Origin of the sequence: Amycolatopsis sp. NPDC021455 (assembly GCF_040640995.1) — a bacterium.
Taxonomy (GTDB): domain Bacteria; phylum Actinomycetota; class Actinomycetes; order Mycobacteriales; family Pseudonocardiaceae; genus Amycolatopsis.
The window spans coordinates 1-114,042 of sequence record NZ_JBFACT010000004.1 but is presented as its reverse complement, the minus strand read 5'-3'; the positions used below and the strand labels follow the sequence as shown (position 1 = coordinate 114,042).

Annotated in this window: 103 protein-coding genes (1 of these 103 only partly in view); 39 read left to right on the top strand and 64 right to left on the bottom strand. The window is 70.9% G+C overall.

The annotated features are described in order from the left end of the window. The 16 genes from mmsB to AB0G28_RS07870 all read right to left on the bottom strand — a co-directional run. Positions 1 to 890, bottom strand: the 5' portion of a protein-coding gene (gene mmsB, locus AB0G28_RS07945; protein WP_361084446.1) for a multiple monosaccharide ABC transporter permease. Its footprint begins 331 nt before the window's first position; 890 of the gene's 1,221 nt are visible here — the first part of the coding sequence; it begins with the start codon at positions 888 to 890; its stop codon lies off the left edge, out of view. Beyond that, positions 887 to 2,407, bottom strand: coding sequence for a multiple monosaccharide ABC transporter ATP-binding protein (mmsA, locus tag AB0G28_RS07940; protein WP_361084443.1), 1,521 nt, complete (start codon positions 2,405 to 2,407; stop codon positions 887 to 889). Before mmsA ends, mmsB begins: the two co-directional genes overlap by 4 nt. Next, entirely contained in the window at positions 2,404 to 3,510 is a 1,107-nt protein-coding gene (gene chvE, locus AB0G28_RS07935) for a multiple monosaccharide ABC transporter substrate-binding protein (RefSeq protein WP_361084440.1), read from the bottom strand. The genes mmsA and chvE overlap by 4 nt, the downstream gene beginning before the upstream one ends. A gap of 17 nt (positions 3,511 to 3,527) precedes the next feature. Next, positions 3,528 to 5,036 carry an L-arabinose isomerase gene (gene araA, locus AB0G28_RS07930; protein WP_361084438.1) on the bottom strand — a complete coding sequence of 503 codons (1,509 nt, stop codon included), beginning with the start codon at positions 5,034 to 5,036 and terminating at the stop codon, positions 3,528 to 3,530. 19 nt (positions 5,037 to 5,055) lie between these two features. Further along, positions 5,056 to 5,733: an L-ribulose-5-phosphate 4-epimerase gene (locus AB0G28_RS07925; protein ID WP_361084435.1), complete on the bottom strand. Its 678-nt coding sequence runs from the start codon at positions 5,731 to 5,733 to the stop codon at positions 5,056 to 5,058. Continuing rightward, positions 5,733 to 7,361 carry a ribulokinase gene (gene araB / locus AB0G28_RS07920; protein WP_361085295.1) on the bottom strand — a complete coding sequence of 543 codons (1,629 nt, stop codon included), beginning with the start codon at positions 7,359 to 7,361 and terminating at the stop codon, positions 5,733 to 5,735. The genes AB0G28_RS07925 and araB overlap by 1 nt, the downstream gene beginning before the upstream one ends. Before the next feature lie 86 nt (positions 7,362 to 7,447). After that, positions 7,448 to 11,269: a LamG-like jellyroll fold domain-containing protein gene (locus tag AB0G28_RS07915; RefSeq protein WP_361084433.1), complete on the bottom strand. Its 3,822-nt coding sequence runs from the start codon at positions 11,267 to 11,269 to the stop codon at positions 7,448 to 7,450. A gap of 57 nt (positions 11,270 to 11,326) precedes the next feature. Then, complete coding sequence (gene yjfF, locus AB0G28_RS07910; protein WP_361084430.1) at positions 11,327 to 12,310, bottom strand: galactofuranose ABC transporter, permease protein YjfF; 984 nt, start codon at positions 12,308 to 12,310, stop codon at positions 11,327 to 11,329. After that, the gene (locus tag AB0G28_RS07905) at positions 12,307 to 13,350 is read right to left on the bottom strand and encodes an ABC transporter permease (RefSeq protein ID WP_361085292.1); all 1,044 of its coding nucleotides are present in this window, start codon (positions 13,348 to 13,350) and stop codon (positions 12,307 to 12,309) included. The genes yjfF and AB0G28_RS07905 overlap by 4 nt, the downstream gene beginning before the upstream one ends. Positions 13,351 to 13,355: 5 nt before the next feature. After that, positions 13,356 to 14,861, bottom strand: a complete 1,506-nt coding sequence (locus AB0G28_RS07900) for a sugar ABC transporter ATP-binding protein (RefSeq protein WP_361085289.1) — start codon at positions 14,859 to 14,861, stop codon at positions 13,356 to 13,358. Positions 14,862 to 14,913: 52 nt separating this feature from the next. Further along, positions 14,914 to 15,894, bottom strand: a complete 981-nt coding sequence (locus AB0G28_RS07895; protein WP_361084427.1) for an ABC transporter substrate-binding protein — start codon at positions 15,892 to 15,894, stop codon at positions 14,914 to 14,916. 128 nt (positions 15,895 to 16,022) lie between these two features. Continuing rightward, the gene (locus AB0G28_RS07890) at positions 16,023 to 17,066 is read right to left on the bottom strand and encodes a LacI family DNA-binding transcriptional regulator (RefSeq protein WP_361084424.1); all 1,044 of its coding nucleotides are present in this window, start codon (positions 17,064 to 17,066) and stop codon (positions 16,023 to 16,025) included. Positions 17,067 to 17,387: 321 nt separating this feature from the next. Further along, a complete protein-coding gene (locus AB0G28_RS07885; RefSeq protein WP_361084421.1) occupies positions 17,388 to 18,401 on the bottom strand; it encodes an endonuclease/exonuclease/phosphatase family protein in 1,014 nt (337 codons plus the stop codon). A gap of 156 nt (positions 18,402 to 18,557) precedes the next feature. Further along, positions 18,558 to 19,481 (bottom strand): serine hydrolase, encoded by a 924-nt coding sequence (locus AB0G28_RS07880; protein WP_361084418.1) that lies wholly within the window; start codon positions 19,479 to 19,481, stop codon positions 18,558 to 18,560. 125 nt (positions 19,482 to 19,606) lie between these two features. Continuing rightward, positions 19,607 to 19,858 carry a hypothetical protein gene (locus AB0G28_RS07875; protein ID WP_361084415.1) on the bottom strand — a complete coding sequence of 84 codons (252 nt, stop codon included), beginning with the start codon at positions 19,856 to 19,858 and terminating at the stop codon, positions 19,607 to 19,609. Between the two features lie 114 nt (positions 19,859 to 19,972). Beyond that, on the bottom strand, positions 19,973 to 20,767 hold the full coding sequence (locus tag AB0G28_RS07870; RefSeq protein WP_361084412.1) for an SDR family oxidoreductase: 795 nt from the start codon (positions 20,765 to 20,767) through the stop codon (positions 19,973 to 19,975). Positions 20,768 to 20,987: 220 nt separating this feature from the next. Between AB0G28_RS07870 and AB0G28_RS07865 the strand changes: the two genes are divergently transcribed. Together AB0G28_RS07865 and AB0G28_RS07860 are read left to right on the top strand one after the other, a co-directional pair. Beyond that, positions 20,988 to 21,605 carry a LysE family transporter gene (locus AB0G28_RS07865; protein ID WP_361084409.1) on the top strand — a complete coding sequence of 206 codons (618 nt, stop codon included), beginning with the start codon at positions 20,988 to 20,990 and terminating at the stop codon, positions 21,603 to 21,605. Positions 21,606 to 21,716: 111 nt separating this feature from the next. Next, the gene (locus tag AB0G28_RS07860; protein ID WP_361084407.1) at positions 21,717 to 22,415 is read left to right on the top strand and encodes a DUF6008 family protein; all 699 of its coding nucleotides are present in this window, start codon (positions 21,717 to 21,719) and stop codon (positions 22,413 to 22,415) included. Here AB0G28_RS07860 and AB0G28_RS07855 read toward each other — a convergent pair. The 4 genes from AB0G28_RS07855 to AB0G28_RS07840 form a co-directional block, all read right to left on the bottom strand. Continuing rightward, a complete protein-coding gene (locus AB0G28_RS07855; protein WP_361084404.1) occupies positions 22,396 to 26,505 on the bottom strand; it encodes a beta-galactosidase in 4,110 nt (1,369 codons plus the stop codon). The genes AB0G28_RS07860 and AB0G28_RS07855 overlap by 20 nt on opposite strands. A 214-nt stretch (positions 26,506 to 26,719) precedes the next feature. Then, positions 26,720 to 27,763, bottom strand: coding sequence for a LacI family DNA-binding transcriptional regulator (locus AB0G28_RS07850; RefSeq protein WP_361085286.1), 1,044 nt, complete (start codon positions 27,761 to 27,763; stop codon positions 26,720 to 26,722). 83 nt (positions 27,764 to 27,846) lie between these two features. Beyond that, a complete protein-coding gene (locus tag AB0G28_RS07845; RefSeq protein WP_361084401.1) occupies positions 27,847 to 28,050 on the bottom strand; it encodes a hypothetical protein in 204 nt (67 codons plus the stop codon). A gap of 39 nt (positions 28,051 to 28,089) precedes the next feature. Beyond that, positions 28,090 to 28,746, bottom strand: a complete 657-nt coding sequence (locus AB0G28_RS07840; protein ID WP_361084399.1) for a helix-turn-helix domain-containing protein — start codon at positions 28,744 to 28,746, stop codon at positions 28,090 to 28,092. A gap of 88 nt (positions 28,747 to 28,834) precedes the next feature. Between AB0G28_RS07840 and folE the strand changes: the two genes are divergently transcribed. After that, positions 28,835 to 29,455 (top strand): GTP cyclohydrolase I FolE, encoded by a 621-nt coding sequence (gene folE, locus AB0G28_RS07835; RefSeq protein WP_361084396.1) that lies wholly within the window; start codon positions 28,835 to 28,837, stop codon positions 29,453 to 29,455. Next, complete coding sequence (locus AB0G28_RS07830; protein ID WP_361084393.1) at positions 29,455 to 30,660, top strand: FAD-dependent oxidoreductase; 1,206 nt, start codon at positions 29,455 to 29,457, stop codon at positions 30,658 to 30,660. Before folE ends, AB0G28_RS07830 begins: the two co-directional genes overlap by 1 nt. Before the next feature lie 131 nt (positions 30,661 to 30,791). Here AB0G28_RS07830 and AB0G28_RS07825 read toward each other — a convergent pair whose 3' ends face one another. The 4 genes from AB0G28_RS07825 to AB0G28_RS07810 form a co-directional block, all read right to left on the bottom strand. Then, positions 30,792 to 31,226 (bottom strand): hypothetical protein, encoded by a 435-nt coding sequence (locus AB0G28_RS07825; RefSeq protein WP_361084391.1) that lies wholly within the window; start codon positions 31,224 to 31,226, stop codon positions 30,792 to 30,794. A gap of 110 nt (positions 31,227 to 31,336) precedes the next feature. Beyond that, a complete protein-coding gene (locus AB0G28_RS07820; protein ID WP_361084388.1) occupies positions 31,337 to 31,996 on the bottom strand; it encodes a response regulator transcription factor in 660 nt (219 codons plus the stop codon). Then, positions 31,993 to 33,495: a GAF domain-containing protein gene (locus tag AB0G28_RS07815; protein ID WP_361085283.1), complete on the bottom strand. Its 1,503-nt coding sequence runs from the start codon at positions 33,493 to 33,495 to the stop codon at positions 31,993 to 31,995. Before AB0G28_RS07815 ends, AB0G28_RS07820 begins: the two co-directional genes overlap by 4 nt. 149 nt (positions 33,496 to 33,644) lie before the next feature. After that, positions 33,645 to 34,046, bottom strand: a complete 402-nt coding sequence (locus tag AB0G28_RS07810; RefSeq protein ID WP_361084385.1) for a pyridoxamine 5'-phosphate oxidase family protein — start codon at positions 34,044 to 34,046, stop codon at positions 33,645 to 33,647. Positions 34,047 to 34,289: 243 nt separating this feature from the next. Between AB0G28_RS07810 and AB0G28_RS07805 the strand changes: the two genes are divergently transcribed. The 3 genes from AB0G28_RS07805 to AB0G28_RS07795 all read left to right on the top strand — a co-directional run bounded on the left by AB0G28_RS07805 (position 34,290) and on the right by AB0G28_RS07795 (position 37,336). After that, positions 34,290 to 34,907, top strand: coding sequence for a sigma-70 family RNA polymerase sigma factor (locus tag AB0G28_RS07805; RefSeq protein ID WP_361084382.1), 618 nt, complete (start codon positions 34,290 to 34,292; stop codon positions 34,905 to 34,907). A 579-nt stretch (positions 34,908 to 35,486) separates the two neighbouring features. Then, positions 35,487 to 36,917, top strand: coding sequence for a DUF1996 domain-containing protein (locus tag AB0G28_RS07800; protein WP_361084379.1), 1,431 nt, complete (start codon positions 35,487 to 35,489; stop codon positions 36,915 to 36,917). Positions 36,918 to 36,979: 62 nt separating this feature from the next. After that, positions 36,980 to 37,336, top strand: a complete 357-nt coding sequence (locus AB0G28_RS07795) for an MmcQ/YjbR family DNA-binding protein (protein ID WP_361084377.1) — start codon at positions 36,980 to 36,982, stop codon at positions 37,334 to 37,336. Here AB0G28_RS07795 and AB0G28_RS07790 read toward each other — a convergent pair. Further along, positions 37,326 to 38,549, bottom strand: coding sequence for an MFS transporter (locus AB0G28_RS07790; RefSeq protein ID WP_361084374.1), 1,224 nt, complete (start codon positions 38,547 to 38,549; stop codon positions 37,326 to 37,328). The genes AB0G28_RS07795 and AB0G28_RS07790 overlap by 11 nt on opposite strands. Positions 38,550 to 38,614: 65 nt before the next feature. Between AB0G28_RS07790 and AB0G28_RS07785 the strand changes: the two genes are divergently transcribed. Beyond that, positions 38,615 to 39,148, top strand: coding sequence for a winged helix-turn-helix domain-containing protein (locus AB0G28_RS07785; RefSeq protein ID WP_361084371.1), 534 nt, complete (start codon positions 38,615 to 38,617; stop codon positions 39,146 to 39,148). Positions 39,149 to 39,162: 14 nt separating this feature from the next. Here the strand turns inward: AB0G28_RS07785 and AB0G28_RS07780 are convergent, their stop codons facing one another. The 10 genes from AB0G28_RS07780 to AB0G28_RS07735 all read right to left on the bottom strand — a co-directional run bounded on the left by AB0G28_RS07780 (position 39,163) and on the right by AB0G28_RS07735 (position 50,526). Further along, a complete protein-coding gene (locus tag AB0G28_RS07780) occupies positions 39,163 to 39,414 on the bottom strand; it encodes a hypothetical protein (RefSeq protein WP_361084368.1) in 252 nt (83 codons plus the stop codon). Further along, on the bottom strand, positions 39,411 to 40,463 hold the full coding sequence (locus AB0G28_RS07775) for a hypothetical protein (RefSeq protein ID WP_361084366.1): 1,053 nt from the start codon (positions 40,461 to 40,463) through the stop codon (positions 39,411 to 39,413). The genes AB0G28_RS07780 and AB0G28_RS07775 overlap by 4 nt, the downstream gene beginning before the upstream one ends. Before the next feature lie 143 nt (positions 40,464 to 40,606). Further along, positions 40,607 to 42,046 (bottom strand): family 43 glycosylhydrolase, encoded by a 1,440-nt coding sequence (locus tag AB0G28_RS07770; protein ID WP_361084363.1) that lies wholly within the window; start codon positions 42,044 to 42,046, stop codon positions 40,607 to 40,609. 126 nt (positions 42,047 to 42,172) lie between these two features. Beyond that, positions 42,173 to 42,931 (bottom strand): hypothetical protein, encoded by a 759-nt coding sequence (locus tag AB0G28_RS07765; protein WP_361084360.1) that lies wholly within the window; start codon positions 42,929 to 42,931, stop codon positions 42,173 to 42,175. Between the two features lie 110 nt (positions 42,932 to 43,041). Beyond that, positions 43,042 to 44,481: a glycoside hydrolase family 3 N-terminal domain-containing protein gene (locus AB0G28_RS07760; protein ID WP_361084357.1), complete on the bottom strand. Its 1,440-nt coding sequence runs from the start codon at positions 44,479 to 44,481 to the stop codon at positions 43,042 to 43,044. A gap of 3 nt (positions 44,482 to 44,484) precedes the next feature. Beyond that, positions 44,485 to 45,315: a carbohydrate ABC transporter permease gene (locus tag AB0G28_RS07755; RefSeq protein WP_361084354.1), complete on the bottom strand. Its 831-nt coding sequence runs from the start codon at positions 45,313 to 45,315 to the stop codon at positions 44,485 to 44,487. Then, a complete protein-coding gene (locus AB0G28_RS07750; RefSeq protein ID WP_361084351.1) occupies positions 45,312 to 46,298 on the bottom strand; it encodes a sugar ABC transporter permease in 987 nt (328 codons plus the stop codon). Before AB0G28_RS07750 ends, AB0G28_RS07755 begins: the two co-directional genes overlap by 4 nt. Continuing rightward, the gene (locus tag AB0G28_RS07745; RefSeq protein ID WP_361084349.1) at positions 46,295 to 47,596 is read right to left on the bottom strand and encodes a sugar ABC transporter substrate-binding protein; all 1,302 of its coding nucleotides are present in this window, start codon (positions 47,594 to 47,596) and stop codon (positions 46,295 to 46,297) included. Before AB0G28_RS07745 ends, AB0G28_RS07750 begins: the two co-directional genes overlap by 4 nt. A 289-nt stretch (positions 47,597 to 47,885) precedes the next feature. Then, complete coding sequence (locus AB0G28_RS07740) at positions 47,886 to 49,688, bottom strand: TIM barrel protein (protein WP_361084347.1); 1,803 nt, start codon at positions 49,686 to 49,688, stop codon at positions 47,886 to 47,888. Continuing rightward, a complete protein-coding gene (locus AB0G28_RS07735; RefSeq protein WP_361084344.1) occupies positions 49,678 to 50,526 on the bottom strand; it encodes a shikimate dehydrogenase in 849 nt (282 codons plus the stop codon). Before AB0G28_RS07735 ends, AB0G28_RS07740 begins: the two co-directional genes overlap by 11 nt. A gap of 114 nt (positions 50,527 to 50,640) precedes the next feature. Between AB0G28_RS07735 and AB0G28_RS07730 the strand changes: the two genes are divergently transcribed. Together AB0G28_RS07730 and AB0G28_RS07725 are read left to right on the top strand one after the other, a co-directional pair. Continuing rightward, positions 50,641 to 51,282: a TetR/AcrR family transcriptional regulator gene (locus tag AB0G28_RS07730; RefSeq protein WP_361084341.1), complete on the top strand. Its 642-nt coding sequence runs from the start codon at positions 50,641 to 50,643 to the stop codon at positions 51,280 to 51,282. Positions 51,283 to 51,397: 115 nt separating this feature from the next. Further along, on the top strand, positions 51,398 to 52,717 hold the full coding sequence (locus AB0G28_RS07725) for an MFS transporter (RefSeq protein WP_361084338.1): 1,320 nt from the start codon (positions 51,398 to 51,400) through the stop codon (positions 52,715 to 52,717). Positions 52,718 to 52,729: 12 nt separating this feature from the next. Here the strand turns inward: AB0G28_RS07725 and AB0G28_RS07720 are convergent, their stop codons facing one another. The 4 genes from AB0G28_RS07720 to AB0G28_RS07705 form a co-directional block, all read right to left on the bottom strand. Continuing rightward, positions 52,730 to 54,835, bottom strand: a complete 2,106-nt coding sequence (locus AB0G28_RS07720) for a (Fe-S)-binding protein (protein WP_361084335.1) — start codon at positions 54,833 to 54,835, stop codon at positions 52,730 to 52,732. A gap of 42 nt (positions 54,836 to 54,877) precedes the next feature. Continuing rightward, a complete protein-coding gene (locus AB0G28_RS07715) occupies positions 54,878 to 55,297 on the bottom strand; it encodes a hypothetical protein (RefSeq protein WP_361084332.1) in 420 nt (139 codons plus the stop codon). 178 nt (positions 55,298 to 55,475) lie between these two features. After that, complete coding sequence (locus AB0G28_RS07710; protein WP_361084329.1) at positions 55,476 to 55,925, bottom strand: hypothetical protein; 450 nt, start codon at positions 55,923 to 55,925, stop codon at positions 55,476 to 55,478. A 118-nt stretch (positions 55,926 to 56,043) separates the two neighbouring features. Continuing rightward, positions 56,044 to 57,657, bottom strand: a complete 1,614-nt coding sequence (locus AB0G28_RS07705; protein ID WP_361084326.1) for a glycosyl hydrolase family 28-related protein — start codon at positions 57,655 to 57,657, stop codon at positions 56,044 to 56,046. A gap of 135 nt (positions 57,658 to 57,792) precedes the next feature. On the opposite strand from AB0G28_RS07705, the gene AB0G28_RS07700 reads away from it, so the two are divergent. Then, positions 57,793 to 58,887 (top strand): histidine kinase, encoded by a 1,095-nt coding sequence (locus tag AB0G28_RS07700; protein ID WP_361084323.1) that lies wholly within the window; start codon positions 57,793 to 57,795, stop codon positions 58,885 to 58,887. Beyond that, complete coding sequence (locus tag AB0G28_RS07695; protein ID WP_361084321.1) at positions 58,884 to 59,546, top strand: response regulator transcription factor; 663 nt, start codon at positions 58,884 to 58,886, stop codon at positions 59,544 to 59,546. The genes AB0G28_RS07700 and AB0G28_RS07695 overlap by 4 nt, the downstream gene beginning before the upstream one ends. A gap of 42 nt (positions 59,547 to 59,588) precedes the next feature. Here AB0G28_RS07695 and AB0G28_RS07690 read toward each other — a convergent pair whose 3' ends face one another. The 3 genes from AB0G28_RS07690 to AB0G28_RS07680 form a co-directional block, all read right to left on the bottom strand. After that, entirely contained in the window at positions 59,589 to 61,685 is a 2,097-nt protein-coding gene (locus AB0G28_RS07690) for an EAL domain-containing protein (RefSeq protein WP_361084319.1), read from the bottom strand. Positions 61,686 to 61,769: 84 nt separating this feature from the next. Beyond that, complete coding sequence (locus AB0G28_RS07685; protein ID WP_361084316.1) at positions 61,770 to 62,867, bottom strand: alpha/beta fold hydrolase; 1,098 nt, start codon at positions 62,865 to 62,867, stop codon at positions 61,770 to 61,772. Positions 62,868 to 62,940: 73 nt separating this feature from the next. Then, positions 62,941 to 64,269 carry a cytochrome P450 gene (locus AB0G28_RS07680; RefSeq protein WP_361084313.1) on the bottom strand — a complete coding sequence of 443 codons (1,329 nt, stop codon included), beginning with the start codon at positions 64,267 to 64,269 and terminating at the stop codon, positions 62,941 to 62,943. 124 nt (positions 64,270 to 64,393) lie between these two features. Between AB0G28_RS07680 and AB0G28_RS07675 the strand changes: the two genes are divergently transcribed. After that, positions 64,394 to 65,215 carry an SAM-dependent methyltransferase gene (locus tag AB0G28_RS07675; RefSeq protein WP_361084310.1) on the top strand — a complete coding sequence of 274 codons (822 nt, stop codon included), beginning with the start codon at positions 64,394 to 64,396 and terminating at the stop codon, positions 65,213 to 65,215. A 194-nt stretch (positions 65,216 to 65,409) separates the two neighbouring features. Here AB0G28_RS07675 and AB0G28_RS07670 read toward each other — a convergent pair whose 3' ends face one another. Further along, positions 65,410 to 68,337 carry a glycoside hydrolase family 3 C-terminal domain-containing protein gene (locus AB0G28_RS07670; protein ID WP_361084307.1) on the bottom strand — a complete coding sequence of 976 codons (2,928 nt, stop codon included), beginning with the start codon at positions 68,335 to 68,337 and terminating at the stop codon, positions 65,410 to 65,412. A gap of 347 nt (positions 68,338 to 68,684) precedes the next feature. Here AB0G28_RS07670 and AB0G28_RS07665 point away from each other — a divergent pair, with 347 nt between their 5' ends. The 5 genes from AB0G28_RS07665 to AB0G28_RS07645 are packed head-to-tail and all read left to right on the top strand — an operon-like array spanning position 68,685 to position 74,753. Then, the gene (locus AB0G28_RS07665; protein WP_361084304.1) at positions 68,685 to 69,692 is read left to right on the top strand and encodes a LacI family DNA-binding transcriptional regulator; all 1,008 of its coding nucleotides are present in this window, start codon (positions 68,685 to 68,687) and stop codon (positions 69,690 to 69,692) included. Positions 69,693 to 69,733: 41 nt separating this feature from the next. Then, a complete protein-coding gene (locus AB0G28_RS07660; RefSeq protein ID WP_361084300.1) occupies positions 69,734 to 70,978 on the top strand; it encodes a sugar ABC transporter substrate-binding protein in 1,245 nt (414 codons plus the stop codon). Next, a complete protein-coding gene (locus AB0G28_RS07655) occupies positions 70,975 to 71,916 on the top strand; it encodes a sugar ABC transporter permease (protein WP_361084297.1) in 942 nt (313 codons plus the stop codon). The genes AB0G28_RS07660 and AB0G28_RS07655 overlap by 4 nt, the downstream gene beginning before the upstream one ends. Beyond that, positions 71,913 to 72,728, top strand: coding sequence for a carbohydrate ABC transporter permease (locus AB0G28_RS07650; protein ID WP_361084294.1), 816 nt, complete (start codon positions 71,913 to 71,915; stop codon positions 72,726 to 72,728). The genes AB0G28_RS07655 and AB0G28_RS07650 overlap by 4 nt, the downstream gene beginning before the upstream one ends. 21 nt (positions 72,729 to 72,749) lie before the next feature. Continuing rightward, positions 72,750 to 74,753, top strand: coding sequence for a TIM-barrel domain-containing protein (locus AB0G28_RS07645; protein ID WP_361084291.1), 2,004 nt, complete (start codon positions 72,750 to 72,752; stop codon positions 74,751 to 74,753). Positions 74,754 to 74,771: 18 nt separating this feature from the next. On the opposite strand, the gene AB0G28_RS07640 is transcribed toward AB0G28_RS07645, so the two are convergent. From AB0G28_RS07640 to AB0G28_RS07630, 3 genes are all read right to left on the bottom strand, one after another. After that, positions 74,772 to 74,894 carry a hypothetical protein gene (locus tag AB0G28_RS07640; protein WP_361084288.1) on the bottom strand — a complete coding sequence of 41 codons (123 nt, stop codon included), beginning with the start codon at positions 74,892 to 74,894 and terminating at the stop codon, positions 74,772 to 74,774. Positions 74,895 to 74,897: 3 nt separating this feature from the next. After that, positions 74,898 to 75,182 carry a holin gene (locus AB0G28_RS07635; protein ID WP_361084285.1) on the bottom strand — a complete coding sequence of 95 codons (285 nt, stop codon included), beginning with the start codon at positions 75,180 to 75,182 and terminating at the stop codon, positions 74,898 to 74,900. A 173-nt stretch (positions 75,183 to 75,355) separates the two neighbouring features. Further along, the gene (locus tag AB0G28_RS07630) at positions 75,356 to 75,913 is read right to left on the bottom strand and encodes a YceI family protein (RefSeq protein WP_361084282.1); all 558 of its coding nucleotides are present in this window, start codon (positions 75,911 to 75,913) and stop codon (positions 75,356 to 75,358) included. A 106-nt stretch (positions 75,914 to 76,019) separates the two neighbouring features. On the opposite strand from AB0G28_RS07630, the gene AB0G28_RS07625 reads away from it, so the two are divergent. The 5 genes from AB0G28_RS07625 (at position 76,020) to AB0G28_RS07605 (ending at position 81,406) form a co-directional block, all read left to right on the top strand. Continuing rightward, the gene (locus AB0G28_RS07625) at positions 76,020 to 76,496 is read left to right on the top strand and encodes a MarR family winged helix-turn-helix transcriptional regulator (RefSeq protein ID WP_361084279.1); all 477 of its coding nucleotides are present in this window, start codon (positions 76,020 to 76,022) and stop codon (positions 76,494 to 76,496) included. 8 nt (positions 76,497 to 76,504) lie between these two features. Further along, on the top strand, positions 76,505 to 77,488 hold the full coding sequence (locus AB0G28_RS07620; RefSeq protein WP_361084276.1) for a glutathione S-transferase C-terminal domain-containing protein: 984 nt from the start codon (positions 76,505 to 76,507) through the stop codon (positions 77,486 to 77,488). Positions 77,489 to 77,510: 22 nt separating this feature from the next. Then, complete coding sequence (locus tag AB0G28_RS07615; RefSeq protein ID WP_361084273.1) at positions 77,511 to 78,293, top strand: SDR family oxidoreductase; 783 nt, start codon at positions 77,511 to 77,513, stop codon at positions 78,291 to 78,293. A gap of 92 nt (positions 78,294 to 78,385) precedes the next feature. After that, positions 78,386 to 80,182: a DUF262 domain-containing protein gene (locus tag AB0G28_RS07610; RefSeq protein ID WP_361084270.1), complete on the top strand. Its 1,797-nt coding sequence runs from the start codon at positions 78,386 to 78,388 to the stop codon at positions 80,180 to 80,182. Positions 80,183 to 80,275: 93 nt separating this feature from the next. After that, the gene (locus AB0G28_RS07605) at positions 80,276 to 81,406 is read left to right on the top strand and encodes an epoxide hydrolase family protein (protein WP_361084267.1); all 1,131 of its coding nucleotides are present in this window, start codon (positions 80,276 to 80,278) and stop codon (positions 81,404 to 81,406) included. Here the strand turns inward: AB0G28_RS07605 and AB0G28_RS07600 are convergent. Continuing rightward, positions 81,403 to 81,918 carry a TetR family transcriptional regulator C-terminal domain-containing protein gene (locus AB0G28_RS07600; RefSeq protein ID WP_361085281.1) on the bottom strand — a complete coding sequence of 172 codons (516 nt, stop codon included), beginning with the start codon at positions 81,916 to 81,918 and terminating at the stop codon, positions 81,403 to 81,405. The two genes, AB0G28_RS07605 and AB0G28_RS07600, sit on opposite strands and share 4 nt — an antisense overlap. After that, on the bottom strand, positions 81,860 to 82,411 hold the full coding sequence (locus AB0G28_RS07595; RefSeq protein WP_361085278.1) for a GNAT family N-acetyltransferase: 552 nt from the start codon (positions 82,409 to 82,411) through the stop codon (positions 81,860 to 81,862). Before AB0G28_RS07595 ends, AB0G28_RS07600 begins: the two co-directional genes overlap by 59 nt. Positions 82,412 to 82,537: 126 nt before the next feature. Between AB0G28_RS07595 and AB0G28_RS07590 the strand changes: the two genes are divergently transcribed. Further along, positions 82,538 to 83,230 carry a hypothetical protein gene (locus tag AB0G28_RS07590; RefSeq protein ID WP_361084264.1) on the top strand — a complete coding sequence of 231 codons (693 nt, stop codon included), beginning with the start codon at positions 82,538 to 82,540 and terminating at the stop codon, positions 83,228 to 83,230. 69 nt (positions 83,231 to 83,299) lie between these two features. On the opposite strand, the gene groL is transcribed toward AB0G28_RS07590, so the two are convergent. The 9 genes from groL to AB0G28_RS07545 all read right to left on the bottom strand — a co-directional run bounded on the left by groL (position 83,300) and on the right by AB0G28_RS07545 (position 92,355). Next, positions 83,300 to 84,991, bottom strand: a complete 1,692-nt coding sequence (gene groL / locus AB0G28_RS07585; RefSeq protein ID WP_361084261.1) for a chaperonin GroEL — start codon at positions 84,989 to 84,991, stop codon at positions 83,300 to 83,302. An 8-nt stretch (positions 84,992 to 84,999) separates the two neighbouring features. Next, positions 85,000 to 86,025 (bottom strand): NAD(P)-dependent alcohol dehydrogenase, encoded by a 1,026-nt coding sequence (locus AB0G28_RS07580; protein ID WP_361084258.1) that lies wholly within the window; start codon positions 86,023 to 86,025, stop codon positions 85,000 to 85,002. Further along, positions 86,022 to 86,711 (bottom strand): iron-sulfur cluster assembly protein, encoded by a 690-nt coding sequence (locus tag AB0G28_RS07575; protein ID WP_361084255.1) that lies wholly within the window; start codon positions 86,709 to 86,711, stop codon positions 86,022 to 86,024. Before AB0G28_RS07575 ends, AB0G28_RS07580 begins: the two co-directional genes overlap by 4 nt. Then, positions 86,708 to 87,745 carry an amidohydrolase family protein gene (locus AB0G28_RS07570; RefSeq protein WP_361084252.1) on the bottom strand — a complete coding sequence of 346 codons (1,038 nt, stop codon included), beginning with the start codon at positions 87,743 to 87,745 and terminating at the stop codon, positions 86,708 to 86,710. Before AB0G28_RS07570 ends, AB0G28_RS07575 begins: the two co-directional genes overlap by 4 nt. 37 nt (positions 87,746 to 87,782) lie before the next feature. Further along, on the bottom strand, positions 87,783 to 88,154 hold the full coding sequence (gene mimD, locus AB0G28_RS07565; protein WP_361084250.1) for a propane 2-monooxygenase effector subunit MimD: 372 nt from the start codon (positions 88,152 to 88,154) through the stop codon (positions 87,783 to 87,785). Further along, on the bottom strand, positions 88,151 to 89,320 hold the full coding sequence (locus AB0G28_RS07560; RefSeq protein WP_361084247.1) for a toluene hydroxylase: 1,170 nt from the start codon (positions 89,318 to 89,320) through the stop codon (positions 88,151 to 88,153). Before AB0G28_RS07560 ends, mimD begins: the two co-directional genes overlap by 4 nt. A 7-nt stretch (positions 89,321 to 89,327) precedes the next feature. After that, positions 89,328 to 90,356, bottom strand: coding sequence for a 2Fe-2S iron-sulfur cluster binding domain-containing protein (locus AB0G28_RS07555; RefSeq protein WP_361084244.1), 1,029 nt, complete (start codon positions 90,354 to 90,356; stop codon positions 89,328 to 89,330). A gap of 13 nt (positions 90,357 to 90,369) precedes the next feature. Then, on the bottom strand, positions 90,370 to 92,019 hold the full coding sequence (locus AB0G28_RS07550; RefSeq protein WP_361084241.1) for a methane monooxygenase: 1,650 nt from the start codon (positions 92,017 to 92,019) through the stop codon (positions 90,370 to 90,372). A 96-nt stretch (positions 92,020 to 92,115) separates the two neighbouring features. Continuing rightward, entirely contained in the window at positions 92,116 to 92,355 is a 240-nt protein-coding gene (locus AB0G28_RS07545; protein WP_361084238.1) for a hypothetical protein, read from the bottom strand. 103 nt (positions 92,356 to 92,458) lie between these two features. Between AB0G28_RS07545 and AB0G28_RS07540 the strand changes: the two genes are divergently transcribed. Beyond that, on the top strand, positions 92,459 to 94,249 hold the full coding sequence (locus AB0G28_RS07540) for a helix-turn-helix domain-containing protein (RefSeq protein WP_361084235.1): 1,791 nt from the start codon (positions 92,459 to 92,461) through the stop codon (positions 94,247 to 94,249). A 39-nt stretch (positions 94,250 to 94,288) separates the two neighbouring features. On the opposite strand, the gene AB0G28_RS07535 is transcribed toward AB0G28_RS07540, so the two are convergent. After that, entirely contained in the window at positions 94,289 to 95,005 is a 717-nt protein-coding gene (locus tag AB0G28_RS07535; RefSeq protein ID WP_361084232.1) for a DUF4142 domain-containing protein, read from the bottom strand. Between the two features lie 222 nt (positions 95,006 to 95,227). Between AB0G28_RS07535 and AB0G28_RS07530 the strand changes: the two genes are divergently transcribed. Beyond that, positions 95,228 to 95,692 (top strand): MarR family transcriptional regulator, encoded by a 465-nt coding sequence (locus AB0G28_RS07530; RefSeq protein ID WP_361084229.1) that lies wholly within the window; start codon positions 95,228 to 95,230, stop codon positions 95,690 to 95,692. A 17-nt stretch (positions 95,693 to 95,709) separates the two neighbouring features. Beyond that, on the top strand, positions 95,710 to 96,123 hold the full coding sequence (locus AB0G28_RS07525) for a DUF5655 domain-containing protein (protein ID WP_361084226.1): 414 nt from the start codon (positions 95,710 to 95,712) through the stop codon (positions 96,121 to 96,123). An 8-nt stretch (positions 96,124 to 96,131) separates the two neighbouring features. Here AB0G28_RS07525 and AB0G28_RS07520 read toward each other — a convergent pair whose 3' ends face one another. Then, entirely contained in the window at positions 96,132 to 97,400 is a 1,269-nt protein-coding gene (locus AB0G28_RS07520; RefSeq protein WP_361084223.1) for a YncE family protein, read from the bottom strand. Between the two features lie 191 nt (positions 97,401 to 97,591). Here AB0G28_RS07520 and AB0G28_RS07515 point away from each other — a divergent pair, with 191 nt between their 5' ends. Both AB0G28_RS07515 and AB0G28_RS07510 read left to right on the top strand, forming a co-directional pair. Next, positions 97,592 to 98,710, top strand: coding sequence for a helix-turn-helix domain-containing protein (locus AB0G28_RS07515; RefSeq protein ID WP_361084220.1), 1,119 nt, complete (start codon positions 97,592 to 97,594; stop codon positions 98,708 to 98,710). Positions 98,711 to 98,719: 9 nt separating this feature from the next. Beyond that, positions 98,720 to 99,169: an HIT domain-containing protein gene (locus AB0G28_RS07510; protein WP_361084217.1), complete on the top strand. Its 450-nt coding sequence runs from the start codon at positions 98,720 to 98,722 to the stop codon at positions 99,167 to 99,169. A 1-nt stretch (position 99,170) separates the two neighbouring features. On the opposite strand, the gene AB0G28_RS07505 is transcribed toward AB0G28_RS07510, so the two are convergent. Beyond that, the gene (locus AB0G28_RS07505; protein ID WP_361084214.1) at positions 99,171 to 100,238 is read right to left on the bottom strand and encodes a winged helix DNA-binding domain-containing protein; all 1,068 of its coding nucleotides are present in this window, start codon (positions 100,236 to 100,238) and stop codon (positions 99,171 to 99,173) included. Further along, positions 100,235 to 101,362, bottom strand: a complete 1,128-nt coding sequence (locus tag AB0G28_RS07500) for an epoxide hydrolase family protein (RefSeq protein ID WP_361084211.1) — start codon at positions 101,360 to 101,362, stop codon at positions 100,235 to 100,237. Before AB0G28_RS07500 ends, AB0G28_RS07505 begins: the two co-directional genes overlap by 4 nt. Positions 101,363 to 101,424: 62 nt before the next feature. Between AB0G28_RS07500 and AB0G28_RS07495 the strand changes: the two genes are divergently transcribed. Beyond that, on the top strand, positions 101,425 to 102,423 hold the full coding sequence (locus AB0G28_RS07495) for a YafY family protein (RefSeq protein ID WP_361084208.1): 999 nt from the start codon (positions 101,425 to 101,427) through the stop codon (positions 102,421 to 102,423). A gap of 58 nt (positions 102,424 to 102,481) precedes the next feature. Here AB0G28_RS07495 and AB0G28_RS07490 read toward each other — a convergent pair whose 3' ends face one another. Together AB0G28_RS07490 and AB0G28_RS07485 are read right to left on the bottom strand one after the other, a co-directional pair. Continuing rightward, on the bottom strand, positions 102,482 to 102,961 hold the full coding sequence (locus AB0G28_RS07490) for an SRPBCC family protein (RefSeq protein ID WP_361084205.1): 480 nt from the start codon (positions 102,959 to 102,961) through the stop codon (positions 102,482 to 102,484). Between the two features lies 1 nt (position 102,962). After that, positions 102,963 to 103,298, bottom strand: coding sequence for a metalloregulator ArsR/SmtB family transcription factor (locus AB0G28_RS07485; protein WP_361084202.1), 336 nt, complete (start codon positions 103,296 to 103,298; stop codon positions 102,963 to 102,965). Between the two features lie 91 nt (positions 103,299 to 103,389). Between AB0G28_RS07485 and AB0G28_RS07480 the strand changes: the two genes are divergently transcribed. From AB0G28_RS07480 to AB0G28_RS07445, 8 genes are all read left to right on the top strand, one after another. Then, a complete protein-coding gene (locus AB0G28_RS07480) occupies positions 103,390 to 104,607 on the top strand; it encodes an ROK family transcriptional regulator (protein ID WP_361084199.1) in 1,218 nt (405 codons plus the stop codon). 98 nt (positions 104,608 to 104,705) lie between these two features. Next, positions 104,706 to 105,725, top strand: a complete 1,020-nt coding sequence (locus AB0G28_RS07475) for an ABC transporter substrate-binding protein (RefSeq protein WP_361084196.1) — start codon at positions 104,706 to 104,708, stop codon at positions 105,723 to 105,725. Continuing rightward, entirely contained in the window at positions 105,722 to 106,495 is a 774-nt protein-coding gene (locus tag AB0G28_RS07470) for an ABC transporter ATP-binding protein (RefSeq protein ID WP_361084194.1), read from the top strand. Before AB0G28_RS07475 ends, AB0G28_RS07470 begins: the two co-directional genes overlap by 4 nt. Further along, positions 106,492 to 107,334, top strand: coding sequence for an ABC transporter permease (locus AB0G28_RS07465; protein ID WP_361084191.1), 843 nt, complete (start codon positions 106,492 to 106,494; stop codon positions 107,332 to 107,334). The genes AB0G28_RS07470 and AB0G28_RS07465 overlap by 4 nt, the downstream gene beginning before the upstream one ends. Next, entirely contained in the window at positions 107,331 to 108,644 is a 1,314-nt protein-coding gene (locus tag AB0G28_RS07460; RefSeq protein WP_361084189.1) for an LLM class flavin-dependent oxidoreductase, read from the top strand. Before AB0G28_RS07465 ends, AB0G28_RS07460 begins: the two co-directional genes overlap by 4 nt. Continuing rightward, a complete protein-coding gene (locus AB0G28_RS07455) occupies positions 108,641 to 109,537 on the top strand; it encodes a TauD/TfdA family dioxygenase (RefSeq protein WP_361084186.1) in 897 nt (298 codons plus the stop codon). Before AB0G28_RS07460 ends, AB0G28_RS07455 begins: the two co-directional genes overlap by 4 nt. Before the next feature lie 233 nt (positions 109,538 to 109,770). Continuing rightward, positions 109,771 to 110,184: a hypothetical protein gene (locus tag AB0G28_RS07450; protein ID WP_361084184.1), complete on the top strand. Its 414-nt coding sequence runs from the start codon at positions 109,771 to 109,773 to the stop codon at positions 110,182 to 110,184. Between the two features lie 87 nt (positions 110,185 to 110,271). Then, positions 110,272 to 111,177, top strand: a complete 906-nt coding sequence (locus AB0G28_RS07445) for an alpha/beta hydrolase (protein ID WP_361084181.1) — start codon at positions 110,272 to 110,274, stop codon at positions 111,175 to 111,177. A 46-nt stretch (positions 111,178 to 111,223) separates the two neighbouring features. On the opposite strand, the gene AB0G28_RS07440 is transcribed toward AB0G28_RS07445, so the two are convergent. Further along, the gene (locus AB0G28_RS07440; protein WP_361084178.1) at positions 111,224 to 112,411 is read right to left on the bottom strand and encodes an amidohydrolase; all 1,188 of its coding nucleotides are present in this window, start codon (positions 112,409 to 112,411) and stop codon (positions 111,224 to 111,226) included. Between the two features lie 79 nt (positions 112,412 to 112,490). Here AB0G28_RS07440 and AB0G28_RS07435 point away from each other — a divergent pair, with 79 nt between their 5' ends. Then, a complete protein-coding gene (locus tag AB0G28_RS07435) occupies positions 112,491 to 113,951 on the top strand; it encodes an ornithine decarboxylase (RefSeq protein ID WP_361084175.1) in 1,461 nt (486 codons plus the stop codon). Positions 113,952 to 114,042 lie beyond the last annotated feature (91 nt).

The following is a 114,042-nucleotide window of genomic DNA, read 5'->3' as shown; positions in this document are numbered from 1 at the left end:
TTGACCTTGACCCCGGACAGGGTCGCGGCCTGCAGGTTGCCGCCGACGGCGTAGATGTGCCGGCCGAAGACCGACTTCCCGGCCACCAGCGAGTAGCCGAGCACCAGCACCGTCAGCAGGATGAGCACCCACGGCAGGTTCTTGAACCGGGCCAGCTGCACGACCAGCGCCAGCACCAGCACCGCGATCCCGGCGAGCTTCAGCACGAAGACGGGGAACGGGTCCACGTCCTGGCCGTAGCCGAGCCGGCCCATGCGCTTGCGCCACTGGGTGAACACGATCCCGGCCACCGCGGCCACGCCGGCCAGCAGCGAGACCAGGTCGGCGCCGCCGAGCGGGCCGAGGCCGATGTTGCCGAGGTAGCCGTCGGTGAAGCCGTTCGACAGCGTGCGGATCGCGTCCGGGAACGGGCCGATGCCCTGGTTGCCCAGGACCGTCAGGGTGAGCGCCCGGAACGCCAGCATGCCGGCGAGCGTCACGATGAACGCCGGGATGCCGAAGTAGGCGACCCAGTAGCCCTGCCACGCCCCGATCACCGCGCCCACGACGAGGGTGATCAGCACCGCCCAGAACCACGGCATGTGCGAGTTCACCATCAGCACCGCGGACACCGCGCCGGTCATCGCGACGACCGACCCGGCGGACAGGTCGATGTGCCCGGAGATGATCACCAGGATCATCCCGATCGCGAGGATCAGCACGTAGCTGTTCTGCACGATGATGTTGGAGATGTTCTGCGGCTCCAGCAGCGCGCCGCCGGTGAGCACCTCGAACAGCACCACGATCAGCGCGAACGCGACGTAGATACCGCTCTGGCGCGGGTTGATCGAGATCCTCCGCTTGGAGCGCTCAACCGGGGGCACGGCGGGCCGCGCTTCGGTCGTGGTCATTCCCGTTCCTTAGTCATGTACTGCATCAGTAGTTCCTGGGTCGCTTGTTCGCGGGTCGCCTCGCCGGTGATCCGCCCCGCCGACAGCGCGTAGATCCGGTCGCAGAGCCCGAGCAGCTCCGGCAGCTCGGAGGAGATGACCAGCACGGCCTTCCCCTGCGCGGCCAGTTCGTTGATGATCGTGTAGATCTCGAACTTCGCGCCGACGTCGATGCCTCGGGTCGGCTCGTCCAGGATCAGCACGTCCGGGTCGGTGAAGATCCACTTGGCCAGCACGACCTTCTGCTGGTTGCCGCCCGACAGCTTCCCGGTCACGCTCTGCACGCTCGGCGCCTTGATCCGCAGGTCCCGGCGGTACCGGTTGGCCGTGTCGTGCTCGGCGTGCTCGTTGACCCAGCCGCGCTTGGCCAGCTTGCCCAGCCCGGCCGCGGACACGTTGCGCTGGATGTCCTCGATCAGGTTGAGCCCGTAGCGCTTCCGGTCCTCGGTGGCGTAGGCGATGCCGTGGCGGACGGCGTCCTGCACCGACCGGACCTCGATCTCCTCGCCGTGCTTGATGATCCGGCCGGAAATGTCCTTGCCCCACGACCGGCCGAACACGCTCATCGCGAGCTCGGTGCGGCCCGCGCCCATCAGCCCGGCCAGGCCGACGATCTCCCCGCGCCGCAGCGAAAGCGACGCGCGGTCGACGACGACCCGCCCGGCCTGGGTCGGGCTGTGCACCGTCCAGTCCTCGATCCGCAGCACCTCTTCGCCGATTTCCGGTTCCCGGGGCGGGAACCGGTGCTCGAGGTCGCGGCCGACCATGCCGGTGATGATGCGCTCCTCGGTCAGCCCGGCCGCGTCGAGCGTTTCGATCGTCTTGCCGTCACGCAGGATCGTGACGGTGTCGGCGATCGCCGTCACCTCGCCGAGCTTGTGCGAGATGATCACGCACGTGACGCCCTCGTCCCGCAGCCCGCGCAGCAGCTCGAGCAGGTGGGCCGAGTCGTCGTCGTTGAGCGCCGCGGTCGGCTCGTCGAGGATCAGCAGCTTGACCTCTTTGGACAGCGCCTTGGCGATCTCGACGAGCTGCTGCTTGCCGACACCGAGCTCCTGCACCGCCCGCGTGGCGTTTTCGGCGAGGCCGACGCGCTTGAGCAGCGCGCCGGCCTCGTGGTTGGTGCGGTTCCAGTCGATCCAGCCGCGCTTGGCCTGTTCGTTGCCGAGGAAGATGTTCTCCGCGATCGACAACTGGCCGCACAGCGCGAGCTCCTGGTGGATGATCACGATCCCGCGCCGTTCGCTGTCGCGCACCGACCCGAACTCGCACCGCTGCCCGTCGAAGGTGATCTCGCCGTCGTACGTCCCGTGGGGGTAGACGCCCGACAGCACCTTCATCAGGGTGGACTTCCCGGCGCCGTTCTCCCCGCAGATCGCGTGGATTTCCCCGCGGCGCACGGAAAGATTGACGTCCGACAGCGCCTTGACCCCGGGGAAGGTCTTGGTGATCCCGCGCATGCCGAGCAGTTCGGTCATTTCAGCTGACCTGCCGTGTAGTAGCCCGACTCGATGAGTTCCTTCTCGTAGTTGGTCTTGTCCACGGTGACCGGCTGCAGCAGGTAGGACGGGACGACCTTCTTGCCGTTGTCGTAGTCCTTGGTGTTGTTGACCTCGGGCTTGCCACCCTTGAGCACCGCGTCGGCCATCTGGACGGTGGTGTCGGCGAGCTTGCGGGTGTCCTTGAAGATCGTCGAGTACTGCTCACCGGCGATGATGGACTTGACCGAGGCGACCTCGGCGTCCTGCCCGGTGACGATCGGGTACGGCTGGCCGGCGGTGCCGTAGCCGTTGCTCTTCAGCGCCGACAGGATGCCGATCGACAGGCCGTCGTACGGCGAGAGCACGCCCTGGACCTTGGCGCCACCGGTGTAGGTCTTGGTGAGCAGGTCCTCCATGCGGCGCTGCGCGGTGGCCGGGTCCCAGCGGAGGATGGCCGCGCGGGCGAAGTCGGTCTGACCGCTCTTGACGACCAGCTTGCCGCTGTCCATCAGGGGCTTCAGGACGGACATCGCGCCGTTGAAGAAGAAGGTCGCGTTGTTGTCGTCCGGCGAACCGGCGAACAGCTCGATGTTGAACGGTCCCGCGCTCGTGCCCAGGCCCTTGACCAGCGAGTTCGCCTGCTCGACGCCGACCTTGAAGTTGTCGAAGGTGGCGTAGTAGTCGACGTTCGGCGAGTTGCGGATCAGCCGGTCGTAGGCGATGACCGGGATCTTCTTGTCGGCCGCCTCCTGCAGCTGGGTGGTGATGGCGGTGCCGTCGATCGAGGCGATGACCAGGAGCTTGGCGCCCTTGGTGATCTGGTTCTCGATCTGGTTCACCTGGGTGGGGATGTCGTTCTCGGCGTACTGGAGGTCGACCTTGTAGCCGAGCTTCTCCAGGGCGGCCTTGATGTTGTCGCCGTCGTGGATCCACCGCTCCGACGACTTCGTCGGCATGGTGACGCCGACGAGGGCGCCCGCGGCGCTCGCGGCGCCGGGCGCCGCCGTCTGGTCGGCGGTCTTCTGGCTCGAGCCGCACGCCGAGAGCGTCAGCGCGAGCCCCGCGGCCGCGAGCGCCGCGATTCCTCTGGTGAACTTCATCGTTCCTTCTTCCTTTCTCAGAAGCCCTGAGCGAGCCGGTGGTACGCCTGGTTCCAGCGGATGCGGTCGGCGAAGTCGTGCGGGGTCGTGTCCTTGTCGATGACCAGCAGTTCGACGCCGAGCAGGTTCGCGAAGTCGCGAAGGGTCTCCGTGCCCACGGCCTGGGTGAGCACGGTGTGGTGCGGGCCGCCCGCGGTGATCCACGACTCCGCGGACGTCGCCAGCGACGGCGCCGGCTGCCACACCGCCCGCGCGACCGGCAGGTTCGGCAGCGGCTCGTCCGGCTCGACGACGTCGATCTCGTTGGCCACCAGCCGGAACCGGTCGCCGAGGTCGACCAGGCCGAGGACGACGCCGGGCCCGGGGGCGGCGTCGAACACCAGCCGGACCGGGTCCTCCCGGTTGCCGATGCCGAGCGCGTGGATCTCGCAGGACGGCTTCGCCGCCGCGATGCTCGGGCAGACCTCCAGCATGTGCGCGCCGAGGATCTTCGGCGTGCCCGGCCCGAAGTGGTAGGTGTAGTCCTCCATGAACGACGTGCCGCGCTCGCGGCCGACGCTCATCGCCTTGACCGCGGCGAGCAGTGCCGAGGTCTTCCAGTCGCCTTCGCCGCCGAAGCCGTAGCCGTCGGCCATCAGCCGCTGCACGGCCAGGCCGGGCAGCTGGCGGAGGCCGCCGAGGTCCTCGAAGTTGGTGGTGAACGCGCCGAAGCCGCCGTCGGTGAGGAACTTCCGCAGGCCGGCCTCGATCTTGGCCGCGTAGCGCAGCGACTCGTGCCGCGCTCCCCCGGCCGCCAGGTCCGGCACAACGTTGTATTCCTCGGCGTAGCGCCCCACCAGCGACTCCACTGTGTCCTTTTCGGACACACTATCAACGATTTCGACGAGGTCGTTCACCCCGTAGGTGTTGACCGAGACGCCGAACCGCAGCTCGGCCTCGACCTTGTCGCCTTCGGTGACGGCGACGTCGCGCATGTTGTCGCCGAATCGGGCCAGCCGCAGGTTGCGCAGGTGGTCGGCACCGATCGCGGCCCGCGCCCACGCGTCGATCCGCGCGACGACGGCCGGGTCGGACACGTGGCCGGCGACGGTCTTGCGCGGCACGCCGAGGCGGGTCTGGATGAACCCGAACTCCCGGTCGCCGTGCGCGGCCTGGTTGAGGTTCATGAAGTCCATGTCGATCGTGGACCACGGGAGCGCCTCGTTGAGCTGGGTGTGCAGGTGCAGCAGCGGCTTGCGCAGCGTGTCCAGCCCGGTGATCCACATCTTGGCCGGCGAGAAGGTGTGCATCCACGCGATCACGCCGACGCACGAGGCGTCGGCGTTGGCCTCCTGCAGCACCCGGCGGATCGAGGCGGACTCGGTCAGCACCGGCTTGCCGACGATCTCGGCGGGGAGCCCGCCGGAGGCGGCCAGGAGCTGCTGGATGCGCAGGGACTGGCCGGCCACCTGCTCCAGGGTCTCCTCGCCGTAGAGGCCCTGGCTGCCGGTGAGGAACCAGACTTCGGGTTTCGACGCGCGCGTCATCATTCTCCTTGGAAGAAGTTCAGTGCTGGCCGTAGACGTTCTGGTACCGGGCGTAGAGCCGGTCGACGTCCTCGGGCGGCAGGGGTTCGGGCGTACCGAGCTCGAAGGCCTTGTGCACGGTGCGGGCGACGTCCTCGACCATCACCGCGGCCTTGACCGCGTCCCGCGCGGTGCGGCCGACGGTGAACGGGCCGTGGTTGCGCATCAGCACCGCCGGCGACCGGCTGGAGCGAAGCGTTTCGACGATGCCGCGGCCGATGGAGTCGTCGCCGATCAGGGCGAACGGCCCGACCGGGATCTCCCCGCCGAACTCGTCGGCGATCATCGTCAGCACGCACGGGATCGGCTCGCCGCGGGCCGCCCACGCCGTGGCGTAGGTCGAGTGCGTGTGCACGACCCCGCCGATCTCCGGCATGTGCCGGTAGACGTAGGCGTGCGCGGCGGTGTCGGACGACGGCGCGAGGTCGCCTTCGACGAGCTCGCCGTGCAGGTCGGTGACGACCATCGTGTCGGCGGACAGGTTGTCGTAGGACACGCCGGAGGGCTTGATGACCATCAGGTCCCGGCCGGGGACGCGCGCCGAGACGTTGCCCGCGGTCCAGATGACCAGCTTGTTGCGGGTCAGCTCGCTGTGCAGCTTCGCCACGGTGTCCCGCAGCTCGGCGACGGTGTCGAGGACTTCACCGGTCAGCGACATCAGGACCGTCCTTTCGCGACGGCGCGCTTGCGGGCGGCCAGCCGGTGCATGACATCGTTGCCGCCACGGCCGAAGTAGTCGTGCAGCTCGGTGTACTCGGCGTACAGCTCGTCGTAGGCGGTGACGTGCGCGGGCACCGGCTGGTACACCGCGCGCTCGACCGATCCCATCGCCTCGGCGGCGACGCGGACGTCCGGGTAGGCCCCGGCCGCGACGGCGGCGTGGATGGCCGATCCGAGCGCGGGTCCCTGCTCGGAGCCGATGACCGACAGCGGGAGGTTGGTGACGTCGGCGTAGATCTGCATCAGCAGCGCGTTCTTCACCAGGCCGCCGGCGATGATCAGCTCGGTGACCGGGACCCCGGCGGAGTTGAAGGTCTCGATGATCTTGCGCGTGCCGAACGCCGTGGCCTCCAGCAGGGCGCGGTAGACGTCCTCGGCGCGGGTGGCGAGGGTCTGGCCGACGATCACGCCGGACAGCTCGTGGTCGACGAGCACCGACCGGTTGCCGCTGTGCCAGTCGAGGGCGACCAGGCCGTGCTCGCCGATCTCCTGCTGCGCGGCGAGCCGGGTGAGCTGCTCGTGGCCGTCCTGGGCGAAGTGCTCGACGAACCAGCCGAAGATGTCGCCGACACCGCTCTGCCCGGCTTCGTACCCCCACAGGCCGGCGACGATGCCGCCTTCGACGACGCCGCACATGCCGGGGACCTCGCGCAGCTCGGCGCCGTTCATCACGTGGCACGTGGAGGTGCCCATGATCGCCACCATCTGCCCGGGCTCGACGGCTTGCGCGGCGGGCGCGGTGACGTGCGCGTCGACGTTGCCGACGGCGACCGCGATGCCCTCGGGCAGCCCGGTCCAGGCCGCGGCTTCCGCGGTCAGGCTGCCCGCACGGGAACCGAGCTGGCCCAGCGGGTGCTCGAGCTTGTCGGCGACGAACGATTCGAAGCCGGGTGCGAGCTCGCGGAGGAAGTCGCGGCTCGGGTACTGGCCGTCCTGCAGGATGCCCTTGTAGCCGGCGGTGCAGGCGTTGCGGACGTAGGTCCCGGTGAGCTGCCAGACGATCCAGTCGGCGGCCTCGACCCAGTGCCGCATCGCGGCGTAGACGTCCGGGGCCTCCTCGAACAGTTCCAGGCCCTTGGCGAACTCCCATTCCGAGGAGATCAGCCCGCCGTAGCGCGGGAGCCACTTCTCGCCGCGGGTGCGGGCCAGCTCGTTGATCCGCACGGCCTGCGGCTGCGCCGAGTGGTGCTTCCACAGCTTCACGTACGCGTGCGGGTTGCCTTCGAACTCGGGCAGTTCGCACAGCGGCGTGCCGTCCGCGGTCGTCGGCACCATCGTGCACGCGGTGAAGTCGGTGGCGATGCCGATGACGTCGCTGCCGTCGACACCCGCGTCCCGCAGCGCCGCCGGTACGGCGTTGCGGAGCACTCCGACGTAGTCCGCGGGCACCTGCAGCGCCCATTCCGGCGGCAGCGCGCGGCCGGTGGCGGGCAGCGTCTCGTCGAGCACCCCGTGCGGGTACTCGAAGACGGCGGAACCCAGTTCCGCCCCGTCACGGACCCGCACGACCACCGCGCGGCCCGACAGCGTGCCGAAGTCGACGCCGACGGTGAGTGGTTCTCCCACGGTGTCCTCTCCCACGGTGTCCTCCCTCCTGGATTGGTGACCGGGACGCGGCGCGGGCGGCGGTGAACGCGCCGCGTCCCGGGGTCTTAGCGGCCGGTGAGGACCAGCGTCGTCACCGAGTTGGCCGGCAGCGTCAGTTTCGACGTCGCGGCCAGGCCGGTGATCTCCCTGGTCTGCGGCACGATGGCGGTCGGCGCGGCGAGGCTGTTGCGCCCCGCCGGGTCGCCGGTGAGCGTGGTGAGCGTGCCGGTGCCGTCGACGGCGGTGACGCCGGTGAGCGACAGCCGTGCGGTCTGCACCTGCCCGGTCGGGTTGACGAGTTTGACCGTGAAGGTCTTCCTTCCGCTCTTCGTGGTCACGTTGACCACCTGCCGCAGGGGGCTGCCCTGGTTGAGGCGGCTGGTGACGATCTGCTTGCCCAGGGTGCTGGAGAACATCTGCTGCACCCAGTACGACGGCGAGGCGTAGCTCGTCCCGGCGTCGAAGCCGATCAGGTTGACCGGCCAGTTGGACTGGTTCTCCTGCACCAGCACCGGCGCGTACATCGAGCCGATGACGACGTCGCTGTTGCGCTCCAGCCCGGTGAGGAACGCGGCCTCGCCGATGGCGGCGGCCAGGGTGCCGGTGGGCCGGCCGTCCTGGGCGCCGTACTCGCCGACGAGGATGTCCGGGCCGCTGCGGTCGGCGGTGTCGTAGCGGGTCGAGTTGTCGGTGAACCACTGCGGCGACTGGTAGTAGTGGTCGTCCGCGGCGTCCGGCCGCATGCCCGGCGTGGTCGACGCGGCCCCGCCCTGCAGGCCGCCGGTGGTGGCCACGACGGTCAGCTGCGGGTACTTCGCCTTGATGGCGTTGTACATGTCCGTGTAGCGCCAGGCGTAGCTGCCGGAGCCGTCGAACCAGTCCTCGTTGCCGACCTCGACGTAGTGCAGGTCGAACGGCGCCGGGTGCCCGTCGGCGATGCGCTTGGCGCCCCACGTCGTGGAGCTGTCGCCGATGGCGTACTCGATCTCGTCGAGGGCTTCCTGGACGTACTGCGGGTAGTCGGCCTGGCTGACGTGCTGGCCGTTGAGGGTGTAGCCGGCGAACAGGGCCAGCAGCGGCTGGGCGCCGATGTCCTCGGCCAGCTTCAGGTAGTCGAGGATGCCGAAGCCGTCCGTGGACCAGTAGCCCCACGCGGTGTTCTGGTGGCCGGGCCGGTCTTCGAGCTTGCCGATGGTCTTCTTCCACTCGAACCGCGTGTCGAGGGTGTTGCCCTCGAGGTAGTTGCCGCCGGGGACGCGGAACAGGCCGAGCTTCATCGCGGCGAGCTTCTGCCCGAGGTCCGCGCGGACGCCGTTGGGCCGGTTCTTGAAGGTCGGCGGGAACAGCGACACCTGCTGGAACCAGGCGTCCCCGCTCAGCGCCTTCTTGCCCTTGTTCACCAGGGACACGACGATCCGGTTGTCGGTGGACGCGGTGATCGTCGACGGCGTGGTGAAGCTGAACGTCTGCTGCGCCCACGCAGGCCCGACCGGCTGGACGTCCTTGGTCGCCAGGACCGTGCCGTCCGGCTTCTCCAGGCTGACCCGGACGCCGCCGGTCCAGGTGCCCTTGGCGAAGAAGCTGCCGGTGTACTTGGTCGACGGCTTCGCGGCGACGCCGTAGAAGCCGACGTTCGCGGCCGCCATCCGGCCTGCGGCCGGAACGGTGTCCGCATGCAGCTTCAGCGAGCGGTCGAGTGCGGTGTTCAGCGGGGTCGCGGTGTCGATCGAGTAGGTGCCGGTGGCACCCGCCGAGGTGAGCAGCGACCAGTACGGCACCGGCGTGTTGCCCGCGCCGCTGCCGGGCTGGTAGCCCTCCTTGAACGTGCGGTTGCGGACGAGTTCGGCGTAGAGGCCGCCTTCGACCGAGTGGCTGATGTCCTCGAGGATCGAGCCGTACGTCGTCGGCCGGGTGTTGGCGCGGACGACATTGGCGTCGACGGCCAGCTGGTTGGCGCCGGCGAGGGTGCCGATCTGGGCCGCGGTGAGCGGGAAGCGGCGCAGCTCGACCTCGTCGACCGCGCCGGTGAAGCCGGAGCCGACTGTGAACGGCGCCGCCGCGGTGCCCGACGCCGGGCAGGCGGAGACGTCCAGGGTCGTGCCCGACGGCGTGCCGCAGGTGCTGGTGACCGCGGACGCGTCGCCGTCGGCGTAGACGGTGAGCCGCTGGGCGGCGCGGTCGAGGACCAGCGCGGCGTGGTGCCAGTTGCCGTCGGCGAGGCCGCCGCCGTTCGTGGTCACCTGGATCGTGCCGACGCGGGCCGTGAGCTTGCCGCCGGTCACGCCGAGGGCGTAGCCGTCGCCGTGGTCGACCAGGGTGCCGGACGCGGTGGTGCGGAACCACGCGGCCAGGGACAGCGAGCCGGTGCCGGTGTCGAACGCGGGCGAGGTACCCATGTCCACAGTGGACTTGCCGTCGAGCTGGACGGCCTTGCCGGCCGCGCCCGCGGTCCAGGTGGCGCCCTTCAGCGTGCCGTCGGCCGCGTTGGCCGAGGCGTCGCGGGTGACCGTGCCGGCGCCTTCGTCGAAGTGCCACGAGCCGCTCGCGGCCAGTGCGGCGACGGCGGACGCGGTCAGCGGCGTCGGGTACGCGCGGACGTCGTCGACGCCGCCGGCGAACCAGTCGGCAGGGCTGCCGGCCCACTTGCCGCGGCCGATCTCCAGGTGCCCGGACGCGGTCCACGGCGTGGTGAACGGGACGCTCTGCTGCAGGGTTCCGTTGACGTACAGGGAGAGCGTGCCCGCCGCCCGGTTGTAGACGCCGACCAGGTGCTGCCACTGGTCGGCCTGCGCGGGCAACGTCGACACCGCTGAGGATGAAGCGGTGTCGCCGTCACCCGCGCGGCGCGTGAACGCGAAGCGGCCGTCGGCGGCGCGCTGCAGGTAGAAGCCGCTGATCGTCGAGCCGTCGACGCTCACGGCGGTCCGGAAGCCGCCGGCCGCGGCCGGCTTGACCCAGGCCGACACCGAGAAGCTCTGCGCGGTGTCCACGACCGGGGCCGGGACGTCGACCGCGGCGTCGGTGCCGTTCAGGGCGACGCCGTGCGGGCCGACGACGCCGTCACCCCAGGCGGCGCCACCGGTCAGGGTGGCGGTGCGCGCGTCCAGGGAGTCGTCGGCCGTAGTGGTGCCGGTGCCCTCGTCGAGACCCCAGTGCCCGGCGATGGCCAGGCGCGCGGCGCCGGCGGCGGTCACGGCGCCCGAGTAGGCGCGGACGTCGTCGATCGTGCCGTCGACGAAGTCGACCGGGTTGCCGCCGTACTTGCCGCGGCCGATCACCAGGTGACCGGTGCCCGCCCAGGCGGTGGGCGCGGCGACGGTGGCCTGGCGGGTGCCGTCGACGTAGAGCGACAGCGTCGACGCGGCCGAGTCGTACACGCCGGTCAGCTGGTACCACTGGCCGGCGACGGGGTCGAAGTTCGCGCCCGCGACGACGCCGTCGGTCGGCGCGTCACCGGCCAGCCGGGTGAAGGCGAACCGGCGGGAGTCGTCGCGGAACTGCAGGAAGAAGTTGCTCACCTGGGTGCCGTCGACGCTGACGAACGTCTGGTACCCGGACGTCTTGTCGAGCTTGACCCAGCTGCTCACGGAGAAGCTCTTGGTCGTGTCGAGCACCGGCGCACCGGCATCGGCGAAACCGTTCGTGCCATCGGTCGTCAACGCACCACCGCGGATGCCCGGGCCCCAGCCCGCGCCCCCGGTCAGCGTCGCCGGGTGCGCGCCCGCGGTGTCGGCGGCGGTGGTCCCGCTGCCGTCGTCGAACGTCCAGTGCCCCGCCAGGCCCGGCTCCGGGTCCGCCGAAGCCGCCGGGGCGACCACGACCGGGACACCGGAGCACAGCGCCAGGGCGGCGAGCACGGCCATGGGCCGCCGCAGTCTGCGGTGCATGACTCTCCTTGACTGTGAGCCGAGGCGGAGCTTTCACGTGAAAGCCCCGCCTCGGAGCTAGCGGGTTCGGCGGGTGACGAGGCGTTGCAGGACGATGAAGACGAACAGGAGTGCCCCGGTGATGATCGAGGTCCACCAGGAGTTGAGGGTGCCGTCGAAGGTGATCAGCGTCTGGATGATGCCCAGCACCATGATCCCCAGCACGGTCCCGAGCACGTAGCCGGACCCACCGGTGAGGATGGTGCCGCCGATGACCACCGCGGCGATCGCCGTCAGCTCCAGGCCGACGCCGTTGAGCGGGTCGCCGGAGGACTTGTAGAGCACCAGCAGCAGCCCGCCGAGCGCCGAGCAGAATCCGCTGATCGTGTACACCGCGATCTTGGTGCGGCCGGTCTTGAGGCCCATCAGCATCGCCGACTGCGCGTTGCCGCCGATCGAGTAGACCGTGCGCCCGAACCGGGTGAAGGCCAGGACGTACGCCGCGGCGGCGACGACCACCAGGGCGACCACCACGCTGATCGAGATGTGCAACTCGCCGCCGAGCGGGATCTGCGTCTGGGCCAGGGTGGCGATCGTCGCGTTGTCGATCGAGTAGGCCTCGGTGGTGATCGTGTAGCAGAGGCCGCGGGCGAAGAACATCCCGATCAGCGTCGCGATGAACGGCTGGATCTCGAAGAAGTGGATCAGCGCGCCCATCCCGGCCCCGAGCAGGGCGCCGATCACCAGCACCACGGCGATCGCGGCGTACGCCGGCCAGCCGTGCTTCTGCATCAGGTCGCCGGAGATGACGGTGGAGAGGGCGACCACCGACCCGACGGACAGGTCGATGCCGCCGGTGAGGATCACGAACGTCATGCCGACCGCGACCACGAGCAGGAAGGCGTTGTTGATGAACAGGTCGAGGATGACCTGCCCAGAACCGAACGCCTCGTAGCTCGACGCGCCGAAGATGTACGCCCCGATCAGCAGCGCCATGGTGGCCAGGATGGGCAGGTGCCGCTGCTGCGGCCGGTAGCCCTTCACGCGGGCGAGGGTGGTCATGCGGTGACCTCGACCTTCTCCGGAGCGGGTGTGGGCGCCGGGGTGACCGGGTGAGCTCCACGTCGGCGGAACTTGCGGCGGAACGCGGGCGACAGCAGCAGGCACACCACGAGCACGACGATGGCCTTGAACAGCATGATCGACTCCGGCGGGATGCCGAGGGCGTTGACGGTGGTGGTGAGCGTCTGGATGAGCAGCGCACCGATCACCGAGCCACCGAGGGAGAACCGGCCGCCGGTCAGCTGGGTGCCGCCGACGACGACCGCGAGGATCGCATCCAATTCGATGAAGAGCCCGGCGTGGTTGGCGTCGGCGCTGTGCACGTTCGCGCTGATCATCAGCCCGGCGATGCCCGCGCACAGCGCGCAGAAGACGTAGACGAGCCAGGTCAGCCGCGCCGAGCGGAGCCCGGCCAGGCGGCTGGCCTCGGGGTTGCCGCCCACGGCCTCGACGAGCAGGCCGAGCGCGGAGCGGCGGACGAGCACCGACGCGAGCACGAACACGGCCAGCGCGATGAGGATGGCGCTGGGCAGCGTGAACAGGTACCCCTTGCCGATCCATTCGAACGAGTGGGAGTTGACGGTGATGATCTGCCCACCGCTGATCAGCTGCGCGATGCCCCGGCCCGCGACCATGAGGATCAGCGTCGCGATGATCGGCTGGATGCCCAGTGCCGCGACGAGCCAGCCGTTCCACACCCCGAGCACCAGCGAGAGGCCGAGTGCCAGGCCGAACGCGACCAGCGTCGTGCCGGCGCCGTCCGGGTTGTCGCTGATCCACAGGCAGGCGAGTGAGCCGCTGATCGCCACGACCGCGCCTACCGAGAGGTCGATGCCGCGGGTCGCGATCACCAGCGTCATGCCGATCGCGATGAGGATCAGCGGGGCGCCGTTCTTGAGGATGTCGACGAGGTTCCCGTAGAGGTGCCCGTCGAGGAATTCGATCTTGTAGAAGGACGGGCTCGCGATCAGGTCGCCCAGCAGCAGCACCAGCAGGGCCATCACGGGCCAGAAGAGCCGCTGTTTCGTCAAGCCTTTCAAGGCAGTCACGCCTGCACCCCCTCGGCCATCGTGGCCATGATGTCGTCCGCGGTGAGCGCCTGGTGGTTGTCCCGGACCGCCACGACCTTCCGGTCGCGCAGCACCACGACCCGGTGGCTCAGCCGCAGGACCTCTTCGAGTTCGGCGGAGATGTAGACGACGGCCATGCCGTCGCCCGAGAGCTGGGTGACCAGCCGCTGGATCTCCGTCTTGGCGCCGATGTCGATGCCGCGGGTGGGCTCGTCGAGGATCAGCAGCCGCGGTTCGGTGATGAGCCAGCGGGCCAGCAGCACCTTCTGCTGGTTGCCGCCGGAGAGGTTGCCCACCAGCGCTTCGGGGTTGGCGGGCCGGATGTCGAGTGCCTTGATGTACTTCTCGGCGATTTCGTCCTGGCGGCGGCGCGACAGCGGCCGCGCCCAGCCCCTCGAGGCCTGCAGGGCCAGCACGATGTTCTCGCGGACCGTCAGCTCCTCCACCAGGCCTTCGGCCTTGCGGTTCTCCGAGAGGAAGGCGATCTTGTGGTCGAGCCCGGCCCGCGGGGTGCGCAGCGAGGTGGTGTCGCCGTCGACCTCGACGGTGCCGCTGTCGGCGTGGTCGGCGCCGAAGAGCAGCCGGGCGAGCTCGGTGCGGCCGGAGCCGAGGAGGCCGGCCAGCCCGACGACCTCGCCGGCGTGGATGGCGAGGTCGAAGGGCTCGACGCCGCCCTTGCGGCCGAGGCCTTCGGCGGCCAGCAGCACCGGCGCGCCGGCGACCTCGGCCCGGCTGGGGCCGGAGTCCTCCAGGTCCTCGAGGACCTGGAGCTCCTTGCCGATCATCCTGGTGACCAGCTCGACCGGCGTGATGTCGGCCGTCCGGTATTCACCGATGAGTTTTCCGTTGCGCAGCACGGTCATCCGGTCGGCGATGGCGAAGACCTGGTCGATGAAGTGGGACACGAACAGGATCGCCATGCCGCTTTCGCGCAGGGACCGGACGACCTTCAGCAGCTGCTCGACCTCACCGGTGTCCAAACTGGACGTCGGCTCGTCGAGGACGAGCACCCGCGCGTCGACGTCGAGCGCGCGGGCGATCGCGACCAGCTGCTGCACCGCGATGGAACAGGTGGACAGCTCGGCCGAGACGTCCACGTGGACGTCCAGCCGGGCCAGCAGTTCCTCCGCCCGCCGCCGCATCGCGCCCCACTGGATGCGGCCGAAGCGGCGGGGTTCGCGGCCGAGACAGACGTTCTCGGCCACGGACAGGTTCGGGCAGAGGTTGACCTCCTGGTAGACCGTGCTGATGCCGGCCTGCTGGGCCGAGCCCGGTCCGTTGAAGGCGACCTCGTCGCCGCCCAGTTCGATCGTGCCCGCGTCCACCCCGTACACCCCGGTCAGCACCTTGATGAGGGTGGACTTGCCGGCGCCGTTCTCGCCCATCAGGGCGTGGACTTCGCCGGGGTACATCCGGAAGTCGACCCCGTCCAGGGCGAGGACGCCGGGGAACTCCTTGCGGATACCGCTCATCCGCACCATGGGTTGCGGTTCAGGCATTTGGTGTGCTCCGGGGTGGACGCGGGGGTGAGGATCAGTACTGGCGCTGCGGCAGCGCGGCCTTGGCCGACGCCTGGTCGAACTCGGTCTCCTGGGTCTCGATGCGGGCGGGCACCTGCTCGCCGGCGGCGACCTTCTTGACCAGGTCCATCAGCTGCGGGCCGAGCAGCGGGTTGCATTCGACGATGTGGTTGATCTTGCCGTCGGCCAGCGCCTGCATGCCGTCCTTCACGGCGTCCACCGAGACGATCTTGATGTCCTTGCCCGGGACCTTGCCGGCGGCCTCGATGGCCTCGATGGCGCCGAGGGCCATGTCGTCGTTGTGCGCGTAGAGCACGTCGATCTTGGGCTGGGACTTCAGGAAGGCCTCCATGACCTCCTTGCCCTTGGCGCGGGTGAACTCACCGGTCTGCGAGGCGACGATCTTGTACTTCGGGTCGGCCGCGATGACGTCCGCGAAGCCCTTCTTGCGGTCGTTCGCCGGGGCCGAGCCGGTGGTGCCCTGCAGCTCGACGATGTTCACCTGGCCGGTGGCGCTGCCGAACTCCTTGGTCAGCCACTCCCCCGCCTTCTTGCCCTCGGCGACGAAGTCGGAGCCGAGGAAGGTCTTGTAGAGCGACTTGTCCGGCGAGTCGATCGCGCGGTCGGTCAGGATGACCGGGATGTTGGCCGTCTTCGCTTCCTTGAGGACGGTGTCCCAGCCGGACTCGACGACCGGCGAGAAGGCGATGACCTTGACCTTCTGCTGGATGTACGAGCGGATCGCGGAGATCTGGTTCTCCTGCTTCTGCTGCGCGTCGGAGAACTTCAGCTCGATCCCGGCGCTCTTCGCCGACTCCTGGATCGACTTGGTGTTCGCCGTCCGCCAGCCGCTCTCGGCGCCAACCTGGGCGAAGCCGAGCGTGACCGCCCCGCCCGAACTGCCGGACGAACCGCCACTCCCGCAGGCGGTGAGCAGCACGAGTCCGGCCGCCGCGGCCGCGGCGGCGGCCCATCGCTTCTTCAGCACGTTCACTCCTCGATCGACGGTGATCTGTGGGAAAACCTGGGTGTTCGGAAACTGCGTCTTCGAAATCGGGAAGAAAATCGTTGTTAGCGCTAACAATCCGTGGGTGGCCACCGGGTTCGCACCGGGCCGCCGCGCTACCTCGGTCCGGTGCTCTCTCGCACGATCAACTCGGGGACGACCAGGGCCCGCGCGTGCCGGTCGCCACCGTCCATCCGTCCGGCCAGCAGGCCGAACGTACGCCGTCCGACTTCGATGAAGTCCTGGCGCACCGTCGTCAGCGGCGGCGTGAAGTACGCCGCCTCGGGGACGTCGTCGAAGCCGGCCACGCGCACGTCCCGCGGCACCGAGATGCCCGCTTCGGCGAACGCCCGCAGCAGGCCCAGTGCCATCTGGTCGTTGCCGGCGAAGACGGCGTCCAGATCGCGTTCCTTGGCGAGGGATCGCCCCGCCTCGTAGCCCGAGCGCGAGCTCCAGTCGCCGCGGATCACCCGGGGGACGCCGACACCGTGGCGTTCCAGGGTTTCCCGCCAGCCGAGCTCGCGGTCACGGGCCTCCAGCCAGTCCTCCGGCCCGGCGATGTGCCACACGGTGCGGTGGCCCAGCGCCAGGAGGTGTTCGGTGGCCCGGCGGGCGCCGTCACGCTGGTCGACGGAGATCACCGGGACCGGCGCGGCCTCGCCGCCGCCGACCGCGACGACCGGGAAGTCCGCGGGTGCGGCCTCCAGCGCCCGGCCGGCGCTGACGTGCGGGGCGATGACGATGACGCCCTCGACCGCCTGGCGGCGCAGGTTCTCCACCGCGTCGGCGATCGACGACCGGCCCGGACGGCTGACGCTGGAGATCGTGATCGCGTACCCGGCTTCCCGGGCGGCGTTCTCGATGCCGTACAGCGTGCTGGCCGGACCGTACAGATTGGACTCGAGCGCCACGACGCCGAGCGTGCCGGTCCGCCCGGTGACCAGCGCACGGGCCGCGGAGTTGGGGCGGTAGCCCAGTTCCTCGATCGCGGCGAGCACCCGGGCGCGGGTCTCGGGGCGCACCGGGCCGGTCCCGTTGATCACGCGGGACACGGTCATGTGGGACACGCCCGCGACGCCCGCCACGTCGGTCAGGCTCGGCTGCCGCGTGCCGGCCGCGGTCACCTTCACGGGGCCGCCGGAGCGGGGTCGTTCAGCCACCGGCGTCCCCTTTCGTCCGCACCGACATGGTCTGCGTCACCTGTTCCGGTGACGACGAGGAGTTAGTGTTAGCGATAACACCCGTGGGGTCAACCCCGGGCCGCGTAACGGTCTAGTCACGTGGTCTTCACACACCCCCGACGACGAATTCGACGGCGCGACCTGCGCGGAGCCTCGTTTGAAATTCACCGGCAGCCCGGTGACCACGGTGTTCAAGCGCATGTTCGCCCCTGAGCGGCGCGGATGACCTGCGCACTCTCTTCACTCGGACGGCGTATCGGAACCACCACCGCGAGTGTCATCCGGTCGGGGTACGCGGCCTCAGAGCACCAGGGTGGCCGCGACGGGCAGGTGGTCGCTGCCGGTCGCGGGCAGGGTCCAGGACGCCACCGGCCATACGCCGGAGACGAAGATCTGGTCGATCCGGGCCAGCGGCAGCGAGGCGGGCCAGCTGAAGCCGAAGCCGTCGCCGGCGTCGTCCTGGGCCGCCCGCAGGCGCGCGGTGATCGGCGCCAGCGCGCGGTCGTCGGCGGTGCCGTTGAAGTCGCCGACCAGCACGGTGCGCGGCGCGGGTTCCGCGTCCAGGGCGTCGACGAGGAGGCCTGCCGCGGCGTCGCGGTTGTCGGCGGTGAACCCCGCGTCGATCCGCACCCGCACCGACGGCAGGTGCGCCACGAAGACCGCCACCGGCCCCCGCGGAGTGTCCACTGTGGTCCGCAGCGCGCGGGTCCACGGCATGATCGCCACGGGCCGGGTGTCGTGCAGCGGGAAGGTGCTCCAGACGCCGACGGTGCCCTGCACCGAGTGGTGGGGATAGCCGGCGGCGAGCGCCTCCTCGTACTTCGGGACCTCGGACTTCTTCAGCTCCTCGAGCGCGATCACCTGCGCCCCCGAGGCGGCCAAGGCCCGTGCGGTGCCCGCCGGGTCGGGGTTCTCGTCGTTGACGTTGTGCGACACGATCGTGAAGTCGCCGCCCGCCGCCCGCTTGTCGAAGAGCCTGCCGCCGAAGAACCCGCCCCAGACCAGGGCCGGCAGCAGGAGCGAGACGAGGGCGAGCGCCGAGCGCCGGACCAGGGCCGCGGCGAGCAGCGGCAGCAGGAGCAGGCCGGTCCAGGGCAGGAACGTCTCCAGCAGGCTGCCGAGGTTGCCCGGCCAGTTGGGCACCCACGGGTGCGCGAGCAGCAGCACCGCGGTGAGCACGGCGAACGCGGTGATGAGACGGCCGCGGCGCCAGGTCCCGGCCCGCCGATCCGGTGCGGACGGCAAGACGATGGGCTCGGTGACCGCGGTCATCGGGTGGCCGCCGGCAGTTCGCGCCGGATCGCGACCCGCCATGCCCCGACCCAACGGCCCGCGACAGGCGGAACGACGACCGGCTCGGTGACCGCGGTCATCGGGTGGCCCCCGGCAGTACGTGCCGGAACGCGACCCGCCATGCCCCGACCCAGCGGCCCGCGACAGGCGGAACGACGACCGGCTCGGTGACCGCGGTCATCGGGTGGCCGCCGGCAGCTCGCGCCGGATCGCCGCAATGAGCTGCTCGCTGGTCTCCAGCGCGGCCCTCAGCCCCGCCGCCGGGGTTCCGCCCGGGTTCTGCTGCAGGACCACGCCCAGGATGAGCGCGCCGCCGGGCGACGTCGCCGCCCACATCAGGGCGCCGCCGCCCGCGGTCGAGGCGCCCGTCTTCAGGCCGATCACGCCGTTGCGGCCGAGCAGGGTGTTGGTGTTGGCGATCGTCCCGGGTACGCCCTCGACCCGCAGGTTCGCGGTGCCGGTGATCGCCCGGATCACCGGGTTCTTCATCACCTCGCGGGCCAGCCGGAGCTGGTCGGCGGCGGTGCTCGTGGTCGAGTCCTCGACGCCGCTGGCGCCGGTGTAGGTCGTGCTGGTCATGCCGAGCGCCGCGGCCTCGCGGTTCATCTTCCCGGTGAAGGCCTCCTGGCTCCCGGCGTCCCAGCGGGCCAGCAGCCGGGCGATGTTGTTGCCGGACGGCACGAGCATCAGGGCCAGCAGGTCCCGCTCGCCGATCCGGCGCCCCGCGCGGACCGGCACGGTCGACTCGTCAGTCGAGGAAGACTCGGCTTCGGCCTGCTCGTCGACGGTGATCTCCGGGCCGGGGTCGTCCGGCCCCAGCGGGTGGTCCTTCAGGATCACGTAGGCGGTCATCACCTTCGTGACGCTGGCGATCGGCACCGGCCGCTGCTCACCGTGGTCGCCGAGCGAGCCCAGCCCCCTCACCTCGGCGCTCGCCTGGCCCGTGGTGGGCCACGGCACGGGAAGGCGGACTTCGGGGCGGGTGGCGATCGCCCGGCCGGCGACCTCGGGCGGGAAGACGACCCAGCAGGCCGCCGCGAGCGCCACCGCCGCCGCGGCGGCGAGCCCGCCGGCGACGGGCGGGATCCGGGTGCGGGCCATCGTTCTCCTCGGGGTGCGGGGAAGCGCGTACACCTCACCCTGGCCGGAGAAGATCGCCGGTTCGTCGGGGTTGTTCGACAGGTTTGACCCGGAACTGTCTCAAGTCCGTACCAAAGGCACGGCCGTCACGTCGAACGCTGGATGCAGTCGAGGCCCACGCCGAGCGGTGTGGCGAGGTATTGGCAGATGTGCGACGAATGCGCCTGGTCGGTCTCCGTACAGGCGATCGGCACGCCGAGCAGGTCCACCGAGCAGTAGGCGTAGAACTGGGTCGAGCTGCCCGGGACCATGTCGGCCGACGCCGGCGCCGCCGCGGTGACCACCGCGGAAACCGTGAGCGCGGCGACCGCCGCCCAGGAAGCGATCCGGATCTTCATCGTGCTCTCCTTCCGCTGACTTTCCCCTGTGTGCCAGGGGGTTGTGTCAGGGAAGGTTCCCCGTGCGGACCGGGTTCACCTCCGCGTCACCGGAAAGTGTCACGGCCACGGCCCTCAGGGCACGATCGCGTCGACGTACCCGCCGTCCACCCGGACCGCCGCGCCCGTCGTCGCCGAGGCGAACGGGGAACTCAGGTACACCACCAGGTGCGCGATCTCCTCGGGCTCGATCAGCCGCTGCAGCAACGACTGCGGGCGGTACCGCTTCATGAACTCGCGCTGGGCCTCGTCCCACGGCAGGTCCGTGCCCACCAGTTCGCGGACGAAGCCCTCGACGCCGCCGGTGTGCGTCGGCCCGGCGATCACCGCGTTGACCGTGACGCCGGTTCCGGCCGCGTGCTTGGCGAACCCGCGCGACACGCCGAGCAACGCCGTCTTCGACACTCCATAGTGGATCATCTCGGCCGGGATGACGATCGCGGAGTCGCTGGCGATGTACTGGATCCGGCCCCAGCCGCGCTCGGTCATCCCGGGCAGGTAGGCGCGGGTGAGGCGCACCGCGGCGAGGACGTTGACCTCGAAGTAGTGCCGCCATTCGGCGTCGGTGATGTCCAGGGGCTCCTGGACGCCGAAGATGCCGAGGTTGTTGACGAGGATGTCGGCGTCCGGCACCTCTTCGACCACCTGGGCCGCCCCGGCCTCTTCCGAGACGTCGCCCGGGGCCGGGATGAAGTCCGCGTCCGGCACGTTCTCGGCCAGCCGGGCGATGGCCTTGTGGACGCCGGTTTCGCTGCGGCCGTTGACCGCGACCCGCGCGCCCGCGGCCGCGAGCCCCGCGGCGATCGCCGCGCCGATGCCCTGGGTGGATCCGGTGACCAGGGCCGTCTTGCCGCTCAGGTCGACCCGCATCGTCGAAAGCCCTCTCGTTCCGGTGTCTCCCCTCCGGCCGATTGAAGCACAGCCCACCGGTGCCCACCGGCTGGAAAATCCGCTTGCCCGCCCGGCCGGCGGCGGTCACGATTTGCGCCATGACCACCCAGCGCACCCCGCTCCTGCCGACCGCCGCCGCGACCACCGCGCCGGTCCGGCAGCAGCCGTGCCGTCCGCGGAGGTCCGGCACTTCAGCGCCGTGAGCGCCGCACTAGCTGCCGGCCTGATCGCCGGCTACGGAATCGCGATCCCGGTCGGCGCCGTCGGGACGTACCTGGTGGCCCTCACCGCCCGTACGTCGCTGCGGACCGGCCTGGCCGCGGCGCTCGGCGTCGCCACGGCCGATGGTGTGTACGCCCTGGTCGCGGTGCTCGGCGGCGCCGCGATCGCGGGCGTCGTCGCCCCGTTCGCCGGGCCGCTGCGGCTGGCCTCGGCGGCGATCCTGATCGTGCTCGCCGCCCACGGCGCCGTACGCGCGCTGCGGTCCCACCGCGCCCCCGCCACCCGGCCGGTGACGCCGCTCGCACCCGCCCGCGCCTACGTCAGCCTGCTGGGGATCACGCTGGTCAACCCGGCCACGGTCGTCTACTTCACCGCGCTCGTCGTCGGCGACCGGGCCGGCACGGGAGTCCCGGTGCTCGACCAGGCGGTGTTCGTGCTGGCCGCGTTCGCCGCGTCGGCGAGCTGGCAAGCCGCGCTCGCCGGCGGCGGGGCGCTCCTCGGCCGGGTCCTGACCGGGCGGCGGGGCCGGCTGGTGACGGCGCTCGCGTCGAGTGCGGTGATCACCGCCCTCGCCGTCCGGCTTGTCCTTCGGTGAGCCGGAAACCCTTGCCCCGTAATGGTTTGTCCGGTTTCCCGGCGCAGTCCGGAAGACGTCCGGGAGCACGGCCGCCGGTTAGCGTCGAGGGGACGAAGAGTGGAGGCGGCGATGGCGATGCCGATGTCGGGGTGGGACACCGCGGGCGCGGTGCTGCTGGTGCTCTGGGCACTGGCCATGTGGACGGCGGTCGGCGTCCTCGCCTACGCGAACCGCGGGCCGGTGCGGCCCTGGGTGTACCGCGGCTCGGTCGCGGTGATCGGCTTCGGCGTCCTCGGGCAGCTCGGGCACCTCCAGGAGCACGTCGCCCAGGCCGCGTACTGGCTCGGCCACCCGAACTCCCCGGCCTGGATGACGCCGTGGGGCACCGGCCTGGCGAACGGCCTGCAGATGGTGCTGCCGGGCCGGCCGACGTTCGGCATGGAGCTGCTGCACCTGACCGGCAACTTCCTCTTCCTCGCAGGACTCGCGGGCGTCATGGTGATCACCCGCCGCGCGCTGCGTACCCGCACCCGCCGCTGGGCGAAGATGGGCGTCTGGATGCAGGGCCTGCACGGGCTGGAGCACCTGGTCCTGACGCTGTCCATCGCGTTCGGCGCGCCCCGGGCCATCGGGCTGTCCACGTTCTTCGGTCTCGTGGACCCGGGCCCGGGGCTGACCACCTACCGCGTCTGGTGGCACTTCACCGCGAACGTCATGGGCTCGATCATCTTCGGGCTCGCGCTGTACCACCTGTGGCGCGAACGGCGGGAGGTCCGCGCCACCTTCGTGCTCCGGCCGCTGCCGACGGTCACCGAGCGGGCGGCGTGACGCAGGTCAGCGTCGGCACCGCCCAGTCCGCGTGGTCCTGCCCGTTGCCGTCGCCACCGTCGGTCACCAGCAGGTCCAGGACCTGGGCGCCGGTGACGTCGACGTCGATCGGAACCGCCGCCTGCCCGCCCCGGACGACCGGCGTCGTGACCTTCGTCGTGCCGTCCACCGAGACGGCGAAGCTGACGCTGCCGCCGGTGCCCATCTCACCGTCGACGCCCACCGAGGCCGTCAGCCGGGTGCACGTGCCCGCCAGGTAGAGCTGGACGTCGCTGGCCGCGTGGACGCCGAGGCCCTTCGCGTAGGACACCCCGCCGATGGTCATCGGCTTGCCGTCACCGGCGGCGGCTTCGCCGTTGCTCGTGTCGCGCTCGACCGGGCCCCAGCCGTTCGTCGCGGTCAGGAACGGCAGCGAGCTGACCGCCACCTGCCCTGCGGGCGGCGCCGGAGGCACCGCGCCGACGATCCGTTCCCCGGTCACCGAGCCCGGGCGGCCCGGCTGCCGGTACGCCACCGTCACCTTCAGCGCCGCGGTGTCCACTGTGGAGGGAGGCGTGACGGCCCACGAGAACGTCGCCGACCCGCCGCCGTCGATCCGCGGGACCGACGCCGGTGACGGTGCGCCGACCGTCCACCCGGCCGGGGCGGTGAGCACGGGCTTGACGTCGAACGCCGGCGGCGCGCCCGCCGCGACCCGGACCGTCGCCGAGGCGGTGAACGGCTGCCCGCCCGAAGCCGTGTCCGGCGCGGTGAGCGAGACGGCCGTGGCCGGCGCCGGCGGCATCGCGTACCGCACCGGGTCGTAACCGGGCGAGGCGTTCTGCCGGACCGTCAGCGGCGAACGGTAGCTGCCGTAGTTCGTCCACTCGATCTTGCCGAGACCGCCCGTGCTGCCGTCGAGGTTCCACACCGCGACGGCGATCGTGTTGCGCCCGTTCGGGTTCAGGATGCCGGTGGGGATCGGGAAGCTGTGCTGCGGGCCCAGGTAGTTGACGTACTGGCCGAGCTGCCAGCCGTTGACGAAGATCAGCGCGCGGTACTGCCGCGCCGGGTCGTCGGTGATCGTCAGGCCGAGCGAGGTGTCCTGGCCGCGCGGCAGGTCGAGATCCGCGGTGGTCCGGTACCACGAGACACCGGGAGTGGTGTCCTTGGCCGGCAGCGTCGCCGGCGTCCAGCCGCGATCCGGGAACCCGGGCAGCGACCAGCCCGCGCGCTCGCCGTAGAGGCCACCGGTGTTGAGCGGCCCGCGCACCGGGTCCAGGCCGGTCTCGCCGCCGCGGACGCCCTGCAGGCGCCAGGTCACCGACGTCAGCGGGGTGCCGGTGAGCCGCGCGGCGGTGAGCCCGCGGGCGGCCTTGTTGCCGTTGCTGGCGCCGTAGTCCTCCTCGTGGCCCATGTTCACGGTCAGCACGGAGATCTCGTTGTCGCCCTGCTTCAGCGAGCCGGCCGGGAACGTGAACGTGTGTTGCGGGCTGGTCGAGCTGCCGAGGAAGACGCCGTTGAGCCACGCCGAGAACGCGCCCGCCGGCCCGCCGCTCTGGCTCGACAGGGTGATCCCGGTCTGCTTCCCGTCGCCGGTGAAGTGGCCGCGGTACCAGGTGTTGCCGGTGTGGAAGCCGTAGTCGTCGGCGAAGAGCACCGGTTTCGTGCCGAGCGCCGTCGAGCTGTTGGTGGTTTCCTTGTCCGCCACCGGCCACGCCGAGTCGTCGAACCCCGGTTGGCTCTCCGGCGACTCCTGCTGGTGCTTCCAGCCGGTCAGCGCGGGCAGCGTGACGGCCTTGGCGGTCGGGGCCGCACCCGTGACGCTGCCGCTCGACGTCGGCTTCGTCGGGACCCAGGAACCGTTCCACAGCACCAGCTTCGCCGTGCTGAAGACCTCGAACGCGCCGTCGGTGCCGGTGTCGCCGGTCAGCGACAGGATGCCGTACTGGTCGGCCGCGGTGCGCACCAGGTGCGTGCCGCGGACCAGCACCGGGCCGGCCGCGGTGTCCTGGCGCCAGAACGTCGCCGCGGTGGCCTTGTCCGCGAGCAGCAGGAGCAGCGGCCGCGCGCCGGGCGCGGTGACGAGCACGCGGGTCAGGCCGTCGTGGCTGTAGTTCAGCCGCAGGTCGCCGCGGGCGGCGTCCCACGTGCTCGTCGCGGTGCCGTCGAGCACCTGGACCGACGGCTGCTTCGCGAACCGCAGGACGGTTTCGCCGGGGCCGCCCTTGTCGCCGTAGAGCACGGCGACGTCGCGGTCGCCGATGGCCGCGGTCGTCAGGATCTCCGAGGTCGAGTACTGCATCCGCGTGGCGCCGAGGTCGTAGCCGGCGACGAGGATCTTCGACTGGCGGCCGTTGAGCGTGATGCCGGTGCCGGGCTGCTGCGGCACGACCGGGTAGTAGTCGGCGCTGCCGGACAGCAGGTCGACGGCGTCCACGACGACGTACGGGCCGGTCGCCTTCGCGTTCTTCTGCCCGGTGACGACGATCTTCAGCGTGTGCGCCCCGGCGGGCAGGTCGCGCACCTCGTAGCCGGTGACCTGGTTCTGCTTGCTCCCCGCGTAGAGGTCGACCGTGCCGACCTTCGCGTCGTCGAGGTAGACGTCGGCGATGCCGTGGCTCGGGTCCTTGGAGGTCACCCAGCGGATCCCGGTGCCGGTGAACGGGATGCTGACGCTGTCGCCGGTGACGTTCGAGAACGACTCGGTGTGCTGGTAGTCGCCGCCGGTGTAGTTGACCTCGGGCCCGACGTGGCTCCAGGTGCCGGTGTAGGCCACCTCGCCGGCGCGGTCGTCGTAGGTGTAGCCGGCGTGCGCGGCGAGGTCGAGCGCGACGCTGGTGGTGTTCGTGGCGGTCGAGGTCGAGTCGCCGTGCCGCAGGGTGTGGAACTGCGTGCGGGTGTCGGGGTTGATCCGGGCGGTGTCGGTGAGGGCCGCGTCGGTCAGCGGCGCGGAGCCGAGCCCGTCGGTCTTGGTCAGCGGGGCGACGGACTGGGTGAAGTAGCCGATCAGCTTGTCTTCGGCGTACTTCGGGTCGAACTGCCGGGCCTCGGTGATCGCCGCGCCGTAGTCGTAGGAGGTGTAGTTCTGCGGGATCGCGCTCCAGCCCCAGGACGTGCCGCCGTGCAGCATGTAGAAGCTCTGGCCGGTGGCGCCGACGGCGATGTTCTGCTTGTAGAAGACGTTGGCGAACTGGTCGTTGATCAACTGGGCGCACTTCTCGTAGCCCGGGCCGCCCCACGGGTCGAACGCGCCGCCCTGGAACTCGGCGGTGATCAGCGGCTTGCCGGGGACGTGGTCGTAGCTGATGTCCGGCACGCCGTTCCAGCGCGTCGGGTTCGAGCAGTCGAAGCCCTGCGGGTAGGAGTCGGCGGCGTCGACGTCGAGTGCGGCGTCGCCGGCGTTGAAGGTGCCGTTGTTGTTGCCCACCAGCGGGACGGTGATGCCGTCGGCGCGGGCCTTGTCCTCGAGGTGCTTCATGTAGGCGCGGCCGTCGGCGTTGCCGTTGTAGTACTCGTTCTCGACCTGGTAGGCGAGCACGCTGCCGGTGCCGTCGGTCAGCTGGTGGCGCGCGATGATGCGGTCGATCTGCGTCTGCCACTCGTCGGAGTACTTCAGGTACACCGGGTCGGCGCTGCGGGTGTGGCCCGGGGTGGTGGACAGCCAGGTCGGGAACCCGCCGCCGTCGACCTCGGCGTTGATGTACGGGCCGGGCCGCGCGATGACGTAGAGCCCGGCCTGCTGCGCCATGTCGAGCAGCTTGTCGAGGTCCCGGATGCCGGTGAAGTCGTAGACGCCCTGCCGCGGCGAGTGGTAGCCCCAGTCGAAGTAGAGCGACGTCGCGTTGAAGCCGGCCGCCTTCATCTTCTGGAAGATGTCGAGCCACAGGTCGGGGCTGGGCAGCCGGTAGGAGTGGAACTCGCCCGACCACAGGTAGGTCCGCTTGCCGTCGACGAGGAACGAGTAGCCGTCGTAGGTGACGGTGTGCGCGGGCTTCGGGGCCGGCGCCGCGGCCGCGGCGTGGGGGAGGACCAGGCCGGCCAAGCCGAAGAGAACGGCGAGAAGGGTGGTGAGCAGCGCACGGGGACGAGCACGGCGGGCGGAGCGCATGCGGGGACCTCCTGGAGCAACGCCGAACCAGAATCGAACAGGATCCTTTGCCGACTACACAGGAGCGGTCAAGAAACAACACCGAGATGGATCAGTGCCGTCGTCGTGTTAGCGCTAACAGGATGCGCCCCAATGTGGCGTTGGGTGCGTTGGACGCACCGAACGCCACATTGGGTGCGTTGGACGCAACCAACGCCACATTGGGGCGTTCGGCTCAGCGCTTGCTGGTGCTCTCCCGGACGACGAGCTCGGCCGGCACGAGGTGCCGGGCGCGGGCGTCCCCGCCGCCCATCCGCTCCTCGAGGAGCCCGAAGGTGCGGCGGCCGACCTCGATGAAGTCCTGGCGCACGGTCGTCAGCGGCGGGGTGAAGTACTCGGCCTCGGGCACGTCGTCGAAGCCGGCGACGTGGACGTCCTCCGGCACCCGGATCCCGGCTTCGGTGAACGCCCGCAGCAGGCCCAGCGCCATCTGGTCGTTGGCCGAGAAGACCGCCTTGAGCCCGCGCTTGCCGACGAGCGCGCGGCCCGCCTCGTAGCCCGAACGCGGGCTCCAGTCGCCCCGCACGACCGCGGGTACCCGCAGGCCGCGCCGTTCCAGGGTGTCCCGCCAGCCGCGTTCCCGGTCCCGCGCCTCCAGCCAGTCCTCCGGCCCGGCGAGGTGCCAGACCGTCCGGTGCCCGAGCCCCAGCAGGTGCTCGGTGGCGAGGCGGGCGCCGTCGTACTGGTCGACCGAGATGACCGGCACCGGCGCCTTCTCGCCACCGCCGACCGCCACCAGCGGGATGTCCGAAGGCGCCGCCGCGAGGGCCCGCCCGGCCGTGACGTGCGGGGCGATCACGACGATGCCCTCGACCGCCTGGCGCCGCAGGCTTTCCACCGCGTCGCCGATCGACGTCCGCCCCGGCCGCGTCACGCTGCAGATCGCCACGCCGTAGCCGGCTTCCCGCGCCGCGTTCTCGATGCCGTACAGGGTGCTCGCCGGACCGTACAGATTGGACTCCAGCGCGACCACGCCGAGCGTGCCGGAGCGGCCGGTGACCAGCGCCCGCGCGGCGGTGTTGGGCCGGTAGCCCAGCTCCTGCACGGCGGCGAGGACCCTTTCGCGGGTTTCCGGGCGCACCGGGCCGCTTTCGTTGACCACGCGCGAGACGGTCATGTGCGAGACGCCGGCCAGGCCGGCGACGTCGGCCAGGCTCGGTTGCCGCGGCCCCGGCGGAGACGTCCTCGCCTGCTCCCCCGGCTTCACCCGGTCCACCACTCTGGCCCCCTCCACGTCGTGCCGTGTCACCACGCACGAGACCGTACCGCCGAACGGGCGGTCACCGTGCGTCCCGCGCCGCGTCAGCCCCGGCGAGGCTTTCGCTCCATTGTGGTCTCGGGCGGCGCCGACGTCGCCGTCGTGGCCACACTCGTCACCACGGGCGGCCCGGGCACGAGCGGCGCCCCGTCCGGTTCCGGCGGCCGCATCGCCGCGGCCACGAGCAGGATCGCCACCACGACGCCGGCACTCGAGAAGGCCAGCAGCATCGCGTTTCGCCTGTGCATACCCGTTGTTGCCCGGGGGCCGCGGTGGCGTTCGGCCGGTCAGCCGGGGGCGAGGCGGACGCAGCAGAACCCCGGGTGCGGCTCCAGCCGGGCGCGCAGCCCGCCCTCGCCCGTGCCGGCGAGCATGCCTTCGACCAGGCCGAGGTTCATCTCGCACACCAGCCGCGTGTGCGTGCGGGCCAGCTGGTGGAACGGGCAGTTGCCCAGCAGGACCTCACCGTCCTCGGCACGCGGCTCGAAGCCGTGTTCTTCGAGCGTGTCCAGGATGTCCGGGGCGCCGGCGGCGAGTTCCGCCCCTCGTTCGCGGGCCCGCCGCCCGAGGATCTCCCGGGGCGAGCCCCCGGTTTCGTCGGCCTCTTCCACGGCGGCCGCGAGGAGCTGACCGGCCAGTTCGTACTGACGCTCGGGCAGGGAGACGCTCACCTGCCGGTCGGACCGGCGGTACAGCTTCGCCGGACGGCCCGCGCCCGGGCCGCTGCGGCCGGTGCGGCGTTCGTGGCCGACGGCCAGGAGCCGCTCGTCCACCAGGCGGTCGAGGTGGAACGCGACGGTCGCGCGGGGCACACCGAGGGCCGCGGCGACGTCGTCGCGGCTCACCGGCTCGGGCCGGCGGACGACGTACTCGTACAGCCGGCGCCGGGTCGGCTCGTCGAGCGCGGCCACCGCGGCGAGCGCTCCCGCCTGGGGTTCGTGCATCACCGCATTCTAAAACACATACCTGTTGACGAAAACCCCCGCGGCCTTCTAACGTCGGCTGGACTTGGTTTTAGAAGGAGGCACCACCGTGACCGTCGATTCCGTCAGCGCACCGGTACCGCTGCGGCACCTCGGTGTCGTCCACGACCGCGACGACGTCGACCTGCACGAGGCCGAGCGCGCGGTCGCCGACCTGCTGCGGGCGCTCGGCAAGGACCCGGCGTCGGAGCACCTGGGCGACACGCCGCGGCGGGTGGCCCAGGCGTACGCGGAGATGCTGCGGCCGCGCGACTTCCAGCTGACGACGTTCCCCAACGACGAGGGCTACGACGAGCTCGTGCTGGCGAAGAGCATCCCGGTGCAGTCGCTGTGCGAGCACCACCTGCTGCCCTTCCGCGGCGTCGCGCACGTGGGCTACCTGCCCGGCGAGCGGATCCTCGGGCTGTCGAAGCTCGCCCGCGTCGTCGAGCTGTTCGCGCGGGACCTGCAGGTGCAGGAGCGGCTGACCAAGCAGGTCGCGGACTGGCTGCAGGAGCACCTGGAGCCCCAGGGCGTCGGCGTGGTGATCGAAGCCGAGCACCTGTGCATGTCGCTGCGCGGCGTGCGGGCGACCGGTGCGCTCACCGTCACGTCGTCGCTGCACGGCCTGCTCCGCGAAGAACCCAAGACGCGGCAGGAGTTCTTCGCGCTGACCGGGGTGAGCGCGTGATGGACACCTTCGTCATCGTGGGCGCCGGGCTGACCGGCGCGAAAGCCGCCGAAACCCTGCGGGCCGAAGGGTTCACCGGGCGCGTGGTCCTCGTCGGCGCCGAGCCGGACCTGCCGTACGAGCGGCCGCCGCTGTCGAAGGGTTACCTGCTGGGCCAGGAGGACCGGGCGTCGGTCTTCGTCCACGACGAGAAGTGGTACGCCGAGCAGGAGATCGAGGTGCTGACCGGACGGCGCGTCACCGCGCTGGACCGCGCCGCCCACGAGATCGAGCTGGCCGACGGGGAACGGCTGGGCTACACGAAGCTGCTGCTGGCCACCGGCGCGTCCCCGCGGCGGCTGCGAGTGCCGGGCAACGACCTGAAGGGCGTCCACTACCTCCGACGGCTCGCCCACGCCGACCGCCTGCGCGAGGCCCTGGCCTCCGGTGGCCGGGTCGTCGTGGCGGGCGCGGGCTGGATCGGCCTGGAGACCGCGGCGGCCGCCCGGCACTACGGCTGCGAGGTGACGGTCGTCGAGCCGAGCCCGGCGCCGCTGCACGCCGCGCTCGGGCCGGAGGTGGGCGGGTTCTTCGCGGACCTGCACCGCCGCCACGGCGTGGAGCTGCGGCTGGGCACCGGGGTGACGGGCTTCGCGGGCGACACGGCGGTCTCGGCGGTGCTGACCGAGGACGGCGAGATCCCCGCCGACGTGGTGATCGTCGGCATCGGCGCCCGGCCCGAAACCCAGCTGGCCGCCGACGCGGGCCTGGCCGTCGACGACGGCGTCTGCGTCGACGCGGCCCTGCGCACGGAAGACCCGGACGTGTACGCGGCGGGCGACGTCGCGAGCGTCTGGCAGGAGCGCTACGGACGCCGGGTCCGCGTCGAGCACTGGGCGGCGGCCACCAACGGCGGCCCGGCGGCGGCACGCTCGATGCTCGGCCGCGGCGCGGGCTACGAGGAACTGCCGTACTTCTTCTCGGACCAGTACGACGCCGGCATGGAGTTCACCGGCTGGTTCCCGCCGGGAGGCTACGACCGGGTGGTCACCCGGGGCGAGGGCGAGGCGTTCCACGCGTTCTGGCTGACCGGCGACCGCGTGGTGGCGGGCATGCACGTCAACCAGTGGGACGAGGGCCTGGACGCGGTCCGCGAGCTGATCCTCAGTGGACAGAGCGTGGACCCGGACCGGCTCGCCGACCCCGCGCAGCCGCTCAAGAGCTGACTCGCTCGGCTCAGGCCCCAAGCGCCCCAATGTGGCGTTGGGTGCGTCCAACGCACCCAATGTGGCGTTCGGTGCGTCCAACGCACCCAACGCCACATTGGGGTGTTTTGCGGCCGGGTGAGCGCGACCGGTCAGTCCTCGCGGCGGTGGCGACCACGGCGTACGCCGGCGAGCGCCCGCGCTCGCGTCGCCAGGTCTCCCCGGCTCGCTCGCCGCGCGTACTCCAGCAACGCCTCGGCCTGGTCCTGCGGCAGCCAGCCCTGGTCGGCTCCGGCCTCCAGCCGGAGCAGGTGGGTCACCAGCTCGCGGGACTCCTCGTCGTGCTCGCCCGCGCGCTCCGCGAACCGGCGGGCCGCTTCCGCTTCGCCGTCGCACCAGGCCGTCATCGCCAGGAGCGTCGCCGTGGCCGTCAGGATGTCGCCGCGGTGGACGCCGCCCTCCGCCGCCAGGTGCTCCGCCAGCTGGAAGCTGCGTGTGCCTACTCCGCCCGCCCCTTCCCGGCGCACCGCTTCCGCGAGTGCCCGGATCTGCCGCGTGACATAGTCCCCGCCCGACAACCCCGCCATGCCGTCCCCTCCACCGCGCACGCAAGTCCGTGCCGTCACCCGATAGGTGTACTCCACCGGCGCCCAGATACGTCGGACGCCCCACCCGTTTCGCCCGAACAGGCGCCGGATCAGCCCGATCGTCCCGGTTCGGCGCGTCGCTGGGACATGTACACCGCCGCCGAGGTGCGCCGCTCGACCCCGAGCTTGTGCAGCACCGACGACACGTAGTTCTTCACGGTCTTCTCCGCCAGGAAGAGCCGCTCGGCGATCTGCCGGTTCGTCAGGCCCTCCGCGACGAGGTCCAGCACGCGCCGCTCCTGCGGGCTGAGCTGCTCGTACCGCGGGTCCGGGGCCGCCACGTCCGCGCCGCGCAGCTTGTTCATCACCGACGCGGTGAGCGTGACGTCCAGCAGCGAGCCACCGGCGGCGACCGTCCGGACGGCCTCCACCAGGGACCGGCCGGAGACCTGCTTCAGCATGTAGCCGGCCGCGCCCGCCATGATCGCGCCGAACAGCGCGTCGTCGTCCGAATAGGACGTCAGCATCAGGCACGCCGGCGGCGGCTCCACCGTGGACCGGATCTCCCGGCACACCGCCACGCCCTCGCCGTCCGGCAGCCGGACGTCGAGGATCGCCACGTCGGGGCGGGCCTGCGGGATCCGGACCAGCGCCTCGGCCGCCGTGCCCGCCTCCCCGACCACCTCGATGTCGGTTTCGCTCTCGAAGACGGTCTTCAGCCCGGTCCGGACCAGCTCGTGGTCGTCCAGCAGGAACACCGCGATCGTCATCGTCCACTCCCCTGCTCGCCGGTCCGCGCCGGCAGCTCGGCGGTCCATTCCAGCCGCGCACCGCCGCCCTCGGCGGCCGCCAGCACACAGTTCCCGCCCCACCGGGCCGCCCGCGCGGCCAGGTTGGCGAGCCCGCTGATCCGGCCGGCCTCCCGCGGCGGGCCGGCGCCGTCGTCCCGCACCACCAGGCTCAGCCGCCGGCCCAGCCCGTCCACGGTGACCTCGACCGACGACGAGCTCGCCCGAGCGTGGCGCGCGACGTTCGTCAGCGCTTCGCGCAGGGACGCGATCAGGTCCGAGCGGACGGCGTCCGGCACCGCGGCGTCCAGCGGCCCGTCGAAGCCGACGCGCGGTTCGAAGCCGAGCGCGTCCCGGGCGTCCACCGCCACCCGCAGCAGCTCCGCGCGGAGACTGCCGTGGGCCTGCGCGGGGGCCTGCAGCGAGAAGATGCTGTTGCGGATCTCCCGGATCGTGCCGTCGAGGTCCTGGGCGAACCCGGCGACGCGCGCGGCGACACCCTCGTCGGCGATCAGCCTGCTGACGCCCTCCAGCCCGAGCCCGGTCGCGAACAGCCGCTGGATCACCAGGTCGTGCAGGTCGCGGGCGATCCGGTCGCGGTCGGAGAAGACCGCCAGCTGCTGCCTCGCCTCCTGGGCCCGCGAGAACTCGACGGCGAGCGCGGCGTGCCCGGCGAACGTCTCGGCCAGCTGGACGTCGGAGTCGGTGAACGGCGACCGGTCGCGGAACTTGGCGACCACCAGCACGCCGAGCGTCTCGTCGCCGACGATCAGCGGCACCGAGATCGCCGAGTCCAGGTCCTTGATCATCGCCGGCATCGCCCCGGCCCGGTCGCGCTGCTGTTCCTGCACGCGTTCGCCGTAGTCGCGCACCACGACCGGGTGGCGGGTGGTGAACGCCATCCCGGTGGCGGTGCCCTCGGTCGGCACGGTCAGGCCGGTGAGGCGGTCGGCGTCCTCGCCCGGCGGCTCGACGACGGCGAACACCAGCTGCCCCGGGCCGTCGGGCCGCGCGATCGCGCCCGCGGTCCCGCCGGCGACGACGCGGGCGCGTTCGGCGACCAGCCGGAGCGTGTCGTGCAGGTCCTCCGCGGCGAGCAGGGCCCTGGTGACGTCGTAGGACGCCTCGAGCCAGCGTTCGCGGCGGCGCATCTGGTCGACGAGCAGGGCCTTTTCCACGGCCATCCCGGTCGCCGCGGTGAGCGCGCCCAGCACCTCCCGCTCGCGGCGGCCGAACTCGCCGCCGTCACCGGGTTCGACCACGAGCGTCCCGAACGTCCGCTCGCCCGCCCGGACCGGCAGCTCTACCGCGCCGGCGCCGGGGTCGCCGCCGCCGTACCGGGCGACGCCGCCCTCGGGCAGGTCCAGCCGGCCGCGCCGGGCGCCGAGCAGCTCGCAGGTCGCCGTGATCGCGCGGTTCAGCAGGGCCGGCAGCTCCAGCTCGCGGGCGATGCCGCCCACGGCGGCGAGGATCGCCGACATGCTGATCTCGTCCGCCACGTCCGCCACGACCCCGCTGGTTCCGCCGATTCCCGGGCCTGCCCCGGGCCGTCCAGGGTGCCACAGGCGACTGCCCGTGTCGGCCCAATCCGGTTCGTCCATCCGGTGGGTCGAGGAACGCAGTGGGTTTGTTACTCCGCGTGGCAGGTGACGCGGTGGCCGGTGATGGTCTCGGCCGGGATGCGCAGGAACCGGCGGCCGGCCGGGGGCCGGCAGGGGCAGGTGCTCTCGCCGAGGTCGGCGGCGACGGACTCGGTGGCCCGCCCCAGCAGGCTGACGTACCACCCGGCGCCGAAGTCGGCGGCGAACTCGTCGGCTTCGAAGGCGACGACGGCGTCGCGCGCGCCCGCGTAGAGGGGGCTGCCCGCCGGGACGGCGAAGACCACGGCGTCGTCGACGACGGTGAAGCGCACCGGGCGCACGGCAGGCATCGCCCGGTGGGTGAAGATCACCCGGCCGAGGGTCGCCGATCGAAGCAGGGCGAGGCACTGCTGCCGGTCCAGCAGCAGCCCGAAGCCCACGTCGTCCACCATCGCGCGTACCTGTGTTTCTCCTGTGAATACCCCGGCCACCAGCGTGATCGGTTCACCCGGTCCGCCGATAGGGCCGTTAGGCCCGGCCGCCGCGACGGCGGCGGCCGGGGCACATCGCGGCCTCCGGCGCCAGGGCCGGAAGACCCGGATCAAGGTGGCCGGCCGGCCGGTGCGACGGCCACGCCGGGCGACCTAGCGTCGTGACTGTCCGTCGTCAGGAGCGCGTGGGAAGGGGTGAGACCGATGCCGCCGCACTCCGCCGGGAACGACCGCACCCCCGCCGCGGCGACGCTCACGGTCGACCCGGCGCTCGTCCGGTCGGCGGTGCGCGGGAACCGCGCCGCGGTGAGCGGGCTGCTGCACGCGCTGCGCCCGGTGGTGTTCCGCTACTGCCTCGGCCGGCTCCGCACGTGGCAGGACGGCTCGTCCGACGCGGAGGACTGCGCGCAGGACGTGTTACTGGCGATCGTGCGTGCCTTGCCGGACTACCACCACGACGCCGACGCCTTCGTGCCGTTCGTCTTCGGCATCGCCGCGCACAAGGTGTCCGACTTCCACCGGCAGCGGGCACGCGACCGCACCAGCCCGGTCGCCGAACCGCCCGCGGACCGGTGGGTGGGCGCGGACCCGACGGGCGAGGAGGTCGAGCGCTCCGCCGCGCTCGACTGGTCGACCGGGCTGCTCGACACGCTTCCGCCGCGCCAGCGCGAGATCCTGGTGCTGCGCATCATCCTCGGCCTTTCGGCCGAAGAGACGGCCACCGCGGTCGGCCTCAGCAGCGCGGGCGCGGTGCGCGTCGCCCAGCACCGCGCGCTCACCACCTTGCGGCGTGGCCTCCTCGCGCAGAAACGTGCTTCCTGAACCGCGTCGTGAATGGTCCATTCATCGCGGCGGCGGACATGAATGTGTCATTCACGTCGCTCGCCCGGCTCGCGGGCATTCGCCACGCCTCACTCGGGGATACGGTCGTGGGTTCGGATCGGTTCAAAGTTTCTCCGGCGAACTTCACCCCACGGAAAACCCGCTGGTCACAGCCCCCCACTCCCGGCATCCCGGAGACCGCGACGGCACACGGACGGCCCCACCGCCGGGCCGGCCACACCCGCGCGCAATTCTTCGGCAATTCCCGGCGGCCTTTCCCCGCCACCTCCGGCTACGGAGACCGAATCCTGCCCTGACGGTTCGTGATGGGCCGAAATCCCTTCTTGCCCGGTGTCAAACCCCCGTGTAGGTTCCATCACGGAACGATAACCAGCCGGTTGACGGCGCGGCCGCGGGCAGGTGGCCGCGCGCCCACTGATGTCGGGTCAGTGGACCAGCCGGGAATCGATCCGTGCCGACGAAACCCCTGCTAGGACCGAACCTGTTGGGAACGAGCCTGCGCTCGTCCCGTTCAGTGTCGTGCCTTCCCGCCAGCCCGACACCCCGGAGGAATCCCCCATGTCCCGCACCCAAGGGCGCCATCGCCTGTCCAAACGCACGAAGATCGCGACCGGCGGTCTGGCCCTCGCCATCGCCGTCGGCGGCATCGTCGTTGCCACGACCACCGGCAACACCGGCGAAGCCAGCGCCGACGAGGCGAACCCCGCGTTCTTCGTCGACATCCTCAAGGTGCAGCCGAACCAGTTCGACCCGCGGCCGGTCACCGGCGCGTCGACGGGCACCTTCACCGTGGACTGCGGCCGCAACGAGAACCAGCACTTCAACCCCGACAACTTCATCGCCCAGCCCGGCGTCCGCAACGGCGCCCAGCACCTGCACGACTACGTCGGCAACCTCTCCACCAACGCCGACTCCAACAACAAGAGCCTCCTCAAGGCCGGCACCACCTGCCGCAACGGCGACAAGTCCGCCTACTTCTGGCCCGTCGTCCGCATCGACACCGGCGAGGAGGAGAAGAACGAGCCCGCCAAGAAGCCCGACGGCGACCGCGCCCAGGCCGACCAGGAGTCGAAGACCGTCCAGGTGTCCTGCCCGGACGTCGCCAGCAAGCTCACCGACATCCCCGACCAGGCCATGGCGGAGGTCGACAGCAACCTCGACCAGCTCGACAACCAGGCCGACGAGGCCAACAAGCGCATCGCGGCGACGCAGGGGCAGGGCGGCCCGGACTTCGTGCGCAACGCGATCCTGAACCCGCTGAAGGACCGGCGTGCCGCGATCATCGACCGGATCGCGATCGCGATCGGCCGGTTCGCGCCGAAGCCCGGCGACCTGGGCGGGCTCGCGCCGTGCACGACCAAGCCGGGCAAGGACACCGGAACGCCCACGCCACCGCCGAGCACCACGGCCGGGGGCGCGCTGCCCGGCCAGGACGAGAACAACGAGCTGCCCGGCAACGACGGCAAGATCCTGCGCCCGCAGCGGGTGCAGATCACCTTCCGCGGCAGCCCGGTGGGCAAGGTCGTGGCGATGCCGCGCTTCCTGCGCGTGCTCTACGGCGACGCGAAGGTGTCGACCAACGGGCCGGCCAACGCCCGCGCGAGCTGGACGTGCACCGGGTTCGAGAACCGCGTCACGGACAAGTACCCGATCTGCCCGCCGAACAGCAAGGTCAAGCGCATCCACACGTTCCCGAGCTGCTGGGACGGGAAGAACACCGACAGCGCCAACCACCGCACGCACATCGTGTTCCCGGACCAGTTCGGCCGGTGCGCCAAGGGGTTCAAGGCCGTGCCGCAGCTGCAGATCTCGCTGACCTACGACATCCCGCACGACATCCAGGTGAAGAAGCAGTACAAAGTGGACGCTTTCCCGCAGGAGAAGCACAACCCGGGGTCCGACCACGACGACTTCGCCAACGTGATGTCGCAGCGGATCATGAACGGACTGGTCAACTGCGTCAACCGCGGACGGACCTGCCGGGCGTGACCGGAGGTTCCGGCGGCGCGCCCGGGGATGGCGCGCCGCCGGCCTTTGCTTGGATGGGGAGCATGGTCACCGGTGACGACGTCCGCGCGTTCGCGGCCACCCTCCCCCGCGCTTACGAAGCGGTGGTGCGCGACCGGATCAAGTTCCGGATCGGCCGGATCGTGTTCCTCGCGCTGTCGCGGGACGAAACCCTGATGGGTTTCGCCTATCCCCGCGAACAGCGGGAAGCGCTGGTGACGGGCGAACCGGAGAAGTTCCTGATGCCCGAGCCGGCGGACCTGCGCTACCAGTGGGTCCGCTGCCGCCTGGCGGCGCTCGATCCGGACGAGATGCGCGAGCTCGTCCTGGACGCGTGGCGCATGTGCGTGCCGAAGAAGGTCTGGACCGAATACCTCCGGACCCACCCTTTCAGCGAGTGACCGCGTCGCGTTCGGCCGCCGCGAGCGCGTCTTCCGTCACGACGAAGAGCCCGGCCACCGCACCGAATGCGAGCACGGCCATCAGGACGAACACCGCGTGCAGGCCGGCTGCCTGCGCGATCGTGCCGCCGGCCAGGGCGCCGAGGGACTTGGTGCCCCAGGCCACGAGCCGGTGGCTGCTGTTGAGCCTGCCGAGCAACCGGTCGGGGGTGAGCCGCTGGCGCAGCGACACCATGACCACGTTCGACACCAGGAGTCCCGCGCCGCCGGCGAAGAACACCACGCCGACCACGTACGGGTCGGCGGACACCGCGAGCACGCCGACCGTGAGCCCGCCGGCGAGCCACGACACCCACAGCGCGCGGACGCGGCCGAGCCGCCGTTCGACCGGCTCGGCGAGGACCGACCCGGCCAGGCTGCCCGCGGCGACGCTCGCCATCAGCAGCCCGAAGGCCGGTGCGGACAGGCTCATCGGCGAGCCCGGGCCGACCGCGTAGAGGACGAGGACGGCGAAGGTCGCGCCGGTGGCGAAGTTGAACGTGCCGACCATGACGGTGAACGTCCGCAGGACCTTGTGGTGCCAGAGGAACCGCAGCCCTTCGGCGATGTCCGCGCGCAGTGTCGTGTGCTCCTCGCGGGGAACGCGGTAGGAGCCGCGCACCAGCAGCAGGGTCGCGACCGCCGCCGCCCACAACGCCACCGGCGTACCGAACGCAGCCGCGGCACCGGCCGCGGCCAGCAGTCCCGCCAGCGGCGGGCCGGCGAACTCGTTGGCGGTCTGCTCGACGGCGTACATCCGGCCGTTGGCGCGCGCCAGCCGGGTCCGGCCGACGACCTGCGGCACGATCGACTGCGCCGCGGTGTCGTAGACGGTCTCGGCGGAGCCGGCCCCGAGCGCGACGACGTACAGCGCCCAGATCGATCCCCCGCCCAGCACGGTCAGGAGCAGCACGCCGCCGAGCAGCCCGCCGCGGAGGACGTTCGCGGTGAGCATGGCGCGCCTTCGGTCGAGCCGGTCGACGAGCGCGCCGGCGGGCAGCGCGAAGAGCAGCCACGGCAGGCTGAAGGCGAAGGCCAGGCCCGCGATGAGCACCGGCTCGCGGGTGTAGCCGACGGCGACCAGCGGCAGGGCGACCTTCAAGAGGCCGTCGGCGAGACTGGACAGCCCGGCGGCCGACCACAGCCGCCAGTAGGTACCTCCGAGTCCGTTCACCTGATCGAGGATCGCACATCGATGGACTTTTCTCCATCGATGGAGCGATCGACTACGCTGCGTTCATGACCGAGCCCCGTCGCCGCCGTCCCGCGACCCCCGAGGAAGCAAAGGCACTGGGCCACCCGCTGCGGCTGCGCATCATGCGGCTGTGCCTGGTCGAGGAGCTGACGAACAAGCAGCTGGCCGACCGCCTCGGCCGCGACCCCGGCACGGTGCTCCACCACGTGCGGCAGCTGGTGGCCGCGGGCCTCCTGGAGCCGGCCCCGGTGCGCACGGGCCCGAGCGGCGCGCTGGAGAAGCCGTACCGCTCGAACAACGAGACGTGGTGGCTGGACGGCCCCCTGGCGACCGCGGACGCCGAGACGCGGTTCGCGCCCATCGAGATCTTCCAGGAGGAGCTGCGCGAGGCGGGCCCGGACTCGGTGGCGGTGCACGAGAAGTTCCTGCTGCACCTGTCCCCCGACGAGGTCGAGGAGCTCGACCGCCGGATCCTGGCGGTCCTGGACGAGTACGTGGCCACCGACCACGAGCGGGCCGGCCGCCCGCCGGTCGGCGGGATCTTCGTGCTGCACCACGTCAAGTCCGGTGGGGGTTGAACGACGCACTTCGGTTACTCCCGGCGGTGGCCACCGAAGCGCTTGCGGGCCCGCCTTCCGCCGGCCAGCGCCAGAACGCCGCCGATCCCGGCCCAGCCGAGCCAGGGCTCTCCCGTCCGAGGGCCGAGAGCGGAGGCGATGACAGCCAGACACCCGGTGGCCACGAGTATCAGCAGGACGGCGCGCAGGGTACGAGCGTTGTCGTCCAGGACCTTGTCGATCAGGCCGAGAACGGTCCGCGGCGGCTTTCCGGTCTTCTTGGTCACCGGCCACCGTCCGGCAGCTCGTCCGCGGTGGACAGCAGGAGATCGAGTCGTCCCGCGACCACTTTGCCGAGTCTCCTCAAGACGAGTCCAGGAGGCTCGAGCAGGGACGAAGGATCGCCGGTGAACCTGCCCGGAGCGGGATTCGTTTCCGAAATCCGCACGTACGAGTCGTCGGCGAGTTCCTCGTCCAGCTCGACGACGCTGTCGCGGATGACACCGAACCGTGGCTCCCGGAGAAACCGCATGACCGAACGGATCGCCGGCCCGTCGCGGATTTCGACGTTGATGACGGTGTCACCGTTACCGGGCCACACGTCCAGCGCGAACGCTTCGGCCAGCAGGCCGATCCGGCGAAGCAAGGCGCTGCCCAACGCGATGGGCCCGCAGCACCTGCGCTGGAAGCTCCAGCCGTCGATCTCGCCGGGCCGGAGTTCCGGTGTGCGCCGGAGATCCACGTTGACGCACTCGTAGCCGTTGTCGAAGGAATCCCTGATACCGGCCCAGATCCGCCGCCAGCTCAGCTGGTCGATCCCGCGGACGAGGACGCGGGCATCGGTCAGGTGACCGCCGCGGTCGAGAAGGTGAAGGGCCAGGTGACGCTTGGCGGGGACGACACGCAGGCCCGGTACGCCCACACCGCCCTCATAAGGCATCACCGGTGGCAGCAAGGCGCGGAAAAACCGTTCGGCGACGCCATCCACCAGGTCGACCACCAGGGCGTCCGGCCGGGGACTCACCGCGCGGAACACTTTGTGACCGCGATACGGTCGAGGGTCCGAGATCCGGGGAGCGCTGTCACGGATGGCCAGCAGCAGCGACGTTTCGAGCACACGCTGGCTCGGCGACTTCGCGTCCGGCAGCACCGCCCGCGAATCACCCCCGGCGATCGCTCGCCGGACCGCGACGGCGGCTTCCTGATGGTTCTCGCCGGTGCACATCCGGCGAAGAAAGATATCCCCATGGCACGGCGTCCGGCCCACGGCAGCACCCTCCCCATCGCCACCCGGCTCGGCGACAAGAAACGAGCTACGCTCGGCATTCGTGCCCACAGGGCGTCCGGTTGCCACAGGTCGTCGTGATGGTCAAGAGCCTTCGGTGGTTCGTCATTCCGAGTGCCGGGCGAATGACACCATCCATGCCTTCACGGTTGCGGGACGCAGGTTATCACAAACGGCCGGCAGTGCCCGGCCGTTCAAGGCTGGGCCGTGCCCACATCCGATGAATAGCGGAACTCGCGCAGCGTCGCCGTGCCGTCGAGGACTTCCACGCCGATCATGCGGCCGGTGAAGCCGCTCGCGACCTCTGTGGACAGATACCTTCCGTCGAACGAGCCGAGCACCTCCGCCCGCCCGTCCTCCCGGACCACGGAGAGCTCGAGAAGGTCCGGCTCCTGCGACACCCCCGGAAGCGCGCGGATCCGCAACGACACCCGAGGACCGGACGCGACTTTCGCGACGGCGCGGACCGCCGGGCCGATGACGACCGTCGCGGTCACCGATTCACCGTCGGCAGTCAGCCCGTACCAGTGCCGGTCGTCGAGGCGGACCACGAACTTCGCCGTGCCACCGGAGACGTCCAGCGACGCCGAGGCGGTCCACTGCTCGTCGAGCGCCCGGGTCAGCAGGGCCCGGCCGCCGGTGAGCACCAGCTCGGCCGGTCCGGCCCACTGGGTGAACGTCTCCGGTCCCGCGCCCGGTGCCACCCAGCGCGGGTGGAGCGACGCCGTGGCGAAGCCGTCCGTGAAGCTGTTGTCCCCCGGCTCGATCGCGAACCGGTTCTCGTCCACCACCGGCCAGCCGTCCACCCAGTCCACGCCGGCCAGGAACGTCTCGCGGCCGTTGACGTGGAACTGCGGTGTCTTGCCGCGTGGCCGGACTCCCAGGTACACCATGGCCCAGCTGCCGTCGGCGCACTCGACGAGGTCGCCGTGCCCGGTGTTCTGGACCGGGTGGGTCGTGCTGCGGTGCGTCAGGATCGGGTTCGCCGGCGCGGGCTCGTACGGACCCTCCAGAGCGCGGGCACGCGCGATCGTGACGGCGTGGCCGCGTTCGGTGCCGCCTTCCGCCAGCATCAGGTACCACCAGCCGCCGACGCGGTACAGGTGCGGCCCCTCGGGCGCCGCGAGGCCGGTGCCGTTCCAGAGCAGCCGCGGCTCGGCGAGCATCGCGCCGGTGCCCGGGTCGATCGGCACGCTCGCGATGCCGGTCAGCGCCGGGTGGAACGACGCCCACGTGAGGTGACAGACCCCCGCGTCGTCCCAGCAGAGGTCCGGGTCGATGCCCACCGTGCCGGCCACGTACACCGGGTCGGACCACGGACCGGCCGGGTCCTCCGCGGTCACGATCAGGTGCCCGCGCGGCTCGTGGACGTTGGTCGTCACGAGGAAGAACCGGCCGTCGTGGTGACGCAGGGTGGGGGCGAAGATGCCGCCGCTCGCCACGCCCTCGTTCGGCGCCAGCTGGCCGGGCCGGGTGAGCGCGTGGCCCACCAGTTCCCACGTGACGAGGTCGGTGCTGCGGCGGATCGGGACGCCGGGCACGTACTCGAAGCTCGAGTTCGCCAGGTAGTAGGTACCGCCGACCCGGCAGACGGACGGGTCGGGGTGGAATCCCGGGATGATCGGGACCGTCATCGGTGTCCCCTTCGCTGCGGAGAAACAGGAGAAGCCGAACGCGATCCTGCCGTATCGCCGGGACGCGGACGGGCCCCTGTCCGGGGGAGGTGGACAGGGGCCCGTTCGCGTTACGCCGCCACCGCGTCAGTGGTTCACCTTGAACCACGGCTGCGACCAGCCGAGGTAGGTCTGGCCCCACTTCTGCTTGATCTCCGCGATCGTCGTCTTGGTGTAGCTGCCCGCGCCGTGGATGTCGTTCGACAGGAACTCGCCGCCGCCGATCGAGATCATCGTGTGCCCGGCACCGCTGCTCTTGAAGAAGGCGAGGCCGCCGGCCGGGACCTGGTAGTCACCCGGGTGCTTGTACGAGGACGGGATCTGGGTCCAGTGGATGTAGGCGGTTTCCGAGCCGGATGCGGAGAAACCGTAGTTCTGGGCGTTGATCCGGTCGCACCAGCCGTCGTAGGAGTCGATGTTGTTGGTGTGGATGCGGGTCTTGGCGTAGGCGACCGCCTCGTCGCAGGTCTTGTGGTCCCCGAGGCCCGCGGTGGAGCAGGTCTGCGTCGTGCCGTCGCAGTCGGGGGCCACGCGGCCGTCCGAGCCGGTGTAGACGTAGGCGTCGCTGATGTAGCCGTTGCCCACCTTGTCCCAGATGTCGCTGGTGCCGTACTTGCCGTCGACCGTCGAGCCGTTGGTCTGGCAGGTGATGGTCACCGCGGTGCCGTCGGCGATGGTGCCGACGGAGGCGGCGCTGGTGCTCGCGGAGGCCCGCACGGTCAGCGCCGCGCCGGAGTCGGTGTGCACCGTCCCCGTCGCCGCGAATGCCGGGCTCGCGCCGACGACCGCGATCGCCGCGGCGATACCGGCCACCCCGGCCACGCGCTTCACGATCCCCATGTTCATTGTTCCGTCCTCCAGTTTTCGGTGTGCGGCAAGAATGGCGGCCACCGGTACAAGCCCCGTACAAACGCGGGCCGGACTTCTGGAGATACGACAAAAGGGACGAAACGATTTCAGGCCAGGTACTCGGCCGCGGCACGCAGGCTGACGTACGAGCCGCCGAACGTGTCGATCCGCGGCCCGTCGCCGTCGTCGGGCCCCGGCACCCCGGTCTCCACGCGAATGAAGTCCACAGTGGACAACGCGGTGAGCAGGGCGCGGACTCGCGGGTGCCGGTGGGCCTCCCGGGTGACCACGACGACGCTGCGGAACTCCTTGGCCGCTTCGAGCACCGCTTCGGCGTCATCAGGCGTCACGGTGAGGACTCGCGTGCCCGGCACCAGCTCGGTGAGGTGCGGGCCGAGGCCCCACGGCATCGGACCGGCCGCGATGGTCGGCTCGGTCCGGACGTCGACGACCAGCGGCGGGCCGTCGAGCCGGACTTCACCGCGGATCCGCAGTGCCCTGTGGGCCGCTTCGAGGCCGAGCCGCCGGTCGACCGGGCCGACCTTCGCCGGCGCGGGGTCGGTGCCCAGCGCCGCCGTCCGCGAAGCCGCCTCGGCCAGCCGCTCCAGCGGCAGCTCGCCCGACGACACCGCCGCGACGATCGCCGCCACGCACGCGTCCAGGTGGTCGGCTTCGAACGCCGCGCCGCCCAGGCAGAGCGCGTCCGCGCCCGCTTCGAGGGCCCGCACGGCGGACCGGCCGAGACCGTCGTGGCGCCCGTACGCGCCGGACACCGCGCCCATCTCGAGGGCGTCGGTGATCACCGCGCCGGTGAAGCCGAGCTCACCGCGCAGGACGCCGGTGAGCGCCGTCCGGTTGAGCGTCGCCGGCTCGTCGCCCCAGGCCCGCACGACCAGGTGGCCCGACATGACCGAGCGCGCCCCGGCCCGGATCGCCGCGGCGAACGGGACCAGCTCGATCTCCGACAGCTCCGCCGGGGTGCGGGGCAGCACCGGCAGGGCGACGTGGGAGTCCTCGGTCGCCGCGCCGTGGCCGGGGAAGTGCTTGGCGCACGCCGCGACGCCGTACTTCTGCAGGCCCGTCACGTACGCCGCGACGTGCGGCGACGCCTTCGCCGGGTCGGACCCGAACGCCCGGACGCCGATGATCGGGTCCTCGGCCGCCAGCGTCAGGTCCGCGCACGGCGCGAGGTTCAGCGTGACGCCGCAGGCCGCCAGGCGTTCGCCGAGCGCCGCGGCGACGGCGGTGGTCAGCTCCGGGTCGCCGGCCGCGCCGAGGGCGAGCGGGCCCGGTACGAACGACCCGGTGTTCACGTCGAGGCGGGTGACGTCGCCGCCCTCCTCGTCGATCCCGACCACGACACCGTCCCGCTCCCCCCGCAGCTGCGCGGTGAGCGCGGCGACCTGCTCGTCGTCGACGACGTTGCGGCCGAACAGGACCACCCCGCCCAGTCCGGCGGCGATCCGGCGGCGCAGCCAGTCCGGCGCGGTGGTCCCGGCGAACCCGGGCAGGAGGACGGCTTCGGCGAGTTGCTCCGGAGACGGCACCGGCTATCCCTTCACCGCGCCGGCGACCACGCCGGACACGAGCTTGCGCTGCACGAGCAGGAAGAACACCAGGGCGGGCAGGGCGTAGATGACCGACGCGGCCATCACCCCGCCCCAGTCGGTCGCGAACGCCGTGCGGAAGGACGCCAGCCACACCGGGAGCGTTTCCTTCGGTTTCTCGGTCATGAACACCAGGGCGAACAGGTACTCGTTCCACGCCGTGATGAAGCTGAACACCGACGTGGTGACCAGCCCGGGCGCGAGCAGCGGCAGCGTCACCCGGCGGAACGCGCCGGTCTGGCTGCAGCCGTCGATCATCGCGGCCTCTTCCAGCTCGTACGGGATCCCGTTGACGAAGCCGTAAAGCATCCAGACCGTGAAGGGCAGCGTGGTCGCGAAGTAGACCAGCAGCAGCGACGGCAGCGTGTTGAGCAGCCCGGCGTCCCGCATCAGCAGGAACAGCGGGAGGAACAACGCCGACGTCGGGGCCAGCTGCGACACCATGACCAGCAGCAGGAAGCCCCGGCGGCCGGTGAAGCGCAGCCGCGACAGCGGGATCGCCGCCAGCGTCCCGGCGACCAGGGCGCAGAGCACCGCGCCGACCGTCACGATCAGGCTGTTGAGCAGGTACGTCGGGAAGTTGTCGTTGGCCAGCGCCGTGGCGAAGTTGCCGAACGAGAACGACGTCGGGATCAGGTCGTACTTGGGCGAAAGGATCTGGCCCGGCGTCCGCAGCGACGTGACGAACATCCAGTACGTCGGGAAGAAGATCAGCAACGCCACGACCACGCCGACGAACGAGAGCGCGATCCGCTGCGGCAGCGGCTTCCTCACTTGAGATCACCTTCCGGGGTCCGGACGAGCAGCTGGATGTACCGGCCCGTGATGAGCGCGAGCAGGATCAGCATCAGCGTCGCGATGGCGCTCGCCGCGCCGAAGTGGTTGCCCGCGATGCCCTTGAGGTACAGCACGACGGCCAGGGTGGTGCTCTCGCCGTCGGGGCCGCCCTCGCGGATCGCCCAGATCTGGGCGAAGGCGTTGAAGTCCCACAGCACCGACAGGAACGTCACCATGGTGGTGATCGCCCGGATGCTGGGCCAGGTGACCGCGCGGAACGTCTGCCACGGCCCGGCGCCGTCCATGCCGGCCGCCTCGTACTGCTCCTGCGGGACGCCGACGAGACCGGCGTAGAGCGAGAACGTCACGAACGGCACGGCCTGCCACACGATCAGCAGTCCGATCACGGTGAGCGTGCTGGCGCCGCTGGAGAACCACGAGAACCCGATGAAGCCGGAGAACCCGAGCCGGTCGAGGGTCTTGTTGAGGATGCCGTACTGCTCGTCGAAGATCCACTGGAACACCGTGGTCGTGGCGATCACCGGCGTGGCCCAGGCCAGGATGAGCGTCACCTGCAGGATGGTCCGCACCACCGGGCCGAGGTGGCGCATGAGCACCGCCAGCAGGAGGCCGCCGAGGATGGTGGCGGCCACGAGGGCGGCGGTGAACACCAGCGTCCGGACCGTGATCGTCCAGAACTCCGGGTCGGCCAAGGTGTTCGTGTAGTTGTCGAGCCCGACCCAGACGGCCTTGCCGGACATCAGCTCGCCGATGTCGAGCTTGCGGAGGCTGATGCCGATCACCTGGATCAGCGGCCAGGCGAGCAGGACGAGGATGGCGGCGAGGGCGGGGAGGAGGAGCAGGTACGGGAGAAGCCGGTCGCCGAGCCGGCCCCGCCTGCGCTTCCCGGCCCGGGCGGCGCGCGGCGATGCCGGCGGGAGCTCCCCCGCCGGCATCGTCACATTCGCGGTCGCGGTCATCCGCCGATGAGCTTGTTCAGGGCCGCGTCGGCGTCGGCGGTCGCCTGGTCGATCGTCTTCTTGCCGGTCAGGTACGCGGTCAGCATGTCCTTGACCGGGTTCTGGCCGGACTCGACGTCGCCCCACTTCGGGCTGGCCGGCACGGCCTTGCCGTTGGCCGAGGCCTTCGCCATCACGCTGCCCAGCGGGTCCTTGTCCAGGCCGGTCAGGTCGGTCGACGTGCCGGGCACGACGCCGGCGGCGGCGAACTGGCTCTGGTACTTCGGGCTGGTGATCAGCTTGATGTACTCCTTGGCCGCGGCCACGTTCTTGCTGTTGGCCGGGATCGCCAGGTTGGAGCCGCCGAGGAACACCGGGGCGCTCTGGCCGGCGGTCTTGCTCGGGATGGCGAACGCGCCGGTCTTGGCGGTCAGGCTCGGGTCGGTCTTCGCCGCCGTCGGGAGCTCCCACGGCAGGCCGATCATCATGGCCACCTTGCCCGCGCCGTAGATGGTCGCCTGCTGGGGCTTGGCTTCGTCGGCGTCCTTCGGCGCCTTGGTGCCGGAGGTGTCGACGAGCTTCTTGTAGAACTCCAGGCCCGCCTTGGCTTCCGGCGTCTCGAGGGTGGCCTTGTAGCCCTTGCCCTCGGCCTTGGCGATGTCACCGCCGTTGTCCCAGATGAACGACAGCAGCGCGTACCAGTTCTGGCCCGGCATGTAGAGCGCCTGGAATTCGGGGTCGGAGCCGAACTTCGCCTTCAGCTTGCCGATGGCGTCGAGCCACTCGTCGTTCGACGTCGGCGTCTTGGCGATGCCGGCCTGCTCGAACATGTCCTTGCGGTAGATGACTTCGCGGTTGGCCGCGTAGAACGGGACGCCGTAGACCTTGCCGTTGTAGGTGCCGGAGTCGGCGAGGCCCTTCAGCCACTGCGAACCGTTGAAGCTGTCCTTGTCGGCGGTCAGGTCGGTGAGCACGCCTTCGTTCGAGGCGAACGCCGCGGTCTGCGTGTTGCCGATCTCGATGACGTCCGGCGGGTTGCCGCTGGCCAGCGCGGTGGTCAGCTTCTGCTGGATGCCGTCCCACTGCTGGACTTCGTACTTGACCTTGACCCCGGGGTGCGCGGTCTCGAACTCCTTGTTGAGCGCGTCGGTCAGGGTGGCCGGCGCGGACCCGGTCATCAGCCAGACCGTGACGGTTCCGCTGAGCGGTGCATTGCCGCTCGGCGAGGCCGCGGTGTCCGAACCGCTGGAGCCCGCGCAGCCTGCGGTCGCGAGCGTGAGTGCGGCGGCGCCCGCCGCCAGCTTGAGCCAGCGTTTCACTCGATGCCGTCCTTTCCCTGCCCGGCCACCGAAGCCGGGCGCCCCAAATGGTGTAGACCAATGTTGGGGTTAGAGTGGTACGTACCACAGGTCCTGTCAAGGCGGTTGCCGGAACGTTGTAAACGCACCGGGCACTCTGACCACGCGTAGTCGAGTGGTCACCGGAGAGGGCCGAAACACGACAGAAGTCGTCCCGATAGGAGGGTGTCCCGAACGTTTTTCACCAGCGGGCGCAACGAAAACCGCCCCGGGAACGACTTTCCCGGGGCGGCGTGGCACGGTCGTGCGCTCAGGCGGACGTTCTCAGCGGCGGCTCGGCGGACCGGCGAGCGCGGTGCGCGGCCATCCGCACCGGCGCGTTGACCACGCCGTACCCGCGGTAGTCCCCGATCCGCTGCACCACCTCGAAGAACACCCGTTCGCCGGCGAACGCGGTGTAGAAGTGCAGGAACTCGCCGCGGGAGTCGCGGTCGTACAGCACCGAATGCTCCCGGAGCGCGGCCGCCAGCGACGGCGCCAGGTCCAGGCGGGCTTCGAGGTCGTCGTAGTAGTTGCCGGGGATCTCCAGCAGCGGCGCGTCCAGCGCGCGCATCGCCTTCGCGGCCGCGAAGGCGTCCGTGCAGCCGAACGCGACGTGCTGCGGTTCGGGTACCGCCGGCGCCCATTCGCCGCGCCGCACCAGCGCGCTGTCCAAGGTCAGCCGCACGGTCCCGGCCGCGAGGCCGCGGCTGCGCACGAGCCCGAACGGCGCGGCGAACTCCGTGACCGGCGACGGCGTCAGCCCGAACACCGCACGGTAGAACGACGTGGCCGCCTCGAAGTGGTCGAACGGCTGCGTGAGCGCGACGTGATCGATTCCGAAGACGCCGGCCCCGGCCGCGGTCTCGCCGGTCGGGACGAAGTCGTCGCGCCAGTCGTCGCCGCCGCACAGGAACACCTCGGTGCCGTCCGGGGCGGCGACGGACGCGAGGTCGGCCTCCCGGGGCCCGCGGACCCGCGGCAGGACCGGGGCGAGCAGGGCTTCGGCCCGGCGAGCCGAACGGGCCGGGTCGGTGCTCGCCAGCGCGACCGCGCCGACGGCGCCGTGCGCCGCACCGCTCTCGTTGACCACCACCCGGGCGTCGCCCTGCTCCCACAGCTCGACCGGCTTGGTGCGGTGCACGCCGGTGCGCGCGAAGCCCAGGCCCGCCAGGACGCGCCCGGCGCCCGGCCCGGTGGCGATCTCGGCGAACGCGTGGCCGGTCAGCGCCGGCGCGGACGGCAGGTCCAGGACGCCCAGCGACTCCCGCAACGTCACCAGCGACCGCATCGCGTCGGCGGCGGCCGGTCCCGGGTCGGCCTGGCGGAACACGTCGTTGAAGACTTCCAGGGACAGCGGGCCGCGGTAGCCGGCGGCGAGCACGTGCCCGGTGAACGCCGTCAGGTCGAAGTCGCCCTGACCCGGGAAGAGCCGGTGGTGTCGGCTCCACGGCAGGACGTCCATCGGCAGGCGCGGGGCGTCGGCGAGCTGGAGGAAGAAGATCTTGTCGCCGGGGATGGCCCGGATCGGCGCCGGGTCGTGTCCCTTCGACAGGATGTGGAAGCTGTCGAGGCACACGCCGAGCGCGGGGTGCGCGGCGCGGCGCACGATGCGCCACGCGTGTTCGTAGCCGTTGACGTGCCTGCCCCACGCCAAGGCCTCGTACGCGACCTTCATGCCGCGCTCGGCCGCGACTTCGGCCAGGGCGTGCAGCTGTTCGGCGGCCAGTTCGTCGTCGTCGACGGCGTCCGGCGACACCGAGGAGCAGACCAGCACGGTGCCGGTGCCGAGCTCGGCCATGACGTCGAACTTGTGCCGGGCCCGGCGCAGGTTGGCCTCGTGCAACCGGGGCGGAACGGCTTCGAAGTCGCGGAAGGGCTGGTAGAGGTCGATCGAAAGGCCGAGGTCCGCGCAGCGGCGGCGGATCTCGGCCGGGCGCGAGGGCGAGACGAGCAGGTCGTTCTCGAACAGCTCGACGCCGTCGAACCCGGCCGCGGCGGCCGCGGCGAGCTTGTCTTCGAGGGTGCCGGACAGGCAGACGGTGGCGATCGCGGTGCGGGGTTCAGGCGGCACGGGCGGACTCCCCTTCGAGCGCGTCGAAGTGCCGCAGCATCCGCGCCGGATCCGGGTCGGCGCCGGTGAACAGCCGGAACGACTCGGCTGCCTGCAGCACGACCATGCCGCCGCCGTGCAGCACCCGGCAGCCGCGGGCGCGGGCGGCGGCCAGCAGCGCGGTTTCCAGCGGCCGGTAGACGATGTCGGCGACCCACAGCCGCGGGTGCAGCAGCTCCGCCGGGACCGGCGAGCCGGGGTGGGCGGCCATCCCGGTCGGGGTCGCGTGCACCAGGCCGTCGGCGCGGTGGAGAGCGTCGGGCCCGCCGGTCCGCGCGCGGCCGGCGCCGAACCTCTCCCGGAGTGCCGTCACCAGCTTGGCGCTCCGGACGCCGTCGACGTCGTGGACGGTGAGCCGTCCGGCGCCCAGGGAAAGCAGGGCGTGGGCGACGGCCGCGCCCGCTCCCCCGGCGCCGAGGAGGACGACGTCGTCCATCCGGACGCCGGGCAGGCCGCGGGTGAGGCTGCGGGCGAAGCCGGTGGCGTCGGTGTTGTGCCCGATGGCGCGGCCTCGCTCGAAGACCACGGTGTTGACCGCGCCGAGCGCTTCGGCCTCCGGGGACAGTTCGTCGAGGTGCTCCAGGACCGCCTGCTTGGCCGGGTGGGTGACGTTCAGGCCGTCGAACCCGGCGAGCCGGGCCGCTTCGAGGACGTCGACGACCGGGCGGCGCAGCACGTCGAGGTCCAGCAGGCGGTAGACGTAGCGGAGGCCGAGCTCGTCGGCCTCGCGTTCGTGCAGCGCCGGGCTGGCGGACGGCCCGATGCCCGTGCCGACGAGTCCGATCAGGTAGCTGGTCACGCGGTCGCCCTCCGAGTTAATGTACGAACTAGTACGTTCACGTTAGCGTGACAGCCGTCCGCACGGAAGGGCTGGGCTAGAGTGAGGCGGTCCACCCGCAGCGGAGGGAGCCCGGTGGCCGCACCATCGCCGGAGGCCGAGCGCCAGCGCGACAAGGACCGCACGCGCGCCGACATCCTCGCCGTGGCCACGCGGGAGTTCGCGGACAAGGGCTACACCGGCGCCCGCGTCGACGAGATCGCCGCCCGCACCAGCACGACCAAGCGGATGATCTACTACTACTTCGGCGGCAAGGAACAGCTTTACATCGCCGTGCTGGAGAAGGCGTACTCCGCGATCCGCGCCCTGGAGCGCCAGGTCGACGTCGAGCACCTCGAGCCGGAGGAAGCCCTGCGGCGGCTGGCCGCGCTCACCTTCGACCACCACGAGGCGAACCCGGACTTCATCCGGCTGGTCAGCATCGAGAACATCCACCACGCGGAACACCTCGTGCGGTCGGAGATCCTGGCCGGGCTGGCCGATCCGGCCCTCGGCGGCCTGACGGTCGTCCTCGAACGCGGGCGCGCGGCCGGCCGGTTCCGCGAAGACGCCGACCCGCTCGACGTCCACATGATCATCAGTTCGTTCTGCGTGTTCCGGCTCGCGAACCGCCACACGTTCAAGGCGATCTTCGGCCGCGACATGCTCGATCCGGCGCGCCGCGAGCACTACCGCACGATGCTCGGCGATCTCGTGATCGACTACGTGACCGCCTGAAATCCGCCTCTTGACACCCGGGGTCCGGTCTCGCACCCTCTATTAACTAACTAGACCGTACATTGCTTCCCGCCGAGTCTGAGCAACGAAGCACGGACGTCAGGAGCTCATCCCCGTGACCGGATCGATGCCCCGCAAGGCGGCGCTGGCCGCCTGGATCGGCAGCGCCCTCGAGTACTACGACTTCTTCATCTACGGCACCGCCGCCGCACTGGTGTTCAACAAGGTCTTCTTCCCCGCCTCCTCCCCCGCGACCGGCACGCTCCTGGCCCTGGCCACCTTCGGCGTCGGCTACCTCGCCCGGCCGGTGGGCGCGTTCGTCCTCGGCCACGTCGGCGACCGGTTCGGGCGCAAGCGCGTACTCGTCTTCACCCTGCTGCTCATGGGCTTCGCGACGTTCGCCGTGGGCTGCCTGCCCACCTACTCGGGCGTCGGCGTCCTGGCGCCGGTCCTGCTGGTCGTTCTCCGGCTGCTGCAAGGGCTTTCCGCGGCCGGCGAGCAGGCGGGCGCGAACTCGATGTCGCTGGAGCACGCCCCGGAACGGCGCCGCGCGTACTTCACCAGCTTCACCCTCAGCGGCACCCAGGCCGGCCAGATCCTGGCCACCGCGATCTTCCTGCCCGTCGCCGGGCTCCCCCAGGACCAGCTGCTGAGCTGGGGCTGGCGGCTGCCCTTCTGGGGCAGCGCGCTCGTCGTGGTCGTCGGCTTCGTGATCCGCCGCAAACTCGAGGAAACGCCGGTGTTCGAACGCACCGAGGTCGCGAAGCTGCCGGTCGCGGTGCTGTTCCGCGACCACTGGGCGGACGTCCTGCGCGTGGTCGTCGCGGCGACGATCGCCTCGGTCAGCACGATCTTCACCGTCTACGCGCTGAGCTACGCGGTCAACACCATCGGCCTGGCGCGCACCCCGATGCTGTGGGTCGGCGTCCTCGCCAACGTCCTCGCGCTGGCCGCCATCCCGCTGCTGGCGGGGCTCGCCGACCGCGTCGGCCGCAAGCCGGTGTTCATCACCGGGTGCCTGCTGTGCGGCGTCTTGATCTTCCCGTACCTCTGGTCGATCTCGATCGGCTCGTACGCGCTGGTGTTCGTGCTCGGCATCGCGCTGTTCGGCTTGGCGTACTCGGGGATCAACGGCGTCTGGCCCGCGCTCTACGGCGAGATGTTCAGCGCCCGCGTGCGCCTCTCGGGCATGGCGATCGGCACCCAGATCGGCTTCGCGGTGGCGGGTTTCGCCCCGAGCGTCGTCGCGGCGATCGGCTCGGCGAAGGACGACTGGCTGGGCGTCGCGATCTTCACGGCGGCGGTGTGCGTGGTGGCGGCGACCGCCGCCGCGACGGCCCGCGAAACCTTCCGGGTGCCGACCGCCCGGCTCGGCGCGAAGGCGACCCATGCCGACTCACCGTCCACTGTGGTCGCTTCCACAGTGGACGGCTGAGCCGGCCGCGGGTCAGGGCTTCGGCGTCGGTTCCGACGCCGGGGCCTTCACCCGCTCCAGCAGCAGCTGGGCGACGTCGCGGACGTCGACGTTCTCCGCCTTCTGCTCGCTCTGGCGCTGGACCAGGCCGTCGGTCAGCATCACGCGGCAGAAGGGACAGCCGGTCACGATCGTCTCCGCGTCCGTGGCGATCGCCTCGTCCACCCGCTCCAGGTTGATCCGCATGCCGATCTGCTCCTCCATCCACATCCGCGCGCCGCCCGCGCCGCAGCACAGGGCGCGGTCCGCGTGGCGGGGCATCTCGGCCAGCGAAGCGCCCGTGGCGCCGACCAGCTCGCGCGGCGGCGTGTAGACCTTGTTGTGCCGCCCGAGGTAGCAGGGGTCGTGGTAGGTGACGCGGGGGCCGTCCTCCACCGGCTTGACCGGGGTCAGCTGCCCGCCGCGCACCAGCCGGTTGAGCAGCTGCGTGTGGTGCACGACCTCGTAGTGCCCGTCCAGCTGGGGGTACTCGCGGCTCAGCGTGTTCAGGCAGTGCGGGCAGGTCGTGACGATCTTGCGCAGCCGCGGCTCGCGGCCCTCGAACACGGCGTTGAGCGTCTCGGCCGTCTGCTGCGCCATCATCTGGAAGAGGAACTCGTTGCCCGCGCGGCGGGCCGGGTCACCGGTGCAGGACTCCTCCTTGCCCAGCACCACGTACTTCACCCCGGCGATGTGCAGGAGCTCGGCCGTGGCGCGGACGGTCTTGCGGGCCTGGTCGTCGAAGGCGCCGGCGCAGCCGACCCAGTAGACGTACTCGACGTCCTCGGCCAGCTCGCCGTCGAACACCGGGACGTCGAAGCCGAGGTCCTTCGTCCAGGCGAGCCGCTCGGAGTTGTTCTGGCCCCACGGGTTGCCCTTGGTCTCCAGGTTCTTGAACAGCCCGCCCAGCTCGGTCGGGAACGCCGACTCGATCATCACCTGGTAGCGGCGCATGTCGACGATGTGGTCGACGTGCTCGATGTCCACCGGGCACTGCTCGACGCACGCGCCGCAGGTGGTGCACGACCACAGGACGTCCGGGTCGATGACGCCGCCGTCGTCCTCCGGGCCGACGAGCGGGCGCGCGCCCTCGTGCTCGGTGCCCGCCAGGATGTACGGCGCTTCCTCGAACAGGTTGTCGCGCAGGTTCATGATGACGAGCTTGGGCGACAACGGCTTCCCGGTGTTCCACGCCGGGCACTGCGACTGGCAGCGGCCGCATTCGGTGCACGTGGCGAAGTCCAGCATGCCCTTCCACGTGAAGTCGCCGATCTTGCCGCGGCCGAACGTGTCGTCCTCGCCCGGGTCCTCGAAGTCGATCGGCTTGCCGCCGGACTCCATCGGCAGCAGCGGGCCGAGCGCGTCCGGCAGCCGCTTCGCCGAGACGTTGATCGGCGCGACGAAGATGTGCAGGTGCTTGGAGTAGAGCACGATCGACAGGAACACCAGCATGACGCCGATGTGCAGCAGCAGGCCGACCGTCTCCAGCACCTCGGTCGTCGAGTGGCCGAGCGGTTCGAGGAGGTTCCCGACGCCGAGCGAGACGTAGGCGCCATTGTCGTAGGGGAAGTTGCCGGACGCCGAAGAGGCGCCGCGGAAGAAGAACATCGTCCAGACGACGTTGAAGATCATGAAGAGGATCAGCCACGCGCCGCCGGTGTGCGAGCCGTAGAACCGGGACGCGCGTTCCTTGCGCTCGGGTGCCTGGCGGATCCGGATGACGGTGAACACGCCGAGCGAAACGGCCACGGCGACGGCGATGAAGTCCTGCAGGAAGCCGAGCACCGCCCAGTGGCCGATCCACGGGATGGCGAACTGCTCGTCGAACAGGGCGCCGTAGGCCTCGAGGTACACCGAAGCGAGGATCACGAAGCCCCAGAACGTGAAGAAGTGCGCCAGGCCGGGCACCGACCACTTCAGCAGCTTGCGCTGGCCGAAGACCTCGCGCACCTGCGCGAAGACCCGGGCACCCAGGTCGTCGGACCGTTTGGTGTCGGGCTGGCCCGCCTTGATCAGCCGGTACAGGAAGGCCACGCGCTTGCCGGCGACGGCGAGGCCGACGACGGTCATGAGCAGACCGAGGATGAGACGAACGAGCACGAGTCCTCCGCGTCGTGGGGCAGGTCGTGGGGCAGGGCCGGCTCAGTGCGAGCCGGTGTAGTACCGGCACGCCTTGCACGCGTACCGCATCTTCGCGACCCGCCAGTGTTTCCGGTACAGATCGAGGTCGGCCGACCGGCGGACGCCGAGGCGCTGGTAACGCCCGGGCCGCCGCCGTCCGGTTTCGTACTGCTCGGTCGCGCGGCCGAGGTGGGCGCGCCGCAGCACGCACCCCCGCGTCCGGCAGCGGCCGAGCGCGCTGCGGCAGAAGCGGTGCAGCAGCACGAGGTCGCCGGTCACTTCTTCGACCACGCCGTAGCCGGGGTGACCACCCGGTCCGGCCAGCCGCACCGGCAGTCCGCAGTACGCGCACTTGAGCGTGCACTTCAGACAGCCGGCGATGTGCCTGAGCCGCAGTTCGCGCCGGTCTTCGGAGCCGGGTCCTCGGACGCGCGACGCCATGGGGCCTCCTGGAGCGACTGTGATCGGCACCACTGCCTGCTACTGGAGGGTAATGAGGAGATCACTTCACGCGACAGGTCCGAACGGCCTAGTTTCCCTAGGCCGTTCGGCGCTACTTTTTGAGGAAGGATGTCCTTACTGTCCGTAGAACGGGCGTTTGGCACCGAGGAACGTACGTTCACTTCCACTTCGTGCAGCTGTACAGGAGATGGTCGGAGCTGTCGTAGTCACACAGCCGCACCTTCGCCACGTACGTCTTCGCGTAGTCGAAGGCGATCGTTCTGCTGCTCGGGTACGGACACGCCCGCTGGTTGACCAGGGTGTAGCGAGTGCCGTCCAGTGACACCTCGACCACTGCGCAGCGCCCGTTCGGTTTCAAGTCGGCCACCTCGCCGGTGACGCGACCGTGGTACGGCCCGCCGGACGGTCCCGACCAGGTCAGGGTGCCGTTGAACTCCCCGAAGCCGGTCTCGATGGAGATGTCCCGGAAACTCGTCGGATAGTCGTTGGCGGGGTCCGGGATGTACACGACCGGGTCGGTGAACTGGATGTCCTCGCCGGGGTCGGCCGCCGTGAGCGGGTCACCGACCGCGCTCGCCGGCACCGCTGCGGCGAAAAGCAAGGACATGACTGCGGCAAGAATGGCGGCGAATGTCGCCGGCGTGCGGTTGACCTGCATTCTTCTGTTCCTTTCTCGGTGGGATAGTCGACCCGGCTCCGACCTCGGACCGGGACGTGTCGCGTGCTCACAGCTCGGTGAGCTCCGTGTGGCCGACGTGGGTGTCGGGGACGGGGTGGGTGTCGCGGGTCGTGAAGCCGGTGACGTTGCGGAGGACGAAAGTGGGGCTGCCCGCCGCTTTCCCGGCGCGGCAGTGGTGGAAGTCGGCGTCTTCGACGTCGTCGAGGACGAAGGCGGGGCGCCGGTCCTGAGCGGTGAAGCCGACTTCGACGTCGTTCATGGCGAGGTGTTCGGCGTGGCGGATGTAGAAGCCGTAGGCGGGCAGCACGCCGAACATCGCGGGTTCGGGTGGGGCCTCGGCTCGTTCGGGCACGGCGTAGGGCTCGCGGGCGCCGGGGACGGCGAAGAACCTGTTGATCAGCTCGGCAGGCTGGGCGGCCGCCTCGGTCAGGGACAGCCCGCCGCGGTAGGTGATGCGGACGTCGCGGATCCGGACGTCCTCGACGCGGTGTCCGGGCAGACCGGCGATGGTGCAGGGGTAGCGGGGATCGGCGTCGTAGGCGGTGACGTTGCTGATCGCGATCCGCCGCAGCTTCCCCACCGGCACCCCCGGCGGGCCGTTCAGCCGGGCACCGAGGCGCAGGAAGATCGGCGCGCTCGTGACTTCGCGCATCGTGACGTCCGCGATCGTGACGTCCTCCAGCACCCCGCCGTCGACGGTTTCCAGCGAGATTCCGCGGCAGCGGTCGAAGATCACGCCGGAGATCACGATGGCGCGGAATCCGCCGTTCGATTCGGTGCCGAACTTGATCCGGCCGAACGGGCCGTCACCGTCCCATGAGGACGGATCGGCCCGCCGGAACGTTCCGCCGGCCAGGGTGCCGACGTCGTAGCCGCTGACCGTGCAGCCGGTGATGGTGACGTTCTCGGTGATGCGCGCGAACCCGAGTGCGTAGGAACTCTTGAGGGCGATCGCGTCGTCGTTGAAGGCGTTTACCGTGGTGCCGGAGATGTGGACGTCGCGGCAGCAGTCGATGTTGATGCCGTCGCGGATGGTGTCGACGGTCAGGTCGCGGATCGTCAGGTTGTCGACACCGGTGGCGAGGATCGCGATGTGCCCGCCCGCGACGATGGTCAGGTCCGCGATCGTGACGCCGCGGCACAGCTTCAGTGCGATCGCCTTGTCACCGGCGCCGGGCGGGCCGGCCGGCTCCAGCCGGGGTACCAGCCCCCGTCCGTCGATGCGGCCGGGGCCGAGGATCGAGACGTTGACCAGCCCTTCGCCGCAGATGAGGGCGGCCCGCCAGTGGCTGTGCCCGAAGTCCTGGTAGGTGTTGCCGGGGCCGGGCGGATCGTACCCGCCGGCCGCGGTCGGTGCGGCCGCCAGGATTGTCGCGCCGGGGCCCAGGTGCAGTGCGACGTCGCTCTTCAGGCGGATCGTGTAGCAGGCGTAGGTGCCGGCGGGGAAATACACCGTTCCGCCGCCTGCGGCCGCGGCCGCGTCGATGGCGCGGTTGATCGCCGGGGAGTCGATCGTGGTGCCGTCCCCGCGTGCACCGAAGCGACGTACGTCGTGAAAGGGCGGGGACACCCCCTTCGCCGGGGAGACGCCCACGGCGGCGAGGGAAACCCCGGCTGCGCAATACCCGAGGAAGCTGCGGCGGCCGGCCGGTCCGGTCATGATGATCCTTTCCCGGTGGAGTGGTCGGGACTGATTCCAGCGCGGGACACCGGCATCGAGGCAGTCCGGGACGGCACGAAAAGACATGACTTTCTTCAGGCGCGATTCCCCCGCGGGCTGCGTACCGTGGAATCCGTGACTCGACGCGATACCGTGTTCGATGCGCTGACGACCGCGGTGGCCGTGCTGCTCGTGCTGGTTTCGGTTCTGGGGCCACCGGTCAACGCGGCGTACGCGCCGGCAGGCCTCGCGGCGGAGTGCGCGACCCTCGTGCTGCTGCCCCTCCGCAGGCGCGCTCCGCTGACGGTCGCCTGGCTCGTCGCGGTGGTCGCGGTCGTCATGACGGTCACGGAATTCGCGGTGCCCGGGACGGTGGTCCGTGGTGGCACGACCCCGTGGATCCCACTGGCGACGACACCGTTCGCCGCTTATGGCGCGTGGGCGCACGGCGGCGAGCGGCGGCACGCGTGGGCACCGGTCGCGGTGCTCGCGATCATCGCGGCCCGGCCGTGGGCGCCGTCCGGGCCGATGGTCACCCAGGCGCTGCTGCTCACCGCCGTTCCCGGCCTGGCCGGCCTGTACGTCGCCACCCGGCAGCGGCTCGTCGAGCAGGCGCTGGCCGACCAGCGGTCCCGGCTGGCCGCGGACCTGCACGACACCGTCACCCACCGGATCACGCTGATCGTCCTGCGGGCCGGGGTGCTCGGCATGTCCGCGCGCGACGCGGACACCCGCGCGGCGGCCGAGGACATGCGCGCGTCCGGCTGCCAGGCGCTCGAAGAACTCCGGGAACTGGTCCACGTCGTGCGCGCCGACACCGCGGTGCCGAGCCGGTCACGGGCGCCCGCGCCGGAACTCGGACCGCTCGTCGCCGAGTCCGCCGCCGCCGGCCTGCGCGCCGAGCTCGACGAAGACGGCGACCCGGCCACCGTCTCCCCGATGCTGCGCCGCACCGCCCATCGCATCGTGCAGGAGTCGCTGACCAACGTCCGCAAGCACGCGCCCGGAGCCGAGGCGCACGTGCGGGTGCGTTACCGGCGTGAGGCCGTCCACGTGACGATCAGCAACACCGCTCCGGCCCGCGTCGGCGATCCCGCGCTGGCCGGCACGGGATCCGGCACCGGGCTGCACAACCTGCGTCAGCGGGTGGAACTGGCCGGGGGCACCCTGGACGCGGGACCCGCCGGCGACGGCGGATTCCGGGTCGCCGCGACCTTGCCGGTGTCATGATCCGCGTGCTCGTCGTCGACGACGATCCCCTCGTCTGCGCCCACCTCGAGGCCGTCTTCGGGTTCGCCGACGACATCGAAGTCGTCGGCGAAGCCTACGACGGAGCGGCCGCACTGGAATCCGTGCTGCGGCACCGGCCCGATGTCGTGCTGCTCGACCTGCGCATGCCGGGCATCGACGGCCTTGCCGCCATCCCGCGGATCCGCGCCGTCGACCCGCCGCCCGCGATCGTCGCGCTCACGACGTTCGACTCCGACCACCACATCGTGCGGGCGCTCCACGCCGGTGCCTCGGGTTTCCTGCTCAAGACCACGCCACCGCGCGAGCTCATCGCGCTCGTTCGCGTCGCCGCCGACGGGCACACCGTGCTGTCCCCCACCGTCTCCCGGCGGTTGATCGAAACCGCCGCCGACCGGCACGTGACGCGCGGCGAGACGCTCGCCCGGCTGGCCGCGTTGACCCCGCGCGAAACCGACATCGTCGCCTGCCTCGGTGGCGGGATGTCCAACGCGCGCATCGCGGCCCGGATCCACCTCAGCGAAGGCACGGTCAAGAACCACATCTCGCAGATACTGGCCAAACTCCACTGCACGAACCGCACCCAGGCGGGCCTGCTCGCCCAGCGCGCCGGGCTCCGCCCACCGCGGCCCGCGGGGTAGGACCGTGCCGAAACGCCGGCCCCGGGTTCGCCGGAACCTCGGTCAGCAGCCGGGCAAACCGGCCGGGAGTTCCGGGAACGCCGGGCCCGACAACCGGTCCGCGCCCCGCTTCCGCCACCACTCGGCCTGCTCGCCGGTCTCGACACCGGTCACCGCGACTTCGGCGCCGGCCGCGTGCGCCGCGTCGATCAACGCCGACAACGTGCCGCTCACCAGCGGGTGGTCCCGGCGCGCCACCAGGTTCGCCGCCAGCCGGACCGCGCGCACCGGCAGCTCCGTGAGGCAGGTGACGTCGGCGAAGCCGTGGATCTCCGCCGCCACGCCGATTTCCGCCAGCACCTTGAGGTTGTCGCCCGCGTCGCCGGACGCGGCCAGGCCGGCCGCCGGGAAGCCGGGGCTCAGCCGCGAGGGCGCCAGCCCGGTGTCGGCGAGCACCCGGCGGATCTCGCCCACCAGCTCGGGGTCGGCGGCCTGCGGCGCGGTGAGCTCGACGACGAGCGGCACGTCGAGCCCCGAAGCCGCCAGCCGCTCGGCCGCCGTCCGCAGCAGCCACGTGCCGAGCGACAGTGCCAGCCCGGTCTCCGCGGCGAGCCGCACGCACGTTTCGTGCGGCAGCACGCCTTCGGCGGGATGGCTCCAGCGCAGCCGCGCCTCGACCCCGGCCACCGAGCCGTCCGCCGCGACCAGTGCGCGGTAGCCGATCTCGATCTCGCCGTTTTCCCAGGCACCCGCCATCGAGGCGGCCAGGCCGAACCGGTCCCGGTCCCGCCGGTCCAGCTCGCGGTCGAACAGGCCCCATTGGTTCCCCGTCCGCTGCACGCGGCGCAGGGTCAGGTCCGACGCGCGAAGCAGCTCCGCGGGCGTGATGTCCCGTGGCGGCCGGTGGACGACGCCGATCGCGGCCGACACCGCGACCCCGTGCCGGCCGTCGACGTACTCCGGCTCCGCGAGCTCGTGGGTGATCCGGCGGACGAGGGCCACCACGCCCGGCGTCTCGGCCGCGTTCTGCACCAGCACCCCGAACTCGTCGCCGCCGAGGCGTGCCACGAGGGCCGTTTCGCCGTCGAACACCGCCTTCAGCTTCGCCGCGACCCCGCGCAGCACCCGGTCGCCGAGCTCCTGGCCGAGCCCGCCGTTGATCTGCGAGAAGCCGTCGAGGTCGAGGTGGAACAGCGTCACGCCGTGGACCGGGTCGGCGTCGCGAAGCAGGGTTTCCAGGCGGGTGCTGAAGAACTGCCGGTTGGGCAGGCCGGTGAGCAGGTCGTGCAGGGCCTGGTGGCTCAGCCGCCGCTGCAGCAGCGACACCTCGGTGTCGTCGTCGACGATCGTCAGCAGCTGCCGGGCCGCCCCGACGGAGTCGCGGATCACCGACGCGGCGAACGTCGCCCACATCGGCTCGCCGTCCTTGCCGACCAGGCGGCGGCCGGTGCGCAGCCGGTGCAGCCGGCCGGCGACCAGGTCGCGGTAGCCCTCCCGCAGCTGCTCGACGTCCTCGGGGTGGACGAGGTCGAAGAGGGTCATCGTGGCGATCTCGGCCGGCGTGCGGTTGAGCGTCTTGCCGAGCGCCGCGTTGGCCCGCAGCACGCGGCCGTCGAGCTCGGTGAGCGCGACGCCGCTGGCGGAACCGGCGAAGACCTCCTCGAACTGCGCGCGGGTGATGACCTGCTTCTGCCGCGTCTCCTGCTCGACCTTCAGCAGCGCGCGGCTGAGCCCCTCCTGCCGCTTCTGGATGTCCTCGCGCAGCATCTCGCCGTAGCCGGAGCTGAGCGCGCCGAGCACCAGCACGAGCCGTTCGGCGAGGCCGTCGACCCCGCGCAGCTCCGGCTCGTGCAGCAGGGCCTTGCCGAGCACCTCCAGGCTGCGGCGCAGGCTGTCCGCGCCGACGCAGCGCAGTTCGACGAGCCGTCCGCCGGCCGCCGCGGCGCCCGCGAGGTCCGGCGGGTCGCTCGCCACCGCTTCGAACAGCCGGCCGGACAGGGCCGTCAGCTCGCGCTCGATCTCTTCGGGAGTGTGCGGGAGGTAGGCCGTGCCGCTGATCAAGTAGCCCCATTTGCGCGCGAGCGTGGCGAGCCGCCGCGCCGCGCGTTCGGCGGACGGCTTCTTCCGCGGGGCGTCTCCGCGGGGACGAGGAGCAGTCACCTCAGGCTGTCCAAGGCTCTCGAGCACCCTCCGGTCGGGGGAACCGATACATCCTGCCGCGAAACGGTGCGGGTGCCCACGATTTCAGTTTCGTCCGATCGAGTGATAACCCTGCGGAGCGATCCCCAGGCGATCCTGCAGCCACGAACGGGTGGCGTCCCGGTATTCCCCGGCGTTTTCGTGCAACGCCACGGAATGCCCGGCACCCGGAAGGACGTACATCGAAAGCTTCGACGGGTCGGCGTAATACGGCGCTTCCTGCGCACGCAGGACATCGGCGTCCGAACAGTCGCGCAGCGCCAGCACACCGCAGAAAAGGACGTCCTTTTCCCCGGCCACCTGGAAAACCGGTGCGGTGATTCCCCACGTCGCCGGCAGCACGATGCCGAACAGGGCGACCGTGCCCATCCCGGGCACCGAAACCTGGTCCTTGGTGGCTTCGTCGGCCGCGATCACGGCCGGGTCGGCGTCCCCGGCGGCGTAGAAGAGCCCGGCCCGCGCTCCCGGTTTCGTCGTGAAGTACAGCGGGTCGCTGCCGAGACCGGCCAGCTGCTCGTCCGCGAACGCCGGTTGCAGGCCGAGGGCGGCGCCGAGGGCCAGCACCGGCAGCGCGGGCAGGTGCGTGATGCCGGTGAGGACCACGCCGTCGACGTCGTGGTAGGTCGACGCCTCCACCGCGACGATGCCCGACCCGACCGAGTGCCCGACGATGACCACCTTCGCGAACCGCACCCCGCCGACGCGACCCGCCCGCAGGTGCCCGACCACTTCGTGCATCGACTCGGCCGCGGCCCAGACCGACAGCGGCAGGCTCAGCGGATGGCTGCTGCGCCCGGCGCCGAGCTGGTCCGCGGCGAAGGTCGCGTAGCCGTGCGCGGCCATGTCGCGCTGGTAGGAGTAGCGCTCCGGTTCGTACGGCAGGTCCCAGTACGCGCTGTTGTACGTCCCGCCGTGCACGAGCAGCTGGACGGTGTCGGGTGCGTCGCCGGCGGGCAGGCACAGGCGGCCGTGCACCGTCGCGGGCGCCCCCGGGACCAGGGGTGGCAGGCCGGGGCCGGTGACCGGCAGATCCGTGTCGGCGCAGGAGATCGCGGCCGCCTCGGCGGGCACCGCCGCGGTCAGCGAGGCGAGCAGGACACCACAGGCGGACAACGCCGATGCCAGCTTGACCGGCAGTCTCACGCCGCACTCCCTTTCCGACACAGCCGAGCTGAAGGACCCGGGAACACTACACCCGGTAGCCGGACGGCCACCGTCAGGTCCGCGGAACCACGGTCATGGGCAGCCGGTTCGGCTGCATCGTGGCCTTGATCTGCGCGTACACCTTCCGGCCCGGCACCGGGACCAGGCGGTACCGCGCTCCGATGGTGGCCGCCACGATGCCGATCTCCGTCGGCGCGAACACGTGCCCCGGGCACAGCCGGGCACCGGCGCCGAACGGGATGTACGCGCCCTTCGGCAGTTCGGCCGCGCGGCCGGGCGCCCACCGGTCCGGGTCGAACCGCTCGGGGTCGGGGAACCAGCGCGGGTCCCGGTGCAGGGTGTGCTGGCTGACGGCGACCTCACTGCCCGCCGGAACCCGCACGCCGCCGAGTTCGACGTCCTCGCGGGCGCGGCGCATGAGGATCAGCGGCGGGGTGCGGCGGACGATCTCGTTGACGATCTGCTGCGTGTAAACCAGATCCGGCAAATCCTCGAAGCGCGCGGGCCGGCCGTGGAGGACTTCGTCGACTTCGGCGTGGAACCGGCGTTCGACCTCCGGGTGCTGCCCGAGCTCGTGGAAGAACCAGGCCAGCGCGACGGCGGTGGTCTCGGCGCCGGTGGTCAGGATCGTGATGACCTCGTCGTGCACCTGCCGGTCGGACATGCCCTCCCCGGTGTCCTCGTCTCGCGCCAGCAGCAGCATCGACAGGAGGTCGCCGTGGTCGGCGCCCTGCTCGCGGGCGGTGACGACGGTTTCGCCGATCACCTCGCGCAGGCGCGCGGCCGCGGCGTCGAACTTCCGGTTCGGCGGGATCGGCAGCTTCTCGACGAACTTCGGCGAAAAGGCCCGGACGAGCACGTACTTGAGCATGACCGGGATCGAGCGCCGGATCTCTTCCAGGGCCTCGTCGCCGAGGGCGGTGGAGAACAGCGTCTGGCCGGCGACGGTCAGCACCAGGTCCTGCATGCGCTGGTCGAACTGGACGACTTCGCCGGGACGCCACGAATCCACGAGTTCGGCGGCCAGCTTCGTGATGGTGTTGTCGGCGTAGCCCGCGATGCGCGTGCGGCCGAAGGCGGGCATCACGAGCCGGCGCTGACGGCGGTTGAGCTCGCCGTTCGAGGTGGCCAGGCCGTCCCCGAAGAGGGGCCGCATCTTGTCGAAGACCAGGCCCTTGTCGAACTTGTCGGCGTCGGTGGCGAGCACCTGCCAGGCCAGTTCCGGCGTGGTGACCACGTGCACCGGCAGCGGCCCGAGGCGGAGTTCGACGACTTCTCCGTACGCCGGAAGGGAAGTGAAGAGCTTCAGCGGGTCGCGCAGCAGGGACACGGTGTGCCCGAGCACGGGCAACCGGCCGGGAACGGGACGCGGGTTCGGCATGGCCTCGCCTCCTCGTGACCGGGTCACCCTAGCCGGGGTGCCGGTCCCCCGAGCGCGAGTCCACACGAACGGATGAGGGCGCTAGACTCCGCCACTTCAAGGGCGCACGAGGGTGGGAGGTCCCGTGACGGGGGAAGCGAGCTGGGTACCGCCGGAGATCGACACCACGGTGCCGAACCCGGCGCGGGTGTACGACTTCTGGCTGGACGGCGACCACAACTTCGCCGCCGACCGGGCGCTCGGGGAGCAGATCCTCGAGATCATGCCCGGCATCCGCGACGCGGCCAGGCTCAACCGGGCGTTCCTGCGCCGTGCCGCGCGGTACATGGTCGACGCCGGCGTCCGGCAGTTCCTCGACGTCGGCTCCGGCATCCCGACCGTCGGCAACCTGCACGAGATCGTCCAGCAGATCGACCCGGCGTGCCGGGTGGTGTACGTCGACCGCGAGCCGGTCGCCGTCGCGCACAGCGAGCTGCTGCTGCAGGGCAACGACAACTGCGCGGTGCTCCAGGCCGACCTGCGCGACGTCAACGACATCTTCGACGCGGAGCCGGCCCGCCGGCTGCTCGACCCCGGGCAGCCGACCGGCGTGTTCATGTTGCTGCTGCTGCACTTCGTGCCCGACTCGTGGGACCCGGCCGGCATCCTGGCCCGCTACCGCGACCGGCTCGCGCCGGGCAGCTTCCTGGCCCTCACGCACGTCGCGGCGGACTCCGGCGCGGCTAGCCTCGACGAGGCGATCGAGGTGTACACCACCCGGCAGAACCAGCAGAACCGCCCGTTCCCGCGCACGCACGACCAGGTGCTCCGGTTCTTCCAGGGCTTCGACCTGGTCGAACCGGGCCTGGTCGGCTGCGCGATGTGGCGCCCGGAGGGAGTCGGCGACATGTCCGAAGACCCGTCGGTCAACTCCCTCCCCTACGCGGGCGTCGGGCGGAAGCCCTAGTCGCCCGCGTCGCAAGCTGTTCGACGTCCGGGCCGAGCGCCCCAATGTGGCGTTCGGTGCGTCCAGCGCACCCAATGTGGCGTTCGGTGCGTTGAATCGGCACTGTGGCGCGAAGCGTCTCCGTTGAGGGCGGCGGCGGGGGCATGGGAGGAGCAACCAACGCCACATTGGGGCGCATCCCGGGCCGCCGTTCCTCAGCGCAGCGAGAACGTCGCCAGGTTCACCGGGCCGTCGAACGTCAGGTACACGTCGTGGCGGCCGGTGGCCTTCGCCAGCGCGGCGGTCACCGTCGTGTACGCGTACCGGTCGCCGGTGCTCGGGACCGAAGCCGTTCCCACGACGCGGCCGGTCGGCGAGTCCAGGCGGATCGTGACGTGCGATGACACGAGCGCGGACACCGAGGCCGAGAACCGCGCCGGGCCGGTCAAAGCCACATCGCGGTAGGCCACCCAGCTGCCGGCCACGCCGGCGACCGACGTACCCGAAGTCTTCGACGTGTCCGTCAATGTCGTGCCGGAATAGTCGTCGAAGTTCTGCGCCTGCGTCGGACGGCTCAGGTCGCGTGGCAGGGCCCGCTCCCCCGGCACGTACACCGGCTGCGGTGCCGAGAGTTCGGAGGCGTTGCGGCCGACCGAGAACTCGTACACGCCCGCCGCCACCACGGACCGGTCCCGGTTGACGTCCCAGGACGCCAGGTCCGCCACCGGCACCTCGAACCGCACCGTGCGGGTCTGCTTCGGCGCCAGGGTCACCTTCGAGAAGTCCCGCAGCCGCTGCACCCCGGAGTTCTTCGAGTACAGCTGGACGACGTCGGATCCAGTGCGGGCGCCGGTGTTCGTCACGTCGACGCTGACCTGGACCTTCCCGTTCGCCTGGGTGGCGCGGACGCGGTCGTGGCGGAAGCTGGTGTAGCTGAGCCCGTAGCCGAACGGGAACAGCGGCTTCCCGCGGTAGTACTGGTAGGTCATCCCGGTCTTCGCGATGTCGTAGTCCAGGATGCTCGGCAACCCGGCGTCGGAGGCGTACCAGGTCTGCGTGAGCCGCCCGCTCGGGTCGGTGTCGCCGAAGAGCACGTCGGCGACCGCGTGCCCGGTCTCCTGCCCGGCGTGGCTGGTCCACACGATGCCCGGCACGGAGAGCGTGTCCCAGCCGGTCGTCGGGTAGCTGTTCTCCACCACGACGACGGTGTGCGGGTTCGCCTTCTGCACGGCTTCGATCAGCGCGCGCTGCGCCGGGGCGAGCTCGGTGCTCGTGCGGTCGTTCGCCTCGCGGCCGTTGATGAACGGCATGCTGCCGACCACGACGACGGCGGTGTCCGCGTCCTTGGCGGCGGCGACCGCGCTGCCGACCCCGCTGGTCAGCACGTCACGGCCGAACTTGGTCGCGTGCGCGGCGTCCGGCGAGGAGATCGTCAGGACCCCGTCGGCGCCCACGACGGCGAACTTGTTCGGGCCGAACCACGGCTCGTTCACTTCGTTGCCCGCGTATTCGAGCACGTAGCTGCCGTCCGGCTGGGCGTCGAGCTTCAGCTGCTGCTGGACGAACCAGCCGGCCGGCTGGTCGACGTCGTTGACCAGCGCGCCGCCGGAATAGCTGAGGAACTTGCCGTTCGCGGCCGCGCGCAGGGTGTTCTTGCCCGCGCCCCAGTCGTAGACGTCGAAGGACTCGGCGGTGCCCGCGGTGGTCCCGCCGGCGGTCACCTTGCCCGTGGTCGCCGGTGCGGTCAGGTACCGGCCGGTCGAGAGGTCCTTCAGGGCGATCCGGTCGACACCTTCCGCCGACGCGACCGTGCCCGCCGAGCCGAGCCGCTCCTTGATGCCCTGCACCGGGGTGACCTTGTACTGCATCGCGCCGGCGTACCAGTCTTCGTACAGGGTGTTCGAGAGCGGGCCGACGACCGCGATCTTCTTGTTCTTCGCGGCGTCCAGCGGCAGCGCGTTGCCGTTGTTGCGCAGCAGCACGACCTGGTCGTCGGCGGCCTTGCGCGCCAGGGCCCGGTGTTCCGGCGAACCGATGACGGCCGGGGTGATCTTCGCGTACGGGTTGCGGCCCGGCGGGTCGAACTCGCCGAGCCGGAACCGCAGCGACAGCAGGTGCCGGTCGGCGTTTTCGACGTCGGCCATCGTCAGCAGGCCCTTGCTCAGGGCCTCCTTGACCGCGGCGACGGTGATCGAGCCGTCGGTGTCGTTGTCGGTGAAGCTGTCGAGCCCCGCCTTGATCGCCGCCGCGTCCGCTTCGGCCTTGGTGGCGTAGTACTTCTCGGAGTTGACCAGGTTCGACGGCGCGCCGGCGTCGCTGACGACGGCGATGTCCTGGGGCGCCCACTGCCGCAGCTTGCCGCCGAGGTCCGGGCTCACCGTGTTCGGCCGCCCGTTGACCAGGTTGTACGACGGCATGACGGCGTTGGCGGCACCGTTCTGCAGCGGGATCTTGAACGCCTGCTCGTCGTAGTCGTGCAGGATCTTCGGCGGCACCGAGGAGTTGCTGGTGTCGCGGTTGACCTCGTTGTTGTAGGCGAGGTAGTGCTTGAGCGTGGGGGCGGCCTGCAGGTACCGCGGGTCGTCGCCCTGGATGCCGCGGCCGTAGGCGGTCGCGAGCTCCCCGGTGAGGTGCGGGTCCTCGGAGTAGCCCTCTTCGTTGCGGCCCCACCTCGGGTCGCGCAGCAGGTTCACCACCGGCGCCCAGAGATTGAGGCCCCACAGCGTCGGGTTCCGCGCGTTGAAGCCGCGCGCCTCCTGCCCGACGGCCGCGCCGACCTGCTTGACCAGTGCGGGATCCCAGGTGCTGGCCAGGCCGATGGCCTGCGGGAACACGGTCCCGTCCGCCTTCACGACAGCGCCTTTGTTGTCGTAGTCGGTCGACCAGGCGACGCCGTGCAGTGCCTCGGTGCCGGTCTTGAACACACCGATGCCGAGCCGCGGGATGGCCGGTTCGTACTGGTGCAGCAGGGAGACCTTCTCGTCCGCCGTGAGGCGGGACAGCAGGTCGTCGATCCGGGTCGCCAGCGGCAGCGACGGATCGCGGAACGGGGGCGGGGGTGCCGCGAGCGCCGGCGAAGGGGCCAGCAGCAGGGTCGCGGCCACCGCCGGGGCGAGAGCACGGCGGAAGAGGGAGTGGCGCACGGACAGCCTCCGGAATCGTCGAATCGTTTCGACGACGCGGCGCAAACATTCGCGTCGAAGGGGTGGGGATCGTGACGACTATTACAGCCGCGTGAGCACCGGGTCAAGACTTCCTGTGCACGCTCCCAGCCCTCCGCACTTAACGAACTTAACGCGGCACTGAGCTGCTGGAAGAACCTTCAACAGCAGCTTTCGACGATTTCGATGAATGCGTCCGTTGTCGAATATGAATCGAATGCGGGCGAACGGCGAATGATGCTTGTGTTTCGGGCGCGTGTCACTTACCTTCGTGCCATCGTCGATGCGCTTCGACACCACACCGCTCGCCCGTCCCCAGGAGGCCGCCCGTGGTCACGATCAACGACGTCGCCAACGCGGCCGGGGTCGCCCCCAGCACGGTGTCGTACGTGATCAGCGGCAAACGCTCGATCTCGCCGAAGACCCGGCGGCTGGTCGAGGACAGCATCCGCAAGCTCGGCTACCACCCGCACGCCGGGGCGCGGGCGCTGGCCAGCAGCAAGACCAACGTGCTGGCCCTGGTCGTGCCGCTGCGCACGGACCTCAACGTCGCCGTCGTGATGGAGTTCGTCGCCTCGGCGGTCACCGCGGCCCGTGCGTACGACCACGACCTGCTGCTGCTCACCAAGGACGAAGGACCCGCCGCGCTGCAGCGGGTGGCGTCGTCGGCGATCGCCGACGCGCTGATGGTGATGGACGTCGAAGCCGCCGACCCGCGGGTGCCGATGCTGCTGGCGCTCGACCTGCCGGTGGTGCTCATCGGCGTGCCCGACCACCCGGCCGGGCTGAGCTGCGTCGACCTCGACTTCACCGCCGCCGGCACGGCGTGCGTCGCGCACCTGGCCGAGCTCGGCCACCGCTCGATCGCGCTGATCGGCCCCTCCCCCGCGGTCTACCGGCGTGGCACGAGCTACGCGACCCGGTTCCTGCGCGGCTTCGACGAGGCCACGAAGAGCCGGGGGGTGCGGGCGGAGTCCCGGGCGTGCGCCCACTCCTACGAAGCGGTGAGCGCCTGCGTGGACGACCTGCTCGCCGCCGACCCGGACCTGACCGGCCTGGTCGTGCACAACGAGGCCGTGCTGCCCGGGCTGCTGTCGGACCTGCGCCACCGCGGCCTGCGGGTGCCCGAGGACATCTCGGTCATCGCCGTGTGCCCGGACAGCATGGCCGAGCAGCACGTCGTCTCGCTGACCAACGTGGCCATCCCGGCCGAGGAGGTCGGCACCCAGGCCGTCGAAATGACCATGCGCCGGCTCGCCGGCCACACCACCCCGGAGGTCCGGCTGCTCGGGCCCCGCCTCACCCGGCGCGAAAGCACCGCCGCGCCGCGCCCTTAGTCCCGGTCCCGGTTCTGCTCCGCCGCTGAAGGAGAATCACCATGCCCGTAGCCCGTCGTGCCCTCGTCCTGACCGCGAGCGCCGCGAGTGCCGTCCTGCTGGCCGCCTGCAGCCCCAGCCCGACGGCCCCGGCCGCACCCGGCGGCGACGGCGCTCCGGCCGCCACGTCGATCACCGAGCTCGACTACTACGCCGACGAGCAGGGCTCCGCCGCGTGGCAGAAGATCCTGGACACCTGCGCCGCGCAGACCGGGATCAAGATCGAGCGGCAGAAGGTGCCGACCAACCAGATGCTGCCGAAGGTCCTGCAGAGCGCCAGCTCGAAGACGCTGCCGAACCTGCTCTTCACCGACAACCCGACGCTGCAGCAGGTCGCCGCCACCGGCGCGCTGACGCCGCTGACCGACTACGGCATCACCACCGACGGCTTCTACCCGAGCATCGTCAAGGCGGGGACCTACCAGGACAAGCTGTACGGCGTCGCCCCCGGCGTCAACGGCCTCGCGCTCATCTACAACAAGGACCTCCTGCAGGCCGCGGGCCTCGAGCCGCCGAAGACCTGGGACGAGCTGAAGGCCGCCGCGGCGAAGCTGACCAAGGACGGCAAGTACGGCCTGGCCTTCTCCGCCATCCCGTCGGAAGAGGGCACCTGGCAGTTCCTCCCGTTCTTCTGGAGCAACGGCGCGGAACTGTCCCAATTGGACTCTCCGAAGGCCACCCAAGCCCTGCAGTACGTCACCGACCTGGTGAACTCCGGTTCGGCATCGAAGTCCGTGGTGACCTGGAACCAGAACGACGTCGCCGACCAGTTCGTCGGCGGCAACGCGGCGATGATGATCAACGGCTCGTGGAACATCGCCCGGCTCGACGAGCAGAAGTCGCTGCACTACGGCGTCGTGCCGATCCCGGTGCCGCAGGCCGGCGGCAAGCCGGTGGTCGCCCTCGGCGGCGAGGTCGGCACCGTGCCGGTGACCAGCGGGCCCGCCCAGCAGGCCGCCGGGAAGGTGCTCTCCTGCGTCCTGTCCGAGCCGACGATGCTCGAGTGGAGCAAGGCGCACGCCTACATCCCGTCGAAGACGGCCACGGCACAGAAGTTCGGCACCGACCAGCCGGCGATGCAGGCGTTCGTCGACGAGGTCGGCACGGCGCGTTCCCGGACCGCCGAGCTCGGCGAGAAGTACCCGAAGGTCTCGCAGGCGCTGGCCGACGCGCTCCAGGCGGCGCTGACCGGGAAGACGCCGGTCGACCAGGCCCTCAAGGCCGCCCAGCAGGCGAGCGGCTCGTGACGGTCACCGCCGCTCCGGCCGTTTCGGCGGCACCCCGCGCGAACCGGAAGTCCCGGCGGGACAACCGGTTCGCCGCGTGGGCGTTCCTGCTGCCGGCCCTGGCCTACATCATCGTGTTCTTCGGCTACCCCCTGGTCGCGAACCTGGTGATGAGCACCCAGAACTACACGGTGAAGTCGTTCTACACCGGCGAAGCGCCGTTCGTCGGCTTCTCGAACTACTCGGCCGTGCTGAGCAACCCGCTGTTCTCCACGGCGGCGCTCAACACGGTGCTGTTCACCGCCGGGTCGCTGGTCTTCCAGTTCGGCATCGGCCTGGCGCTCGCGGTGTTCTTCAACGGCCGCTTCCTCGGCAGCGCGCTGCTGCGGTCGCTGCTCCTGCTGCCGTGGCTGCTCCCGCTGGTGGTCAGCGGGGCGATCTGGCGGTGGATGTTCGACCAGGACCACGGCGTGCTGAACGCCGGCCTGCGGCTCGTCGGGCTCGACGCGGTGCCGTGGCTGAGCAGCACCAACTGGGCGCTGCCGGCGGTGATCCTCACCAACATCTGGATCGGCATCCCGTTCAACCTGGTGATCCTGCACGGCGGGCTGCGCGCGATCCCGGCGTCGCTCTACGAAGCCGCGGAGCTGGACGGCGCCGGGGCGTGGCAGCGGTTCCGGCACGTCACCTGGCCGCTGCTGCGGCCGGTCACCGGGATCGTGCTCATGCTCGGGCTGGTCTACACGATCAAGGTGTTCGACGTGATCATGGTCGTCACCGGCGGCGGCCCGGCCAACGCGACGCAGACGCTGACCACGTGGTCGTACCGGCTGTCCTTCCAGGACTTCGCGTTCGGCCAGGGCGCGGCGGTCGGGAACGTCCTCATCGTGGTGGCGACCGTGTTCGGGCTGCTGTACCTGCGCTCGGCGAAGGCGACCTTGGCGGAGGCGGCGGCATGAAGACGGCGAACTGGCCGCGGACCGTGGTGGGCGTGCTGATCGTCGCGGTGCTGCTGTTCCCGCTGTACTGGATGATCAACGCGTCCCTGCAGCCCAGCGGCGCGCTGCTGCGCCCGGACCCGGCGTTCTTCCCGGTCGGCGGCACCCTGGACGGCTACCGCAAGGCCGTCGCGACGCAGGGCCCGAACCTGCTCTCCAGCGTCATCGTCGCGCTCGGCACGGTGCTCGTGTCGCTGCTGGTGGCGGCGCCCGCGTCGTACGCGCTGGCGCAGCTCAAGGTGCGCGGCGGCCCGGTGCTGGTGTTCGTGCTGCTCATCGTGCAGATGATCCCCGGCATCGTGATGGCCAACGCGCTCTACACCGTGTTCAGCAACCTCGGCCTGATCGACAACTACCTCGGGCTGGTGCTCGCGGACTCGACCGCGACCATCCCGTTCGCCATCCTGCTGCTGCGGGCGTTCATGATCTCCGTGCCGAAGGAGCTCACCGAAGCGTCCCGGGTGGACGGTGCGGGCTACTGGCGGACGTTCTTCTCGATCATCCTGCCGGTCAGCCGCAACGCGCTCGTCACGGCCGGGCTGTTCTCGTTCCTGTTCGCCTGGGCCGACTTCCTGTTCGCCGTCACCCTCACCACCGGGCAGGTGTTCGAGCCCATCACGGTGGGCATCTACCGGTTCGTCGGCAACCAGTCCGCCGACTGGAACGGGATCATGGCCACCGCCGTCCTCGCCGCGATCCCCGCGGCCGTGCTGCTCGTCGTCGCCCAGCGTTACGTCGTCGCCGGGCTGACCAGCGGCGCCGTCAAAGACTGATTCTTCCCAAGGAGAAACCGCGTGATCGCCACGACCGAAGACGGCCGCTCGCTCGAAGTCCGCGTGCGGCACGAGGTGCTGCGCATCGAGCCATGGGGCGACGGCAGCCTGCGCGTGCGCGCGGGACGGCACCGCATCCTCGACGACGTCCCAGGAGCACTTCTGCCCGCGAAGCCGTCCGCTGCCACCGCCTCGGTCGAGGGGCGCACCGGCCGGGTGGTCAACGGCCCGCTCACCGCGATCGTCGAGATCGCCGACACCGACACCGGGATCGACGCGCAGCTCAAGTTCGTCCGCACGGACACCGGCGAGGAGCTGCTGTCGGAGCAGCGCGCGCACTTCTGGTGGCCGGGGGCGCGGCTGTTCATGCCCTCGCGCAACGGCTACGGCCGTCTCGAACAGCGGTTCACCGCCTACGACGACGAGCGGATCTTCGGCCTCGGGCAGCGCACGCACGGCCGGCTCGACCAGAAGGGTCTCGTGCTCGACCTGGTGCAGCGCAACGCCGAGGTGTCGGTGCCGTTCCTGCTGTCCAGCCGCGGCTACGGGTTCCTGTGGAACAGCCCCGCCGTCGGCCGCGTCGAACTGGCCGCCAACGGCACCCGCTGGGTCGCCGACGACGCCCGCCAGATCGACTACTGGGTCACCACCGGCGACGGCCCGCGCCAGATCCTCGGCCACTACGCCGACGCGACCGGCCACGCGCCGATGCTGCCGGAGTGGGCGGCCGGGTTCTGGCAGTCGAAGCTGCGCTACCGCACCCAGGACGAGCTGCTGGCCGTGGCGCGGGAGTACCACTCGCGGGGACTGCCGCTGTCGGTGATCGTGACGGACTTCTTCCACTGGACGCACCTCGGCGACTGGAAGTTCGACGAGACCGAGTGGCCCGACCCGGCCGGGCTCGTGCGCTCGCTTTCCGAGCTCGGCGTCAAGCTGATGGTCTCGGTGTGGCCGTCGGTCAACCCGCTCTCGGAGAACTACCGGGAGCTGCACGAACAGGGTCTGCTGGTCGCCGCCGAGAACGGCATCCCCTTCCACGCGCCGTGGAAGGACAAGGGCTTCGACGTCGAGATGCCGGTGGCGTTCTACGACGCGACGAACCCCGCGGCGCGGCGGTTCGTCTGGAGCAAGGTCAAGCAGAACTACTACGACGTCGGCGTCCGGGCGTGGTGGCTGGACGGCGACGAGCCGGAGATCCAGCCCGGCCACCCGCACAACCTCGGCTTCCACGCCGGCCCGGGCGCGGAGGTCTTCAACATGTACCCGCAGGCCAACGCGCAGACGTTCCACGACGGCATCCGCGCCGAAGGCGACGACGAGGTCGTGCTGCTGTCCCGGTCGGCGTGGGCGGGCAGCCAGCGGTTCGGGGCCGCGTTGTGGTCGGGCGACATCGGGGCGACGTGGGAGTCGCTGCGCACGCAGGTGCGGGCGGGGCTGAACGTGGCGATCGCCGGCATCCCCTGGTGGACGACCGACATCGGCGGCTTCCACGGCGGCGACCCGGACTCGCCGGAGTACCGCGAGCTGATGGTGCGGTGGTTCCAGTACGGCGTGTTCTGCCCGCTGTTCCGCCTGCACGGCTACCGCGACCCGCGCCCGGCGTTCGGCCCGGAGATGACCGGCGGCCCGAACGAGGTCTGGTCGTACGGCGAGCCGGCCTACGAGGCGATCACGGAGTCGCTGCGGCTGCGCGAGCGGCTGCGGCCGTACCTGATGGAGCAGATGCGGGTGGCGCACGAGCAGGGCATCCCCCCGATGCGGCCGCTGTTCGTCGACTTCCCGGCCGACGCCGCGTCCTGGGACGTGTCGGACCAGTTCCTGCTGGGCCCGGACGTCCTGGTGGCGCCGGTGCTGTCGCCCGGGGTCACCTCCCGCGGCGTGTACCTGCCCGCCGGTGCGTCGTGGACGGACGCGGCGAGCGGTGCACGGCACGAGGGCGGGGTGACGATCGAGGCGGCGGCACCGGCGGACCGGATCCCGGTGTTCCTGCGGGACGGCGCGGACCTGCCGATCCGGCCGGAGTAGCGCCGGATCGGCAGGCAGTCACTTGTCCCGCCGGAAGACCAGCAGGAGGATCACCCCGACCACGACCAGCCCCAGCACGGTCGGCCCGAGCCAGCCCGCGAGGATGCCGAGCAGGCCGACCGCGCCCTCGACCTTTCCCATCGCTCAGCTCCTCGCGCTTGTCCCGGACTGCGCGACCGGAGTGCTCGCGGGCGGGCCGGCCGGGGCGCAGACCTCGACGAAGGACGCCGAACCGTCCGGGTTGGGCAGCTGGCTCAGGACCGAGCCCAGCAGCGACAGGACCGCGGCCATCCCCACCGTCGACAACGCCGCGAGCCAGTCGGTCTCGAGCAGGCCGGTCTGCCGGGCGGCCAAGGTGGCGATGGCGACCTGGACCACGGTGCGGAAGGCGCGTTCGAAGGCGTCCTTCCAGAATTTTCGCGTTCGCATGTTTCGCGTCTCCCTTCACGGAACAGGCCGGCGGGTGCCCTCGCCCTCCACCTCTTACCGTGCGCGATCGAACGCGCCTGATACAGCCGTGCGCGATTCCGTGCCGGAAAACGCGACACCGCCCTGCCAGGCCGGCAGGGCGGTGTCGGGGGTGCTGCAGTCGCGAGCGGGTGTCAGGCGGACTTGATCGCGGAGATCTCGAACTCCAGCGTGACCTTGTCGCTGACCAGCACGCCGCCGGTCTCGAGCGCGGCGTTCCAGGTGACGCCGTAGTCCTTGCGGTTGATCGTGGTCGAACCCTCGAGGCCGATGCGGTCGTTGCCGAACGGGTCCTTCGCGGAGCCCTCGAACTCGAACGGGATGGTGACCGAGCGGGTCACGTCCTTGATCGTCAGGTCGCCGGTCACGTCGAAGCTGGTGTCGCCGGTCTGCTTGATCTCGGTCGAGCTGAACGTGATCTGCGGGTACTCGTCCATCGACAAGAAGTCGTTGCCCTTGAGGTGCGCGTCACGGTCGGCGTTGCGCGTGTCGATGCTCTTGGCCTGGATCGTCACCTGGACGCTCGACTTCTCCGGCGCGTCGCCGTCGATGGTCGCGGTGCCGGTGAAGTCGTTGAAGCTGCCGCGCACCTTGGTCACCATGGCGTGGCGGGCGACGAACCCGATCCGCGAGTGGGCGGCGTCCAGGGTGTACTCACCGGTCAGCTGGGGGTAGGTGGTCGCGCTGGTCATGCTCTTCTTCTCTCCTCGTAGGGGCGACCCCCAGTGGTTGAGGGCTCAACAAGACTCTACTCACTTTTGCTGGTTGCGCAAGCAAGCTTTCGGTAGAGTCGCCTGCATGGGTGATCAGTCCGCGCTCGACCTCGACGAAGCCGCCTTCTGGCGGCCGTTGATGCGCATCATGACGGCGCTGCCGCGTGCGCTCGAGGACCAGTTCCTGCCCGAGACGGGTCTCACGATCACCGACTACGGCGTGCTGGTGGCGCTGTCCGAGGCGCCGGGCCACCTGCTCCGCATCTCGGCGCTGGCCGCGACCACCGGGCTGTCCCTCAGCCGGATCAGCCGGGTCGTCGACGACCTCACCCGGCGTGGCCTGGTCGAGAAGCGCCGGTGCGCCGAGGACGGGCGCGCCTCCAACGCCGTGCTGACCGAGGCGGGACTGGCCAGGTTGAAGGCGGCCTACCCGGGGCACCTCGCCCGCGTGCGGGCTTCGGTGTTCGACCACCTGAGCGCCGAGGACATCCGCGCGGCCGGGCCGGTGCTGGCCCGGCTGGCCGCCGCACTGGACACCGCTCCCCCGACCGACGACTGCTGAGGACGCCGATGAGCGACAAGGGCGAGTACAAGCGTGACCTGAACTACATCCCGGACCGCATCACGGCCGACGGCCGAGACGGCTGGCCGGTCGAGCCCGGCCGGTACCGGCTGGTCGTGGCCCGCGCGTGCCCGTGGGCGAACCGCGCGGTGATCGTCCGGCGGCTGCTGGGCCTCGAGCCGGTGCTGTCGATGGCCATCGCGGGGCCGGTGCACGACGAGCGGAGCTGGAGCTTCGACCTCGATCCGGACGGCCGCGACCCGGTGCTCGGCATCGAGCGGCTGCAGGAGGCGTTCTTCAAGCGCGACCCGGACTACCCGCGCGGCATCACCGTGCCGGCCTTCGTCGACATCCCGAGCGGCAAGGTCGTGACCAACGACTTCGCGCAGATGACGCTGGACATGTCGGCCGAGTGGACGGCCTACCACCGCGACGGCGCCCCCGAGCTCTACCCGGAGAAGCTGCGGGACGAGATCGACGACGTCGCGCAGAAGGTGTTCACCGACGTCAACAACGCGGTGTACCAGTGCGGGTTCGCCCGGTCCCAGGAGGCGTACGAGCACTCCTACCGGAAGCTGTTCGCCCGGCTGGACTGGTTGTCCGAGCGGCTGGCGGACCAGCGGTACCTGGTCGGCGACACGATCACCGAGGCGGACATCCGGCTGTTCACGACGCTGGTCCGGTTCGACGCGGTCTACCACGGCCACTTCAAGTGCAACCGCCAGAAGCTGACCGAGCTGCCGGTGCTGTGGGCGTACACGCGCGACCTGTTCCAGACGCCCGGGTTCGGCGACACGATCGACTTCGCGCAGATCAAGGAGCACTACTACGTCGTGCACGAGAACGTGAACCCGACGCGGATCGTCCCGCTGGGCCCGGACCTGTCCGGCTGGCTCACGCCGCACGGCCGCGAGGAGCTGGGCGGCCGCCCGTTCGGCGACGGGACGCCCCCGGGCCCGCCACCCTCCGAAGAGAGGGTGCCCGCGCTCTGAGATCTTGGTTACGGTGATCGTCATGGAACGCCTGCGCGATCGCCGAGTCCTGGTCACCGGCGCCGGTTCCGGCATCGGCCGGGCCACCACGCTCCGCCTGCTGGAGGAGGGGGCGCGGGTCATCGGGACCGACGTCTCCGAAGAGGGCTTGGAGGGCACCCAGAAGGCCGCCGCGATCGCGGGCCTGACGACGTTCACGATGGACGTCGCCGACGAAGCCTCGGTGGCCTCACGGATGGCCTCGGCGATCGACGTCCTCGGCGGCCTCGACGTGCTGGTCAACGCGGCCGGCATCCTGCTGGCGTCGCACACGCACGAGACGTCGCTGGAGCTGTGGAACCGGGTGCTGGCGGTGAACCTGACGGGAACGTTCCTGACCACCCGCGCGGCCCTCCCGGCCCTGCTGGAGAGCGGTAAGGGCGTGGTGGTGAACTTCAGTTCGACGTCGGCGTCGTTCGCCCACCCGTACATGGCGGCGTACAGCGCGAGCAAGGGCGGGATCCAGGCGTTCACGCACTCGCTGGCGCTGGAGTACGGAAAGCAGGGCCTGCGCGTGGTCAGCATCGCCCCGGGAAGCGTGAAGAGCGGCATCACGGACTCGGCGGCGAGCTGGCTGCCGAAGGACCCCGACTTTTCCCTGTTCGGGCGCTTGCTGCCGATCCTGCCGACGGACCACAAGACGGAGGTCGGCAACGCGGTCGCGGGCCCGGAGGCGGTGGCGGGCGTGGTGGCGATGCTGGCGTCGGACGACGGGAAGTTCATCACGGGCACGGAGATCCGCATCGACGGCGGGACGCACACCTGAGCGGACCGATACCGGTCCTTGACCTCCAACCTGAAACTTTTCGCCGTTCGCCCACGACATAGGGCGGACGGCGCAAAAGAACAGGAGCAAACGTGGGCGTTGAGGCTTTCGGCATCGAGAAGGAGTTCCTCAAGGACCTGCTTACCCAGGTCGACCGCGGGGAGACACAGCTGCCGGAGTTCCAGCGCGGATGGGTGTGGCCGGACCGCAACATCGCGAGCCTGATCGCGTCGATCTCCCTGGGCTATCCGGCCGGTACCGTGATGATGCTGCGGCAGGGTGGCGAAACACGCTTCAAGACGCGAGCCGTCGAAGGAGCCCAACCGGCGTCCCGGACGACCCCCGACCGCCTGATCCTCGATGGCCAGCAGCGCCTGACGTCGCTCTACCAGTCGATCCACCGCAAGGCTCCGGTCGAAACCCAGGACGTCCGCGGCAAGGACGTCAAAGGCTGGTTCTACCTCGACATGGAACGGGCCGTACTCGACGACGGTGACCGCGAGGACGCCATCGTGTTCGTGCCGGAAACGAAGATCCGCCTCGACTTCCGCGGCCGCCCGATCCTGGATCTGTCCACCCCGGAGAAGGAATACGCGGCGAGGATGTTCCCCTGCACCGCGTTGTTCGACTCGATGCCCTGGATGATGGGCTTCGTCCAGTTCGAACCCGAACGGCAGAGCGAGAACCTCAAGCTGTGGGGGACGTTCAACGACGCCGTGGTGCAGCGCTTCATCCAGTACCAGCTGCCCGTGATCGAGCTGGGCCGCAGCACCCCGCGGCAGGCCGTTTGCCAGGTCTTCGAGAAGGTCAACACCGGCGGCGTCACGCTCACGGTCTTCGAGCTGCTCACCGCCACGTTCGCCGCCGACGACTTCGACCTGCGCCAGGACTGGGATGATCGCAAGGCGTCCTGGAGCACCGGGAAATACGACATCCTGGCCAACGTCGCCAACACCGACTTCCTGCAGGCGGTGGCCTTGCTGGCGACCATCGAGCGGCGACAGGCCGCCATCGAGGCCGGGCGCGACGAGGCCAGTGCTCCCCGGATCGGGTGCCGCCGCGCGGACATGCTGAACCTGACCCTGGCGGAATACCTGAAGTGGGCTCCGGATGTGACGGAAGGCCTCAAGGCAGTGGCGCAGTTCCTCCACGCCCAGCACATCTTCGACACCCGGTTCCTCCCCTACGGCAGCCAGCTCATCCCGATGGCCGCCGTCTTCGCGCTCTTGGGGCAGCAGGCCGAGACGGTCGGTGCCCGCCAGAAGATCTCCCGCTGGTACTGGTGCGGAGTCTTCGGTGAGCTTTACGGCGGCACCACCGAGACGAGGTTCGCCCGCGACGTTCCGGATCTCGTCGACTGGGTTCGCGGCGCGGAGACCGAACCGAGGACCGTGCAGGAGGCCCAGTTCGTTTCGAGCCGGCTGTGGTCGTTGCGGACTCGCGGCTCCGCCGCGTACAAGGGCCTCTACGCCCTGCTCCTGCGCGAAGGCCCACTGGACTGGTGCACCGGTTCGGACATGTCGGACGAGAACTACTTCGACAACGCCGTGGACATCCACCACATCTTCCCGAAGGTGTGGTGCGAAAAGGCCGGTATCGACGCCAACCGCTACAACTCCATCGTCAACAAGACTCCGCTGACCGCGCGCACCAACCGGATCATCGGCGGCCGGCCGCCGTCCGTCTACCTCCGCGGGCTGGCGAAGAGTGCCGAAACGACACCCGAGACCATCGACCGGAACGTGCATTCCCACCAGGTCTCCGCGGTCGATCTGCGGAACGACGACTTCGAGACGGCGATGAGTCGACGCGAGCGCGCGCTGGTGTCGCTGATCAGCCGCGTCATGGGCAAAGAGGTGCAGACCGACGCACCGGTCGAACCGAACTGAGAGGCGTGTTCAGCGGCGGACTCTGACCCGTCACAGTCGCGCGGGGCTCGTTCAGGACGTCGTCTGTCCTATATTCGCGGGACCGTCGAACCCATGGATCCCTTCCACATCGACATCCCCCAGCCGGACCTCGACGAACTGCACCACCGCCTGGCCAGGACCCGCTGGCCCGGCGAACTCCCCGCCGCCGGCTGGGCGTACGGCGTCAGCCAGGCCTATCTCGCCGAGCTCGTCGGCTACTGGCAGCACGGCTTCGACTGGCGTGCCCAGGAAGCCTGGCTCAACGCCGTCCCCCAGTTCACGACCACCATCGACGGCCAGCGCATCCACTTCCTGCACGTCCGCTCCCCCGAACCCGGCGCCACCCCGCTGATCATCACCCACGGGTGGCCGAGCACGGTCGCCGACTTCCTCGACGTCCTCGGTCCGCTCACCGATCCGCGGGCCCACGGTGGTGATCCGGCGGACGCGTTCCACGTCGTCGCGCCGTCGGTGCCCGGTTTCGCCTTCTCGGGCCCCACCCACGAAACCGGCTGGAACACCCGCCGCGTCGCGAGAGCCTGGGCCGAGCTGATGAAACGGCTCGGCTACGAGCGCTACGGCGCCCACGGCGGCGACTTCGGCAGCATCGTCTCCCCCGAACTCGGCCGGGTCGCGCCGGAAGCCGTGCTGGGCGTGCACGTCAACGCCGTGGCCAACGCCGGGGTGCCGACCGCTCCCGGCGATCTCGAGCGGCTGTCCGAAAAGGACCGCAAGCAGGCGCTGGAGAACCAGGCGTGGTGGTACGCCCACTCCGGCTACGCCACCCAGATGGCCACCCGCCCGCAGACCCTCGCCTACGCCCTCAACGACTCCCCCGCCGGGCAGCTCGCGTGGAACCTCGAGTGGTTCGTCGACTGGGACCCCACCGCCACGAACCAGACCCCGGTGAGCCGGGACGCGATCCTGACGAACGTGACGATCTTCTGGCTCACCGGCACCGCCGGCTCGGCCGCGCGCCTCTACCTGGAGGCCGGCCAGGACGGCTGGGGTGAGCGGCCGGCGTCCTCCGGCGTCCCGACCGCCGTGGCGAACTTCCGCGGCGACCACGCGATCCGCGGCCTGGCCGAGCTTTCGAACACCGTCACGCGCTGGTCGGAGTACGACACCGGTGGGCACTTCGCGTCCCTGCAGGCGCCGGAGGTGCTGGTCGACGACATCCGGGCGTTCTTCCGCGCCCTCTAGGTCAAAGCTCGGCGGCGGCGTTTGTCCACGGCGCCGTCGAGCAGCGGCCGCAGCTCCGCGACCACCGTTTCGAGCGGCGCGACGTCCTGGTGTGCCCGCGCCAGGACGATCGCGCCCTCCAGCGCGCTGAGCATCAGCACCGCCAGGGACGCGCTGCGGGCCGGCGGCACGCCCAGTTGCTCGAGCGTGGCCGCGACCGGACGCTGCCAGCCGTCGAAAGCCTTGCCGACCGCTTGGCGGAGGTCGTCGCTCGTCGCGGCGGCGTCGGCGACCGTCGCGACCAACGGACATCCGGCGTCGTAGCCGGCCGCCGTGAACTCGTCGCGCCACTGGGCGGCCATGGCTTCGAAGAGCTTCCCCGGCGTCGGGTCCTCGAGCTTCGCGGCAACGCGGGCGACGCGCCGAGCGGCGTAGTCCCCCGCCCAGGCGACGGCTTCGGCGATCAGCTGGTCCTTACCGCCCGGGAAGTAGTGCTGCAGCGACCCCCGCGGCGCTTCGGCGTGGGCGACCACGTCCCGCATGCCGGTCGCCCCGACACCGTGGATCCGCACCAGCTGCGCGGCGCTGAGCACCATCCGCTCGCGCGGTGTCCTGGTCATCGACCGCCTCCTTCATGACGTCCGTCATGGTAACCCAGCCGGGCACGACCAGCGCGTGGTCGCGCTCGCCGCGTTCGTACGCCGGGACCGGCCGGAAGCCCTGGCTCCGCAGCAGCGCCTCGGCGCCGGTGTTCCCGGCCTGGACGGTGGCCCGCACGGTCCAGCCCGGCCAGCGTCCGGACGCCCACAGCCACCGGCTCAGCGCGCTGCCGATCCCCCGCCGCTGCCACGCGTCGGCGACCAGGACCCCGACCTCGGCTTCGCCCGGAGCCTGCGCGACGAAGTTCAGCAAGCCCACCGGAGTACCGCCGGAAAAGGCCAGCAGCGCGACGCCGTCCGGCGGGCCGGCGAGCAGGAACCGCTGGTAGCGCTGGAAAACCTCGGCCGGCCGGGCGGGTCCGCTCATCATGAACCGGCGCCGGAGACTGTCCGGCGAGCAAGCCGCGACGAGGGCGGCGACACACTCGGGGTCCGCAGCTCTTATGACAGTGGTCATAGTCCTATGAGAGCACAGTGAGACCACGAACACACTATGACCACCGTCATAGAGCACCGCGGCGATTGGCGCGGCGGGGACCCGGGTACGTTGCCGTGGCCGCGCTCCCCCACCGCGAAAGGCGTCCCGATGCAGCTCTACGCCGAACGGCCGATCCGTCGCACCGCCCAGCTCGCCGGCGACCTGCTCGCGCTGTCGCTCGTCGTCGTGGCGGTGTGGCTCGGGACGTCGGTGTACGACCAGGTGATGAAGCTGCGCGCGCCCGGCGACGGGCTCGTCGACGCCGGAACGGGACTGCGGGGCACGTTCGATTCGGCGGCGGACACCGCCGGCGGGATCCCGCTCGTCGGGGACGCGCTGGCAAGGGCCCTGCACGGCGGTTCGGCCGTCGGCACCAAGTTCGCGGACGCGGGCCAGTGGCAGATCGAGGCGGTGGAGAACCTGGCGTGGTGGCTGGCGGCGATCATCATCGCCCTGCCGGTGCTGACGCTCGTGGTGACGTGGTTGCCGCTGCGCTGGAACTTCACGCGCCGCGCGACGGCCGCCGCCCGGCTGCGCGCCCTCGGCGACGCGGGGCGGGACCTCCTGGCGCTGCGGGCCCTGGCCACGCAGTCCCCAGGGCGCCTGGCCGCGATGGGCGAGCCGGCGAACGGCTGGCGGGAGCGCGACCGGGACGTCATCGAGAAGCTGGCCGGGCACGAACTGGCCCGGCACGGCCTCGTTCCCTGAGCCGGAGGTCTCCCCGCCGGGGCTCAGGACGCCGGCGGGGAGACCTCCGCACTCCGCGGGCCGGAGAGCTCAGCCGACGGAGGGGCCCATTCCGAGGGACTGGGGTGTGCTCGCGTCCGGTGACGGCTGGTGCAGGCCTTCGTCGAGCGGGCCGAACTCCGTCATCAGGGCCGGGCTGCCGCCCCACGGGGTTTGTTCCTCGGCGATCAGCGAGTTCGTCGTCAACAGCAGGCCCGCCACCGAGGCCCCGTTCTGCACCGCCGACCGGCACACGCGCAGCGGGTCGACGACGCCGAGGTCGATCATGTCGCCGTAGCGGTCGTGCAGGGCGTCGAAGCCCTCGTCGTCGCCCAGCTCCCTGGTCCGCGCCACGATCTCGTGCGCGGGGTGGCCCGCGTTGTGCGCGATCAGGAACGCCGGTTCCGCCAAGGCGCGCCGGACGATCTCGACGCCGATCGCCTGGTCACCCTCGAGGCCGAGGCCTTCCAGGGCCTTCTCGGCGTGCAGCAGCGCCGCTCCCCCGCCCGCCACGATGCCTTCGGCCATCGCCGCCCGGGTCGCCGACAGGGCGTCCTCGACCCGGTGCTGCAGCTCCTTCAGCTCGGCCGGGGTCGCCGCGCCGACGCGGACGACCGCGACCTTGCCGGTCAGGGCGCCGATCCGCTCGGTCAGGACGTCCTCGTCGACGCCGAACTGCGCGCGCTCCAGCTCCGCGCGCAGCTGGCCGACCCGGAAGTCCACCGCCTCCGAAGCACCCGCGCCGCCGACGATCGTCGTGCGGTTCTCGGTCACCCGGACCTGCTTGGCGCGGCCGAGGTGCTCGAGAGTCATCGTCTCCATGGTGAACCCGGACTGCCGCGAGAGCACCGCACCACCGACGATCGCGGCGAGGTCCTCCAGCTTGTGCAGCCGCCGGTCGCCGAAGCCCGGTGCGCGGACCGCCACCGACTGGAACGTGCCGTTCATGTGGTTGTGCACCAGCATGGACAGCGCCGTGCCCTCGACCGTCTCGCCGATCACCACCAGCGGCCGGGGCGCGCGCATCACCTTGTCCAGCAACGGCATCAGCTGCTGCACCTTGGTGATCTTCTCCGCGCACATCAGGATGTACGGGTCGTCGAGCACCGCCTCCAACCGGCCCGGGTCGGTGACCAGGTACGGCGAGAGGTAGCCGTTGTCGAACTCGAACCCTTCGACGAACTCGACGCTCATCCCGATCGACGGCGACTCCTCGACCGTCACCACGCCGCCGTCGCCGACGGTGTGCAACGCCTTGGCGATGACCGCGCCGACGGCGTCGTCGTCGTTGGCCGAGATCGCCGCCACCCGCGCGTAGTCCTGTTCGGACACCACCGGGTGCGCCTGCTTCTCCAGGTGCGCCACCAGGAGCCCGACCGCGTGGTCGATGCCGCGCTTCACCAGCACCGGGTTGCCGCCGGCGGAGATCGCCCGCATGCCTTCGCGGACGATCGCCTGGGCCAGCACGGTGGCCGTGGTGGTGCCGTCGCCGACGACGTCGTTGGTCTTGATCGCCGCTTCCTTGACCAGTTGCGCGCCCATGTTCTCGAACTGGTTCTTCAGGTGGATCTCGCGCGCGATGGTGACGCCGTCGTTGGTGACCACCGGCGAGCCGGTGATCTTCTCGATGATCACGTTGCGGCCCTTCGGCCCCAGCGTGGACTTGACCGCTTCGGCCAGCTTGTCCACACCCGCCAGCAGCAGGTCGCGGGCGTCCGAGCCGAACCGCAGTTCCTTCGCCATGACTGCTCCTAAGGGGTGAGGATCGCCCGGCCGCGCACGCGCCCGGCGTCGAGGTCGGCCAGCGCGTCGAGGGCCGCGTCCAGCGGGTACTTCTTCGTGTGGAGCGTGACCTTTCCGGCCTGGGCCAGCACCATCAGCTCGGCCAGGTCGTTGTAGGTGCCCACGAGGTTGCCGATGACGTTGCGTTCGGTGGAGATGATGTCGATCGTCGGGATCTCGATGTTCGAGCCGTAGCCGATGACGAAGTGCGACCCGGCGCGCCGGGTCATCGCGAAGGCGTCCTGCTGGGCGCCTTGCTCGGCGACGAAGTCGAGGACGACCTCGGCCCCGTCGCCGCCGGTCAGGTCGAGCACGGCTTCGACCTGCTTGCCGTCGGCCAGCACGGTCTCGTCGGCGCCCAGGGTGGCCGCCAGTTCGAGGGCGTCAGCGTTGCGGTCGACCACGATCACGCGGGCCGCGGTCAGCGCGCGCAGCGACTGGATGCCGATGTGCCCGAGACCTCCTGCGCCGTTGACGACGCAGGTGGTGCCCGGGTACAGGTGCGGGACGGCCTTGCGCACCGCGTGGTAGGCGGTGATGCCCGCGTCCGCCAACGCGGCGACGTCTTCCGGTTGCGTGGAGGGATCGAGCTTGATGCACGCCCGCGCCGACGTCAGCAGGTACTCCGCCATCCCGCCGTCGGAGTCGATGCCCGGGAAGCTGCCGTTCGGGCAGTGCATGTCGTCCCCGGCGCGGCACGCGTGGCACAGCCCGCACGTCGGGGTCGGGTGCAGGATGACCGTGTCCCCGACCTCGACGTTGGTCACCGCCGGGCCGACCTCGTGCACCCAGCCGGCGTTCTCGTGGCCGATCGTGTACGGCAGCTGGACGCCGGACTTCTCGGCCCACTGCTCCTCGATGATGTGCAGGTCGGTGCGGCAGACGCCGGCGCCGCCGATCTTCACCACGACGTCGAAGGGTCCGGTCGCGCGCGGCTCCGGGACGTCCTCGATCACCGGGTGCTGGTGGTACTTCTGCAGCCGCACGGCCTTCATCCCGTGCCCTCCTCTTCTGCGTCGAGCGCGTACCGTGCGCGGAGCATGCCGCGGCAGACGCCCGAATTGGCCTCCATGCTCGTGCGGGTAAGCCGCGCGAAAGCGAGATACCGCTTCGCGTCGGCTGGGGTCGTCCCGGTAGCCGGGTCCAGCAGCAGCGGGTCGCCGTCCTCGGCGGGCAGGCCCAGCTCACGACGGCGGGCTCGGAGCCGGTCCAGGTCGGGGCTCGGCGGGACGTCGCCGAGGGTCAGCGACTGCGGGTCCCGGCCCAGGGACCGGCAGACGCGGTCGGTGCCCGCCAGGACGGCCTTGCGGACGAAGTCGTACCGCAGCGTGTCGAGCTCATCGACGGCCTCGCCGTCGAACGACGCGACGAACCCCTGCCGCGCCGCCACCCCGCGGTTGATGACGTCGGACGCGAAGTGGTCGTCGAGCCGGATGTCGAGCCCGGTCAGGCCCGGCACCCCGGCCACGGCGTCGTAGGCGTCCGCCACCATCAGGAACGCGAAGTTCGGCGCGCAGAAGTACGTCGGCAGCCGCAGCCGGACGACGGCGTGGCCCGCGTCGCTCACCTCGCAGCGGGCCACGAACCCGAGGTCGGTGAGGGGTTCGTCCAGCTCGGGATCCCGGACGGTGCCCAGCGCCGCCCACACGGCGGCGCGGGCCCCGGTCACCACGGCGGTCATGAGTTCGGCACGCCGACGGGCTCGACGTTCTTCGGATCCGCGAGCTGCAACTCCGCGGGGACGTCGATGTCGTAGAGGCGGGCCGCGTTCAGCCCGAGGATCTTCTTCTTCTGGTCGACGGTCAGCGGCGGGAAGTCCGACAGCTCGTCGTCGGCGGGCATGTTCCAGTCGACGAAGCCCTCGACCTGCCACTTCGGTTCCCAGATGGCGTAGTCCGCGCCGAAGATGAGCTTGTCCTCGCCGAGCCAGAACATCAGCTCGCCCATGACCTTGGCGAAGAACTTCGGCCGGGCGTGCATCAGGCCGCCGACGACGACGGCGAGTCCCGCGTAGACGTTCCGCTCCTGGGTGGCCATGAAGCAGAAGTCCTCGATGCGCGGCAGGCCGACGTGCTCGACGATGAAGTTGAGGCCCTGGAAGCTGGTCGCCACCTGGTCCACATCGGACACGTCGAAGGCGTCCTTGTCCAGGGGCCAGATCGTCGGTCCCTTGTGGACATGGATGTTGGTGACGCCGAGCTCCTCGCACTTCTCGAGATAGCGGGCCGCCTCGGGGTCCTTGAGGCTCCAGCCCCGCGAATTGCCGCGCCACTCGGCCGTGTAGAGCTTGACGCCCTTGCAGTGGTAGCGCTTGACGCGTTCCTCGAACGCCTTCATCCCGGCTTCGCCTTCTCGCGGGTCGAAGGTGGTGTTGACGAGGAACTTGTCCGGGTGCTTCTCGGCCAGCGCGCCGTCGTTCTCGGTGGTGTTGAAGCCCGTCTTGTACCACTGCCGCAGGTTGGTCGGCTGGAAGATGGCCTTGTCGACGTGCCCGACCTCGAAGAGGTCGTGCATCATCAGCTCTTCGGAGTACTTCTGGAACCGGTCGAGCGGCCAGTGCGTCTCCTTCGGGCCGAGCCCCTGGTAGGCGTGGAAGCACTCGATCCAGCCCTTGGCGTATTCCTCCTGACCCTCCACCCAGTTCTCCGGGCTCGCGTCCCAGAAGTGGGTGTGGGCGTCCACCACGAAGTATTTCTCGCCATCTTTTTCGTACATGGTTGATCCTCCTGAGCCGGATCGAGTGCTGGTATTGCTAGCGAATGGGCTTGAGGTCGAAGTCGAGGTACTCCGCCGCGTCTTCGGGGTTGGCGAACATGATCGTGCGGTCGTCTTCGTGGATCATCCGCCCGTAGTGGGTGGACATGCTCTCCTCGAACTCGGCCGCGTTGAACCAGCCTTCTTCCTCGCCGGCTGCCTCGTCGACCTCGGCATAGACGACGTCCATGCGGCCGACGGCGTCGACCCGGATCATCGAGGGCAGCGGCGTGATCGTGACGTTGTCCTTCGTCCCCATCACTTCCGCGACGATCGCGCCGACCTGGTTGTTCATCAGGGTGAAACCGCACATGTTGGACGCGGTGTTGTCGGCCTTGAACGGGCTTTCCGCCGTTTTGAAGATGGTCACTGGCCCAGCTCCTCGGGTGCCTTGAGGCCCAATTCGGACAGGATTCCGGCGAACCGGCTCTTCACGCGGTCGAGACCGTCCTCGAACCGGATCGGCTTGGCGTCGGGCTGCGACCACAACGGCTGCAGCACCCGGGCGGCGCCGATGCACCGCGGCACCCAGTCCTCGAGCCACTTCTGCAGCAGCGCCTTGTTGTGGTCGGCGAACTCCTTGTCGTTGATCAGCAGGTGGAACAGCGGCTTCGTGTAGCGGAGGTCGCGTTCGGAGAAGTCGAACTCCTCGGCGCCGATCAGCGTCGGGGTGACGAAGTCGCCGTTCGCCGGTGCGGCCTGCTGGACCAGGTTGCTGCGGAACAGCTCGCCGACGAGGGGCTCGAAGACGACGTTCGCGGCGAAGATCGCCTCGCCCCAGTCCCAGATCCCGGTCAGCTGCTCGGCGGTCTCGCGGACGCCCTGCCAGGCCGGGTCCTCGTTCCAGGTGGCCAGATGGGCCGTTCCGTCGAAGCCCTCGATCTCCTCGGTGAGCGTCAGGTTGTACAGGGCCAGGTCCTGCGCCGCGCGGATGCGGTGCATGCTGTTCACCGAGATCGCGTTGTTGTGCATGTTCGTCGGGGCGCGCCGGTTGGCGTTGGCGAACAGGTACAGGCCGAGCCCGTGGTCGACGTGCATCCACGCGCCGACGTGCTTGGCCACGAAGTCGACCCAGTTGCGGTTCCACTGGTCGAACGCCTTGGCCTGGCGGGCGGCGTCGATGTTCTGGTTCAGCTGGCGCACGACGTTCGCGTTGTACCGGTAGAGGGTGAGCTCCCACTCCTCGTTGGGGTCCCGGAACTCGTGCCAGCCGTGCGCCGGCCAGTCGTAGCCCTTCCCGCCGGAGCCCGGGCCGCGTTCGGGCAGCGGCCGGTCGGAGCCCCACGCCTTCAGCGCCGTCCACTCCAGCGGGTAGCCGCCCTGGCCGTCGGCGAAGGCGTAGAGCCAGCCCTGGGACAGGTAGTGCCGCGGGTCGGGCTGGACCTCGACGGTGACGTCCTCGTAGTGGCTCTGCTTGCGCTTGGCGGCGCTGAAGTAGTTGAACCGCCGGGCTTCGGAGTCCGGGAAGACCTTCGCGCCCGCCTCGGCGTCGGTGAACGTCGGCTTGGGCACGCTGCGTTCTTGGGTGGCTGTCATGGGTTTCCTACCCTTCGCCCGTGGTGGTGAACTTGTCGTAGAAGACGCGCTTTTCGGCGACGCCGAGCGCGGGCAGCAGCTCCAGCGCGGCCTCGACCATCGGCGGTGGTCCGCAGACGTAGGCGTCCGCTCCGGTGAGATCGGCACCGGCCCGGCGCAGGACGTCGGTGACGAAGCCGGTTTCGCCGGTCCAGTCGTCGTCGCCCGGCTCGGAAAGTGCCGGGATGTAACGGAAACCGGGCAGTTTCGCTTCCAGCTCCCGCAACTCCGCCTCGAAGCAGAGGTCTCGGCGGCGCCGGGCGCCGTAGTAGAACGTCGCCTTCCGGTCGATCCCGCGCTCGGCCATCGACCGCAGCAGCGACAGGATCGGCGCCATCCCGGCCCCGCCGCCGACGAAGACGAGGTCGGCGCCTGGGTTGTTCCGGAGGGTGAACACCCCGAACGGGCCGGTCACCCGGAGCCGGTCGCCGACCGCGACTTCGGCGTCGAGGAACCGGGAGAACAACCCGTCGGGGTAGACCTTGATGACGAACTCCAGGAACCCGTCGCGGGCCGAGGTGTTGGCCATGGAGAACGACCGCGTCTCCTCGGTGCCCGGAACCGCGAAGTCCAGGTACTGGCCCGGGAAGAACTTCAGGTCCCCGTCCAGCCGGACGACCAGGTGCCGCAGGTCGTGCGTCACCGGATCGTTCGCGACGACCTCGACCGTCGCCTCCTGGATCGGCAGGCCGGACTGGATCATCTCCTCGTCGTAGTTGAGCAGCTCGATCGTCAGGTCTTCGTAGGCGTGGGCCCGGCACAGCAGCGTGAAGCCTTCCTCCTTTTCGTAGTCGGGAAGCGCGAAGGTCGAGTACCGGTCGTGTTCGACGTCGTCGCCGTCGAGGAGGAACGACTTGCAGGCCGCGCACTGCCCTTCCTTGCAGCCGTGCATGAGCATGACGCCCTGCTCGGCGGCGGCGCGCAGGATCGTCTGGTCCTCGGCGACGTCGATCTCGATCCCGACCGGCTCGAACCGGACGCGGTGTTTCTCTGCCATGCCGGGCCGCCCGTCAGGCCTGCGGCGCGGGGCGCCCGGCCGGACCCTGGCGGTTGTAGTCGGCGACGAACGCGGCGCGCTCGGCGTCGGTCATCTGGTTGAGCAGCACGTTCGGCGACTGCACCTCGGGCATCCGGCGCAGGTGGTCGAGCGTCCACATCTTCTTCGGGTCGAGGTCCAGGTGCGGCTGGGCGACCATGGTCTTGCCGTCGTCGCGGACGAAGCCCATGTCGGAGACGACGTCGGCCCAGTTCCAGCCGTGGTAGAGCGTCTCCCACTCGCGGGCGCCGACCAGCTGGCCCATGTTCGGGGTGTTGCGGCCCTGGTAGGTGGGCCGGAACGCCTCGGCGTCGGTCCAGCGGCAGGTCTCCGAGCAGTACGTCCGGTGCTGGCCGTCGACCTGGTCGACCACCATGTCCTCGCGGATGAGGCAGGGCACCATGCAGGTCCAGCAGCGGTGCGGGTACACGTAGTCGACGTTCTCGGCGACGATCGGGTGGTGCCCGTTCGGCGTGGCGAGGCGGTTGTAGTTCTCCCACCACTTGCCGTACTTGTCGTACCAGCCCGGGTACTTGTACTCGAACCACTCGAAGTCTTCGTCGGTCATCGGGTCGATGCGCCAGTAGTTGGCGAGCCACCCGGTGGCGAAGAACTGCGCGACTTCGTGGACGTACCCCTTGTTCCAGATCCGGTTCCACGCCTCTTCGATGAGGTCGTGCGGGATGACGAGCCCGTACTTCTCCAGCGGGACGAGGTAGCTGCGGTAGTAGTCGTCGTAGATCCAGCGGCGCCACATCTCCGCGTAGCTTTCGCGGTCCTTGCGGCGGTCCTTGGTGCCGTATTCGATGAACGTGCCGATCGCGGCGTCGACGACGGCGTGGTTGTTCCACCACGCGTACCGCAGGTCGCGTTCGAGCAGCTGGTGGTTGCTTTCGTCGGATAGCGCCATCAGCAGCGTCGCGTAGCCGTTGCTGATGTGGCGGGATTCGTCGGACTGGACCGAGTGGAACACCGTCGGCAGCAGGTAGTCGCCGTTCGCGGCGGCCTCGGCCGGCATGGCGACGAACAGCGTGTTCGTGAACGCGGTTTCGGCGACGATGGTCAGGTAGATGCTCGCCGCGGTGATGGCGTCACCGGTGATGAAGCCTTCGGCGAACTGGCGGCCGATCGTGCCGCAGTAGTCGTTCTGGAAGTTGCGCAGGCTCGAGTTGAAGCCCGCCGGGTCGATGTAGTTCTGCATGTACAGGCGCTTCAGGTTCTGCTGGATCGTCGAGTGGCGGACCTCGTCGATCATCTGGATCGCCTGGCCGTTGTGCAGCTCCGGGTTCGGGACCGTGCGGAACAGCAGCGGCATCGCCCGCGCGGCCGAGATCTCCGGCAGCGGGATGATCGACAGGAACAGTTTCTGCCACTCCAGCCAGCGTTCCTGAACCTGGCGGAACATGTTGCCGCGGATCGCGCCGTCTTCGGCGCCGTAGACCCGGTGGTCCTTTTCCTCCTGCATCGGGAAGTACGAGCGGAGGACCTGCTTCAGCGGGTCCTTCTTCTTGGCCTTCCGGAAGGTGTAGTCGGTGCCGTAGTGCGAGACCGGGGTGTGGTACGCCGGTTCCCACGACAGTTCCTGGATCTTCTGGTGGGCTTTCGCCACGCTCTGGCGACTCATCGATCACTCCTTATTCGCGGCTCGCCGACCCGGCGTTGACCATTAGGCGGGCTCACGCGGCGGACGCGGGTCTCAATCTGAGACAGAACCCGCTGCTCAGCGCGGTTCGCCCGGGTCGAGCATCCGGGCGCGCAACGCCGCGAGCTCGTCGTGGATCCCGGCCTGCACGCGCGCGTCACCTTCGACCGTGGGCACGATCCCGAGCGCCCGCAGGAGCGCGGCGGCCGGTTCGCCGGGGTGGCCGTCCGCGCCGAGCGCCGGATGCAGCCCCTGCTCGGCCAGGTGCGTGAAGACCAGGTTGACGATCGTCCAGGGGTTGTACGTCTCGGCGGCCATGCCTCCATCGCACCGCCGCCGTGCCGCCGGGAGCGTCTCAATTTGAGACACCGCCGGCGCCACCGCGCGCTTACGCTGGACGGGCGTCACTACGGGAGGTCACGTGGACGAGATCGCGCCCGGCACCCTGCTCGCCGACGACGCGCTCGCCCGCAGCCGGGTGCGCTTCCTGACCTCCGAGCCAGTGCCGGAGGGTGCGGTCCGGCAGACGATCCTCGCTTCCTGGCGGCGCTCGCGGGAGTTCCGGGTCGAGGCCAACCGGATCGACCCGCTCTACCTCGGCGACCAGAACCCCGACAGCCCGCTGGTCCGCGGCGCCGAGCCGGTGCTGCACAAGCTCGGCGAGCAGTTCGAGGGCCAGCCGATCAGCCTCATCCTCACCGACGCGAGCGGCGTCGTGCTCACCCAGCGGACCGGGGACGCCGACCTGGCCCGGCACCTGGAGCGCGTCGAGCTGGTACCCGGGTTCAGCTACGGCGAGCAGTCCGTCGGGACCAACGGCATCGGCACCGCGCTGGAGGACGGCCGCCCGACGACGGTGTTCGGTCACGAGCACTACGCCGAGCACCTGGAGAACCTGGCGTGCGCGGGCGTGCCGATCCACCACCCGATCTCGGGCAAGAAGGTCGGCGCGGTCGACCTCACCTGCTGGTACAAGGACGCGGGCGGCCTGCTCGTCGCGCTGGCCCGCTCGACGGCCGAGCAGATCCGCCAGGCCCTGCTGCGGCACAGCGACCTGCGGGAGATGATCCTCTTCCAGGCCTACCTGCAGACCTGCCGCCGGTGGACGGGCATCGTGCTGGCGTTCAACGAAGACATCGTGATGATGAACGACCGCGCGCGGCAGCTGCTCGACCCGGCCGACCAGTCGGTGCTGCTCGGCCACGCCACCGAAGCGCTGGCCGAGGGACGGCGGACGCCGGCGACGCTGGCCCTGTCCAGCGGCCTGCGGGTCCGCGTGCTGTGCCGCCGTGTCCCGGGGCAGCGGGAGACCGACACCGCCGGCGGCGTCCTGTCGGTGAAGCTCATCGAGGCCGAGGAAAGCCTGGCGTCGACGCCGACAGTGCCCCTGTACCTGCCGGGTGTCGTCGGCTCGGCGCCGCTGTGGCTGCGGTGCGGCCACGACCTCGACACCGGCGTCCAGCGCGGCGAGTGGGTCGCCTTGGAAGGCGAACCGGGCACCGGCAAGCTGACCCTGGCCAAGGGCGTGCACCAGCGGCACCACCCGGCGGCACGGCTGCTGGCGGTCGACGCCGCCCTCGCCCCGGACTGGGCGGACCTCCTGCGCGAGCACGCCGAAGCCCCGATCCGCACGCTGGTCGTCCGGCACGCCGACCGGCTGGCGGCGCCGGCGGCGAACGCGCTGGCCGCGGTGCTGCGCGAACTGCGGGAGCGGCCCGGCGCGCCGTGGGTGGTCCTCACGCTCGTGCCGGAGGCCGAGACCGAGCCCGCGCTGGCCGAGCTGCTCAAGGCGTTCCCGCGGACGGTGCGGGTGCCGCCGCTGCGCCACCACGTCGAGGACCTCGCGGAGCTCGTCCCGCTCGTGCTGAGCAAGCTCGGCTACGGCGGCCGGCTGACCTGCTCGGCGGCGGCCCTGCACCTGCTGATGCGGGCGGAGTGGCCGGGCAACACCGGCCAGCTCCACCAGGTGCTGCGCACGGTGGCCCAGCGCCGCCGCGCGGGCACCATCCGCCCGGGCGACCTCCCGGCGGAGTTCCACGCGGTGACGCGGCGGCCGCTCAACCGCTTCGAGTCGATCGAGCGGGACGCCATCGTCCGGTGCCTGGAAGACGCGGACGGCAACAAGGTCCGGGCGGCGAAGCTCCTGGGTATCTCCCGGGCGACGATCTACCGCAAGATCCACGAGTACGGCATCGTGCCGCCGGCCCGGTAGCCGGGCAGCGGGGTGGTCCGGAAGCCCCAGGAGTGGCGGTCACTTCGCCGGTGGGTTCACCGCCGCCGCGACGTCGGCGATCGTCTTCGCGTCGACCAGCCCGGTGTCCTCCAGGACCTCCATGTGGTCCATGACGGTCTGGTTCGCCTGCTTCGCGTGCCGCCGGATCACGTCGTTCTGCGTGCCGGCGCGGACTTCGGCGATGGTCGCGAAGATCTTGCCGTGCGACGAGCGGAGCAGGTTCGCGAACAGCTTGTCGAACTCGAGCCCCTGGGCGGCGGTCAGCTGACGGACCCAGCCCTGCTGTTCGGGGGTCGCCTGGTCCGGGAGGGTCACCCCCAGCATCTTCGCGTCTTCGCGGACGAGCTGGTCGAGGCGGGAATGGCCGTCCAGCAGGTGCAGCCCGGCCCGCTTCACCTGTTCGCTGCTGGCATGGGTCTGCGCCAGCGAGCCGGCCGGGATCTCCCACAGTCCGGCCTGGCGGACTTTCACCAGGAACGTCTTGTCGAGCTCGGTGACCGGGCCGGCGCCGGTCACCGGGGCGCCGCCCACGTCTTCGCCGGCCGCGCCCATCTGCATGCCGGCCATGCCCTGGCCGCCGTAGGCGGCGACCTGCGCCTGCGTCGAGCCGGGCGCGGTCTGGGCGTTGGCGTTCAGCACCATGACCGAGCCCACGCCGACCACGGCGAGCGTGCCCACGACGACCAGCGCGGTCCGGGCCTTCGCGCGGCCCGTCATGCCACGGTGATCCGGCATGGTTCCTCCTTCTGACGACAGTTCGGTACGGGGTACACGGACGCCGTCTCGCGGAGGTTCAGCGAAATCCGAGGAATTTTCCTTGTGTCTCAACGGATTCAGTGCAGAAAATGCCATCAGGCTACGAAAAAGGGAGCGACGGCCCAACCGGCCGGAAACCGCCGGCGAGCGCCGGGGATGTCCATCTTGACCGATGCTCTTGCGATTGGCAAGTATTGCCGCATGCAACCCCTCGAAGACGCGGCACCGGACGTGGCTGCTCTCGACAGCCTCACCGTGGTCCTGGTCGGGATCGCGTGGGAATGCGCGCACGCGGCCCCGCCCGAGGTGTCCTTCCCGCAGACGCGGCTGCTGCTCGTCCTCGACCGCCTCGGCCGGGTCCCGAGCTCGCAGCTGGCGGCGGCGATGGGCGTCAACGCCTCCTCGGTGACGCGGCTGGCGGATCGTCTCGAAGCCCTCGGTTACGTGGCCCGCGGCCGCAGCCCCGGCAACCGCAGCGTCGTCACGCTGGAGGTGACCGGGACCGGGCACGAGATCGTGACGCGGATGCTCGGCCGGCGCCACGCCGCGCTGGGGGCGCTGCTGGACAAGCTGCCGCCGGCGCAGCGGGAGGCCGCGGCCGAGGCGGCCCGGCAGCTGGTGGAGGCGGCCGCCACGATTCCGGCGCTCGGCCCGGCGGCGCTGTGAGTGCCATCCTGGACGGCATGCCGACCCGGTGGACGTGCCCGCGCTGCGACCGCGAGTTCGCGCGCGCCCGCCAGGGGCACACGTGCGTCCCGGGCTGCACGGTCGAGGAGACGTTCGCCGGCAAGGCGCCGTGGCAGCGCGAGGTCTACGACGCCGTCCTCGAGCACCTGCGCACCCTCGGCGACGTCCACGAAGACGCCGTCAAGGTCGGGGTGTTCCTGAAGCGGGACCGGAAGCTGGCCGAGCTGCGCCCGCGCTCGCGGGACGTCCTGGTGTACCTGTGGCTGCCGCGGCCGGTCGAAACGGCCCGCATCGCCCCGGCGAACTGGGCGGGCGGGCCGCGGGTCGGGCACAAGCTGAGCCTGCGCTCGGTGTCCGATGTGGACGACGAAGTCCGCGGCTGGCTCACGATCGCCTTCGACATCGCCTGAAGCGCACCTCAGGAGGTGGCCGGGCCGGTCCAGCCGTCGGGGACGTGGCCGATGCGGACCCGCTGCGGGTGGTCGCCGACCGGGACCGAGACGAGCTTCTGCCCGGTCGCGAAGTCGATGGCGGTGACCTGGTCGGCGCCGGCCTCGGAGATCACGCAGGCGTTGCCGTCGCCGCTGACCGTCGCCCAGTACGGCTTCACCGCGGGCACGAGCGTCCCCTGCTGCAGCGTCGCGCGGTCGACGACCGTGGCGTAGTCGTCCATGGTCCCGGCGACGCAGAGCTTCGTCCCCGCCGGGTTCATCGACAGGCCGTGGTGGCGCGAGTCGTTGACGAAGGTCTTGCGGTCGTCGCTGGTGGCCGGGTTCTTCGGCAGCTCCTTCACCCGCGTGATCTTGTCGGTCGCGACGTCGTACTCGGCGAAGCCGTTGAAGAACGACACCTGGAAGTACAGCTTCGACTCGTCCGGGGTGAACGCGACCGGCCGCACGGCGTCGGAGAGGTCGCTGCGCCCGAAGGCGTCGAGCCGCTGCCGCATGTCGATCACCTTGACCTGGCGGAACGTCGTGGCGTCGACGACGGTGATGTGCCGGTCCCCCTTGGTGAAGTCCCAGCCCGGGTCGTCGAGGTCGGTGTTGACCTCGCCGATCGACATGTTCCACAGGTACCGGCCGCCGTCGGTGAACACGTTCTCGTGCGGCTTGTCCCCGGTGGCGAACGAGCCCACCTGCTGCCCGGTGACGATGTCCAGCACGTGCACGGTGTTCGACATCGAGGCGGACACGGCGACGCGGCGGCCGTCCGGCGAGACCGCCATGTGGTCGGAGCGGAAGCCCGACACCGGGAAGCGCCAGTTGATCCGGCCGGTGGCGAGGCTGATCGAGACGACGTCCGCGAAGCTCGGCCGCGACGCGACCACCGAAGTACCGTCCGGCGTGGTGTACATGTCGTCGACGAACTGGTCGTGCCCTTCGCCGGGCCCGTTGCGGATGCCGAGGAAGAACGCCAGCTTGACCGGGTTCAGGTAGATCTCCGCCAGCCGCTGGTCCTTGTCCGGGATGATGTTGACGCGCCCGATGCGGGCGAAGGAACCCCGGGACTGGATGACGTCCGCCGTGCCTTCCCAGTTGTTGCCGACGAACATCACCTCCCGCAGGGCCGCGGGGGCGCCGCTCGCCGGCACCGCGACGGCGGTCGCCACCACGGCGGAGGCGGAGACCAGGTACGCCAGGCGCGAGAGGTAGGACCGCCGTCGGCGGCTGTTCGGGGAAATGGGCACGGCAAAACACCCTTTCGACGCTGAAGAGGTGTGGTGACCTCGCGAAACGCATCCGACGGCGTTTGCGAGGAACGGGGTTACTGTCCGGTATTCTCACGATAACCGGCCACCGGAGCCGCTCCGGTAGGGCCGCTCGCCCAACATCGCGCGTGCGGTGTTGTGGCGCTGCCACAACGGGTCCGGGAGGTGCCGTGCCGGCGTCGCCGCTGATCAGGCAGGTGCTCGACGCGATGGCGGCGGACGAGGCCCTGCTCGACGAGCTGGTCAAGGCCGCGCGGAACCAGTCGCCGGAGGTCGCCCGGCTGCCCGAGGCGGAGAACCGGCGGCACGTCCAGTTCCTGCTTTCCGCGGCGCTGCGGGCCGCGACCAACCCGGACAACGCCGACTACACCACGGCCGAGGCACTGGGCGCCGACCGCGCCGCGCAGGGCGTCCCGCTCGCCGACCTGCTGAGCGGGGTCCAGGCGGGCCGCACCCTCGCGGCCCGCTTCGCCGTCGAACGCGCCCGGGCGGCGGGCGTGCCCGACAAGGTCATCCTCGAAACCGTTCTCGAGGCCGAGCGCTACACGGGCGCGCTGGAACGCCACGTCGTCAAGGGCTACCACGCGGCCGAGCTGCAGCTGTCGCGCACGGTGCGCGACGCGCGGACCCAGCTGCTGCGGACCCTGCTGCTCGCCGGGCACCCGCCCACGCCCGAAGAGCTGCGGCCGGCCGGGCTGCGTCCCGACGGGCGGTACTCCTGCGTGGTGTCCGACGTCAGCGACCCGGCGCGGGCCCGCACGCTCGAACAGGCGCTGCTGGAGTTCGGCGGCGTGTACGGGCTGGTCGAGGGCAGGCTCACCGGCCTGGCGGCCCGCCCGCCGGCCGGGGTGGCGCTCGCCGACGACGTCCTGCTCGTCGTCGCGCCACCGGCCGCCTTGCCCGAGCTGCGGGAGGTGCACCGGCTGTGCACGGCGGCGTCGCGAGTGGCCGGGCGCGGCTACCACGACCTCACCGAGCTGGCGGGCGAAATCGCGTTGGGAGCGCAGCCGCTGCTCGGCGACCTTCTCTCTGCGGACCTGCTCGGCGAGCTCGATCCCGGTAACGCGTTCCACCGGGAACTCGCCGCGACGGCGCTGACCTACCTCGACCACGGCCAGCGCCTGCGTCCCACGGCCGACGCCCTGCACCTGCATCCGAATACGGTCCGCTATCGCCTCGATCGGCTGATCGAGCTCACGCCGTTGGCCTTGGCGGAGAACAGTGGCGGGCGGGTGCTCGATGCCGTGCGGTCGTGGTGGGCACTCCACCACTGGCTCGGCGGCCGCTAAGGTCGCCGCATGGCTGGACCCCCGCGGCTGCCCGAGACCATGTCCGAAGGCGAATGCGTGTTCTGCGCGATCGGCGCCGGCCGCGCCCCGGCGGCGTTCGTGCACGAGGACGACGAGTTCGTCGGCATCGTCGACCTGCGCCCGGTGACCACGGGCCACCTGCTGGTGCTCCCCCGCGACCACCACGCTGACCTGGCGTCCCTCCCCGCCGAAGCGGGAGCCCGGATGTTCGGCATCGCCCAGCGGCTCGCGGCCGCGCTGCGCCGCACCGACCTGCGGTGCGAAGGCATCAACCTGTTCCTGGCCGACGGCCGGGCCGCGGGCCAGGAGATCCTCCACGTCCACCTGCACGTGATCCCCCGCCACGCCGAAGACGGCTTCGTCTTGAGCGCGGACTGGCGGGTGCGCGACCGGGAAGAGCTGGCGAAGGTCGCGGCCAAGGTGAAGGCCGCGCTCTGAACTACGCCGCGGTCCCGAACCGGACCGCACGCTCCCCAGCGCCGAGGAACTCCAGCAGCCGCACGGCTTCCCCTTCGATCTCCGCCCGCTCGCTCGCTGAAAGCCGGTCGTGCGCGGTGACCTCCAGTCCGTTGGCGTGCAGTCGCCAGTCCGCGCGGTAGAAGCCGTCCACCAGCACCGTCCCTCGCGACGCGCCGTTGCCCGGGGGCAGCGGGACCCGGCAGCCGGGCGGGAGCACCCTGGCCCGGTCGGCGTGCGAGAGCAGGACGTTGTCGTACTCCGGCAGGAACCGCGCCGGCGCCGGGGTGTCCGGGTCCGGGAGCAGGCCGTCCTCGACGTCGTACAGCACCTCACCCGACTCCGCGCGGAGCGTCCGCAGGCCCATCGGCTCCACGACCTCACGCAGCTTCGTCAGCCCCGACCACGCCTGGACGTCGGCGACCGAAGCCGGGCCGAACGCGCGCAGGTACCGCAGGACCACGTCCTCCAGCGACGGCTCGTCGGCCAGGGGACGGCCGAGCCAGCCTTCCAGCGTCGTCAGCGTGGCCACGCCGCTCGAGCCCCACACGCCGCGCGGGGTCACCTGCGCGGTCGGCACCAGGTAACTGACGGCGTACGAGAGCGCCTCGGCGTCGTGCTCTCGCCACCGGGCGGCCAGCTCGTCTTGGAGCTGCCGCCGCGTGCGAGGCCGCTCCTCCAGCAGCTCGCGGCCGAAAGCGGCCACCGCGTCGAGGTCGGCGTCGCCGATGCGACGGCCGAAGTGGCCCGTGTAGCCGCTCGCCACGACGCGCTGGACCAGCGGCCGCAGCAGGCGCGCGTCCTCGGCGAGGACCAGGTGGACCGTCCCGCGCATCAGCAGCCCGCGCACCGCGTCACGGCCGGTCAGGAGGGACGCCAGCTCGTCCGGCCGGAACCGGGCGAGCCGCGTCCACAACCCGACGTACGGCGCCAGCGGTGCCTGCGCCTGCATGCCGACGAGGTGCCCGAGCATCGCGGCGGCCGGCTGGGCCGACCGCTCGAGGAGGTGCTGCCGTGCGAGCAGCGCCCGGTTGAGCGCGCGGACGTTCACGGCCGCAGCCCGCGGAAGAACGCACGGATGTCGGCGACGAGCAGCTCGGGTTCCTCCATCGCCGCGAAGTGGCCGCCCTCGGCGAAGTCCGACCAGTGCGCGATCTTCTCGTCGGGGTCCATGATCCGCCGGACCACCGGCGAGGTGTTGAACACCGCCCAGCCCGCCGGGACGTCCGACGGCGCCAGCCAGCCGTGTCCGGAATGAGCCGCCTCGTACAGGAACCGCGCCGCGGACGCGCCGCTGCGGGTGAACCAATAGAGGCTGACGTTCGTCAGCAGCCGGTCGCGGTCGATGCCGTCCGCGCCGGTCCACGCCTCGAACTTCTCCGCGATCCAGGCCAGCTGCCCGACCGGGGAGTCGGTGAGCGCGGCCGCGATCGTCTCGGGCTTGTGCGACTGGAGGTCGAGGTAACCGCGGCCCGCCCGCCACGCTTCGCGCGCAGCGTCCAATTCGGACTGTTCGGCCTCGGACAGCCCGTCCGGCAACGGCAGCTGCTCGCCGGCCAGGGCGATCGTGCCGCGGTCGCTGTTGACGTGGGTGCCGATGACGCGGTCCGGGTACAGCGCCGCGAGCCGCCCGGTGATGCCCGCGCCGAGGTCGCCGCCCTGGGCGGCGAACCGGTCGTAGCCGAGCCGGGTCATCAGCTCGGCGAACGCGTCGGTCGTGCGGGCCAGCTCCCAGCCGGGGCCGCTCAACGGCGTCGAGAACCCGAACCCGGGCACCGACGGGACGACGACGTGGAACGCGTCCGGGCCCGGCTCGGTCAGCGGGCCGACGACGTCGAGGAACTCGGCGATCGAGCTGGGATAGCCGTGGGTGAGCAGCAGCGGCATCGCGTCGGCCTGGGTCGAGCGGACGTGCAGGAAGTGGATGACCTGGCCGTCGATCACGGTCGTGAACTGCGGAAAGGCGTTGAACGCCGCTTCCTGGGCACGCCAGTCGAAGCCGTCGCGCCAGTACTCGGCCAGTTCCCGGACGACGTCGGCCGGGATGCCGCGGGACCAGTCCGGCTCGTCGCCGGGCACGGCGCCGGCGAACCGGGCCGAGGCGAGGCGCCGGTCGAGGTCGTCCAGCTCGGCCTGCGGGATGTCGATGCGGAAGGGGCGGATTTCGTTCGTCATGAGGAGCACGTTAGGAACCATTGCGGAAGACTTCCTTCCGCGATTCGTGCGATCCTCGAGGAATGTTGCAGACCTCCGCCCGCCTGCTGCGGCTGCTGTCGCTGCTCGAAACGCGGCGCGACTGGACCGGCGCCGACCTGGCCGACCGGCTCGGCGTCACCGCGCGCACGGTTCGCACCGACATCGGCAAGCTGCGCGAACTCGGCTACCCGGTCGAAGCCGCCCCCGGCGTCCAGGGCGGCTACCGGCTCGGCGCGGGCGCGCAACTGCCGCCGTTGCTGCTGGACGACGACGAAGCCGTGGCCGTCGCGGTCGGGCTGCGGACGGCCGCGGGCGTCGCCGGCATCGGCGAGACGTCGGTGCGCGCACTCGCCAAGCTGGAGCAGGTGCTGCCGTCGCGGCTGCGGCACCGGGTGCGGACGCTGCAGACCGCGACGGTCGCGGTACCCGGCGCGGGCCCGGCCGTCGACGCCGACGTGCTCACCGCGATCGCCGCGGCGATCCGGGCGAACGAACGGCTGCGCTTCGACTACACGAGCCACCAGCGCACGCCGAGCCGCCGCGACGTCGAACCACACCGGCTGGTCAGCTGGGGACGCCGCTGGTACCTCGTCGCCTGGGACACCGCCCGCGACGACTGGCGCACCTTCCGCGTCGACCGGATGACGCCGAAGGTGCCGAACGGCCCGCGCTTCTCCCCGCGCGAGCCGCCGGAGGGCGACGTCGCCCAGTTCGTGCAGCGCAGCGTGGGCGCGGCGACGTGGCGGTTCCACGCGAAGGTCCGGCTGCACGCCTCGGTGGAGCACGTACGGGCCCGGCTGCCGATCGCGGTCGACGTGACACCCGAGGGCCCGGACCGGTGCGTCGCCGAGGTCGGGTCCGACAACGCGCAGATGCTCGGGCTGTACCTCGGGATGCTCGAAGTGGACTTCGAGGTGCTCGACGCCCCTGAACTCGCCGCGGAGCTGGCGAAGACCGGCGAGCGGTTCCTGCGCGCGGCCCGCCCGCCGGCTTCCGGGGCTTCGGCAAAGTCCTCCGGGGACGCATCCGCGACGTCTTGAACGACTCGTTCCTGTCGTCGGAAGTCTTGAACGAGTCGTTCACGACATCGGACCACCGCTAACGCAGCGAGTCCGCCAGCTCCTGGATGATCACCATCTGCTCTTGGGCGCCGACCTCCATACCGGACTGCAGGATGGTGTCCCGCAGCTCACGGCTGCCCGTCTCGGTCAGCAGCTCCAGGCGCGTGCGGTCGCCGTCGAGAGCGGTGAAGGTCACCGTGTTGAGCGGGCCGTCCACCGCGTCGAGGTCCACGCCCGGCATCTCGAACACCTCCGTGTAGACGAGCCTCTCGTCCGGGACGATTTCGCGGTACTCGCCGTGGAAGCCGACTTCGGTGCCGTCGGGGGTCTTCAGCACGTACCGCCAGCGGCCGCCGGGGCGCAGGTCCATCGCGACCTCCGTGGTCGTCCCGCGGTGGCCGCTCCACCAGCGTTTCACCAGCTCCGGCGTCGTCCACACGCGGTAGACGAGGTGTTTCGGCGCGTCGAACTCGCGCGTGATGAGGATCCGGTCGTCGGCGGGGGTGGTGATCTCCACGTCACTGCTCCTGTTCCTTGAGTTCCTCGAGGACGTCGTCCATCAGCTCGAACCGCTCCGCCCACGTCCGTTCGTACCGCTTGACCCAGTCGTGGATCGGCTTGAGCGCGGGCCCGTTGAGCCGGTAGAGCCGCTGGCGGCCGTCACCTCGCACGTCCACCGCGCCGACCTCCCGCAGCACCCGCAGGTGCTTCGACACCTGCGGCTGGGCCAGGCCGAGCAGGTCGACGAGGTCGCCGACCGACCGCTCACCGCCCATGAGGAGGTCGAGGATCTGCCGCCGCCGGGGTTCGGCGACCGCGTTGAACGTGTCCGCCGTCGTCGCTGCTCGTGCCACGCGGCCCATCATATTCCCATATGGGTATGCGTCAAGGCCCCACATCGTGGGCACGCTGGGCGCGCGCCGCCGCGTCTGCGACGATCGGGCCATGCCCTCCCCGGTGGACGGTCCACAGAGGACGGACGCGCGCGGCGTCCGGCGCAGTGCCAGCGCGAGCGCCGTCCTGCGGGCGGTCCTCGACTCCGGGCCGATCGCGCGCAGCACCATCGCGCGCCGGACCGGGCTGTCCGCGGCCGCCGTCACCGGGCACACCGCCGAGCTGGCCCGGCTCGGGCTGCTGCGCGAACTCCCCGAAGCCGAACCCCGGCGGAGCGTCGGGCGGCCGCACGTGCCGGTCGACCTCGACACCGGGCGGCACGTCGCCGGTGCGCTGCACCTGGCCGTCCACCACGCCACCGTCGCGTTGCTCGACCTGCGCGGGAACGTCCTGGTGCAGCACGAAGAGCCGCACGACGGCCTGGCCGCCGAAGACCTGCTCGCCCGCGCCGCCGAGATCCTCGACGACCTGCTGCTCGGGCACGCGCCGGACCGCGAGCCGCTCGGCCTCGGCGTCGCCACCGGCGGCTGGGTGGACCGCGAATCCGGCACCGTGGTCGAGCACCCGCTGCTCGGCTGGCGGAACGTGCCGGTCCGCGACCTGCTGGCCGAAAGCACCGGGCTGGCCGTGGAGGTCGACGGCCACGCGCGGGCGCTGGTCCACGCCGAACGGCTCTTCGGGCACCCGCGGGCGCGCGAGAGCATCGTGCAGCTGTTCACCGGCAACGTCGTCGACGCCGCGTTCGCCACCGGGACCGGGGTGCACCACGGCCCGCGGTCGGCCGCCGGCGCCGTCGCGCACCTCCCGGTCGGCGACAGCGCCGAGCCCTGCCGCTGCGGGCGCACCGGCTGCCTCGAAGCGACCGTTTCGGAAGCGACCCTCGCGCGGCGAGCCGCGGAAAGCGGGTTGATCGCGCGACCGGACTTTCCGGACTTGCTCGCGCTCGCCGAGTCCGGCGATTCCGCGGCGCTGCGGTTGTTCCACGAACGCGCACGGCTCATCGGCCAGGCGGCCGCCCTGCTGCTCGACGTGCTGAACCCGGCGGTGCTCGTGGTGGTCGACCGGAGTGTAGCGCGGGTGCCCGGCTGCCTTCCCACGATCCGGGACGAGGTCCGGCGGCGAGCACGCTGCCCGGATCCGGCGGAAACCGTTGCGGGGACGAGCTTCCCGGGAACCGAGCTGGCGACGGCGGGCGGCGCGGTGCTCCTCGACGTGCTCTACGACGACCCGCTCGGTCCGCTTCTGACCCGGTGGTCGCGCGCCTCGTGAATTCGCCGAGTTATTTCACGAACTCGCAAAATTGACCGTCCGTCCGGCGGCCCCGAAGAATCGAGGCAACCCCGCCGACTCCCGGAACGGACGAAACCGTGAAGAAAATCCTGCCCCTGTTCGCCGTCACCGCGGTGCTGCTGGCCGGCTGCGCGTCGGCGACGGCCACCGGCACGCCCGGGCAACCCGAGAAGCTCGAACTGCGCTACCAGGGCAGCGCGAACGCCGTGACGCTGCCCGAGCTCGCGCAGGACCTGGGCTACTTCGGCCCGGTCAAGCTGAAGTGGGTCGGCAACACCATCAGCGGCCCGCAGGACATCCAGTCCGCGGCCACCGACCAGACCGACTTCGGCGGCGCCTTCACCGGCGCGGTCGTCAAGCTCGTCGAAGCCAGCGCGCCCGTCAAGGCCGTCGTCAACTACTACGGCTCCGACGAGAAGGCCTTCATCGGCTTCTACACCAAACAGGACAGTCCGATCCGGACCGCCCGCGACCTGATCGGCAAGAAGGTCGGCGTCAACACCGCCGGCGCGAACCTCGAGGCCGCGCTGGACACGTGGCTGAAGGGACAAGGCCTGTCCGGCGACGAGATCAAGCAGGTGCAGCTCGTCGTCATCCCGCCGGTGAACGCGGAACAGGCGCTGCGCAACGGCCAGCTCGACGTCGCCGCCCTGCAGGGCATCCTGCAGGACCACGCCCTCGCGACCGGCGGCCTCCGTCAGCTCTTCAGCGACGTCGGGGCGTTCGGCCCCTACAACGGCGGGCCGTACGTGCTGCGCACCGACTTCATCAAGAAGTACCCGGAGACGACGAAGATCTTCGTCTCGGGCGTGGCCAGGGCGATCGAGTGGGAGCGGACGACCCCGCGCGACGAAGTGATCGCCCGCTTCACCAAGATCATCCAGTCCCGCGGCCGCAACGAAAGCACGGAAACGCTGAAGTACTGGAAGAGCGTCGGCATCACCCGCGGCGGCCTCATCGCGGACAAGGACTACACGCTCTGGGAGCCGTGGCTGAAAGAGCAGGGCTACCTCAAGGGCGACAAGATCGACACCTCGAAGCTCTACACCAACGAGTTCAACCCCTACCGCGACGGCGCCCCGGCGGGGACGAAGTGATCGCCATCCGGTCGGTGACCAAGACCTTCGGCGAGCTCACCGCGCTCGACGACGTCTCCCTCGACATCGCCGACGGCACGTTCCTGTCGCTGGTCGGGCCGAGCGGCTCGGGCAAGTCGACGCTGCTCGACCTGCTCGGCGGGCTCGCCACCCCGACGTCCGGGGAGGTGCTCATCGACGGCGAGCCGGTGCGCGGCCCCGGCCTCGACCGCGGGGTCGTGTTCCAGCAGTACGCGCTGTTCCCGTGGCGCACCGCCCGCGCCAACGTCGAGTTCGGCCTCGAAGGCGGCCCGCTCGGCAAGCGGCAGCGGGCGGAGCGGGCCCGCGAATACCTCGCGCTGGTCGGGCTTTCCGGCTTCGAGGACCGCTATCCGCACGAGCTGTCGGGCGGGATGAAGCAGCGCGTCGCGATCGCCCGAAGCCTCGCCTACGACCCGGCGGTGCTGCTGATGGACGAGCCGTTCGCCGCGCTCGACGCCCAGACCCGCGAGCAGCTGCAGGAGGAGCTGCTGCGGATCTGGCGCCGCACCGGCAAGACGATCGTGTTCATCACCCACGGCATCGACGAGGCCGTCTACCTCGGGCAGCGGGTCGCCGTGCTGACGTCGCGGCCCGGGCGGCTCAAGGCCGTCGTCGACGTCGACCTCGGCGACCGCGACGGCGACGTGCGCTCCGGCCCGGCGTTCGGGCGGCAGCGCCACCGGCTCTGGGAACTGCTGCACGACGAGGTCCGCAAGGCGGCCGAACACGAACGGAGCGCGGTCCGATGACCACCACCCTCGAGGCACCGGCCGTCCACATCGGACCCACGCCCGTGCCGCGGAAGCCACGGCGCTGGCGCACGAGACTCACCCGCGCGGCCCACGGGTCGGCCGCGGTCGTGCTGTTCGCCGCGCTCTGGGAGCTGGTCCCCCGGTTCGTCCTCGACGAAAGCACGCGGACGTTCCTGCCGCCGCTGTCGGAAGACCTGCGGGCCCTGTGGGGGCTGGTGGCCGACGGCGAACTGGCGGAGCACCTGCTCGCCAGCATCGGCCGCTCGGCCGCCGGGTTCGCGATCGCCGTCGCCGTCGGCGTCCCGCTCGGGCTGCTGATCGGCTGGTACCGGCCGGTGGCGCGGTTCCTGCAGCCGCTGCTGGAGCTCGCCCGCAACACCGCCGCGCTGGCGCTGCTGCCGGTCTTCACGCTCCTGCTGGGCATCGGCGAGCTGTCGAAGATCAGCCTGGTGGTCTACGCGTGCGTGTGGCCGGTCCTGCTCAACACGATCGCCGGCGTGCACACGGTCGACCCGCTGCTGGTCAAGGCCGCCCGCTCGCTCGGGCTGTCCAGCCCGCGGCTGTTCCGGAAGGTGATCCTGCCCGCGGCCGTGCCGACGGTGTTCACCGGCATCCGGCTGGCGGCGTCGTACTCGATCCTGGTGCTGGTGGCCGCCGAGATGGTCGGCGCGAAGGCCGGCCTGGGCTACCTGATCAACACCACCCAGGTGAACTTCCTGATTCCCCAGATGTACGCCGGGATCATCGCGGTCTCGGTGCTCGGCGTGCTCGTCAACCAGGGCTTCGTCGCCCTCGAGCGCCGGTTCTCGACCTGGCGTCCCAAGGAGAAAGCATGATGCACCTCAACGCCTTCGTGATGCCGAACGGGCACCACGAGGCCGCCTGGCGGCACCCGTCCACCGACCCGCACCGGGCCCGGACGCTGCAGCACTACGTGGACATCGCGCGGACCGCCGAGCGCGGCAAGCTCGACTCGATCTTCCTCGCCGACGGCGTCGCCCTGTGGGGCAACGTGAAGCACAACTCCCACAGCCACTTCGAACCGCTGACGCTGCTTTCGGCACTGGCCGCGTCCACGGTCCACATCGGACTGATCGCGACGGCGTCGACGACCTACAACGAGCCCTACCACCTGGCGCGCAAGTTCGCCTCGCTCGACCACCTCTCCGGCGGGCGCGCGGGCTGGAACATCGTCACCTCGGCGGGCATCGACGAGGCCCGGAACTTCAACCTGGCCAAGCGCCCCTCGCACGACGCGCGGTACGACCGGGCCGAGGAGTTCGTCGAGGTCGTCAAGAAGCTGTGGGACAGCTGGGACGACGACGCCGCGCTCGTCGACCGGGCGAGCGGGGTCTACGCCGACACCGACCGCATCCGGGCGATCTCCCACGACGGGCCCCACTTCCAGGTGCGGGGTCCGCTCAACATCGAACGGCCGGTGCAGGGTCACCCGCTGCTGGTGCAGGCCGGGTCGTCGGAAACCGGCAAGGAATACGCGGCCAGGCACGCGGAAGCCGTATTCACCGCGCAGCAGACTTATCCCGACGGCAAGGCGTTCTACGACGACGTCAAGGGCCGGCTCGCCAAGTACGGCCGGACCCCGGACGAAATCAAGATCCTGCCCGGGATCTCGCCGATCCTCGGCCGCACCGAAGCGGAGGCGCGTGAGCGCGAGGCCGAGCTGAACGCGCTGATCACCCCGGACTACGGGTTGCAGCAGCTGTCGAAGATGCTCGACCACGACGTCACCGGTTACCCGCTGGACGGCCCGCTGCCGGAGGTCGGCAGCTTCACCGAGGGCGGCCAGAGCCGGTTCGACCTCGTCGTCGGCCTGGCCCGGCGCGAGGACCTGACCATCCGGCAGCTCCTGGAGCGGCTGGCCGGCGGGCGCGGGCACCGCGTCTTCGCCGGCACCCCGGTCCAGGTCGCCGACGAGCTGGAGGCGTGGTTCCGTGGCGGCGCCGCCGACGGCTTCAACGTCATGCCGCCCACCCTGCCCGGCGGGCTCGACGACTTCGTCGACCTCGTCGTCCCGGAACTGCGGCGGCGCGGGCTCTTCCGCACCGAGTACTCCGGCACCACCCTGCGCGAGCACTACGGCCTCGCGCGACCCGTCAACCGCAACCGAGTGAAGGAGCCCGCATGACCGCGATCAGCACCGACGTCCGCAAGCTCACCGGCAGGATCGGCGCCGAGATCATCGGCCTCGACCCGGCCGGCGACCTCGACGCGGCCCAGGTGGCGTTCATCGCCGACGCCCTGCACGAGCACAAGGCGCTCCTGTTCCGCGACGTCGAGCTCGACGACGAGGGCCAGCAGCGGTTCGCCGCGCGCTTCGGCGAGCTGACCAAGGCCCACCCGACGGTGCCGGCCGTCGACGACGCGCCGGCGATCCTGCCGGTGGACAGCGAGCGCGGGCGCGCCAACCACTGGCACACCGACGTCACCTTCGTGCTCAACCCGCCGAAGGCCAGCACGCTGCGCAGCCTCGTGGTGCCGCCCTACGGCGGGGAGACGCTGATCGCGAACGCGGCGGCGGCCTACCGCGACCTGCCGGCGCCGCTGCGCGCGTTCGCCGACACGCTGCGGGCGGTGCACACCAACGACTACGACTACGTCCAGCCGCCGGAGACCCTGGACGAGGACGAAAAGGCCCGGCGGGCCCAGTTCGTCTCGCTCAAGTACCGGACCGTGCACCCGGTGGTGCGGGTGCACCCGGTGACCGGCGAGCGCGGCCTGTTCATCGGCGGGTTCGCCCAGCGGATCGAGGGCCTGTCGGTGGCCGAGTCGCGGGACCTGCTGCGGCTGCTGCAGTCCTACGTCACGCGGCCGGAGAACGTCGTGCGGGTGACATGGGAGCCGAACCAGCTGGTGCTGTTCGACAACCGGATCACCCAGCACTACGCGATCGACAACTACGACGACCTCCCGCGGCGGCTCAACCGCGTCACGGTCGCCGGGGACGTGCCCGTCGGGATCGACGGGCGTTCCAGCGAGTCCCTCGAAGGTGACGCGTCGCACTACACCTCCGTCGCCTAGTCAGGCGCGGGCAGCTCGAGGCCCGCACTCTCGCGGTGGTCCTGACTCCGATGCCGGGCGTCGGAGTCAGGACCACCGCCATCACCGGACGGTGAGCCTCCGCCGGCCGGCTCGCCAAATGGGTGAATCGCCGACACGGGCGTTGCCGAAGGTAAACCGCGCCGCCGCGTCACGCGTGGACGCCGGGTGCGCCACCATTCGGGCGGTGCCGCGAGCGACGGGGAGGAAAGGCGATGCGTCGAGCGATCAAGCGGGGTCTCGCAGCGGCCGGCGGTGCGGGGGTGGCGATGGTGCTGACCGCGGCCACCGCTTCGGCGGCCAGCACCGTGAATGTCAGCGCCAATGACGGCTCCGGAACGGCGAAGGCCACTGCTTGGGGGCAGTTCCGCGGCGCCATGACCGGACAGCTGAAGTCCACCAGCGGCAAGAAGGTCTACTACGAAGGCCTGATCGTTTTCGACGGGAACACCGACCAGAACTGCGGCCGGATGACCGGGGACGTGACGTCGACCTCCCTGACCTCGGTCACCGGATCCTGCAGCGTCAACCCCCAGGTCGGCCGTCCGAGCGGCATGAAGTTCCGGGTGTGCACCAACATCAACAACCTGCCGGACCCCTGCGGGTCGTGGAGCTCGAAGAGCTCCTGACCACGGGCAGGCGTCGTGTCCGATACGCCGCCTGGTTAGGCGCCGTCCGCGCCCGGGTACCCGGGCGCGGACGGAAGGAGTGTGAGCGTGGTCAGCGTGCAGGCGAAGGTCAGGATGGCGTTGCTGCGGGCGTCGGGCCAGAAACGGTTCTACGACAACGCTTCGGCGTTGCACCACCGGCTGCCGCGGCACCAGAAGCCGTCGATGGCCCGGCCGCCGCGCCGGATCCGGCGGCGGGTCGACGTCGAACGGCACGACGTGCGCGGTTTCCCCTGCTTCACGTTCCGGCCGCGCGACGGGCAGACCCGCGACCCGCACGTCTTCCACCTGCACGGCGGCGGGTACGTCGAGCAGGTCGAGAAGCACCACTGGCAGTACGCCGCCGACCTGGTGGCCCGGCTCGGCTGCGCCGTGACGCTGCCGGTGTACCCGCTCGTGCCGCACCACGACCACACGGCGACGATCCCGATGGTGCAGGCCGCCTACGACGAGATCACGGCCGAACGCGTCGTGGTGTCCGGGGACTCCGCGGGCGGCGCGCTCGCCCTGGCGATCGCCCAGAACCTGCGCACGGCGGGGCGGCCGCAGCCCGAACGGCTGGTCCTGTACTCGCCGTGGCTCGACGTCCTGCTCGAAGACCCGGTCTCGGAGCTGCTCGACGAGACCGACCCGATGCTCGGTATCGCGGGGCTGCGCGAAGCCGGCCGGATGTACGCCGAGGGCACCGATCCCCGTGACCCGCTCGTCAGCCCGATCCACGCCGACCTGACCGGGCTGGCCCCGATCACGCTGTTCATCGGGACCCGGGACGTCCTGCTGCCCGACGCCCGCCGGTTCGCGGCCCGGGCCGGCGAGGCGGGCATCGAGCTGGACTACCGCGAGTACCCCGGGATGTTCCACAACTGGCTGATGCAGGCGATCCCGGAGGGCCGCGAGGCGATGAACCACGTGGAGCGCCTCCTGCGGCGGCGCCCGGTCACCGCCCGTTCCTGATGGGGCACTTTCACGTGAAAGTGCCCCGGCAAGAACGGCGCCGAAGTCACCGCCCGTTCCGCGCCAGGTCCCGGAAGCAGTCCCACGCCCGGCTGACCAGCGCCGGGTGCGTCCGCAGGTCGATCGCCGTGCGGGCCAGCGCCGCCGCCGACGCCAGCATCGCCGCCCGGCCCCGCGGGCTCGCCGCCGCGGCCGCGAACTCGGGCGTGTGGTCCGACTTCTCCTCCGCCGTGATCGCCACGAACGGGTGGATCGCCGGCACGCGGACGCTGACGTCGCCGATGTCCGACGATCCCAGGAACACCCCGGGCGACGGCGGGGTCGCGTGGACGCCCCACGCCGCCAGGTGCTCGGTGAACCGCTCCGACAGCACCGGGTTGTCGCGGAAGTGCGCGTAGCCGCGCCCGAGGCGTTCGACGTCCACCTTCGTGCCGGTCGCCAGCGCGGCCCCCTCGGCGCAGGTCGCGACGTCCTCGGCCAGGCGGTCGAGCGCGTCCGTGGTCAGCGCGCGGAGACCGAACCGGCCTTCGGCGCGGTCGGGCACGATGTTCGTCGCCTCGCCGCCGTGGGTGATGATGCCCTGGACGTGGGAGCCCGCGGGCAGCCGCTGGCGCAAGGCAGAGACCGCGCCGAACGCCTGGATCAGCGCGGCGAGCGCGTCGATGCCGTGCTCGGGATCGCCGGTCGGGTGGGCGGCGCGGCCGTGGAACGTCACTTTCAGCTCCACCTGCGCGGTCAGCGGCGCCCACGACCACGAATGGACGCCGGGGTGCATCATCAGAGCCGCGTCGACGTCGTCGAAGACGCCGGCCTCGGCCATGGCGACCTTGCCGCCGCCGCGTTCCTCGGCGGGCGTGCCCACCGCGAGCAGCGATCCCGGGGTGTCCCCCAGCACGTCTTTGGCGGCCAGCGCGGCACCGAGACCGGCCGCGGCGATCAGGTTGTGCCCACAGGCGTGCCCGAGGCCGGGCAGCGCGTCGTATTCCAGCAGCAGCGCGACGCACGGCCGCCCGTGACCGGCGCGCGCGACGAACGCGGTCGGCAGCCCCGCGATCCCCGTCTCGACCTCGAACCCGTCCGCGGCCAGCTCGCTCGTGAGCCGCTCGGCGGCGGCGTGCTCCTCATAGGACAGTTCCGGATGTTCGTGCAGCGCGGTGGCGACGGCCCACAGCCGCTCGTCCAGGTGCTCGATCCGCTCGTCCGCCCGCTCGTGCAGCTCCTCGTGCCACTCCATGCCCTCCGGGATACCCGCACCACGTACCGTCACACAACCGGGGTGTTTCGCAGGCCCCGTCACCGGCTACTCCGGCCGAATGGACCACAGCAAGGCACCGGTGCTCGAGGCGCTGCGCGACTACCACAACGCCGGCTACGTCCCGTTCAACGCACCCGGCCACAAGCAGGGCCGCGGCATCGACCCGCGGGTGCTGGAAGTCGTCGGCGCCGACGTGTTCCGCTCCGACGTCATCGCGCTCAACGGCCTCGACGACCGGCTGATGCGCCAGGGCGTCCTGTCCGAAGCCCAGGACCTGATGGCCGACGCGGTCGGCGCCGAGCAAGCCTTCTTCTCGACGTGCGGCAGCTCGCTTTCAGTGAAGAGCGCCATGCTCGCCGTCGCCGGCCCGCACGAAAAGCTGCTGGTGCCGCGGCACGTCCACAAGTCGGTGGTCTCCGGGCTGATCGTGAGCGGCGTCCAGCCCGTGTGGGTGCACCCGCACTGGGACGCCGGGCAGCACCTGAGCCACCCGCCGGGCGTGCGGGAGTTCGCGGAGGCCTACGAGCGCGACTCCGAGGTCAAGGGCGCCCTCGTGGTGACCCCGACCGACTACGGCACGTGCGGCGACCTCCGCGCGATCGCCGAGTGGTGCCACGGACACGGGCTCCCGCTGATCGTCGACGAGGCGTGGGGCGCGCACCTGCCCTTCCACGACGGCCTGCCGCCGTGGGGCATGGACGCGGGCGCCGACGTGTGCGTCACGAGCGTGCACAAGATGGGCGCCGCGGTCGAGCAGAGCTCGGTCTTCCACATGCAGGGCGACCGCGTCGACCCGAAGGTGCTGAAGGCGCGGGAAGACCTCCTCGGCACGACCAGCCCGAGTTCCCTGGTCTACGCGGCCCTCGACGGCTGGCGCCGGCAGATGGCCCAGCAGGGCAAGGAGCTGCTGGAAGGCGCGCTGACGCTGGTGAAGTCGACCCGCGGCCGGCTGTCCGATCTCGGCTTCACCGTGCTGCACGACGAGTTCCTCGGCCCGGACCTCGCCGACTCGGTCGACCCGCTGAAGGTCGTGCTCGACCTCGCCCCGCTGGGCATCAGCGGCTACCAGGCGGCCGACTGGCTGCGCGAGCACCAGCGCGTCACCGTCGGCCTGTCCGACCATCGCCGGATCGTGGCCCAGTTCAACCATTCGGACGACGACGAAACGTCGGGCGCGCTGGTCGACGCGCTTGACGCGCTGCTCAAGGCCGCGCCTTCGTTCGAGAAGCCGCCGCAGGTGGACCTGCCGTCGCCGCGCGAGATGGAACTGGAGACGGCGATGCTGCCGCGTGACGCCTTCTTCGGCCCGGCCGAGCAGGTGCCCGCGGCGGAGGCGGCGGGCCGGATCGCGGCGGAGATGATCACGCCGTACCCGCCGGGCGCCCCGGGTGTCCTGCCGGGCGAAGTGATCACCCGGCCGATGCTCGACTACCTGCGCAGCGGGCTGGGCGCGGGCATGCAGCTGCCCGACCCCGCGGACTCGAAGCTCGAGTCGATCCGCGTCGTCGCGAAGCAGTGACCCGCTGAAAAGCCGTGAAGGCCCCCTTCCCGGCCATAAGAGCCGGGAAGGGGGCCTTCACGGACTTTGGACCTAGGCTTTCGCGCTCTTG

Bases quoted from the DNA above. Each gene is read 5' to 3' on its own strand.
- AB0G28_RS07510 (WP_361084217.1), top strand. From the start codon at position 98,720: ATGGCTGGACCCCCGCGGCTGCCCGAGACCATGTCCGAAGGCGAATGC.
- AB0G28_RS07795 (WP_361084377.1), top strand. From the start codon at position 36,980: ATGGTCACCGGTGACGACGTCCGCGCGTTCGCGGCCACCCTCCCCCGC.
- AB0G28_RS07820 (WP_361084388.1), bottom strand. From the start codon at position 31,996: ATGACGATCGCGGTGTTCCTGCTGGACGACCACGAGCTGGTCCGGACC.
- AB0G28_RS07440 (WP_361084178.1), bottom strand. From the start codon at position 112,411: ATGGAGTGGCACGAGGAGCTGCACGAGCGGGCGGACGAGCGGATCGAG.
- yjfF (WP_361084430.1), bottom strand. From the start codon at position 12,310: ATGACCACCCTCGCCCGCGTGAAGGGCTACCGGCCGCAGCAGCGGCAC.
- AB0G28_RS07595 (WP_361085278.1), bottom strand. From the start codon at position 82,411: ATGAGCGGACCCGCCCGGCCGGCCGAGGTTTTCCAGCGCTACCAGCGG.
- AB0G28_RS07885 (WP_361084421.1), bottom strand. From the start codon at position 18,401: ATGGCGGGTCGCGATCCGGCGCGAACTGCCGGCGGCCACCCGATGACC.
- AB0G28_RS07765 (WP_361084360.1), bottom strand. From the start codon at position 42,931: ATGAACATGGGGATCGTGAAGCGCGTGGCCGGGGTGGCCGGTATCGCC.
- AB0G28_RS07785 (WP_361084371.1), top strand. From the start codon at position 38,615: ATGACCGAGCCCCGTCGCCGCCGTCCCGCGACCCCCGAGGAAGCAAAG.
- AB0G28_RS07480 (WP_361084199.1), top strand. From the start codon at position 103,390: ATGCCCTCCCCGGTGGACGGTCCACAGAGGACGGACGCGCGCGGCGTC.
- AB0G28_RS07550 (WP_361084241.1), bottom strand. From the start codon at position 92,019: ATGAGTCGCCAGAGCGTGGCGAAAGCCCACCAGAAGATCCAGGAACTG.
- AB0G28_RS07680 (WP_361084313.1), bottom strand. From the start codon at position 64,269: ATGCCGAACCCGCGTCCCGTTCCCGGCCGGTTGCCCGTGCTCGGGCAC.
- AB0G28_RS07555 (WP_361084244.1), bottom strand. From the start codon at position 90,356: ATGGCAGAGAAACACCGCGTCCGGTTCGAGCCGGTCGGGATCGAGATC.
- AB0G28_RS07710 (WP_361084329.1), bottom strand. From the start codon at position 55,925: ATGTCCTTGCTTTTCGCCGCAGCGGTGCCGGCGAGCGCGGTCGGTGAC.
- AB0G28_RS07915 (WP_361084433.1), bottom strand. From the start codon at position 11,269: ATGCACCGCAGACTGCGGCGGCCCATGGCCGTGCTCGCCGCCCTGGCG.
- AB0G28_RS07660 (WP_361084300.1), top strand. From the start codon at position 69,734: ATGCCCGTAGCCCGTCGTGCCCTCGTCCTGACCGCGAGCGCCGCGAGT.
- AB0G28_RS07495 (WP_361084208.1), top strand. From the start codon at position 101,425: ATGTTGCAGACCTCCGCCCGCCTGCTGCGGCTGCTGTCGCTGCTCGAA.
- AB0G28_RS07535 (WP_361084232.1), bottom strand. From the start codon at position 95,005: ATGCCGGATCACCGTGGCATGACGGGCCGCGCGAAGGCCCGGACCGCG.
- AB0G28_RS07625 (WP_361084279.1), top strand. From the start codon at position 76,020: ATGGGTGATCAGTCCGCGCTCGACCTCGACGAAGCCGCCTTCTGGCGG.
- AB0G28_RS07855 (WP_361084404.1), bottom strand. From the start codon at position 26,505: ATGCGCTCCGCCCGCCGTGCTCGTCCCCGTGCGCTGCTCACCACCCTT.
- araA (WP_361084438.1), bottom strand. From the start codon at position 5,036: ATGACGCGCGCGTCGAAACCCGAAGTCTGGTTCCTCACCGGCAGCCAG.
- AB0G28_RS07870 (WP_361084412.1), bottom strand. From the start codon at position 20,767: ATGCGGGTCGACCTGAGCGGCAAGACGGCCCTGGTCACCGGATCCACC.
- AB0G28_RS07815 (WP_361085283.1), bottom strand. From the start codon at position 33,495: ATGTCGGCGATCCTCGCCGCCGTGGGCGGCATCGCCCGCGAGCTGGAG.
- AB0G28_RS07925 (WP_361084435.1), bottom strand. From the start codon at position 5,733: ATGTCGCTGACCGGTGAAGTCCTCGACACCGTCGCCGAGCTGCGGGAC.
- AB0G28_RS07620 (WP_361084276.1), top strand. From the start codon at position 76,505: ATGAGCGACAAGGGCGAGTACAAGCGTGACCTGAACTACATCCCGGAC.
- AB0G28_RS07635 (WP_361084285.1), bottom strand. From the start codon at position 75,182: ATGCGAACGCGAAAATTCTGGAAGGACGCCTTCGAACGCGCCTTCCGC.
- AB0G28_RS07715 (WP_361084332.1), bottom strand. From the start codon at position 55,297: ATGGCGTCGCGCGTCCGAGGACCCGGCTCCGAAGACCGGCGCGAACTG.
- AB0G28_RS07570 (WP_361084252.1), bottom strand. From the start codon at position 87,745: ATGTACGAAAAAGATGGCGAGAAATACTTCGTGGTGGACGCCCACACC.
- AB0G28_RS07500 (WP_361084211.1), bottom strand. From the start codon at position 101,362: ATGACGAACGAAATCCGCCCCTTCCGCATCGACATCCCGCAGGCCGAG.
- AB0G28_RS07695 (WP_361084321.1), top strand. From the start codon at position 58,884: ATGATCCGCGTGCTCGTCGTCGACGACGATCCCCTCGTCTGCGCCCAC.
- groL (WP_361084261.1), bottom strand. From the start codon at position 84,991: ATGGCGAAGGAACTGCGGTTCGGCTCGGACGCCCGCGACCTGCTGCTG.
- AB0G28_RS07810 (WP_361084385.1), bottom strand. From the start codon at position 34,046: ATGGTGGACGACGTGGGCTTCGGGCTGCTGCTGGACCGGCAGCAGTGC.
- AB0G28_RS07525 (WP_361084226.1), top strand. From the start codon at position 95,710: ATGCCGACCCGGTGGACGTGCCCGCGCTGCGACCGCGAGTTCGCGCGC.
- AB0G28_RS07900 (WP_361085289.1), bottom strand. From the start codon at position 14,861: ATGGTGCGGATGAGCGGTATCCGCAAGGAGTTCCCCGGCGTCCTCGCC.
- AB0G28_RS07750 (WP_361084351.1), bottom strand. From the start codon at position 46,298: ATGACCGCGACCGCGAATGTGACGATGCCGGCGGGGGAGCTCCCGCCG.
- AB0G28_RS07845 (WP_361084401.1), bottom strand. From the start codon at position 28,050: ATGCACAGGCGAAACGCGATGCTGCTGGCCTTCTCGAGTGCCGGCGTC.
- AB0G28_RS07615 (WP_361084273.1), top strand. From the start codon at position 77,511: ATGGAACGCCTGCGCGATCGCCGAGTCCTGGTCACCGGCGCCGGTTCC.
- AB0G28_RS07465 (WP_361084191.1), top strand. From the start codon at position 106,492: ATGACCACCACCCTCGAGGCACCGGCCGTCCACATCGGACCCACGCCC.
- AB0G28_RS07830 (WP_361084393.1), top strand. From the start codon at position 29,455: ATGGACACCTTCGTCATCGTGGGCGCCGGGCTGACCGGCGCGAAAGCC.
- AB0G28_RS07650 (WP_361084294.1), top strand. From the start codon at position 71,913: ATGAAGACGGCGAACTGGCCGCGGACCGTGGTGGGCGTGCTGATCGTC.
- AB0G28_RS07805 (WP_361084382.1), top strand. From the start codon at position 34,290: ATGCCGCCGCACTCCGCCGGGAACGACCGCACCCCCGCCGCGGCGACG.
- AB0G28_RS07605 (WP_361084267.1), top strand. From the start codon at position 80,276: ATGGATCCCTTCCACATCGACATCCCCCAGCCGGACCTCGACGAACTG.
- AB0G28_RS07580 (WP_361084258.1), bottom strand. From the start codon at position 86,025: ATGAAGGCCGTGCGGCTGCAGAAGTACCACCAGCACCCGGTGATCGAG.
- AB0G28_RS07545 (WP_361084238.1), bottom strand. From the start codon at position 92,355: ATGGCCGCCGAGACGTACAACCCCTGGACGATCGTCAACCTGGTCTTC.
- AB0G28_RS07530 (WP_361084229.1), top strand. From the start codon at position 95,228: ATGCAACCCCTCGAAGACGCGGCACCGGACGTGGCTGCTCTCGACAGC.
- AB0G28_RS07455 (WP_361084186.1), top strand. From the start codon at position 108,641: ATGACCGCGATCAGCACCGACGTCCGCAAGCTCACCGGCAGGATCGGC.
- AB0G28_RS07880 (WP_361084418.1), bottom strand. From the start codon at position 19,481: ATGGCCCGCACCCGGATCCCGCCCGTCGCCGGCGGGCTCGCCGCCGCG.
- AB0G28_RS07800 (WP_361084379.1), top strand. From the start codon at position 35,487: ATGTCCCGCACCCAAGGGCGCCATCGCCTGTCCAAACGCACGAAGATC.
- AB0G28_RS07875 (WP_361084415.1), bottom strand. From the start codon at position 19,858: ATGAAGATCCGGATCGCTTCCTGGGCGGCGGTCGCCGCGCTCACGGTT.
- AB0G28_RS07770 (WP_361084363.1), bottom strand. From the start codon at position 42,046: ATGACGGTCCCGATCATCCCGGGATTCCACCCCGACCCGTCCGTCTGC.
- AB0G28_RS07825 (WP_361084391.1), bottom strand. From the start codon at position 31,226: ATGGCGGGGTTGTCGGGCGGGGACTATGTCACGCGGCAGATCCGGGCA.
- AB0G28_RS07560 (WP_361084247.1), bottom strand. From the start codon at position 89,320: ATGACAGCCACCCAAGAACGCAGCGTGCCCAAGCCGACGTTCACCGAC.
- AB0G28_RS07630 (WP_361084282.1), bottom strand. From the start codon at position 75,913: ATGACCAGCGCGACCACCTACCCCCAGCTGACCGGTGAGTACACCCTG.
- AB0G28_RS07860 (WP_361084407.1), top strand. From the start codon at position 21,717: ATGGCGATGCCGATGTCGGGGTGGGACACCGCGGGCGCGGTGCTGCTG.
- mmsA (WP_361084443.1), bottom strand. From the start codon at position 2,407: ATGACCGAACTGCTCGGCATGCGCGGGATCACCAAGACCTTCCCCGGG.
- chvE (WP_361084440.1), bottom strand. From the start codon at position 3,510: ATGAAGTTCACCAGAGGAATCGCGGCGCTCGCGGCCGCGGGGCTCGCG.
- AB0G28_RS07450 (WP_361084184.1), top strand. From the start codon at position 109,771: ATGCGTCGAGCGATCAAGCGGGGTCTCGCAGCGGCCGGCGGTGCGGGG.
- AB0G28_RS07575 (WP_361084255.1), bottom strand. From the start codon at position 86,711: ATGACCGCCGTGGTGACCGGGGCCCGCGCCGCCGTGTGGGCGGCGCTG.
- AB0G28_RS07435 (WP_361084175.1), top strand. From the start codon at position 112,491: ATGGACCACAGCAAGGCACCGGTGCTCGAGGCGCTGCGCGACTACCAC.
- AB0G28_RS07840 (WP_361084399.1), bottom strand. From the start codon at position 28,746: ATGCACGAACCCCAGGCGGGAGCGCTCGCCGCGGTGGCCGCGCTCGAC.
- AB0G28_RS07705 (WP_361084326.1), bottom strand. From the start codon at position 57,657: ATGACCGGACCGGCCGGCCGCCGCAGCTTCCTCGGGTATTGCGCAGCC.
- AB0G28_RS07640 (WP_361084288.1), bottom strand. From the start codon at position 74,894: ATGGGAAAGGTCGAGGGCGCGGTCGGCCTGCTCGGCATCCTCGCGGGC.
- AB0G28_RS07590 (WP_361084264.1), top strand. From the start codon at position 82,538: ATGACCACCGTCATAGAGCACCGCGGCGATTGGCGCGGCGGGGACCCG.
- AB0G28_RS07460 (WP_361084189.1), top strand. From the start codon at position 107,331: ATGATGCACCTCAACGCCTTCGTGATGCCGAACGGGCACCACGAGGCC.